At 67.2% G+C, this 114,125-nt stretch carries 102 protein-coding genes, 6 tRNA genes and 1 pseudogene (1 of these 109 running past the window's edge); 52 read left to right on the top strand and 57 right to left on the bottom strand.

Annotation, left to right across the window (positions count from 1 at the left end; all coding sequences use genetic code 11):
- Positions 1-1,266: the 3' portion of a multidrug efflux MFS transporter permease subunit EmrB gene (gene emrB, locus NQ204_RS06095; protein ID WP_256643345.1), read on the top strand. Its footprint begins 321 nt before the window's first position; the window shows 1,266 of its 1,587 coding nt (coding positions 322-1,587); the start codon falls outside the window, past its left edge; the stop codon is at positions 1,264-1,266.
- A gap of 82 nt (positions 1,267-1,348) precedes the next feature.
- Here emrB and NQ204_RS06090 read toward each other — a convergent pair whose 3' ends face one another.
- The 3 genes from NQ204_RS06090 to NQ204_RS06080 all read right to left on the bottom strand — a co-directional run bounded on the left by NQ204_RS06090 (position 1,349) and on the right by NQ204_RS06080 (position 3,068).
- Positions 1,349-1,633: a hypothetical protein gene (locus NQ204_RS06090; RefSeq protein ID WP_256643344.1), complete on the bottom strand. Its 285-nt coding sequence runs from the start codon at positions 1,631-1,633 to the stop codon at positions 1,349-1,351.
- Between the two features lie 398 nt (positions 1,634-2,031).
- Positions 2,032-2,118, bottom strand: a tRNA-Leu gene (locus NQ204_RS06085).
- Positions 2,119-2,168: 50 nt separating this feature from the next.
- A complete protein-coding gene (locus NQ204_RS06080; RefSeq protein WP_256643343.1) occupies positions 2,169-3,068 on the bottom strand; it encodes a LysR family transcriptional regulator in 900 nt (299 codons plus the stop codon).
- 96 nt (positions 3,069-3,164) lie between these two features.
- Between NQ204_RS06080 and NQ204_RS06075 the strand changes: the two genes are divergently transcribed.
- Entirely contained in the window at positions 3,165-3,911 is a 747-nt protein-coding gene (locus NQ204_RS06075) for a sulfite exporter TauE/SafE family protein (protein ID WP_256643342.1), read from the top strand.
- 83 nt (positions 3,912-3,994) lie between these two features.
- On the opposite strand, the gene NQ204_RS06070 is transcribed toward NQ204_RS06075, so the two are convergent.
- Together NQ204_RS06070 and NQ204_RS06065 are read right to left on the bottom strand one after the other, a co-directional pair.
- Positions 3,995-4,081 (bottom strand) — tRNA-Leu (locus tag NQ204_RS06070).
- 159 nt (positions 4,082-4,240) lie between these two features.
- Positions 4,241-4,325 (bottom strand) — tRNA-Leu (locus tag NQ204_RS06065).
- A 128-nt stretch (positions 4,326-4,453) separates the two neighbouring features.
- On the opposite strand from NQ204_RS06065, the gene rnr reads away from it, so the two are divergent.
- The 3 genes from rnr (at position 4,454) to rlmB (ending at position 8,433) form a co-directional block, all read left to right on the top strand.
- On the top strand, positions 4,454-6,919 hold the full coding sequence (gene rnr, locus NQ204_RS06060) for a ribonuclease R (protein WP_256643341.1): 2,466 nt from the start codon (positions 4,454-4,456) through the stop codon (positions 6,917-6,919).
- Positions 6,920-7,003: 84 nt separating this feature from the next.
- Positions 7,004-7,498 (top strand): GFA family protein, encoded by a 495-nt coding sequence (locus tag NQ204_RS06055; protein ID WP_256643340.1) that lies wholly within the window; start codon positions 7,004-7,006, stop codon positions 7,496-7,498.
- 191 nt (positions 7,499-7,689) lie between these two features.
- Positions 7,690-8,433 (top strand): 23S rRNA (guanosine(2251)-2'-O)-methyltransferase RlmB, encoded by a 744-nt coding sequence (gene rlmB / locus NQ204_RS06050; RefSeq protein ID WP_079221277.1) that lies wholly within the window; start codon positions 7,690-7,692, stop codon positions 8,431-8,433.
- Between the two features lie 167 nt (positions 8,434-8,600).
- Here rlmB and NQ204_RS06045 read toward each other — a convergent pair whose 3' ends face one another.
- The 3 genes from NQ204_RS06045 to NQ204_RS06035 are packed head-to-tail and all read right to left on the bottom strand — an operon-like array spanning position 8,601 to position 13,239.
- Positions 8,601-10,040: an efflux transporter outer membrane subunit gene (locus NQ204_RS06045; protein WP_343238447.1), complete on the bottom strand. Its 1,440-nt coding sequence runs from the start codon at positions 10,038-10,040 to the stop codon at positions 8,601-8,603.
- Positions 10,037-11,995, bottom strand: a complete 1,959-nt coding sequence (locus NQ204_RS06040; protein WP_256643338.1) for a MacB family efflux pump subunit — start codon at positions 11,993-11,995, stop codon at positions 10,037-10,039. The genes NQ204_RS06045 and NQ204_RS06040 overlap by 4 nt, the downstream gene beginning before the upstream one ends.
- Positions 11,992-13,239 carry an efflux RND transporter periplasmic adaptor subunit gene (locus NQ204_RS06035; protein ID WP_116863678.1) on the bottom strand — a complete coding sequence of 416 codons (1,248 nt, stop codon included), beginning with the start codon at positions 13,237-13,239 and terminating at the stop codon, positions 11,992-11,994. The genes NQ204_RS06040 and NQ204_RS06035 overlap by 4 nt, the downstream gene beginning before the upstream one ends.
- A 205-nt stretch (positions 13,240-13,444) precedes the next feature.
- Between NQ204_RS06035 and NQ204_RS06030 the strand changes: the two genes are divergently transcribed.
- The 3 genes from NQ204_RS06030 to NQ204_RS06020 all read left to right on the top strand — a co-directional run bounded on the left by NQ204_RS06030 (position 13,445) and on the right by NQ204_RS06020 (position 18,894).
- Positions 13,445-14,173, top strand: coding sequence for a response regulator (locus NQ204_RS06030; RefSeq protein ID WP_079221281.1), 729 nt, complete (start codon positions 13,445-13,447; stop codon positions 14,171-14,173).
- Between the two features lie 6 nt (positions 14,174-14,179).
- The gene (locus tag NQ204_RS06025; protein ID WP_116863679.1) at positions 14,180-15,577 is read left to right on the top strand and encodes an ATP-binding protein; all 1,398 of its coding nucleotides are present in this window, start codon (positions 14,180-14,182) and stop codon (positions 15,575-15,577) included.
- A 293-nt stretch (positions 15,578-15,870) separates the two neighbouring features.
- Positions 15,871-18,894, top strand: coding sequence for a ligand-binding sensor domain-containing diguanylate cyclase (locus tag NQ204_RS06020; protein ID WP_256643337.1), 3,024 nt, complete (start codon positions 15,871-15,873; stop codon positions 18,892-18,894).
- 52 nt (positions 18,895-18,946) lie between these two features.
- On the opposite strand, the gene rnt is transcribed toward NQ204_RS06020, so the two are convergent.
- From rnt to NQ204_RS05940, 16 genes are all read right to left on the bottom strand, one after another.
- A complete protein-coding gene (gene rnt / locus NQ204_RS06015; RefSeq protein WP_012510544.1) occupies positions 18,947-19,531 on the bottom strand; it encodes a ribonuclease T in 585 nt (194 codons plus the stop codon).
- A gap of 135 nt (positions 19,532-19,666) precedes the next feature.
- Entirely contained in the window at positions 19,667-19,984 is a 318-nt protein-coding gene (locus tag NQ204_RS06010) for an RcnB family protein (RefSeq protein ID WP_256643336.1), read from the bottom strand.
- 190 nt (positions 19,985-20,174) lie between these two features.
- Positions 20,175-20,675 (bottom strand): HvfX family Cu-binding RiPP maturation protein, encoded by a 501-nt coding sequence (locus tag NQ204_RS06005; RefSeq protein ID WP_256643335.1) that lies wholly within the window; start codon positions 20,673-20,675, stop codon positions 20,175-20,177.
- Positions 20,676-20,700: 25 nt separating this feature from the next.
- Positions 20,701-21,456, bottom strand: coding sequence for an HvfC family RiPP maturation protein (locus NQ204_RS06000; RefSeq protein ID WP_256643334.1), 756 nt, complete (start codon positions 21,454-21,456; stop codon positions 20,701-20,703).
- Positions 21,449-22,324, bottom strand: a complete 876-nt coding sequence (locus tag NQ204_RS05995) for an HvfB family MNIO-type RiPP peptide maturase (RefSeq protein WP_256643333.1) — start codon at positions 22,322-22,324, stop codon at positions 21,449-21,451. The genes NQ204_RS06000 and NQ204_RS05995 overlap by 8 nt, the downstream gene beginning before the upstream one ends.
- On the bottom strand, positions 22,311-22,661 hold the full coding sequence (locus NQ204_RS05990) for a hypothetical protein (RefSeq protein ID WP_116863685.1): 351 nt from the start codon (positions 22,659-22,661) through the stop codon (positions 22,311-22,313). The genes NQ204_RS05995 and NQ204_RS05990 overlap by 14 nt, the downstream gene beginning before the upstream one ends.
- A gap of 189 nt (positions 22,662-22,850) precedes the next feature.
- A complete protein-coding gene (gene phoU / locus NQ204_RS05985; protein WP_079221290.1) occupies positions 22,851-23,558 on the bottom strand; it encodes a phosphate signaling complex protein PhoU in 708 nt (235 codons plus the stop codon).
- Between the two features lie 76 nt (positions 23,559-23,634).
- Entirely contained in the window at positions 23,635-24,465 is an 831-nt protein-coding gene (gene pstB / locus NQ204_RS05980) for a phosphate ABC transporter ATP-binding protein PstB (RefSeq protein WP_108751511.1), read from the bottom strand.
- 19 nt (positions 24,466-24,484) lie between these two features.
- A complete protein-coding gene (pstA, locus tag NQ204_RS05975; protein ID WP_108764603.1) occupies positions 24,485-25,348 on the bottom strand; it encodes a phosphate ABC transporter permease PstA in 864 nt (287 codons plus the stop codon).
- Positions 25,348-26,316 (bottom strand): phosphate ABC transporter permease subunit PstC, encoded by a 969-nt coding sequence (pstC, locus tag NQ204_RS05970; protein WP_079221293.1) that lies wholly within the window; start codon positions 26,314-26,316, stop codon positions 25,348-25,350. The genes pstA and pstC overlap by 1 nt, the downstream gene beginning before the upstream one ends.
- Positions 26,317-26,395: 79 nt before the next feature.
- On the bottom strand, positions 26,396-27,484 hold the full coding sequence (gene pstS, locus NQ204_RS05965) for a phosphate ABC transporter substrate-binding protein PstS (RefSeq protein WP_079221294.1): 1,089 nt from the start codon (positions 27,482-27,484) through the stop codon (positions 26,396-26,398).
- 426 nt (positions 27,485-27,910) lie between these two features.
- A complete protein-coding gene (pstS, locus tag NQ204_RS05960; RefSeq protein ID WP_116863688.1) occupies positions 27,911-28,930 on the bottom strand; it encodes a phosphate ABC transporter substrate-binding protein PstS in 1,020 nt (339 codons plus the stop codon).
- 313 nt (positions 28,931-29,243) lie between these two features.
- On the bottom strand, positions 29,244-30,455 hold the full coding sequence (locus NQ204_RS05955) for an OprO/OprP family phosphate-selective porin (RefSeq protein ID WP_116863689.1): 1,212 nt from the start codon (positions 30,453-30,455) through the stop codon (positions 29,244-29,246).
- Between the two features lie 203 nt (positions 30,456-30,658).
- Positions 30,659-31,345 (bottom strand): endonuclease III, encoded by a 687-nt coding sequence (nth, locus tag NQ204_RS05950; RefSeq protein ID WP_256643332.1) that lies wholly within the window; start codon positions 31,343-31,345, stop codon positions 30,659-30,661.
- Positions 31,345-31,698, bottom strand: a complete 354-nt coding sequence (locus tag NQ204_RS05945) for a hypothetical protein (RefSeq protein ID WP_116863691.1) — start codon at positions 31,696-31,698, stop codon at positions 31,345-31,347. The genes nth and NQ204_RS05945 overlap by 1 nt, the downstream gene beginning before the upstream one ends.
- A 4-nt stretch (positions 31,699-31,702) precedes the next feature.
- Entirely contained in the window at positions 31,703-32,497 is a 795-nt protein-coding gene (locus NQ204_RS05940) for an enoyl-CoA hydratase-related protein (protein ID WP_256643331.1), read from the bottom strand.
- A 166-nt stretch (positions 32,498-32,663) separates the two neighbouring features.
- Between NQ204_RS05940 and NQ204_RS05935 the strand changes: the two genes are divergently transcribed.
- The 3 genes from NQ204_RS05935 to NQ204_RS05925 all read left to right on the top strand — a co-directional run bounded on the left by NQ204_RS05935 (position 32,664) and on the right by NQ204_RS05925 (position 35,211).
- On the top strand, positions 32,664-33,365 hold the full coding sequence (locus tag NQ204_RS05935; protein ID WP_108768346.1) for an FKBP-type peptidyl-prolyl cis-trans isomerase: 702 nt from the start codon (positions 32,664-32,666) through the stop codon (positions 33,363-33,365).
- Positions 33,366-33,499: 134 nt separating this feature from the next.
- A complete protein-coding gene (locus NQ204_RS05930; RefSeq protein WP_116863693.1) occupies positions 33,500-34,312 on the top strand; it encodes a CoA pyrophosphatase in 813 nt (270 codons plus the stop codon).
- Positions 34,309-35,211, top strand: a complete 903-nt coding sequence (locus NQ204_RS05925) for a sulfurtransferase (protein WP_256643330.1) — start codon at positions 34,309-34,311, stop codon at positions 35,209-35,211. Before NQ204_RS05930 ends, NQ204_RS05925 begins: the two co-directional genes overlap by 4 nt.
- Before the next feature lie 441 nt (positions 35,212-35,652).
- On the opposite strand, the gene NQ204_RS05920 is transcribed toward NQ204_RS05925, so the two are convergent.
- A complete protein-coding gene (locus NQ204_RS05920; protein ID WP_256643329.1) occupies positions 35,653-36,219 on the bottom strand; it encodes an N-acetylmuramoyl-L-alanine amidase in 567 nt (188 codons plus the stop codon).
- Positions 36,220-36,291: 72 nt separating this feature from the next.
- On the opposite strand from NQ204_RS05920, the gene NQ204_RS05915 reads away from it, so the two are divergent.
- Both NQ204_RS05915 and rlmKL read left to right on the top strand, forming a co-directional pair.
- Complete coding sequence (locus NQ204_RS05915; RefSeq protein WP_256643328.1) at positions 36,292-36,819, top strand: alpha/beta hydrolase; 528 nt, start codon at positions 36,292-36,294, stop codon at positions 36,817-36,819.
- A 145-nt stretch (positions 36,820-36,964) separates the two neighbouring features.
- On the top strand, positions 36,965-39,103 hold the full coding sequence (rlmKL, locus tag NQ204_RS05910; RefSeq protein WP_256643327.1) for a bifunctional 23S rRNA (guanine(2069)-N(7))-methyltransferase RlmK/23S rRNA (guanine(2445)-N(2))-methyltransferase RlmL: 2,139 nt from the start codon (positions 36,965-36,967) through the stop codon (positions 39,101-39,103).
- A 65-nt stretch (positions 39,104-39,168) separates the two neighbouring features.
- Here rlmKL and NQ204_RS05905 read toward each other — a convergent pair whose 3' ends face one another.
- The 8 genes from NQ204_RS05905 to aptA all read right to left on the bottom strand — a co-directional run bounded on the left by NQ204_RS05905 (position 39,169) and on the right by aptA (position 48,551).
- A complete protein-coding gene (locus NQ204_RS05905) occupies positions 39,169-39,498 on the bottom strand; it encodes a DUF3325 domain-containing protein (RefSeq protein ID WP_116863698.1) in 330 nt (109 codons plus the stop codon).
- Entirely contained in the window at positions 39,495-41,129 is a 1,635-nt protein-coding gene (locus NQ204_RS05900; protein ID WP_256643326.1) for a PepSY-associated TM helix domain-containing protein, read from the bottom strand. The genes NQ204_RS05905 and NQ204_RS05900 overlap by 4 nt, the downstream gene beginning before the upstream one ends.
- Positions 41,126-41,446 carry a DUF3649 domain-containing protein gene (locus tag NQ204_RS05895; protein WP_116863700.1) on the bottom strand — a complete coding sequence of 107 codons (321 nt, stop codon included), beginning with the start codon at positions 41,444-41,446 and terminating at the stop codon, positions 41,126-41,128. Before NQ204_RS05895 ends, NQ204_RS05900 begins: the two co-directional genes overlap by 4 nt.
- Before the next feature lie 108 nt (positions 41,447-41,554).
- Entirely contained in the window at positions 41,555-43,777 is a 2,223-nt protein-coding gene (locus NQ204_RS05890; RefSeq protein WP_256643325.1) for a TonB-dependent siderophore receptor, read from the bottom strand.
- Positions 43,778-44,039: 262 nt separating this feature from the next.
- Positions 44,040-44,426: a DUF4124 domain-containing protein gene (locus NQ204_RS05885; RefSeq protein ID WP_165835707.1), complete on the bottom strand. Its 387-nt coding sequence runs from the start codon at positions 44,424-44,426 to the stop codon at positions 44,040-44,042.
- A 390-nt stretch (positions 44,427-44,816) separates the two neighbouring features.
- A complete protein-coding gene (locus NQ204_RS05880) occupies positions 44,817-46,103 on the bottom strand; it encodes a DUF445 domain-containing protein (protein ID WP_256643324.1) in 1,287 nt (428 codons plus the stop codon).
- 153 nt (positions 46,104-46,256) lie between these two features.
- Positions 46,257-47,135 carry a ParB N-terminal domain-containing protein gene (locus NQ204_RS05875; RefSeq protein WP_116864674.1) on the bottom strand — a complete coding sequence of 293 codons (879 nt, stop codon included), beginning with the start codon at positions 47,133-47,135 and terminating at the stop codon, positions 46,257-46,259.
- 63 nt (positions 47,136-47,198) lie between these two features.
- Entirely contained in the window at positions 47,199-48,551 is a 1,353-nt protein-coding gene (aptA, locus tag NQ204_RS05870; RefSeq protein ID WP_256643323.1) for an omega-aminotransferase AptA, read from the bottom strand.
- 129 nt (positions 48,552-48,680) lie between these two features.
- Between aptA and NQ204_RS05865 the strand changes: the two genes are divergently transcribed.
- Positions 48,681-50,177 (top strand): aldehyde dehydrogenase, encoded by a 1,497-nt coding sequence (locus NQ204_RS05865; protein ID WP_116864672.1) that lies wholly within the window; start codon positions 48,681-48,683, stop codon positions 50,175-50,177.
- A gap of 67 nt (positions 50,178-50,244) precedes the next feature.
- On the opposite strand, the gene NQ204_RS05860 is transcribed toward NQ204_RS05865, so the two are convergent.
- On the bottom strand, positions 50,245-50,883 hold the full coding sequence (locus NQ204_RS05860) for a hypothetical protein (RefSeq protein ID WP_256643322.1): 639 nt from the start codon (positions 50,881-50,883) through the stop codon (positions 50,245-50,247).
- A 146-nt stretch (positions 50,884-51,029) separates the two neighbouring features.
- Between NQ204_RS05860 and NQ204_RS05855 the strand changes: the two genes are divergently transcribed.
- Entirely contained in the window at positions 51,030-52,328 is a 1,299-nt protein-coding gene (locus NQ204_RS05855) for an MFS transporter (RefSeq protein WP_116864670.1), read from the top strand.
- Here NQ204_RS05855 and NQ204_RS05850 read toward each other — a convergent pair.
- Both NQ204_RS05850 and NQ204_RS05845 read right to left on the bottom strand, forming a co-directional pair.
- A complete protein-coding gene (locus tag NQ204_RS05850) occupies positions 52,309-52,770 on the bottom strand; it encodes a bacteriohemerythrin (protein WP_108768362.1) in 462 nt (153 codons plus the stop codon). The two genes, NQ204_RS05855 and NQ204_RS05850, sit on opposite strands and share 20 nt — an antisense overlap.
- A 72-nt stretch (positions 52,771-52,842) precedes the next feature.
- Positions 52,843-54,195, bottom strand: a complete 1,353-nt coding sequence (locus NQ204_RS05845; RefSeq protein WP_116864676.1) for a diguanylate cyclase — start codon at positions 54,193-54,195, stop codon at positions 52,843-52,845.
- Between the two features lie 203 nt (positions 54,196-54,398).
- Between NQ204_RS05845 and NQ204_RS05840 the strand changes: the two genes are divergently transcribed.
- Positions 54,399-54,788, top strand: coding sequence for a hypothetical protein (locus NQ204_RS05840; RefSeq protein ID WP_243402748.1), 390 nt, complete (start codon positions 54,399-54,401; stop codon positions 54,786-54,788).
- A 53-nt stretch (positions 54,789-54,841) separates the two neighbouring features.
- Here the strand turns inward: NQ204_RS05840 and NQ204_RS05835 are convergent, their stop codons facing one another.
- Positions 54,842-56,482, bottom strand: coding sequence for an MASE1 domain-containing protein (locus NQ204_RS05835; protein ID WP_256643321.1), 1,641 nt, complete (start codon positions 56,480-56,482; stop codon positions 54,842-54,844).
- A 203-nt stretch (positions 56,483-56,685) separates the two neighbouring features.
- Positions 56,686-57,963, bottom strand: a complete 1,278-nt coding sequence (locus tag NQ204_RS05830; RefSeq protein WP_116864667.1) for an NAD(P)/FAD-dependent oxidoreductase — start codon at positions 57,961-57,963, stop codon at positions 56,686-56,688.
- Positions 57,964-58,140: 177 nt separating this feature from the next.
- Here NQ204_RS05830 and NQ204_RS05825 point away from each other — a divergent pair, with 177 nt between their 5' ends.
- The 10 genes from NQ204_RS05825 (at position 58,141) to NQ204_RS05780 (ending at position 70,731) form a co-directional block, all read left to right on the top strand.
- Positions 58,141-58,902 carry a gamma-glutamyl-gamma-aminobutyrate hydrolase family protein gene (locus tag NQ204_RS05825; RefSeq protein WP_256643320.1) on the top strand — a complete coding sequence of 254 codons (762 nt, stop codon included), beginning with the start codon at positions 58,141-58,143 and terminating at the stop codon, positions 58,900-58,902.
- A complete protein-coding gene (locus NQ204_RS05820) occupies positions 58,899-60,296 on the top strand; it encodes a glutamine synthetase family protein (protein ID WP_079221322.1) in 1,398 nt (465 codons plus the stop codon). The genes NQ204_RS05825 and NQ204_RS05820 overlap by 4 nt, the downstream gene beginning before the upstream one ends.
- Before the next feature lie 94 nt (positions 60,297-60,390).
- Entirely contained in the window at positions 60,391-61,500 is a 1,110-nt protein-coding gene (locus NQ204_RS05815) for a polyamine ABC transporter substrate-binding protein (protein ID WP_116864665.1), read from the top strand.
- Positions 61,501-61,919: 419 nt separating this feature from the next.
- A complete protein-coding gene (locus NQ204_RS05810) occupies positions 61,920-63,089 on the top strand; it encodes an HlyD family secretion protein (protein WP_488192343.1) in 1,170 nt (389 codons plus the stop codon).
- Positions 63,086-64,642 (top strand): DHA2 family efflux MFS transporter permease subunit, encoded by a 1,557-nt coding sequence (locus NQ204_RS05805; RefSeq protein WP_200753803.1) that lies wholly within the window; start codon positions 63,086-63,088, stop codon positions 64,640-64,642. The genes NQ204_RS05810 and NQ204_RS05805 overlap by 4 nt, the downstream gene beginning before the upstream one ends.
- 26 nt (positions 64,643-64,668) lie before the next feature.
- Positions 64,669-66,195: an efflux transporter outer membrane subunit gene (locus tag NQ204_RS05800; RefSeq protein ID WP_256643319.1), complete on the top strand. Its 1,527-nt coding sequence runs from the start codon at positions 64,669-64,671 to the stop codon at positions 66,193-66,195.
- 200 nt (positions 66,196-66,395) lie between these two features.
- The gene (locus NQ204_RS05795) at positions 66,396-67,532 is read left to right on the top strand and encodes an ABC transporter ATP-binding protein (protein ID WP_256643318.1); all 1,137 of its coding nucleotides are present in this window, start codon (positions 66,396-66,398) and stop codon (positions 67,530-67,532) included.
- A complete protein-coding gene (locus tag NQ204_RS05790; protein ID WP_116865388.1) occupies positions 67,529-68,461 on the top strand; it encodes an ABC transporter permease subunit in 933 nt (310 codons plus the stop codon). Before NQ204_RS05795 ends, NQ204_RS05790 begins: the two co-directional genes overlap by 4 nt.
- Entirely contained in the window at positions 68,458-69,300 is an 843-nt protein-coding gene (locus tag NQ204_RS05785) for an ABC transporter permease subunit (protein WP_108768374.1), read from the top strand. The genes NQ204_RS05790 and NQ204_RS05785 overlap by 4 nt, the downstream gene beginning before the upstream one ends.
- 66 nt (positions 69,301-69,366) lie before the next feature.
- On the top strand, positions 69,367-70,731 hold the full coding sequence (locus NQ204_RS05780) for an NAD-dependent succinate-semialdehyde dehydrogenase (protein WP_256643317.1): 1,365 nt from the start codon (positions 69,367-69,369) through the stop codon (positions 70,729-70,731).
- A gap of 190 nt (positions 70,732-70,921) precedes the next feature.
- On the opposite strand, the gene NQ204_RS05775 is transcribed toward NQ204_RS05780, so the two are convergent.
- From NQ204_RS05775 to NQ204_RS05735, 9 genes are all read right to left on the bottom strand, one after another.
- Positions 70,922-71,944: a magnesium and cobalt transport protein CorA gene (locus NQ204_RS05775; protein ID WP_116863583.1), complete on the bottom strand. Its 1,023-nt coding sequence runs from the start codon at positions 71,942-71,944 to the stop codon at positions 70,922-70,924.
- Between the two features lie 6 nt (positions 71,945-71,950).
- Positions 71,951-73,204: a lipoprotein N-acyltransferase Lnb domain-containing protein gene (locus NQ204_RS05770; protein WP_256643316.1), complete on the bottom strand. Its 1,254-nt coding sequence runs from the start codon at positions 73,202-73,204 to the stop codon at positions 71,951-71,953.
- Entirely contained in the window at positions 73,201-74,082 is an 882-nt protein-coding gene (locus NQ204_RS05765) for a CorC family transporter (RefSeq protein WP_108768378.1), read from the bottom strand. Before NQ204_RS05765 ends, NQ204_RS05770 begins: the two co-directional genes overlap by 4 nt.
- A gap of 64 nt (positions 74,083-74,146) precedes the next feature.
- Positions 74,147-74,695: a hypothetical protein gene (locus NQ204_RS05760; protein WP_488192342.1), complete on the bottom strand. Its 549-nt coding sequence runs from the start codon at positions 74,693-74,695 to the stop codon at positions 74,147-74,149.
- An 81-nt stretch (positions 74,696-74,776) separates the two neighbouring features.
- Positions 74,777-75,370 (bottom strand): hypothetical protein, encoded by a 594-nt coding sequence (locus NQ204_RS05755; RefSeq protein WP_256643315.1) that lies wholly within the window; start codon positions 75,368-75,370, stop codon positions 74,777-74,779.
- A gap of 64 nt (positions 75,371-75,434) precedes the next feature.
- A complete protein-coding gene (ybeY, locus tag NQ204_RS05750; RefSeq protein WP_256643314.1) occupies positions 75,435-75,920 on the bottom strand; it encodes an rRNA maturation RNase YbeY in 486 nt (161 codons plus the stop codon).
- Positions 75,917-76,903 (bottom strand): PhoH family protein, encoded by a 987-nt coding sequence (locus NQ204_RS05745; RefSeq protein ID WP_256643313.1) that lies wholly within the window; start codon positions 76,901-76,903, stop codon positions 75,917-75,919. Before NQ204_RS05745 ends, ybeY begins: the two co-directional genes overlap by 4 nt.
- A 241-nt stretch (positions 76,904-77,144) precedes the next feature.
- Positions 77,145-78,560, bottom strand: a complete 1,416-nt coding sequence (gene miaB, locus NQ204_RS05740; RefSeq protein ID WP_116863588.1) for a tRNA (N6-isopentenyl adenosine(37)-C2)-methylthiotransferase MiaB — start codon at positions 78,558-78,560, stop codon at positions 77,145-77,147.
- A 100-nt stretch (positions 78,561-78,660) separates the two neighbouring features.
- The gene (locus NQ204_RS05735; protein WP_256643312.1) at positions 78,661-79,281 is read right to left on the bottom strand and encodes a glutathione S-transferase family protein; all 621 of its coding nucleotides are present in this window, start codon (positions 79,279-79,281) and stop codon (positions 78,661-78,663) included.
- A gap of 81 nt (positions 79,282-79,362) precedes the next feature.
- Between NQ204_RS05735 and NQ204_RS05730 the strand changes: the two genes are divergently transcribed.
- The 7 genes from NQ204_RS05730 (at position 79,363) to NQ204_RS05700 (ending at position 85,463) form a co-directional block, all read left to right on the top strand.
- Positions 79,363-80,331: a helix-turn-helix transcriptional regulator gene (locus tag NQ204_RS05730; RefSeq protein WP_256643311.1), complete on the top strand. Its 969-nt coding sequence runs from the start codon at positions 79,363-79,365 to the stop codon at positions 80,329-80,331.
- Positions 80,332-80,377: 46 nt separating this feature from the next.
- Positions 80,378-81,310 carry a lytic transglycosylase domain-containing protein gene (locus tag NQ204_RS05725; protein ID WP_256643310.1) on the top strand — a complete coding sequence of 311 codons (933 nt, stop codon included), beginning with the start codon at positions 80,378-80,380 and terminating at the stop codon, positions 81,308-81,310.
- 208 nt (positions 81,311-81,518) lie between these two features.
- Positions 81,519-82,139, top strand: coding sequence for a ubiquinol-cytochrome c reductase iron-sulfur subunit (gene petA, locus NQ204_RS05720; RefSeq protein WP_256643309.1), 621 nt, complete (start codon positions 81,519-81,521; stop codon positions 82,137-82,139).
- Positions 82,139-83,398 carry a cytochrome b gene (locus NQ204_RS05715; protein WP_256643308.1) on the top strand — a complete coding sequence of 420 codons (1,260 nt, stop codon included), beginning with the start codon at positions 82,139-82,141 and terminating at the stop codon, positions 83,396-83,398. The genes petA and NQ204_RS05715 overlap by 1 nt, the downstream gene beginning before the upstream one ends.
- A complete protein-coding gene (locus tag NQ204_RS05710; protein ID WP_116863594.1) occupies positions 83,391-84,140 on the top strand; it encodes a cytochrome c1 in 750 nt (249 codons plus the stop codon). Before NQ204_RS05715 ends, NQ204_RS05710 begins: the two co-directional genes overlap by 8 nt.
- Before the next feature lie 134 nt (positions 84,141-84,274).
- Positions 84,275-84,910, top strand: coding sequence for a glutathione S-transferase N-terminal domain-containing protein (locus tag NQ204_RS05705; RefSeq protein ID WP_116863595.1), 636 nt, complete (start codon positions 84,275-84,277; stop codon positions 84,908-84,910).
- A gap of 85 nt (positions 84,911-84,995) precedes the next feature.
- Positions 84,996-85,463, top strand: coding sequence for a ClpXP protease specificity-enhancing factor (locus NQ204_RS05700; RefSeq protein ID WP_108768388.1), 468 nt, complete (start codon positions 84,996-84,998; stop codon positions 85,461-85,463).
- 72 nt (positions 85,464-85,535) lie between these two features.
- On the opposite strand, the gene NQ204_RS05695 is transcribed toward NQ204_RS05700, so the two are convergent.
- From NQ204_RS05695 to NQ204_RS05680, 4 genes are all read right to left on the bottom strand, one after another.
- Positions 85,536-85,886: a DUF3301 domain-containing protein gene (locus tag NQ204_RS05695; protein ID WP_108768389.1), complete on the bottom strand. Its 351-nt coding sequence runs from the start codon at positions 85,884-85,886 to the stop codon at positions 85,536-85,538.
- A 68-nt stretch (positions 85,887-85,954) separates the two neighbouring features.
- A complete protein-coding gene (locus NQ204_RS05690; RefSeq protein WP_343238445.1) occupies positions 85,955-86,893 on the bottom strand; it encodes a DUF2272 domain-containing protein in 939 nt (312 codons plus the stop codon).
- A gap of 124 nt (positions 86,894-87,017) precedes the next feature.
- The gene (nadC, locus tag NQ204_RS05685) at positions 87,018-87,872 is read right to left on the bottom strand and encodes a carboxylating nicotinate-nucleotide diphosphorylase (protein WP_256643307.1); all 855 of its coding nucleotides are present in this window, start codon (positions 87,870-87,872) and stop codon (positions 87,018-87,020) included.
- Positions 87,869-88,138: a Trm112 family protein gene (locus NQ204_RS05680; RefSeq protein ID WP_108746345.1), complete on the bottom strand. Its 270-nt coding sequence runs from the start codon at positions 88,136-88,138 to the stop codon at positions 87,869-87,871. Before NQ204_RS05680 ends, nadC begins: the two co-directional genes overlap by 4 nt.
- A gap of 58 nt (positions 88,139-88,196) precedes the next feature.
- Between NQ204_RS05680 and purE the strand changes: the two genes are divergently transcribed.
- Together purE and NQ204_RS05670 are read left to right on the top strand one after the other, a co-directional pair.
- Positions 88,197-88,700 (top strand): 5-(carboxyamino)imidazole ribonucleotide mutase, encoded by a 504-nt coding sequence (purE, locus tag NQ204_RS05675; RefSeq protein WP_256643306.1) that lies wholly within the window; start codon positions 88,197-88,199, stop codon positions 88,698-88,700.
- A complete protein-coding gene (locus tag NQ204_RS05670; protein WP_256643305.1) occupies positions 88,697-89,845 on the top strand; it encodes a 5-(carboxyamino)imidazole ribonucleotide synthase in 1,149 nt (382 codons plus the stop codon). Before purE ends, NQ204_RS05670 begins: the two co-directional genes overlap by 4 nt.
- A 107-nt stretch (positions 89,846-89,952) precedes the next feature.
- Here the strand turns inward: NQ204_RS05670 and NQ204_RS05665 are convergent, their stop codons facing one another.
- The gene (locus NQ204_RS05665; RefSeq protein WP_116863616.1) at positions 89,953-90,531 is read right to left on the bottom strand and encodes a superoxide dismutase; all 579 of its coding nucleotides are present in this window, start codon (positions 90,529-90,531) and stop codon (positions 89,953-89,955) included.
- Between the two features lie 120 nt (positions 90,532-90,651).
- On the opposite strand from NQ204_RS05665, the gene grxD reads away from it, so the two are divergent.
- The 11 genes from grxD to NQ204_RS05610 all read left to right on the top strand — a co-directional run bounded on the left by grxD (position 90,652) and on the right by NQ204_RS05610 (position 104,970).
- The gene (gene grxD / locus NQ204_RS05660) at positions 90,652-90,972 is read left to right on the top strand and encodes a Grx4 family monothiol glutaredoxin (RefSeq protein ID WP_079221360.1); all 321 of its coding nucleotides are present in this window, start codon (positions 90,652-90,654) and stop codon (positions 90,970-90,972) included.
- Positions 90,969-91,745, top strand: coding sequence for an SDR family NAD(P)-dependent oxidoreductase (locus NQ204_RS05655; RefSeq protein WP_116863599.1), 777 nt, complete (start codon positions 90,969-90,971; stop codon positions 91,743-91,745). Before grxD ends, NQ204_RS05655 begins: the two co-directional genes overlap by 4 nt.
- A 247-nt stretch (positions 91,746-91,992) precedes the next feature.
- Complete coding sequence (locus NQ204_RS05650) at positions 91,993-95,187, top strand: TonB-dependent receptor (protein ID WP_116863600.1); 3,195 nt, start codon at positions 91,993-91,995, stop codon at positions 95,185-95,187.
- Between the two features lie 251 nt (positions 95,188-95,438).
- The gene (ppnN, locus tag NQ204_RS05645) at positions 95,439-96,827 is read left to right on the top strand and encodes a nucleotide 5'-monophosphate nucleosidase PpnN (protein WP_079221363.1); all 1,389 of its coding nucleotides are present in this window, start codon (positions 95,439-95,441) and stop codon (positions 96,825-96,827) included.
- Between the two features lie 236 nt (positions 96,828-97,063).
- Complete coding sequence (locus NQ204_RS05640; RefSeq protein ID WP_116863601.1) at positions 97,064-97,582, top strand: GspH/FimT family pseudopilin; 519 nt, start codon at positions 97,064-97,066, stop codon at positions 97,580-97,582.
- Complete coding sequence (gene pilV / locus NQ204_RS05635) at positions 97,579-98,049, top strand: type IV pilus modification protein PilV (protein ID WP_116863602.1); 471 nt, start codon at positions 97,579-97,581, stop codon at positions 98,047-98,049. Before NQ204_RS05640 ends, pilV begins: the two co-directional genes overlap by 4 nt.
- A 26-nt stretch (positions 98,050-98,075) precedes the next feature.
- Positions 98,076-99,248, top strand: coding sequence for a PilW family protein (locus NQ204_RS05630; RefSeq protein WP_116863603.1), 1,173 nt, complete (start codon positions 98,076-98,078; stop codon positions 99,246-99,248).
- 7 nt (positions 99,249-99,255) lie between these two features.
- Complete coding sequence (locus tag NQ204_RS05625) at positions 99,256-99,738, top strand: pilus assembly PilX family protein (RefSeq protein WP_116863604.1); 483 nt, start codon at positions 99,256-99,258, stop codon at positions 99,736-99,738.
- A 65-nt stretch (positions 99,739-99,803) separates the two neighbouring features.
- Positions 99,804-104,408: a pilus assembly protein gene (locus tag NQ204_RS05620; RefSeq protein ID WP_256643304.1), complete on the top strand. Its 4,605-nt coding sequence runs from the start codon at positions 99,804-99,806 to the stop codon at positions 104,406-104,408.
- A gap of 22 nt (positions 104,409-104,430) precedes the next feature.
- Positions 104,431-104,844 carry a type IV pilin protein gene (locus NQ204_RS05615; protein ID WP_116863606.1) on the top strand — a complete coding sequence of 138 codons (414 nt, stop codon included), beginning with the start codon at positions 104,431-104,433 and terminating at the stop codon, positions 104,842-104,844.
- A gap of 49 nt (positions 104,845-104,893) precedes the next feature.
- Positions 104,894-104,970 (top strand) — tRNA-Asn (locus tag NQ204_RS05610).
- 56 nt (positions 104,971-105,026) lie between these two features.
- Here the strand turns inward: NQ204_RS05610 and NQ204_RS05605 are convergent.
- The gene (locus tag NQ204_RS05605; RefSeq protein ID WP_243402693.1) at positions 105,027-105,506 is read right to left on the bottom strand and encodes a GspH/FimT family protein; all 480 of its coding nucleotides are present in this window, start codon (positions 105,504-105,506) and stop codon (positions 105,027-105,029) included.
- Positions 105,507-105,693: 187 nt separating this feature from the next.
- Here NQ204_RS05605 and uvrB point away from each other — a divergent pair, with 187 nt between their 5' ends.
- The 3 genes from uvrB to NQ204_RS05590 all read left to right on the top strand — a co-directional run bounded on the left by uvrB (position 105,694) and on the right by NQ204_RS05590 (position 108,068).
- Positions 105,694-107,715: an excinuclease ABC subunit UvrB gene (uvrB, locus tag NQ204_RS05600; protein ID WP_164073986.1), complete on the top strand. Its 2,022-nt coding sequence runs from the start codon at positions 105,694-105,696 to the stop codon at positions 107,713-107,715.
- A gap of 104 nt (positions 107,716-107,819) precedes the next feature.
- Positions 107,820-107,894, top strand: a tRNA-Val gene (locus NQ204_RS05595).
- Positions 107,895-107,993: 99 nt separating this feature from the next.
- Positions 107,994-108,068, top strand: a tRNA-Val gene (locus NQ204_RS05590).
- Between the two features lie 85 nt (positions 108,069-108,153).
- Here NQ204_RS05590 and NQ204_RS05585 read toward each other — a convergent pair.
- From NQ204_RS05585 to NQ204_RS05570, 4 genes are all read right to left on the bottom strand, one after another.
- Entirely contained in the window at positions 108,154-108,633 is a 480-nt protein-coding gene (locus NQ204_RS05585; RefSeq protein WP_256643303.1) for a hypothetical protein, read from the bottom strand.
- A gap of 69 nt (positions 108,634-108,702) precedes the next feature.
- Positions 108,703-108,969 (bottom strand): hypothetical protein, encoded by a 267-nt coding sequence (locus NQ204_RS05580; RefSeq protein ID WP_256643302.1) that lies wholly within the window; start codon positions 108,967-108,969, stop codon positions 108,703-108,705.
- Positions 108,970-109,122: 153 nt separating this feature from the next.
- Positions 109,123-109,410, bottom strand: a complete 288-nt coding sequence (locus NQ204_RS05575; RefSeq protein ID WP_108768407.1) for a hypothetical protein — start codon at positions 109,408-109,410, stop codon at positions 109,123-109,125.
- A 32-nt stretch (positions 109,411-109,442) separates the two neighbouring features.
- A complete protein-coding gene (locus tag NQ204_RS05570) occupies positions 109,443-110,210 on the bottom strand; it encodes a MipA/OmpV family protein (protein WP_256643301.1) in 768 nt (255 codons plus the stop codon).
- 144 nt (positions 110,211-110,354) lie between these two features.
- Between NQ204_RS05570 and NQ204_RS05565 the strand changes: the two genes are divergently transcribed.
- The 3 genes and pseudogenes from NQ204_RS05565 to NQ204_RS05555 all read left to right on the top strand — a co-directional run.
- Positions 110,355-111,026 (top strand): response regulator transcription factor, encoded by a 672-nt coding sequence (locus NQ204_RS05565; RefSeq protein WP_108768409.1) that lies wholly within the window; start codon positions 110,355-110,357, stop codon positions 111,024-111,026.
- Between the two features lies 1 nt (position 111,027).
- A pseudogene (locus NQ204_RS05560) lies at positions 111,028-112,371 on the top strand (sensor histidine kinase).
- A gap of 68 nt (positions 112,372-112,439) precedes the next feature.
- Positions 112,440-114,125 (top strand): ComEC/Rec2 family competence protein (locus NQ204_RS05555; protein ID WP_256643299.1); only part of this gene is annotated, 1,686 nt, incomplete at its 3' end.

Raw genomic sequence — 114,125 nt, 5'->3', positions numbered from 1 at the left:
ATCACCTCGCTGCTGTGCGGCCTTGCGCAGAGCATGGGCATGCTGGTGGTGTCGCGTGCGCTGCAGGGCTTCGTGGCCGGTCCGATGTACCCGATCACGCAGTCGCTGCTGGTATCGATCTACCCACGCGAGAAACGCGGACAGGCGCTGGCGCTGCTGGCGATGATCACCGTGGTGGCGCCGATCTGCGGGCCCATCCTTGGTGGCTGGATCACCGACAACTACAGTTGGGAATGGATCTTCCTGATCAACGTGCCGCTGGGCATCTTCGCCGCGCTGGTGGTGGGCAACCAGTTGAAGGGGCGCCCGGAGCAGATCGAGAAGCCGAAGATGGATTACGTCGGCCTGATCACCCTGGTGATCGGCGTGGGCGCGCTGCAGCTGGTGCTCGACCTGGGCAACGACGAAGACTGGTTCTCCTCGACCAGGATCGTGGTGCTGGCCTGCGTGGCCGTGGTGGCGCTGGCGGTGTTCCTGATCTGGGAACTGACCGACAAGGATCCGATCGTCGACCTGAAGCTGTTCCGTCACCGCAATTTCCGCGCCGGTACGCTGGCGATGGTGGTGGCCTATGCAGCGTTCTTCAGCGTGTCGCTGCTGATCCCGCAGTGGCTGCAGCGTGACATGGGCTACACCGCCATCTGGGCAGGCCTGGCGACGGCGCCGATCGGCATCCTGCCGGTGATCATGACGCCGTTCGTTGGCAAGTACGCCTCGCGCTTCGACATGCGCATGATCGCTTCGTTCGCCTTCGTGTTCCTGTCGTTCACCAGTTTCATGCGCTCGGACTTCAACCTGCAGGTGGACTACGCGCACGTGGCCGGCGTGCAGCTGATCATGGGTATAGGCGTGGCGCTGTTCTTCATGCCGGTGCTGCAGATCCTGCTGTCGGACCTGGACGGTCGCGAGATCGCAGCGGGTTCGGGCCTGGCCACGTTCCTGCGTACGCTGGGCGGCAGCTTTGCTGCATCGCTGACCACGTGGCTGTGGGCACGTCGCACCCAGGTGCACCATGCCGACCTGACCGAACACATCTCGGCCTACCAGCCGGGCATGCAGGACCAGGTGACGGCGATGGGGCAGGGCAACCTGCAGAACGGTGCAGCGGTGCTCAACAACATGATCAACCACCAGGCCTCGCAGATGGCGTTCAACGACATCTTCTACCTGCTGGGCTGGACGTTCCTGGCGATCATCGCGTTCCTGTGGCTGGCCAAGCCGCCGTTCGGTGCCGGTGCCGGTGCAGCGTCTGCCGGCGGGCATTGATCGATAACCTGCTGGTGGTAGCCCCGGGCCATGCCCGGCGGCATTCCGGCCAGATGCCGGGCCCCCGCCGCGGGGCGGGGCCTTATTCGTGGCGTGTGTGGTACATGGGTTTGAACACCACCCGGTCGCAGAAAATGTGGTGCATCAGCCAAAGCCCAGCCACCAGCGTAACGCCGCCGACCACCCAGCCGGCGGTGAATTGCAGGCGGCTGCCGGCGAACAGGCCGCCTGCTACGGCAGCAATGAAAGCGGCGATGCGTGCCTCCTTCGGAACGCCGTAATGCACGTCCGCGTGGCATCCCACACAGACGTGAACGCCATGATTGGAGGAGGTGTGGCAGTGGGGACAGGTGATGATGTGTTGCATCGGGGCCTCGTGCGTTGGGGAATCGGCCGCAGGCAGCAAGGCGTGGACGTCATCGCCGAGCACCTCACATCAGTGAATCTGCCAGTCCGGTCGCAGGAATCGGATTGATTCCATGTAGGAAAAATACGAATCCATGAAGGATGTGGAGCAGAGCCCATAAAAGGCGCCGTCTTCGGTGGCGGTTCATGCCTCATGCTGAGGCCTTGAGTGCCCCGAGGAAAAAGCGGGGTGAATGCGACATTCGGGGCGTCGCTGGTGGCGTCATGCCCGAGCGCCGGACATAAAAAAACCGCTTTCGCGGGTCTGATGATCCAATAGATCCACGCCATGCGTGGACAGGTCCCAAACGCTGGACATGAAAAAACCCGCTTTCGCGGGTTTGATCATTTGCTGAGTCATGGTGCCCAGGAGAGGACTCGAACCTCCACGAAGTTGCCCCCGCTAGCACCTGAAGCTAGTGCGTCTACCAATTCCGCCACCTGGGCGACTCAGGAGACGAATTATGGGGAACGACCGAGGATGTGTCAACAACATTTCACGCTTTTTTCTGCGGCGGTACGCCGAGGTGCTGCAGCAGGCTGCGCATCGCCGGTGACAGTCGCGTCCAGTCGGCGAAGCACGCGCACAGGCGGCGCTGCGCCCAGGCATCGGCAAGCGGTACCGCGACGGTGTGCGTACTGCGCCGATGCTGCCGCGCGATCGTCTTCGGCACGATGCCCACGCCGATGCCATGGCCGACCATCGTGCACAGCCCTTCGAAGGTTTTCATGCGGATGCGCACATCGAGGCGGCGTCCTGCCTCGCCTGCGAGTTCCTCCACGTAGGTCTGCAGTGCATTGCCATCGGCCAGCGCGACGAAGGTCTCGCCCAGCACGTCAACGAAGTCGAGCGTGCGTCGCGACGCGAAGCGATGGCCGGCGGGCAGCAGCATCACCAGCGGGTCTTCGGACACCACGTGCCGCTGCAGGCCGTCGGCCGGTACGGCGTCGCTGATGATGCCCGCCTCGGCCTGGCCAGCGGCGAGCGCGCGCACCACGTCGGTGCTGGTGCGTTCGTGCAGCTCCACGTGCAGGCGCGGCCGCTGCGCCAGCCAGGGCGCCAGCCGCGAGGGCAGGTAGTTGGTCAGCGCCGCAGTGTTGGCATACAGATGCAGGGTGCCGCGCGCACCGTGGGCAAAGGCGTCCATCTCGCCGCGCAGCTGCGCCTGCTGCAGCAGGATCAGCCGTGCATGGTGGGCGAGGGCGGCGCCGGCTTCGGTCAGGCTGACCCCGCGCGGATGCCGGTTCAACAGTGCCGTGCCGGCATCGGCTTCGATCGCGCGCAGGCGTTCGCTGGCCGAGCCCAGTGCCAGGTTGGCCAGTGCGGCGCCGGCGGTGATGCTGCCGGCATCGGCCACAGCCAGGAACAGGCGCAGGTCGGCGATGTCCATTCGCATAGCTGGTACTCCGGTCGGGCCTGCCTTCGGCTGGTCCGAAGGCTGTGGCGGCAAGACCGCATTGTGCGCCCGTGCAGCGCCCGCTCCAATGGTGGCATGAACGAGACGATGTACTTCCATGGGTTGCTGGTGGTGGTGTTCGTGCTGGCCGGCGTGGTCAAGGGCGTGACCGGCATGGGTCTGCCAACGGTGGCGATGGGCCTGCTCGGCGGCGCGCTGTCGCCGGTGGCAGCGGCCTCGATGCTGTTCATTCCCACCTTCGTCACCAATGCCTGGCAGCTGCTGTCTGGTCCTTCGCTGGGCCCTACCGTGCGGCGGCTGTGGCCGATGATGCTGGCGGTGGTGATGGTGACGCTGGGCTCGGCCGCGCTGCTGGTGCGGGTCGACCGCACCTGGTCGCGCGTTGCCCTCGGTGTGGCCTTGGTGGTGTATGCGCTTTATGCGCTGGTGGCGCCGGTGTTCCGCGTGCCGCAGCGGCGTGAGCGCTGGCTGGGGCCGCTGGTCGGTGCGATATCCGGCATGGTCACCGGCGCCACCGGTGTGTTCGTGATGCCTGCGGTGCCGTACCTGCAGTCGCTGGGCATGCAGCGCGAGGAGCTGGTGCAGGCGCTGGGCCTGGCGTTCACCGTGTCGACCATTTCCTTGACCACCGGGCTGGTGATCAACGGTGCGTTTGGTGTGCAGCAGCTTGGGTTGAGTGCGTTGGCGGTTGTGCCGGCGCTGCTGGGCATGTGGCTGGGGCAGGTGATCCGCCAGCGCATCAGCGCACGAGTGTTCCGCGCGTGTTTCCTTGGGTTCCTGCTGCTGCTCGGACTGGAGCTGATACTGCGGCCGCTGTTCTGAAGGGCGTTCGCCGCCGGCGCCACAAACGCTCAAATCGCAGGCAAGAAAAAACCCGCTTGCGCGGGTTGTTTTCTTTCTCGACATGGTGCCCAGGAGAGGACTCGAACCTCCACGAAGTTGCCCCCGCTAGCACCTGAAGCTAGTGCGTCTACCAATTCCGCCACCTGGGCGTCGAGGAGCGAGATTATGGGGTGTTGTTACCGAGGTGTCAACACTTCTCGAAAACAATCTCGCGATGGGGTCAGAGCCTTTTCCGTTGGAAAGGGATCCGGCCCTGCTGCTGGATCGCAGGCAAAAAAAATCCCCGCCGAAGCGAGGAGTTTTTTCGTTGGTGCCCAGGAGAGGACTCGAACCTCCACGGTTTTACCCGCTAGTACCTGAAACTAGTGCGTCTACCAATTCCGCCACCTGGGCGTTCCAGAGACGCAATTGTGAAGATGAATCCGCAGGCTGTCAACGATTTCCAACAAATATTTCACGCGGCACTTCCAAGGCCGCCGCTGACCCGTTCTGCACGCCCGCAACGGCTACCATGTAGGGCGATGACTACCAAAAAACCAAGCAAGGGCGGGAGCAAGTCCCGCAGCCAGGCCCCGACCAAGGGCGCCAAGACGGGCGCAGCCCGCACCACCAAGCCGGGCAAGCCGTTGCCGGGCTGGTTCCCCCAATTGAATGAAGGCGGTGCACCGCCGCGCGGCCGCAAGGGCCGCGGCATAGATGCCGCCGCACAGGGCCCGGCCCCGGGCCGCAAACTGCCGCCGACCGGCAAGGTGATCGACGATCCCTTTGCCGCCCGCGAAGCAGAGAAGTACGAACAGCCCATCGCCAGCCGCGAGGCCATCCTGGCCCTGCTGGAACGTTGCGACGGGCCGCAGACCGCCGAAGAACTGGGCGCGCGCCTGGGCCTGACCGCAGCCGACCGTGCCGAAGCACTGTCGCGCCGGCTGGGCGCCATGGTCCGTGACGGCCAGCTGGTGCAGAACCGCCGCGGCGGCTTCGCGCCGATCCAGACCCTGAACCTGGTCACCGGCGTGGTGATCGCCAACCCGGAAGGGTTCGGTTTCCTGCGCCCGGTCGAGGGCGGCGACGACCTGTTCCTGCCGCCCTATGAAATGCGCAAGGTGATGCACGGCGACAAGGTGCTGGCCCGCGTGACCGGCATCGACCACCGCGGCCGCCGCGAAGGCAGCATCGCCCGCGTGCTTGAGCGCGGCATGACCCGCCTGATCGGTCGCTTCAGCATTGAAATGGGCATCAATTACGTGGTGCCCGATGACAAGCGCATCCAGCGCAACGTGCAGGTGCCGCCCGACCAGACCGGTGACGCGCGCGATGGCCAGCTGGTGGTCTGCGAACTGACCCAGGCACCGGACAGCCGTCGCCCGCCGATCGGCCGTATCATCGCCGTGCTCGGCGACAAGCTGACCGCCTCGCTGGTGGTGGAGACCGCCATCCACGGCCACGAACTGCCGTTCGAGTTCCCGCAGGAAGTGCTGGATGAAGCCGCTTCGGTACCGATGGTGGTCGAGCCGGCGATGATCGGCGACCGCGTCGACCTGCGCAGCACGCCGCTGGTGACCATCGACGGTGAAGATGCCAAGGACTTCGATGACGCGGTCTACTGCGAACCGAATGCCGATGGCTTCCGCCTGGTGGTGGCCATTGCCGATGTCTCCAACTACGTGCGCCCGGGCACGCCGCTGGACGAGGAAGCGCAGAAGCGCGCCACGTCGGTGTATTTCCCGGGCTTCGTGGTGCCGATGCTGCCGGAGACCCTGTCCAACGGCATCTGCTCGCTGATGCCCAAGGTCGACCGGATGTGCTTCGTCTGCGACATGCAGATCGACCGCGACGGCGTGGTCAGCCATTCGCGCTTCTACGAAGCGGTGATGAACTCGCACGCGCGCCTGACCTACACCCAGGTGTGGAAGGCGGTGGGCGAGGACGATGCCGATACCAAGGCCTGGATGGGCCCGCTGCTGCCGCAGGTGCAGCGCCTGCACCAGCTGTACAAGGTTCTGTCGAAGGCGCGTGCCAAGCGCGGCGCCATCGAGTTTGAAAGCAGCGAAGTGCGCTTCGTGCTGGATAACCGTGGCGAGGTGACCCAAGCCGGCATGCTGGTGCGCAATGATGCGCACAAGCTGATCGAGGAATGCATGATCGCGGCCAACGTGGAGGCGGCCAAGTACCTGCTGTCGCGCCACGTGCCGGCCCCGTACCGCGTCCACGAGAAGCCGCCGGAGACCAAGTTTGCCGACCTGCTGGAATTCCTCAAGGAGTTCAAGCTGAGCCTGCCGCCGTGGTCGAAGGTGCGCCCGGGTGACTACACCAAGCTGCTGAAGAAGATCCGCGATCGCCCTGATGCCACGCTGCTGGAATCGGTGCTGCTGCGCAGCCAGAGCCTGGCGGTCTACAGCCCGGACAACAATGGTCACTTCGGCCTGGCGCTGGAGGCGTATGCGCACTTCACCTCGCCGATCCGTCGCTATCCCGACCTGCTGGTACACCGTGCGATCAAGCACGCGCTGTCCGGCAAGCCGCTGGACAAGTTCACCTACAACGCCCGCGAGATGGCTGCGCTGGCGCTGCAGTGTTCGGAGCGCGAGCGTCGTGCCGACGAGGCCGAGCGTGAGGTCGACGAGCGCTACCGCGCCGCGTGGATGGAGAAACACGTGGGCGGCCAGTTCGACGGCGTGATCAGCGGCGTGACCAGCTTCGGTCTGTTCGTGGAGCTGGATGATTCCAAGGTGCAGGGCCTGGTCCATGTGACCCAGCTGCCGCAGGACTATTACAAGTTCGACGCCACCCGAAAGACGCTGACCGGCGAACGCCGCGGCGGCAGCTACCGGTTGGGCGACCGCGTGCGCATCCTGGTGCTGAAGGCCAGCATGGAAGAGCGCAAGATCGACTTCCGCTTGGTCGAGCATAAGGGCGATGACGAGGGTGATGGCCTGCCGCCGCTGCCCGAACGCTGCAAGCCGGCCAAGCGCACGAAAAAGCAGTATTGAAAGGCGTGCCGACCAACGGTCGGCACCCACCTTACCCGGTAGGTGCCAACCATTGGTTGGCACGACGTTCCGGAGGAACCCAGCATGCAAGGCCAATCCGAGTACCGCGGCGGCTGCCAATGCGGCGCCATCCGCTTCGAGGCGCGCGGCGCCCTCACCGACAGCTCGATCTGCCACTGCCGGATGTGCCAGAAGGCCTTCGGCGCCTACTACGCACCGCTGGTCTCGGTGCGCGGCGCGCAGTTCAGCTGGACCCGCGGCCAGCCGCGCTATTTCCAGTCCTCCAACGTGGTCCGCCGTGGCTTCTGCGGCGACTGCGGCACCCCGCTGACCTACGAGGCCCCGGACGGCATGGCCGTGGCCGCCGGCGCCTTCGACGAACCCGAGCGCCTGCCGCCGACCCTGCAGTACGGCATGGAGCGCAAGCTGCCCTTCGTGGATGGCCTGGGCCTGCTGCCCGGCAGCCGCACCGAGGAGGACGTGGCCGCCCTGGAATTCCTGGCCACGATCGTGTCCCACCAGCACCCTGACCACGACACCCCGCACTGGCCGCCGCGCACCCGTTCAGCGGAAGGATGAACGGCGGGTAGAGCCGGGCCGTGCCCGGCGAGCGCGCAGCGCGGCAGGCAGAAGCGTGCGGACCAACGGTCCGCACCTACCAACCAACGGGCGGCACCTGCCGGGTAGCGCCGGGCCATGCCCGGCGAACGCGCAGCGCGGCCGCCGCCGATGCTCTACCATAGCCACCCCCTTTCCGGTTCGGCCCCCGCATGAGCAAGAACAGCCAGTGGATCGTCGGCGTCAACGCCGTCGCCTCCTCCATCGAGAACGACGCCGACAACGTCCGCGAAGTGCTGGTCGAGGCCGGTGCGAAGAACCCGCGTCTGGTCGAAATCGAGGAAAACGCCCGCCGCAAGGGCATCGACGTGCGCAAGGTCAACAGCCAGGCGCTGGACGGTGTCGGCGGCTCGGTGCGCCACCAGGGCGTGGCCGCGCGCTATGCGGCCGCCCGCACCTACAGCGAGAACGAGCTGGAAGGCCTGGTCACCGCTGCCGAGGGCAAGGCCCTGCTGCTGGTGCTGGACGAGGTGCAGGACCCGCACAACCTGGGTGCCTGCCTGCGCTCGGCTGCGGCGGCCGGTGCCACCGCGGTGATCATTCCCAAGGACAAGTCGGCCACGGTCAATGCCACGGTGCGCAAGACCTCGGCCGGTGCCGCCGATCTCATCCCGGTGGTGGCGGTGACCAACCTGTCGCGCTGCCTGAAGGACCTGCAGAAGCAGGGCGTGTGGATCTACGGCTTGGCCGGTGAAGCCACCGCGTCGCTGTACCAGCTGGACCTGAAGGGCAACATCGCCCTGGTGCTGGGCGGCGAAGCCGACGGTTTGCGCCGCCTGACCCGCGAGAACTGCGATGGCCTGGTCAAGATCCCGATGCCGGGCGAGATCGAGAGCCTGAACGTCTCCGTCGCCGCAGGCGTCAGCCTGTTCGAGGCCGTGCGCCAGCGCGGTTGATCGGCTGACGGTTTTGTAGAGCCGAGCCCATGCTCGGCTGCTTCCTGATCGGGACGACGCGGCCGCGCGGCCTGCGACAGCCGAGCATGGGCTCGGCTCTACGGAAGTCGCGTGTCGACCAAGGTCGACACCTGCCAGAGCGGTGCACCCCGCCATCCCATGGAGCCTTACCCCGCGCTGCCGCCCAGCGCCTTGAACAGGGTCACGTCGTTGTTCAGCTGGCTCTGCCGCACGCGCGCCAGTGACAGCTCGGCATCGCGCCGGGTCTGCTGTGCTTCCAGCCATGTACGCAGGTCCGTAGCACCCACCCGGTAGCGCACTTCCTGCGCGCGCTCCACTTCCACGGCCTGGTCATACGATGCCTGCGAAGCGGCCACCTGGCGCGCCAGCTGCTCGCGCGCCGACAGCGCGTTGTCCACTTCCGAAAGTGCGGTGTACAGCGTCTTGCGGAAGTTGGTCGCGGCGATCTGGTAGCCGGTCCCGGCAATGTCGGTGTCCAGCTGCGCGCGCTGCAGGCTGAGGAAGGGCAGCGACAGGCCGGCGCCAAGTGTGGCCACCGGGTTGCGCAGCACATCCCCCAGCGAGGTCGCACTGGAGCCGAGGCTGCCGGTCAGGCTCAGCGCCGGGTAGTACTGGGTGGCGGTCACCTTGATGGTCTTCAGGCTGTTGCGCAGGCGCAGCTCGGCCGCGCGCAGGTCGGGGCGGCGGCCCAGCAGGTCGGCCGGCAGGCCTTCGTCGATGCCCGGGCTGCGGGCGGCCTGCAGGTCCTGCGGCTCATCCTGCTGCGGCCACGGCGTGCCATCCAGCAGCACCGTCAACGCGTTGCGGACTTCCACCCGCTGCTGTTCCAGCGCGCTCTGCGCCGAACGCTGCGATTCCAGGTTCTGCAGAGCCTGACGCACTTCCAGCCGCGATACCGCACCGGCGTCGAAGCGCACCTGCACCAGGTCGCGGGTGCGCTCCAGGCGTTGCAGGTTGGCCTCGCCGCTGGCGATGGACTGGTTGAGGTAGGCCAGCGTCCAGTACTGGCTGATCGTGTCGCCGATCACCAGCAGGGCGGTGTTCTGCCGGTCCTCCTCGCTGGCCTGGGCTTCCCAGCGGGCGATGTCGCGCGCGGTGCGCAGGCGGCCCCACAGGTCCACCTCCCACGACAGCGACACGCCGGTGGAATAGCCGCGGCTCCAGTCGGCGGCCTGGTCGGTGGGACGGCTGCCGCTGGCGCTGACGCCGGACGAGGACGGCTGCGGCCACAGCGCGTTGCTGGCCAGGCCGGCCTGCAGGCGGGCGCGCTGCACGGCCAGGCCGGCGGCACCGAGGTCGCTGTTGGCGGCCAGGGCCTGCGCCACCAGGCGGTCCAGGCGCTCGTCACCGAAGCCGGTCCACCAGGTGTCCTGGCGGACGTCGCGGCCCGGGGTGTCCAGGCTGCTGCGCGGGTCATCGGCCGGCGCGTTGAGGGTGGCATCGCCACGGCCATAGGTCGCGGCCACGGCCGGGTCTTCGGTGGGGTAGCGGCCCACCGAGGCGCAGCCGGACAGGGCGAGCAGCACCGCGCCGACCAGCAGCAGGCGCGAAGGGGCAGGGGAGGTCAGTCGGGTCATCATTTTCATTCGCGGGCCAGGGCCTCCACCGGGTCGAGCTGGGCGGCATTGCGTGCCGGCAGGAATCCAAACGCCACGCCGATCAGGGTCGAGCAGGCAAACGCGGCGATGATCGAGGCAGTGGAGAACACCACCTGGAAATTACTGGAGAAGTGGCCGATCAGCACGCCCAGCAGCAGCGCAAGGCCGATGCCGAGCAGGCCGCCGATCAGGCATACCAGCACCGCTTCGATCAGGAACTGCCGGCGGATGTCGCTCTGCCGCGCACCCACAGCCATGCGCACGCCGATCTCGCGGGTCCGCTCGGTCACCGACACCAGCATGATGTTCATGACGCCGATGCCGCCGACCAGCAGGGCGATGGCGGCGATCGCGCCGATCAGCAGGGTCATCGTGCGCGTGGTCTGCTCGATGGTCTCGCGGATCTCGGCGCTGTTGCTGAGGAAGAAATCCTCGGTGCCGTGGCGCAGGGTCAGCAGCCGGGTGATGGCCTCCTGCGCGGCATCCATCGGTGTTTCATCGTTGACGCGCACGGTGATGCTGGAGACGTAGCTCTGCCCCAGCATGCGCGACATCACCGTGGTGTACGGCACGAACACGCCCAGGCTGGTGCTGCCACCGAAGCCGAAGCTCTGCTTCTTGGCTACACCGACCACGCGTACCGGCACGTTGCCCAGCAGGATCACCTGGCCGATCGGGTCGCTGTCGGGGAAGAACTGGGTCTTCGTGTTCTCGTCGATCACGCCTACCTGCGCCAGGCCGCGGATCGCGTCGGTGTCGAAGAAGCTGCCGTCGAGCAGGGTCACACCCTTCACCCGGAAATACTGCTCGCCGACGCCGCTGATCTGCGCCGTCGCAGACTGGTTGCGGTAGCGCGCGGTCACCGAGGCGGACACACTGGGCGTAGCGCTGTCCACGTAGCTCTGTTGCGACAGCGCATCTGCATCGGTGGCCTTCAGCGTCTGCACGCGCGCCGAGCGCATGTCACCGAAGCCACGGCCGGGGTAGACGTCGATGGTGTTGGTGCCCAGCGCGCTGATGTTCTGCAGGATCTGCTGCTGCGAGCCGTTGCCCAGCGCCACCACCGACACTACCGAGGCGATGCCGATGATGATGCCGAGCATGGTCAGGAAGGTGCGCAGGCGGTGGGCGTTCATCGCCAGCAGCGCCATCCGGAACGCTTCGGTGAAGCGATCGCGAGCCGCGCGCCAGCTGCTGCCATGGGCGACGTCGGCGCTGGGCTGGCGCTGCGCACGGTAGTCCGGCGCCTTCGGATTGGCGCGGTCGGCGATGATCTCGCCGTCGCGGATCTCGATGATGCGCTGGGCGTGCTCGGCCACGCTCATGTCGTGGGTGACGATGATGATGGTGTGGCCTTCGGCATGCAGCTCGCCGAGGATGGCCATAACTTCCTCACCGGATTTCGTGTCCAGCGCGCCGGTCGGTTCGTCGGCGAGGATCACCTCGCCGCCGTTCATCAGGGCGCGGGCGATCGACACGCGCTGCTGCTGGCCGCCGGACAGCTGGCCCGGCTTGTGGTGCATGCGGTCGTGCAGGCCCAGCCGCTGCAGCAGCTGCTCGGCGCGCGCGTTGCGGATCGGCCCGGGGCTGCCGGCATACACCGCCGGCACTTCCACGTTGCCACGCGCATCGAGGTCGCCCAGCAGGTGGTAGCGCTGGAAGATGAAACCGAAATGCCCGCGTCGCAGCTCGGCCAGCTCGTCCGGCTCCATCTTTCCGGTTTCGCGGCCGGCCACCTGGTAGCTGCCGCGCGTCGGGCGGTCCAGGCAGCCGAGGATGTTCATCAGCGTCGATTTGCCCGAGCCGGACTGGCCGACGATGGCCACCATCTCACCGGCATGGATGTCCAGGTTGACGTCGCGCAGCACGGCGATGACGTCCTCGCCGGCCGGGAACTCGCGGCGCAGGTCACGCAGGCGCAGCAGGGGCGCCGTCATGCTCATCGGCGCGGACCCATGCCACCGGGCGGGCCCATGCGCATCGCGCCGCCGCTGCGGTTGCCGGTGCCGCTGCTGGCGGCGGCCGCACCGCCTTCGCCGACCACCACGCGCTCGCCCTCCTTCAGCCCGGACAGGATCTGCGCGGAGGCACCGTTGTTGATGCCGACCTTGACCTTGCGCGGCTGCGGCTGGCCCTGTTCGTTGACCACGCGCACCACGCGCTCGCTGTCACGCGTCTTCGGGCCCAGCGCCACGGCCGGCACCAGCAGCGCGCCCTTGGCCTGCTGCAGCAGCACCGAGACCTGCGCGGTCATGTCGATGCGCAGGGTGCCATCGGGGTTTTCCACGTCGAACAGCGCGTTGTAGTAAACCGCGCTGCTGGAACTGGAGCTGGACGAGCTGCTGGAGCTGGACGAGCTTTCGTTGGCGATGGACGACGGCGCCGGATTGATCTGGCGCAGCGTGGCGTGGTACTTGCGGTCCGGATCGCCGAGGGTGGTGAAGTACACCGGCATGCCGGCCTTGATCTTGACCACGTCGGCCTCGGAGACCTCGGCATTGACGGTGACCACGTCCAGGCGCGCCAGCATGACGATGGTCGGCGCGGTCTGGTTGGCGTTCACCGTCCGGCCTTCCTCGGCCACCACCGCGACCACGGTGCCGTCCATCGGCGCGGTGATGCGGGTGTAGGCGAGGTTGGCGCGGGCGGTGCCCAGTTCGGTCTCGCGGCCCTTGATCTGCGCCTCGTACGACTGCAGCTGGGCGCGGGCGGTCTTCAGTGTGGCTTCGGCGGCATCGTATTCCTGCCGCGAGGTGGCCTCGGCGGCCAGCATTTCCTTCTGCCGGGCGAAGTCCAGCTCGGCCTGGCGCAGGCTGGCCTGCTGCACGGCGCGCTGGGCGATCACCTGGTCCAGCGAGGCCTGGGCGTTAAGCACCTGGTTCTGCTGGGTGGTGGCGTCGATCTCGGCGATCAGGTCGCCTTCCTTCACCGTATCGCCCAGCTGCACCTTCAGCGATTTGATCTGGCCCGAGGCCTGCGCACCGACGCTGACCAGCTTGTAGGCATCGATAACACCGGTGGCTTCCACCGTCTGTTCGATGTCGCCGCGGCTGACCGGGCTGGTGGCCAGGGCCGGGGCGGCGGGCTTGCGCAGCAGCCACCAGGCGCACGCGGCAGCAATGACGACAAGCAGGACAATCACGATCAGACGACCCCGGCGGGTCGCGGGCAACAGGCGGGAGATCACGTGCGGGCTTCACTCGGGCAGGCCGCCGCAGCGGCAATGGTGGGCATTGTGAAGATCGGGCGCAGGCGGGCTCAATCCTCGGGGTGTGTCTGTGTGTAACACTGTCGGCCGAAACGCGTAACTGCAGGTATCCGGCCCCGGCGTGGATACAGTGGTACGCACTGGACAGGATGCGGTTCAGCTCCCGACACGGGAAAATCGCGATATGGAGACTGAAAACCCGATGCATCGCCTGTTGATCGTCGACGACGACAATGACATCCGTACCCTGCTGGCCGAACAGCTCGGCCGCGCCGGCTACCTGGTCAGCACCGCGGCCGATGGCACCAGCATGCGCCAGCTGCTGGAGCGCGAGCACGTGGACCTGATCGTGCTGGACCTCAACCTGCCGCGTGAGGATGGCCTGACCCTGTGCCGTGATCTGCGCGCGCGCTCGAACACGCCGGTGATCATGCTGACCGCTCGTGCCGAGCCGATCGACCGCGTGCTGGGCCTGGAAATGGGCGCCGACGATTACCTGGCCAAGCCGTTCGAGCCGCGCGAGCTGTTGGCGCGCATCCGCAACGTGCTGCGCCGGACCGAGGCCCTGCCGGCCAACCTGGAGCCGCTGGCGGTGCGCCGCGCGCGCTTCTCACGCTGGATCTTCGATCTGGAACACCGCCACCTGGTCGACCCCGATGGCCGCGTGGTGGTGCTGTCCGGCGCCGAGTTCCGCCTGCTGCGGGTGTTCATCGCGCACGCCAACAAGGTGCTCTCGCGCGAACAGCTGGTGGCGCTCAGCAGCGGCCGCAACTACGAGGCGCAGGACCGCGCGATCGACCTGCAGGTCAGCCGGCTGCGCAACAAGCTGGCCGACGATGGCGGCCCCGATGGCCTGATCAAGACCGTGCGCAACGAAGGCTATGTACTGGCCTCGGCCGTCAACCTGGAATAAGCCGTGATGAAGCGCCTGCGCCACTTCCTGTCCTCGATGGTGGGGCGGCTGTTCGTGATCCTGCTGCTGGGCATGTCGGTGGCCGCGATCGGCGCGACCATGCTGGCCACGTCCAAGCGCCAGCAGGACTTCGAACGGCAGAACCTCAACCGCATCGCCGACCGCCTGCAGGGCTACGTCAACCTGCTCGACGGCAACCCGGAACTGCGTGACCGCCTGCTGGAAATGGGCGGGCCGAGCGTGCGCGCGCTGCAGCCCGGCGCTCGCCTGGGCCGCGTCGATACGGCGCTGATGGAAGTGCTCGATGACCGCCCCGGACCGGTGGCGCGCGCGCATGTGCACTTCACCTCGTTCCGCTCGTGCATCCCCAAGCTGCAGGAACTGCTGCCGCCGCCACCGCCGGGCCAGCGGCGCCCGCCACGTGAACGCGACCCGTCCTTCATCCCGCCCAAGTGCCGGGCCGTGGACGTGGTCCTCAGCGATGGCACCTCGCTGAAGCTGGCGCTGGATTCGCCGGCGGTGGCGCACAACGGCGTGCTGGCCGTAGACCCGCTGTTCCTGACCCTGCTGGTGCTGGCGATCGCCGTGCTGGCCTACATCGTTTCGCGCATGGCCAGCGCGCCGCTGCAGGAACTGGCCTCGGCAGCCGAGGAACTGGGCGACGACCTGCAGCGCGACCCGTTGCCCCTGCGCGGCCCGCGCGAAGTGCAGCGCGCCGCCGAGGCATTCAATGCCATGCAGCAGCGGCTGCAGCGGCACTTGGCCGAACGCACGCAGATGCTGGCGGCGATCACCCACGACCTGCAGACGCCGCTGACCCGGCTGCGCCTGCGCCTGGAAAACGTGACCGACGAGATCCTCCGCGAGCGCCTGATCGGCGACCTCGCAGCCATGCAGGCCCTGGTGCGAGAAGGCTTGGAGCTTGCCCGCAGCGCCGAGAGCGCCGAACAGCGCGCGGCCCTCGACCTGGATTCGCTGCTGGAGAGCATCGTCGAGGACACCGCCGAGGCGGGCGCCGACGTGGCCTTCGAAGGCGCCAGTGGCGCGGTGCTGATGCTGCGGCCGCTGGCGATGCACCGCCTGTTCTCCAACCTGGTGGACAACGCGGTGATGTATGCCGAGCGCGTGCGGGTGCGGGTGGAACGCAGCGGCGGTGGCATCACCGTGGTGGTGGCCGACGATGGCCCGGGGCTGGCCGATGACCAGCTCGAAGCGGTGTTCGATCCCTTCGTGCGGGTGGAAACCTCACGCTCGCGGCAGACCGGCGGCGCTGGCCTGGGCCTGACCATCGCCCGCGCGCTGGCCGAGAAGGACGGCGCCCGGCTGTGGCTGCGCAACCGCCCCGAGGGCGGACTGGAAGCGGTGGTGCAGTGGCCGGCGGGCAGCCCGGCGGCCGGGCGCTGAGTCGGGGGTCCGGATAGTTACGGTCAGAGCCCTCTGCGTGCGCAGAGGGATCCGGCCCCGGGTCGGATCCCTTCCGCCGCAGGCGTAAGGGCTCTGCCCCCGCCTCAGACCCCGGCTTTCACGCCGCGGTGACGCCGAGGGGGGTGTTTGCCCTATCATTCGCCCCATCTCCCCACAGTTCCCGCGATGAGCCAGCCTGTTCACACCGGCGCGCGGCCCCGTACCGCCCGGTTGTTCCTGTTCCTGCCTGTTGCCATGCGCGGCAACCGCACCTGGCCGCTGCCGTTGCAGTAATGGGCGGTCAGGGGGCTGGCAGGCGCCTGGCGGGGCGCCACCCGGAACACCATGTTCGTCGCCTGTTGCGGCTCGGTGTGCTGTGGCTGTTGCTGCTGCTGGCGTCGCCGCTGACGGCCCAGACCGTCGCGCCGCCGCTGCGCGATTACGCCATCGACGTGTGGACCTCGCGCAACGGCCTGCCGCACAACTCGCTGCGCGACATCGCCCAGACCCCCGAAGGCCACCTGTGGTTCGCCACCTGGGAAGGCCTGGTGCGCTACAACGGCCTGGATTTCACCGTGTTCGACCGCAGCACGCGGCCGGGCCTGCGCGACAACGGCATCGGCGCGCTGCTGGTGGACCGCCAGGGCGGGCTGTGGATCAGCGATTCGCGCGGCAACGTGACCTACCGCAGCAGCGCCGGCCAGTGGCGGGTCTGGGAACACCAGGCCAACACCCCGGAAGTGCTGATCCAGTCCATGCAGATGGACAGCCAAGGGCGCCTGTGGCTGCTGTACGAAGGCAAGGGCATCGCCTACCTGACCCCGGAATCCGGCATAGTCTACCAGCCGCCGCCGCCGGACCTGCCACTGGCGATGAGCTTCACCAAGCTGGTGGTCGATGCCCAGGACCGGGTCTGGATCGGCACCCTCGATGGCCTGGTGCTGCGCGACAACGATGGCGAGCTCAAGCGTGCGCCGGCCGAATGGGGCGTCGGCAAAGGCCTGACCTGGCCTTATCGAGCACCGGATGGCGCCCTGTGGATCGTGGCCGGCGAACGCCTGTACCGGGTCGAGGATGACCGCCTGGTGCGGGTCCACAGCCTGCCCGGCCAGCTGCACATGACCGCGATGCTGCAGGACCGCCACGGCGACATCTGGCTGGGCACCGAGAACCAGGGCCTGCTGCGCATCTCCAGCCACGGCCTGGAGCGCCTGCCGGCCGGCCTGAACCTGCCCGGCGGGCGGGTGGTGAGCCTGCGCGAGGACGCCGAGGGCAGCATCTGGGTCGGCGCCAACGGTGGCCTGTACCGCCTGCGCGAAACGCTGTTCAGCAGCTACACCGAGCGCGATGGCCTGAGCGGTGACTACGTGCGCACCGTGTTCGAGGACCGCGATCGCCGGCTGTGGGTGGGCAGCGCCAGCGGCCTGGACCTGCAGACCGCCGATGGCCGCTTCCGCGCGATGCCGCTGCACAACCGGGGTGGCAAGGCGGCGTCGGTGCTGAGCCTGGCCCAGGATCCCGGCGGCGACGTCTGGGTGGGCACCTTCGGCGACGGCGTCTACCGCCTGCGCGCCGATGGAAGCCTGCGCCACAACTACGATGCCGCCGATGGCATGCCGGGTGGCAATATCCGCGCGATCAGCGTCGATCCGTCCGGCGTGGTCTGGGCCGGCACGCAGAAGGGCGTGGTGCGCATCGACGGCGCCCGCGTGCGGGTGGCAAACATGCCGGGCATGCCCACCGGCCTGATCACCGCGCTGGAACACGATCACCAGGGCAACCTGTGGATCGGCACCATCGAGGGCATCCGCGTGCTGCGCAGCGACCACGTACAGGCCATCGACCTGGCACCGTTGGGCGGTGGCCGCAGTGTGTTCGGCTTCCACCAGATCGGCGACGCGATGTGGATCAGCAGCGACCGTGGCCTGTACCGCTGGTACAAGGACCGCCTGTCGCGGGTCGGCCTGGAGCAGGGCATGCCGGTCGATACGGTGTTCCAGCTGGTTCCCGACCGGCTGGGCAATGTGTGGATCAGCAGCAACCGCGGCGTGCTGCGCACCGACATGGCGACCTTGAACGCGGTGGCTGACGGCCGCGCGCCGCGGGTGACCGTGGAGCGCTACAACGAGATCGACGGCATGGCCAACGCGCAGGCCAATGGCAGCTCGGCGCCGTCGGCGATCCTGCGCCAGGATGGCAGCTTCTGGGTGGTCACCGCCGGTGGCCTGAGCACGGTGGACCCGCAGCGCCTGCAGCGCTTCCGCGAACGCCCGGCGCCGCCGGCGGCGATCGAGAACGTGCAGGTCGATGGCGCGCAGGTGCATTGGGAAGGGCCCGAGCGCAACCTGATTCCCGGCGGGCGCCGGCTGGCGGTGAGCTTCGTCGGCCTCAGCTACCTGATGTCCGACCGCATCCGTTACCGCACCCGGCTGGAAGGCCTGGACGCCGGCTGGGTCGAGCGTGGCCCGCAGCGCAGCGTGGAGTACGTCGGCCTGCCACCAGGCGACTACACCTTGCACGTGGCGGCCTCGCACCCGGGCGGCGCCTGGGGCCAGCAGGAAGCGGTGTGGAGTTTCACCGTCGAGCCGTTCTGGTGGCAGCGGCACAGCGTGCAGGCCTTCATCGGCCTGTTGCTGCTGGGCGCGCTGGTGGCGCTGTACCGTTTCCTGCTGCAGCAGTACAAGGCCAGCAACCTGCGCCTGGCCCGGCGGGTGGATGAAGCAACCTTCGACCTGCAGGCGCAGACGGTGCACCTGCAGGCGTTGAACCAGGAAAAGACCGAGCTGGCCGAGCGCTTGGCGCGGCAGGCCGAGGCGTTCGAGCGGCAGGCCCGCGAGGATGCGCTGACCGGCCTGGCCAACCGCCGCGGCTTCGACGAGACGCTGGCGCGTGATTTCGCCCGTTCGCAGCGCAGCGGCCATCCGTTGAGCCTGGTGGTGCTGGACATCGATCACTTCAAGGACGTCAACGACACCTACAGCCACAGCATCGGCGATCTGGTGCTGAAGGAAGTGGCCGAAGTGATCGCCGCAGCCTGCCGCGATTCGGACCTGCCGGCGCGTACCGGTGGCGAAGAGTTCGCGCTGCTGCTCAATGACACGCGCCTGGAAGAAGCGGCGCAGGTCTGCGCGCGCCTGCGCGGCCTGTTCCATGACCATCCGGACTGGGCCGGAGTGAAGGGTCTGCGGGTGACCTTCAGTGCGGGTCTGGTGGAACTGGCCAATGACGACCGCACCCCGGCGTTGCTGTACCAGCGCGCCGACCGCGCGCTGTACCGCGCCAAGAGCGACGGCCGCGACCGCACCAGCATCGGGTAATTGCCATTTGGTTGGTGGGTGCGGACCGTTGGTCCGCACTGCAGGTGTGAATCTACCGCGGCCAGGCGTTGGCGATGGTGCAGAACAACCGTGCCGTCTGCTCGGTGTCGTACACCGCGCTGTGCGCCTCGTTCGCATCCCAGCCCAGGCCGGCGGCATTGGCTGCACGCGCCAGGACCGTCTGCCCATAGGCGATACCGGCCAGGGTGACCGTGTCGAACACGCTGAAGGGATGGAACGGGTTGCGCTTGTGGCCGGTGCGGGCCACGGCGGCATTGACGAAGCCCAGGTCGAAATGGGCGTTGTGCCCGACCAGGATCGCGCGCTGGCAGCCGTACTTCTTCATCGCTGCGCGGACCGGGGTGAAGATGTGGTCCAGCGCGGCCTTCTCTTCCTTCGCCAGCCGGAACGGATGGTCGAGGATGATGCCGGTCACTTCCAGCGACTTCGGGTCGATCTCCAGGCCTTCGGCGGGGACCACGTGGGCACTGGCGGTCTGGCCCGGGTAGAGCAGGCCGTTCTCGTCCATCTCGATCGGCACGGCGGCGATTTCCAGCAGCGCGTTGCGCTGGCTGTCGAAGCCGCCGGTTTCCACGTCCACCACCACCGGCAGGAAGCCGCGGAACCGTTGCGACATCGCGCGCTGCGCCATCGGAACCAAGGAAACAGGGGCGGTGTCAGCTGCGGGGGTGGGGTCAGTCATGCGCGGATTCTAGCAGAGCGACCCTGAGCGCCCGGCCACGCATCGCATGGCCGGGAGGCTGTGCACGGGTCAGCGGCGTGCCAGCACCACGTCGGCGATGACGCCGGTGGCCACGGCAATCAGCACGTAACGGCCGTCGACCTTGCGCCATTCCTGGCCGCGGGTGGGGGCGTGCAGGCCATGGTGGCGGTAATCGCGGACGTACTCGCCGCGGTGGTCACGGGCGAGCGTGTGGCCGCGACGGGGCGGATCGCGACGGTCGTCGTGGTGATCCTTGTGGCCGTGGTGGTCGTCGCGCCCACCGGCGCCATAGGGCGCGGCCATCGCGGGCGAGACGGCGGTGGCCAGCAGGGTCAGCGAAAGGGCGGCGGCAATCAGGCGCTTCATGGGGCAACTCCGGGGGAAGGACGTGGTCATCGAGGCCACGGATCCAGCATCGGATTTTTTTGATGAATAGGTAATTAAATCGGCCTTTTGCGCGGTTTCGGCGCGTATCGGCGTGTAACGGGCTGGCCGCCAGACCGGTAGATGCCAACCTTGGCTGGCATGCGGAACAACCGCCAACCAAGGTTGGCAACTACCGGGGCGCGATGGTCCGGCCGGCCACCCACGCGTCCACGCTCAGGCGCCCTGCGCCGTTGAACAGCAGCGGCAGCAGCATCGCCATGAACAGCAGCGGCAGCTTGAAGTTGCCGAACCCCTGGTCGCTGATCGCATAGCCCATCGCCAGTTCTCCCAGTGAATGCCAGTGCATCGGCCAGTGCACGGCATAGGTGGCCACCACGGTCAGCACCAGCAGGCTCGCCGCGGCGAGGCGGGTGCCGAGCCCGAACAGCAGGCAGGCCGCGCCGGCCAGCTCGAACCAGGTCGCCAGCTGCCAGTTCACGCCGGCGGGCAGCTGGTCGAACGGGAACGGGAACGCCCCCTGCAGTTCGGCAAACCAGTTCTCGCCCAGCAGCTTCTCGCGGCCGGACTCGAAATATTCCCAGGCCAGCAGCAGGCGCAGGCCCAGCGGCGCCAACCACGGGCCGCAGCGATCCAGCTGGCCGCGCACGGCGGCCAGGGGCAGGGTGTTCATCACGGGGAACTCCTCGTTGGAGGTATCAGGCCACGGTGGGCAGCGGGCCGATCAGACCGGCCTGCAGGAACTGCTGCAGCAGCGGGGTGCCGGGTTCGATCAACGCATCGGCGTCGAGCTGGTGCAGGTTGGCGAGCTGCTGCAGCTGCTGGCCGCCGGTGGCTCCCGGCGCCTCGTCGATGAGGATCAACAGGTGCGCGGCCAACGGGCTGAGCTGGGCGAAGCGCACCACGCCATCGGCATCGCGGCGGACCAGCAGGCCGGTCGGTTCGGCGGGTGGAGCGACCGGTGCGTCATCGGCGCCGAGGCGGTGGACCGGCCACGCGTACAGCAGCGGCCAGGCCAGCGGTGAACAGCGCAGCGGTTCCTGCAGCGGGTCGATGCCCGGGGCCGGCGGCAATGGCTCGGCCGCACGCTGGTACAGATCGGTTTCCACCCACTCGTAGTGGGCCAGCTCGGCCAGCGCCGGGTGCGGCAGCTCGGGCTGTGCCTGCAGCCAGTGCACGAACTCTGCTGCCACCGCGGTGAACAGCGGCGTGCGAGCGCGGTGGTGGGCGAAGTAGTGTCGGACCAGCTCGGCCCAGGCCGCCTCGCCGAGCAGGCGCACGCAGACCGGGAAACTGTTGCCGAGCAGGCCCAGCAGGTTGTTGGACAGCAGCCGCTGGTAGACCGCCACCCGCCGCGGGTCGAGGTCGGCCGGGGCAGGCACCTGCTGCGGGTCGCGCAGGTGCGCGGTGAATGCATGCTGCTGCGCACACAGGCGCTCGGGCGCGTCAGCCATGGGCGACCTCGCGCTGCGTGCCCTGCAGCCGACGGATGGTGCGCAGTTCGCCCTGCAGTTCGGCGTAGGGCGGGAAGTTGAAGTCGCGTTCCAGCACGGTCGGGCGCGGCCCGAAGCGGTCGTAGCTGCGCTCCAGCAGCGCCCACACCGGGTCGATCACCGGGCTGCCGTGGGTATCGATCTTCAGGTCGGGCGCCTCGTCCAGGTGGCCGGCCACGTGCAGGCAGACGATGCGCTGCGCGGGCAGCCCGGCGATGAAGGCGTCGGCATCGTAGCCATGGTTGCAGGCGTTGACGTAGACGTTGTTGACGTCCAGCAGGAGGTCGCAATCGGCCTCGGCCAGCACCGCGTTGGTGAAGGCCAGTTCGTCCATCGCCGGCTGCGGGGCCAGGTAGTAGGACACGTTCTCCACCGCGATGCGGCGGCCCAGCAGGTCCTGCACGCGGGCGATGCGCGCGGCGGTATGGCGCACGGCTTCGTCGGTGAACGGAATCGGCAGCAGGTCGTACAGCTGGCCGTCGTCGCTGCAGTAACTCAGGTGTTCGCTGTACAGCGGCACGCGGTGGCGCTCGAGGAAACGGCCGACCTGCTGCAGCAGCTCGGTATCCAGTGCAGCGCTGCCGCCCAGCGACAGCGACAGGCCGTGGCAGCTCAAGGGGTGGCGCCGGGCCAGTTCGTCCAGCGCATCGCCGGCCGGCCCGCCGACGTTGATCCAGTTTTCCGGCGCGCATTCCAGGAAATCGACGTCGCCGGCCGGGGCGTCGTGCAGGTCCTGCAGCAGCGCACGCCGCAGGCCCAGCCCGACGGCCGCCGCAGGCAGCGGCAGCCGTGGGTGGACGACGCTGGCGGCAGCGTCAGTGCTTCGCACCGCACTTGCCTTCGCCGCACTTGCCCTCGGCGGCCTTCTTGTCGCCAGCGGTCTTCGCTTTGGTGCCAGCAGCCGCACCGGCCTTGCCCTTGTCGGCGCCACACTTGCCTTCGGCGCTCTTGCCGTCGGCACCGCACTTGCCCTCGGCATGCTTGGCGGTATCACCAGCCTTGCTGTCGGCGGCCTTTGCATCACCCGCCTTGGCAGCCTGGCCGGCCACCAGGTAGCCCTGGGCAAGGTCGGTCATGCTCAGGGCCGAAGCACTGGCAGTCACGCCCAGGCCTGCGGCCAGTGCAGTGGCGGTCAGCAGGGACAGGGTCTTGTTGGAACTGCTCATCAGTCGTACTCCTTGTGTGGTGGGCGGGCGCCCGGGGTGAAACGATGATGCCGCGATCGTACTCAAGGAATCCTCGCCGAGACCTCAAATTTTCGTGAGAAGTGTTACAGGCGGCGCGCGCGCAAACAAAAAGGCCCCTGTCATGCCGACAGGGGCCCTCGGACGCGTCTCCGCTGTTGCAGCGCAGTATCAGACGTGGTCAGTGCTCGACGTCTCGTCGCGCTTCTCGCGCGGCGGCAGCGGCTGCTCACCGTGCACCAGGAACCACACGTTCTCGGCGATGTTGGTGGCATGGTCGCCCACGCGCTCCAGGTTCTTGGCCATGAACAGCAGGTGGGTGCACGGGGTGATGTTGCGCGGGTCTTCCATCATGTAGGTCAGCAGCTCGCGGAACAGCGCGGTGTACTGCGCGTCCAGGCGGGCGTCGTCCTGGCGCAGGGCGATGGCTGCTTCGGCGTCGTTGTCGCGGTAGGCGGCGATGGCGCGGCGCACCTGCTGCGCGGCCAGACGGCCGAGGGCGCGCAGGCCCTGGATCTGCGGCAGCGGCGGCACCTTGCCCAGCGCGATCGAGCGCTTGGCCACGTTCGCGGCGTAGTCACCGATGCGTTCGATGTCTGCCGGGATGCGCAGGCCGGCCAGGATCTCGCGCAGGTCGCGGGCCATCGGGCCACGCAGGGCCAGGCGCATCACGTCGTGGCTGATCTGCTGTTCCAGCTGGTCGATGGCTTCATCGTTGGCGATGATGCGGTGGGCGGCGTTCTCGTCGCGCTTTTCGATGACGTCCATCGACGCCTCCAGCTGGGCGACGGCCATCTCGCCCATGCGCACGATTTCGGCCACCAGGCGCTGCTGCTCTTCGTCGTAGCTCTTGACGATGTGGTCGTTGGGAAGATTCATGGTTGTTCCACTCTGTAGAGTCGAGCCATGCTCGACTGCCGTTATCGATAGCGTCGAGCCATGCTCGACTGCCGTTTCAGCCGAAGCGACCGGTGATGTAGTCCTCGGTCTGCCGCTGCGAGGGCTGCGAGAAGATCACTTCGGTACGGTCGTGCTCGATCAGGTCGCCCAGGTACATGAAGGCGGTGTAGTCGGACACGCGCGCTGCCTGCTGCATGTTGTGGGTGACGATGACGATGGTGTACTCGTGCTTGAGCTCTTCCACCAGCTGCTCGATGCGGCTGGTCGAAATCGGGTCCAGCGCCGAGGTCGGCTCGTCCAGCAGCAGCACCGACGGGCGCAGGGCCACGGCACGGGCGATGCACAGACGCTGCTGCTGGCCCCCGGACAGGCCCAGGGCGCTCTGCCCCAGTTTGTCCTTCACTTCGTCCCACAGTGCGCCCTGGCGCAGCGCCTGCTCGACGCGGTCGGCCATGTCGGCCTTGCTCAGCTTCTCGTGGTGGCGGATGCCGTAGGCCACGTTCTCGAAGATGGTCATCGGGAACGGCACCGGCTTCTGGAACACCATGCCGACCTTGCTGCGCAGGCGGTTCATCGGGTACTTCGGCGACAGGATGTTCTCGCCGTCCAGCAGCACCTCGCCACGCGCTTCCAGCTTCGGGTACAGCGCGTAAATGCGGTTGAAGATGCGCAGCAGGGTCGACTTGCCGCAACCGGAGGGACCGATCAGCGCGGTCACGCGCTTTTCCGGGATCTCCAGGTTGATGCCCTTCAGGGCGTGGAACTTGTCGTAGTAGAAGTCCAGACCACGCGCGGCCAGCTTGACCGGCGACGGCGTGTGCAGGTTCTCGTGCGAGGCCGGCACCGCGATGCGCTGCATGGGCACGGCGTTGGAGAGGTCGTTCATGGCGTTATCCACGGAAAGGTCAGTCATGGGAGATACGGTTGCGCAGCAGGATGCCACGGGCGGCAAGGCTGACCAGCAACACGAAGACAGTCAGCACCAGGGCACCGGCCCAGGCCAGCACCTGCCAGGATTCATACGGGCTGCCGGCGAACTGGTTCATCACCACCGGCACCGAAGCCATCGGCTGGAAGATGTTGTTGTTCCAGTACTGGTTGCCGAAGGCGGTGAACAGCAGCGGTGCGGTCTCGCCGGAGATGCGGGCCAGGGCCAGCAGGATGCCGGTGATGATGCCGGCCGATGCACTGCGGTACAGCACCTGGACGATCACCTTCCACTGCGGGATGCCCAGCGACAGGGCGGCTTCGCGCATCTGCGAAGGCACCAGGCGCAGCATCTCGTCGGTGGTGCGCACCACCACCGGCAGCACGATGAAGGCCAGCGACAGCGCACCCGCGAAGGCGGAGAAGTTGCCGCCGGTCTGCATCACGTACAGGGTGTAGACGAACAGGCCCAGCACGATGGACGGTGCCGACAACAGGATGTCGTTGACGAAGCGGACCACGGTGCCGGCCTTGCGGGCGTTGCCGTACTCGGCCAGCCAGGTACCGGCCAGCACGCCCAGCGGGGTGCCGATGCCGATCGCCAGCGCACACATCACCGCGCTGCCGAAGAAGGCATTGGCCAGGCCGCCTTCCTGCATCGGCGGCGGCGTCATCTTGGTGAACAGATCAAGATTGATGCCGGCCAGGCCCTTGGAGGCCAGGGTGAACAGGATCCAGCCCAGGAAGAACAGGCCGAACAGGGCGGTGGCGCAGGACAGCGCGATGGCGATGACGTTGCCGATGCGGCGGCGCAGGTACAGGGAGTCAGCGGTGGTGGACATCAGTTGCCCTCCTTGCGGGACAGGCGCATCAGCATCAGGCGGGCGATGGCCAGCACGACGAAGGTGACGATGAACAGGACGAAGCCGAGCAGCAGCAGCGCCGAGCGGTAGGTTTCAGTGGCTTCGCCGAAATCGTTGGCGATCAGCGCGGCGATGGTGGTGCCCGGTTCCAGCAGCGAGGGCGACAGGCGCACGCTGTTGCCGATCACGAAGGCCACGGCCATCGTTTCACCCAGGGCACGGCCGAGGCCGAGGAAGACGCCGCCGATGACGGCCGAGCGGGTGTAGGGCAGGACGATGTCCCAGCTCACTTCCCACTTGGTGGAACCCAGCGCGTAGGCCGATTCCTTCAGGCGGGTCGGCACGGTCAGGAACACTTCGCGCATCACCGAGGAGATGAACGGGATGACCATGATGGCCAGCACGAAGCCGGCGGTGAGCATGCCGATGCCCAGCGGCGGGCCCTGGAACATCGGGCCGATGATCGGCCATTCGCCCAGGGTTTCGTTGAGGAACGGGGTGACGTACTCGGTCATCACCGGCACCAGCACGAACAGGCCCCACATGCCGTAGATGATCGAGGGGATGCCGGCCAGCAGTTCGATGGCGGTACCGACCGGACCACGCAACCAGCGCGGCGCGACTTCGGTGAGGAAGAAGGCGATGCCGAAGCTGACCGGCACGGCGATGACCATCGCGATGAACGCGGTGACCAGGGTGCCGTAGATCGGGGCGAGTGCGCCGAACTTGTTTTCGACCGGATTCCAGTCGGAGGAGAAGAAGAAGCTCAGGCCCTGCATCTGCAGGGCATGGCGGCCGCCCCACAGCATGGACAGCGCGGCACAGGCCAGGGCGATCAGGACGAAGATGACGGTGCCGACCAGCACCCATCGGAACAGTTTGTCGTTGCGGGCATCACGCGCATCGCGCGTGGACGGGGCTGCTACAGGCTGGGCGATGGCATTCATGGGGACGGCAGGGCCAGGAAAGGGGGCGGCACGACGTGGAAGTGACGGTGCCCGCGCGGGGCGGGCACCGTCGGGTCCATCACTTCAGCTCGGTGCCCCAGTAGGCCTCGATCTGCTTGGTCAGTTCGGCCGGCAGCGGCACGTAGTGCAGCTCGTTGGCCTGGGTCTGGCCGTTCTCGAAGGCCCACTTGAAGAAGGCCAGGGTGTCCTGGTTGCGCTTGGCGTCCTTCGGCTTCTTCTGCATCAGCATGAAGTTGGTGGCGGTGATCGGCCACGCCTGCTCGCCCGGGGCGTTGGTGATGACCAGGTTGAAGTCCTTGGCGCTGGCCCAGTCGGCGCTGGCGGCAGCGGCGGCGAAGGTTTCAGCGTTCGGCTGCACCCAGGTGCCTGCGGCGTTCTGCAGGGCGGTGTACGGCATGGCGTTCTGCAGGGCGTAGGCCAGCTCGACGTAGCCGATGGAGCCCTTGATCTGCTTCACGTAGGAGGCAACGCCTTCGTTGCCCTTGCCACCGACGCCGTCCGGCCACTGCACCGAGGTGCCTTCGCCGACCTTGGTCTTCCACTCCGGGCTGACCTTGGACAGGTAATTGGAGAAGTTGAAGGTGGTGCCCGAACCGTCCGAACGGTGGACGATGGTGATCTTGCCGTCCGGCAGGGTCACGCCCGGGTTGGCCGCGGCGATGGCCGGGTCGTTCCAGGTCTTGACCTTGCCCAGGAAGATGTCGGCCAGCAGGGCGCCGGTCAGGCGCAGCTTTCCGGCTTCCAGGCCTTCGATGTTGACGACCGGCACCACGCCGCCGATGGCCGACGGGAACTGGGCCAGGCCGGCCTGGGCCAGTTCGTCGCTGCTCAGCGGCTTGTCGGAGGAACCGAAATCAACGGTGCCGGCCTTGATCTGGGCGATACCGCCGCCCGAACCGATCGACTGGTAGTTGATCTTGGCGCCGGTGGCGGTGTTGTAGTCGGCCGACCACTTGGACACCAGCGGGAAGATGAAGGAAGCGCCAGCGCCGGAGACCTCGGCGGTCACCTTGTCGCCGGCAGCGGCCGGGGCGGCGGCTGCGTCGGCAGCCGGCTGCTGTGCAGCCTGCTTGTCGCCGCCGCAGGCCGACAGGCCCAGGGCGATGGCCAGGGAAAGGGCGGCGAGGCCGGCCGAGTGCAGTTTCATGTTCACTCCATAGCGGGGAAGAGCCGACGGCGTCGGCGGATGCGGCTATGAAATGATGTTTTTGTTACAGCCGTATGACGTCCATGACAGAGGTGTCGGACATCACGTTCTGACAAGGGTTTCACGGGGTCAGCGGCCCTATGGTGGGGCTGCCCGGCGCCGCCCGGGGCGCTGGAATGCGCGCGGCGGGCGGGCGCCTTTCGCTTTTGTCGAGTCGAGCCCATGCTCGGCTGCTTCTGGCCTTTGTAGAGTCGAGCCATGCTCGACTACGGGCCGTCAGCCGAGCATGGGCTCGGCTCTACAAGGGCAGGGCGGGGCCAGGCCCCCAAAAAAGAAAGGCGCCAGGCCCGAAGGTCCAGCGCCCGGTTGGGGTCGGCGAGGGAGAGAGGACCCGCCGACCCCCGTTCCTGCGGGGGAACGCCTTGCTCAGTACTTCAGGTTCTGCGACCAGTAGGTCTCGATCTGCTTGACCAGGGTGTCCGGCAGCGGCACGTAGTCCAGCTGCTTGGCCTGGGCGTCGCCGTTCTTGTAGATCCAGCGGAAGAATTCCTGGGTCGACTTGGCGCCGGCCACGTTCTTCGGCTGCTTGCGCACCAGGATGAAGTTGGTGGCGGTGATCGGCCAGGCCTGCTCGCCCGGGGCGTTGGTCATGACCAGATAGAAGTCCTTGGCATTGGCCCAGTCAGCGCTGGCGGCCGCGGCCGAGAAGGAGGCGTCCGACGGCTGCACGATCTTGCCGGCAGCATTCTTCATCGCCGCGTAGGACATCTTGTTCTGCAGGGCGTAGGACAGCTCGACGTAGCCGATGCCACCCTTGATCTGCTTCACGTAGGCAGCGACGCCTTCGTTGCCCTTGCCGCCGATGCCGGCCGGCCACTGGACCGAGGTGCCTTCACCGACCTTGCTCTTCCACTCCGGGCTGACCTTGGACAGGTAGTTGACGAAGTTGAAGGTGGTGCCCGAACCGTCCGAACGATGGACGATGGTGATCTTGGCGTTCGGCAGGGCAAGGCCGCTGTTCAGGGCAGCGATGGCCGGGTCGTTCCAGGTCTTGATCTTGCCCAGGAAGATGTTGGCCAGGGTCGGGCCGTCCAGCTTCAGCGCGCCCGGGGCGACGCCGGCCACGTTGATGACCGGCACCACGCCGCCGATGACCGACGGGAACTGGGCCAGGCCGGCGGCAGCCAGCTCTTCCGGCTTCAGCGGGGCATCGGAGGAACCGAAGTCCACGGTCGCCGCCTTGATCTGGGCGATACCACCACCGGAACCGATCGACTGGTAGTTGACCTTCTTGCCGGTCGCGGTGCTGTAGTCCGCCGACCACTTGGACATGACCGGGTAGATGAACGAAGCGCCCGCGCCGGTGACATCGGCGGCGTTGGCGGCAAACACGGACGATGCAGCCAGGATGGCGACAGCGGCGCGCGACTTGAAGGCGTGGATCACGGGAGAGACTCCTGGGGTGGTCGAAGGGCGGCTGCCCGACGTTTCGGTGCACATTCCATAACGGTTACGTGACATGCCTGCGTCTGTCATATGACGCAATCGTGACACCCGTCATGAATGTCCCGGAACCCGCGCCAGAGGGCCTGCAGGGCCTTCGTAGCACGGTGGGGAATAAGGGCGTCGTGGCCCCCGCGGCGCTGCTCCAGCGCCGGTGCTGCACAGGTGCGGCCACCGGATGGCGGGGGCGACAGGGCGTTGAAACGACGAAGGCACGGCCGGAGCCGTGCCTTCGTTGCAACGCGTGCGTCAGGTCTTACCAGAAGAACTGCGCGCGGGCTTCCAGGATGTTCGGATCGTCATTGACGAAGCCGCGGGCGGTGGAGCTGTACTTCTTGCTGTCCACCATCACGTAGTTGACCATGAACTTGAAGTTTGAACGCCAGTACCAGTTGGCGCCGACGGTCCAGATGTCCATCTTGCCGCCCAGCACGCCATCGACGATCGGCGGACGGCCGGCCACCGGATTGGTCGACAGGTTGCCGTCGTTCAGATCCATGTGGTCGTAACGCACCCCCAGCTGCCACTGGCCGCCAGCCGGGTTGTTCGGCAGGCCGGTGCCCGGGGTGCCGGCCTTGTAGCTCCAGGTTTCGCCGGTCACGTTCCACACGCCGCTGACGTAGTAGCCGTCGCTGGTGTAGTTGTCGTGGTCGTAGCGCTTGGCCTTGCTGCTGTAGTACTCGGCCTGGGCCTTGAACGGACCCTGGAAATACATGGCTTCAGCGCCGAGGGTGCTGACGCGGTCGGTGTCGGTCATGTTGCCGCTGTCGACCAGGCGCGCGGTGGCCAGGTCGGCGTTCGGACGGGCACGCACGCGCAGGGTGTCGGCGTCGGCGTCGTAGTCGACGTAGCTCAGGCCGAAGTGCAGGACCTGGCCCTTCTCGTTGATCGGGGCGAAGGTGCCGCGTGCGCCGTAGCCGCTGCCGTGGGCCAGGTTGCGGGTCAGTTCGCGGCCGAAGGCGCTGGCGGTGACCGACCAGTTGTCCTGGCCGTAGCTGTAGGCGCCACCGAGGCGGCGGGCGACCGCGTAGGTATTGGTGACCGCAGCCTTGGAGATGAAGTCGTTGTTCTTGGTGCTGGACAGTTCTTCCAGGCTGTTCGGCTGCTTGAACTGGCCGGCCTGGATGAAGTGGTTGGCGTTGCCCAGCAGCTTGTACTTGACGTTGGTGTCGAGGAACTTGTCAGCCTTGGCGTCGTAGCCGACGACCCACTCCACGTTGCCCGGGCCCTTGCCCTTCAGCACCAGCTCGGCGCGACGCAGTTCGAATTCGCTGTCCTTGCCATTGCCGGCGTCACCGCCGTTGAGGTCCACGACGTCATTGTCGAACCAGTTGCCGTCAGCCTGGACCAGGCCTTCGAAGGTGATTTCCGAACCGCCGATCACATCGATGGCGACTTCAGCGTGTGCAGCCGGCACGTACAGCGCAGCAGCCACGGCCACCGTCAGGAGTTGGTGATGCAGTTTCATGGAGAGGAGCCTTGCAGGCAGGTGGGAAGATGCGCGCAGGCTAAAAGGTAAAGATTGCGTAAATGTGACAGTTGGAGCGCGGCCGGGATCCGCCGCAGGCCCCGTCGCGTCAGGGGCTGACGATGTAAACGCTTGCGTGTGACGCTGGGGTTGCGCACGGATTGCAGTAGATCCACGCCTCGCGTGGATGCGTTTCCTGCGGTCTACGCGACGTTTTTTTCCTTGAAGCGACACAGGTCGGCAATCACGCAGCCCGGGCAATCCGGCTTGCGTGCCTTGCACACGTAACGACCGTGCAGGATCAGCCAGTGGTGCGCATCGAGCAGGAACTCGGCCGGGATCGCCTTCACCAGACGGTCCTCCACTTCGCGCACATTCTTACCCGCTGCCAGCCCGGTGCGGTTGGAGACGCGGAAGATGTGCGTGTCTACCGCCATCACCGGTTCGCCGAAGGCCGTATTGAGCACCACGTTGGCGGTCTTGCGGCCGACACCGGGCAGGGCTTCGAGCGCCTCGCGATCGCGTGGCACCTCGCCATCGTACTTCTCCAGCAGGATCGCGCAGGTGGCGATCACATTCTTCGCCTTCGCGTTGAACAGGCCGATGGTGGCGATGTACTTCTTCAGGCCGTCCTCACCGAGCGCGAGGATCTTCGCCGGTGTGTTGGCCACCGGGAACAAGCGTCGCGTCGCCTTGTTGACGCCCACGTCCGTGGCCTGCGCCGACAGTGCCACCGCCACCAGCAGTTCGAACGGTGAGCTGTAGTCCAGTTCGGTCTTCGGGTGCGGGTTGAGTTCGCGCAGGCGGGTGAACATCTCCACCACGTCGGCGCGCGGCATCACGCTGCCACGACGCGCAGGTGCGCGCGTGGTCTTCTTTGCAGTGGCCATTACTGTTCCTTGCCTGCCGCGCGGGCCTTGGCCCGGGCGAGGATCGCGGCCGCCGCAGCGGGCAGCGCGGGTTTCACATCGGGCGCCGGTGCCGGTGTGCGACGTGCATCACGTTCGGCTTCGCGGCGTGCCAGGCGCACGGCGCGTGCGCGATAGCGTTCGCGTGCGGCCCAGGCCGTGCGCAGGTCACGTTGTGCCTGCAGCAGCCGCTGCGGAAGTTCCGGGTGGTCGGGCAGCAGCCGTGCGTCGGCATCCGCGGCGATGTAGTCCATCAGGCCGTTCTGCAGGGCGCCATCGAGATCGTCTGCCTGGACCCGGGCAAAAAGCTGCACGGGGTTGGGTCGGGATGCCATGGGGTCAGCGGTTCTGGAAGGCCGGCGGGCGGCGCTGCAGGAACGCGCTGGTGCCTTCGCGCATGTCTTCGGTGGCGAACAGCAGGCCGAACTGCGCGCTTTCATACTCCAGGCCGGCTTCCAGGCTGCATTCGCCACCCACGTGCACGGCATCGAGCAGGCCGCGCAGGGCCAGCGGCGCCGAGCGTGCCAGCTGCCTGGCGACGTCCTGCACGCGGTTGTCGAGTTCGGCTGCCGGCACCACCTGGTTGACGATGCCCAGCGCCAAGGCGCGTTCGGCATCGATCGGGGCGCCCAGCAGGCACAGTTCCAGGGTGGCGGCGCGGCCGCACAGGCGCAGCAGGCGCTGGCTGCCACCGAAGCCCGGGATCAGCCCCAGGTTGATCTCCGGCTGGCCGATCTTGGCGGAATCGGCGGCGATGCGCAGGTGGCAGGCCATGGCCAGCTCCAGCCCACCGCCGAGCGCGAAGCCGTTGACGCGGGCGATGACCGGCTTGGGCATGCGCTCGATCCGGCGCATCAGGGCCTGGCCGAGCAGCGAAAAATCACGTCCCTGAACCGCGCTGAGTGTATTCATCTCGGCGATGTCGGCGCCGGCCACGAAGGCCTTGGGGCCGGCGCCGGTCAGCACCACCACGCGAACGTCCGGGTCGGCCGACGCCGCGCTGAACGCCTCGGCCAGGGCCTGCAGGGTGGCCGCATTGAGGGCATTGAGCTTTTCCGGGCGCTGCACGGTGAGGGTGCGGATGGCGCCGTCATCGGTCACGGCGACGGGCTGGTCGGCGGGGGCTGAGGCCACGGAAAGCTCCTGGAACGTTAAAAAAAAGTGAGATTGAACTCTTGAAACGCAGGTGGGTCAAAGCCTGCGTGGTCAGTAGCGGTTACACGTTGTGGCCGGTATCCTAACCCGTCGCCTCAGGGCGGCGCAGAACGTCCCTGAGTTACCACCCCTGGAGAACTGTTTGATGAAGTTGCGTTCTATCGCGGTCGCCGTCGCGGCCCTGGCCCTGACGGGCAATGCCCTCGCCCAGGACGTCGCGTCCGAAAAGGGCAAGCTGAGCTATTACTTCGGTTACGACTACGGCAACAACCTGGCGGAGCTGACCGGTCGTGGTGAGCAGCTGGACATCAACTCGGTGGTGAAGGGTCTGCAGGACGCCTACGCCAAGAAGCAGCCGGCGATCACCGCCGAGCAGCTGAAGCCGGCCGTTGAAGCGTTCCAGAAGCGTGAGCAGGGCCGTGCCCAGGCTGCCAAGGCCGAGTACGAAAAGGCTGCTGCCGAAAACAAGACCAAGAGCGACCAGTTCGTTGCGGCCAACAAGGCCAAGGCGGGCGTGCAGACCCTGCCGAGCGGCGTCCAGTACCGCGTGATCGAAGCCGGCAAGGGCGCCAAGCCGACCCAGGCCAACACCGTGCAGCTGGAAGTGGCCGGTCCGTACCCGTTCGGCCAGCGTCCGACCGAAGCCCGTCCGGCCCAGCAGATTCCGTCAATCAAGGTCAGCGAAGTCGAAATGAAGGCCATGCGCGAGACCCTGCTGCAGATGCCGGCGGGTTCGAAGTGGGAAATCACCCTGCCGCCGGATCAGGCCTACGGTGCCGACCCGCGTACCGGCTTCCCGCCGAACGTGGCGGTGCAGTTCGAAGTCAAGCTGGTCAGCGTCAAGTAAGTCGACCCAACATCAATGCAATGCAGACAACGCGCCGGTGGCTTCCACCGGCGCGTTTCTGTTTGTGCATCCCGCGACGATCACGCACCTTCGTGATCGTCCCCAACCGCAGCCATTCGCGCTACTGTTGCAGGGTGCAAACTACGGAAGAACCGGCGCGTGTTGTCGCAAGCCCCTGCATTGGAGTGTGCAAGCTGGATCACAACCGGCTATGCGTCGGGTGCGGGCGGCATATCGATGAAATCGCAGGGTGGTCGTCGATGAGCGACCGCGAACGCAGCCGCGTCCTGCATCGTGTGCAGCCCCTGCGCGAACAACTGCAGCAGTCGCTGCGCGGATCACTGGCCGACCACGAACGCCTGCTGCGCGCGCTGCATCCGCTGGCCGAACCGCCGCAGGGCGATGGCTGGAACCGCAGCGAACTGAGTGACCTGCTGCCCCCCGGCCCGCCGGTGGAAGCCGCGGTGCTGGCCGGCATCGTGCCGCGTGCCGGAGGTGCCCAGGTCATCCTGACCCGCCGCACCGAGACCCTGCGCACCCACGGCGGCCAGGTCGGTTTCCCGGGCGGACGCACCGAACCGGACGACCGCGATGCCCTGGCCGCCGCCCTGCGCGAGAGTCAGGAAGAAATCGCGCTGGCACCGGGCCAGGTACAGGCGCTGGGCTACCTCGATCCGTTCGTGACCATCACCGGTTACCGGGTGACCCCGGTGGTGGCGGTAGTCGATCCGGATTTCGTGCCGGTACCGCAGCCCAGCGAAGTGGCCGAGGTGTTTGAGGTGCCGCTGGATTACCTGATGGCTGCCGACAACCTGCGCCAGGTCGAGATCAACCATCGCGGCCGTGTGCGCCATGTCCTCGAATACGGCTGGCCTGGCCAGCGTATCTGGGGCGCGACCGCTGCCATCCTCTACAACCTGCGTCGCCGCCTGGAGCAAGTGCAATGAAGCCGATCAATCCGCCGTGGACCACCCTGGTCGATGTCGCCACGCTGGCTGCCGCCCTCGATGGCGACGTGCGCGTGGTCGATGCCCGTGCCACCGCCAGCACCGTCGTGCGCGTGGTGGATGCGCGCGCAGCGCTGGCCGACCCGCAGGCCGGGGCAGGGCAGTATGCGGCCGGGCATATCCCGGGTGCGGTCCATGCCGATCTCAACCAGGATCTTTCCGACCTGCGCCGCAGCGGCCATGGCCGCCATCCGCTGCCCGACAGCGACGCCTTCGCCGCGCGCGTGGGCCAGTGGGGCATCGGGCCGGACACCCAGGTCGTGGTCTATGACGGCAGCGACGGCAGCATGGCCGCCGCACGCCTGTGGTGGCTGCTGCGCCTGATCGGGCATACCCGTGTGGCCGTGCTCGACGGCGGCATCGCCGCCTGGCAGGCCGCGGGCCATGCGCTGGCCACCGGCCACAGCGAGGTGACCGCGCAGCCGCCCTATCCAGGCCGCTTCGACACCACCCAGGTGGCCTCGGCCGACGAAATCGCCGCGCGCCTCAAACACGCCCCCGGCTGGCTGGTGGACGCCCGCGCCGGCGAGCGTTTCCGCGGCGAAGTCGAGCCGCTGGACCCGGTGGCCGGCCACGTGCCCGGCGCGGTCAACCGCCCGTTCGCCCTGAACGTCCTCGACGGCCGCCTGCGCGACCCGCAGGAACTGCGCGCCGAACTGCAGGGCGTGATCGGCAGCCAGGACCCCGCGCGCGTCGTGCTGATGTGCGGTTCCGGCGTGACCGCCTGCCACCTGCTGCTGGCGATGGAAAGCGCCGGCCTGAGCGGCGCCCGCATCTACGCCGACTCTTGGAGCGGCTGGGTCAGCGACAGCACCCGCCCGGTCGCCACCGGCGCCTGACCCCATCGGCCCGGTAGCCGTGCAAGGCGCAGTCGAGCGCGGCTCGACTCTACAAAAAGCGCATTCCGATTGATTTGACCCCGTGCCGACCAACGGTCGACACCCACCATCAGCAGCAGGTTCCGGCAGGTAGAGGCCAGTAGATCCACGTCACGCGTGGATGAAATCTGTCAGATATCGAATTCCAGATTGGGGTCAGAGCCCGTTGCGCAGCAACGGGATCCGACCCCGTGCCGTACCGACAGATCGCAGGCAACTGTCGAAGGCGGGGTGGGTCCGGTTGAGGGGGTGTGAGCCGCATGGATGCGGCGACCGAGCTTACAGGGATGTACTTGCAGCGTCCCCCTCAACCGGACCCACCCCGCCATCCCACGGATAGCCAGCTTTTGACGTTGACGTTGACGTTGATCCGGCAGGTGCAGGGCGCAGCCCTGCAAACGATCACCCCAACCCCTGCAACGGCACCCTCGCCAGCACCCGCGCCCACGGAAACAACGGCCCCGGATCCCGCTTGCGCGCCACCGTCAGCCCCGCATCATCACTGGCCGGCACCTGCTCCAGATCCAGCTGGTCGTGCCCGGCAATCCGCTGCAGCGACGGATATCGTGCCACCAGCGCCAGCAGCAGCGCCTCCAGCGCAACCAGCTGCGCCTCCGTATACGGCTCGTCCATCGCCTGGTGGTGGCTGTCGAACCAGTGCGGGTAGCGGCCGGTGTTGACCAGCTCGATGCCCACCGTATCGGCGTTCATGCCGCGCACGTGGTGGGCGATGCGCTCCGGCGCCACGTACTGCACCACGCTGCCGTCGCGGTCGATGTAGAAATGCCCGCTGTTGCCCGCGCCGCTGTCGTACAGCACACGCTCGCCATACTCGCGGGCCATCGCCAGGTCGGGCAGCTCGGTGCAGTGGATCACCACCATCCGCAGGCTGTCGGCATCACGCAGGGGCAGGCGGTCATGGTAGGGCAGGGGCTGCAGCTGCAGGCCGGGCAGGAGCGGGGTGGGCATGCGGCGATGCTAGCATTGCAGGATGAACCTGCCTTCCCGATCGACGTTGAACCGCTCCCTGGGAGCGCATGCATGAGCCGCGGCCACTGCATCCTCTCCCACGGCTTCGAGAGCGGCCCGGAGGCCACCAAGGTCACCGCGCTGGCCGAGGTTGCCGAGCGCCTAGGCTGGACCCACGAGCGCCCCGACTACACCGACCTGGACGCGATGAGCGGGATCAGCCGCGTCGGCGACGTGCGCACCCGCCTGCAGCGCCTGGTCGAGCGTGCCGCCGCGGCCGCCGCGCAGGGGCCGGTGGTGCTGGCCGGCTCCAGCCTGGGCGCCTACATTTCCGGCATCGCCTCGCTGCAGGTGCCGGTGGCCGGCCTGTTCCTGATGGTGCCGCCCACCACCATGGGCCCGATGCCGGCGCTGGACGCCGCCGACGTGCCGACCACCGTGGTCCAGGCCTGGCATGACGAGGTGGTGCCTGCCGCCGGGGTCATCGCCTGGGCGCAGGCGCGCTCGGCGCAGCTGCTGCTGGTGGACGACGGCCACCGCCTGGAATGCCACGTGGAGGCCTCCGCGCACGCCTTCGAGCGCCTGCTGCGCCAGCTGTGAAGCCCGGGCGCACGGCGCGCCCGCCCGCTTTGACTACAATGGCAGCTCCGCCGCCCCCGGCGCGGGCCTGCCGGCCGTGCCTACGGCCCTCCTTTCCGACTGGCCCGGCCCCTGTGCCGCGCCCGACCACCTGCGAACCGATCCCGTGAAATTCTTCGTCTCCTGCGCCAAGGGCCTGGAATACCTGCTTGCCGATGAACTGTCGGCCCTGGGCCTTGGCAAGGCCACCGCCACCATTGCCGGCGTCAACGCCGATGGCGAACTGGAGCAGGCGCTGCGGATCGTCATGTGGTCGCGCCTGGCCAGCCGCGTGCTGTGGCCGATCGACGAGTTCGAGTGCCCGGACGAGCAGGCACTGTACGACGGCGTGCGTGCGCTGCCGTGGCATGAGCACATCAAGCCGGAAATGACCCTGGCGGTGGACGCGCATGTGTCCGGCGACAAGATCACCCACGCGCGCTTCGCCGCGCAGCGGATCAAGGACGCCATCGTCGACCGCATGCGCGATGAAGGCCTGGAACGCCCCTCGGTCAACACCGACCTGCCCGACGTGCGCGTGAACCTGTCGCTGCGCAAGGGCCGTGCCTCGCTGTCGATCGATCTTGGCGGCGGCCCGCTGCACCGCCGTGGCTGGCGTGGTGCCGCCCACGAGGCGCCGCTGAAGGAAAACCTGGCCGCCGCGCTGCTGATGCGCGCGCAGTGGCCGCGCCTGCATGCCGCCGGTGGTGGCCTGCTGGACCCGATGTGCGGCAGCGGCACGCTGCTGATCGAAGGCGCGCTGATGGCCGCCGACGTCGCGCCCGGCCTGATGCGCCATGGCAGCCTGCCGCCGAGCCGCTGGCTGGGCTTCGACAAGGCCGCCTGGAAGGCGATCCAGAGTGAAGCGCGTGACCGCGAAGCTGCTGGCCTGGCCGCGCTGAAGCCGGTCATCCACGGCAGCGACATCGACCCGGTGGCCATCCAGGCCGCGCGTGAGAATGCCGAAGTGGCCGGCGTGGCCCATGCCATCCGCTTCACCCGTGCGGACGTGGCCGACCTGGCCGCACCGGAGCAGGAAATCGGCGCGGTGGTCTGCAACCCGCCCTACGACGAGCGCCTGGCCGCCGATCCGGCGCTGTACCGCGCGCTGGGCAACGCACTGCAGAAGGCGGTGCCGCAGTGGCGTGCCAGCCTGCTGTGCGGCAACGACGAACTCGCTTTCGCTACCGGCCTGCGCGCCGGCAAGAAGTACCAGATGTTCAACGGTGCGCTGGAATGCGCGCTGATCATCTGCGATCCGATCGCCGTGCCGGGCCGCGACCCGGCACAGCCGCGCGAACTGAGCGAAGGCGCGCAGATGGTGGCCAACCGCCTGCGCAAGAACCTTAAGAAGTTCAAGAGCTGGCGCGGGCGCGAGGACATCACCTGCTTCCGCGCCTACGATGCCGACCTGCCGGAATATGCGGCGGCCATCGACGTCTACGAAGAAGACCGTGGCCAGCGCCGTACCTTCCTGCACGTGCAGGAATACGCCGCACCGGCCGCGATTCCGGAAAACGACGTGCGCCGCCGCCGCAACGAACTGCTGGCTGCCGCGCGCGAAGTGTTCGGCGTTCCGCCGGAGCAGGTGTCGATGAAGTCGCGCGAGCGCGGTAAGGGCGGCAGCAAGTACGGTCGCTTCGAGCAGCGTGACGAGTTCATCGTGGTGCGTGAGAACAACGCGCTGCTGCAGGTGAACCTGTTCGATTACCTCGATACTGGCCTGTTCCTCGACCACCGCCCGCTGCGCCGGATGATGGCCGAGCAGGTGCGTGGCAAGCGTTTCCTCAACCTGTTCTGCTACACCGGCGTGGCCAGTGTGCAGGCGGCGGTGGCAGGCGCGGCCAGCACCACCAGCGTCGACCTGTCGGCCACCTACCTGCAGTGGTGCTACGACAACCTGGCGCTGAACGGCCAGGGCGGCAACCAGCACCTGCTGGTGCAGGCCGATGCGATGGCGTGGCTGGAAGGCGACCGCGGCCAGTACGACGTGATCTTCTGCGATCCGCCGACGTTCTCGAACTCGGCCCGTGCCGACGACTTCGACGTGCAGCGCGAGCAGCTGAAGCTGCTGCGTGCGGCGGTGGCGCGCCTGGCACCGGGCGGCGTGCTGTATTTCTCCAACAACTTCCGCCGCTTCAAGCTGGAAGAAAATGCCATTGCCGAGTTCGCCCAGTGCCGCGAGATCACCGCGCGCACGATTGGCCCGGACTTCGAGCGCAACGCGCGCATCCACCGCGCGTGGGAACTGAAGCGCCTGGGCTGACCCCGGTCGTGAATGGGGTCAGAGCCCTTGCGCATTGCGCAAGGGATCCGACCCCGGCTGCCGGGTTAGAGCACCGCCACCACCAGGCCGAGAACCGGCAGCGCGATGGCCAACGGCGCGATCCACGCCTGCCGGTACGGGTACAGGCCAAAGGCCAGCGGCACGCCGGCCAGGGTCAATGCACCCAGCCACAGCACCGGGCCCATCGCCCAGCCGTGGTCGACCACGCACAGCGCGAACGCGACCGTCAGCAACACCCAGCCCAGCACGCGCCACTGCGTGCGCCGTGCCGGCGTCGCGGCGGCCTTGCCGTGGAGGTCCTGCTGGTGCTTTTCCATCGCCAGCGACAGCGCGGTGAACGCGGAGAACGACAGGGTCAGGGCCAGCAGCATCATGCGCTGGCCTCCGCTTCGGTAGCCGCAGGCGCAGCCGGTGCCTTGGCGGCTGCAGCCGCCGCTGCGCGCTTCTTCTTTTCGGCGGCGCTCAGCGACGGCGTCCAGCGCTGCATGCGCCAGCCGCACATCGCCAGCATCGCGCCAAACGCAAGCATCGACAGGTCAAAACCAGCCAGCACCCAATCGCCATTGAGCAAGGTCACGCCCAGGTGCGCGTGGGTGGTCAGGGCATTGACCACCGGCACCAGCGCGAAGGCGGCCGCGCCGATGTACAGCTGCCACGCCCACATCATCCTCTTGGGCCAGATGAAGGCGGCCAGCAGGGCGGCGCCCCAGGCGTAGAAGAACACGTTGGCCTCGGCGTTCGAACGCTCGGCCATCTCCAGCGGCAGCAGGCGGTTGCCCCAGAAGTAGGCGGCAAAGGCGATCGGCAGCCCGGCCACGGTGCCGATGTTCAGCGCATCGACCAGGCGCAGGCCGAAGCCGATGCGTCCACTCTTGGCATGCTTGGGACGTTCCTTCACCGCCCACAGCACCACGCCGCTGGCGACCATCAGGCAGCCGACCAGGCCGGACAGGAAGAACAGTGCACGCAGGCCCCAGTCGGCAAAGCGTGCCAGATGCAGGCCGTACAGCACGCCGCGGGTGGCGGTGGCGCCACCGGAGGGCGGTGTTTCTTCCAGCAATGCACCGCTGACCATGTCGTAGCGCACGGCCGGGGTGTCGGTGGACAGGCGCTTGCCATCACGCTGGCGGATGTCGATCACCGCATTGGCCGCGCCCGGGTTGGACACGGTGAAGCCGGCCACTTCCACGCCGTGCCAATGCGCACGCGCGCTGTCCAGCAGTTGCGCGATCGGCAGCGGTGTTGCGCGGCCTTCGGCCGGCGCGGTCACCTCCGGCATGCCGCCGAAGGCTTCGCTGAAGAACTTGTCCTCGTCCTGCGGGTAGGCGACTTTCACGCCCCACGGCAGGTACATGATCATCAGCGTGACGATGCCGGTGTAGGTGATCATCGCGTGGTAGGGCAGGGCCATCACCGCGCTGACGTTGTGGAAATCGAGCCAGGAGCGCAGGCCCTTGTCCTTGCGGAAGGTGAAGAAGTCCTTGAAGATTTTCTTGTGGGTGATGACGCCGGTGATGATCGCCACCAGCATGAACATCGCGCAGAAGCCGACCAGATAGCGTGCCCACAGCACCGGGATGTAGTGCAGGTCGAAGTGCAGGCGGTAGAAGAAATCACCGCCACGGGTGTCGCGCGCCTTCAGTTCGCCGCCGGTGTTCGGGTCCAGCGTTGCATCGCCGAAGGCACCGCGACGGCCCTTGGACGGATCGGCCTGGTCGGCCGGCACGCGCCAGAAGGTGCTCATCGCCGGGTTGCGCGGCTGCGGCAGCGTCACGTACCACATCTCGGCGTTGCCGGCCTTGTCCTGCAGGAAATCGATGGCGCGTTGCGCGGCCACGTCGGTGCTGACCCCGGCACTGGGCAGCTCAGGGCGCATCCAGCGGCTGATCTCCTCGCGGTAGTAGCTGGCGGTGCCGGCCATGAAGATCAGCAGCAGCAACCAGCCGACCAGCAAGCCGGTCCAGGTGTGCAGCCAGGCCATCGACTGGCGGAATCCGTTCTTCATGCCCAGGCCCCCAGCATGCGCGCGATGGCAGCCATCAGCAGGGCGGGAGCGAGAATGCCGACCCACGCACGCAGCGCGCTGCGGGTGGCGAACGCCCACAACGCCGCGCAGGCGGCGACCAGAATGGCCAGCAGCATGCCGGTCAGCACGGTCTGCCCGCGTGCGCCGGGCAGCGCCACCGCGCAGAACACGCTGGTGGCCGAAGCCAGCGCATAGCCGCCGAAGATCGCGGCCAGGGAACGGGACAGCACTCCCCAGCGTTCGCTGGCGAAGAAGGTGCTGAGGCGGGAGCTGGCAAGTTCGGGCGAGCGGTCCACGGCGGTCCTGCAGGTTCGTTGGAAGAAAGGCCGGCGCACCGAAGCGCGCCGGGGGTGGCCATCCGTGGCCGGGCGCCGGTCGCAGAACCGGCGCCATCCATCAGGGAATCAGAGCTTCCAGCGCAGCGTCACGCTGACGTTGCGCGGCTCACCCCAGTACACGCCGTTGTAGAAACCGACGTTGCTGTAATACTTCTTGTCCAGCAGGTTGCTGATGTTGAGCTGGGCGCTGAAGTTCTCGTTGAAGCGGTAGCCGCCGGCCAGGTTCAGCAGGTAGAACGCGTCCTGCTGGATGACGCCCTGTTCGGTGCGGCCGCTGGTCAGGTAGTCGGCCGCCGGCTTGGTACTGGCGCGCCAGATACGGCTCTGCCAGGTGGCACCGCCGCCGAGCCAGAAGCGGCCATCGAAGCCGCCCGGGCGCCAGCTGGCGTTGAGGCGGAAAGTGTCCTGCGGGGTGGTGCTGTTCTGTACGACGCCGGCCTGGCTGCGGCTGACAGCGTGGGCAAAGCCCGCAGACAGGTTCCAGCTTTCGCCGAGACTGCCCTGTGCTTCCACTTCCCAGCCGTGCACCTTGTTGCCCTTGCCGGTGGAGCGGTAGGCCTGGGTGCCATCCGGAAGCGAATTCAGCGGCACCGAATCATCGACCTCGGCCACGTTGTCCTTTTCGCCCTCGAAGATCGCTGCCGAGGCATTCAGCAGGCCGCCGAAGAACTCGGCCTTCAGGCCGCCTTCGTACATCTTGCCGACCACCGGCTCCAGGTAGCTGCCGTTCTTGTCGCGGTAGTTCTGCGGCGCGAAGATGTCGGTGTAGCTGGCATAGGCGCTGAGCACGCGGTTGAAGTCGTACACCACGCCGGCATACGGCGTGGTCTGGTCCTTGGGCTTGTAGCCGGTGCGCGTGGTGCCCGTGCCATTGCCGCTGCTGTCGTAGCTGTAGCGCCAGGTCTTGGTTTCCCAGTTGCCGTAGCGCACGCCGGCCACCACCAGCAGCGGGTCGGTCAGGCGCAGGCGGGTAGCCACGTAGGCTGCCTGCTGGCGCAGCTCATCCTGCGAACCGAGGTAGCCCGGACGGGTGACCGACAGCGGCGCGACATCGCCGGTCCAGTTCCGCCAGTCGGGCACCTGGGCGTAACTGGCGGGGTAGGGGTCGATGGAGGCCGCGGGGTACTCGCCCTTGCGCACCGACTGGCCTGCGCCGAACACCACTTCCTGGGTGTGGCCGAACAGTTCGAAGCTGCCGGTGGCGTTGACGTCCACCACATCCATCGTGCTGTCTTCCACGAAGTTGCCGATGTAGGCCAGCACGCCGGTGCCATCGGCACGCGGGTAACCCTGCGCGCCATACCAGACCGCGCCATCGGTGTTGCGCTTGGCGCGGCTGATCGCGGCCTTCACCGACCAGTGGCTGCCCAGTTGCTGTTCCAGCCGCGCGAAGGTGGTCTTCTCGATGATCGGCCAGCTGCTCCACGATGCGGAGAGGTTGGTCGAGCGCGGCAGGTTGGCCGGCGTGCCATCCGGGCCCCAGTACGGCACCACGCCCCAGGTCACACCGCGGGTATGCGGCGACTGGTACTCGTAACCCACTTCGAACAGCGTGCTGTCGGTCAGGTCGGCCTGGACGATGCCGTAGAACACGTCCTTGTCGAGCTGGTAGACATCACGGAACGAATCGCTCTGCTGCTTGCCGGCGACCACGCGCGCGCGGATGCGGCCGTCCCAGGCAACCGGGCCGCCGAGATCGGCTTCCAGGCGCTGGTTGCCCCAGCGGCCCAGGGTCAGGTTGGCACCCATCTGGAAGGTATCGGTCGGGCGCTTGCGCACCATGCTGATGGTGCCGGACGGATCACCGGCGCCGGTGGTCAGGCCGGTGGCACCGCGGATCACTTCGATGCGCTCGTAGATCACGTTGTCGGTATTGGTCTTGATCGACCCACCGAACGTGTTAAGCATGCCGTCGATCTGGAAATTGGTGATGTTGTAGCCGCGCGAGACATAGTTGATGCGCTCGCTGTCGGTGACCGCCACATGCACGCCGGTGACCTGGCCCATCACATCGGACAGCGAGAACAGGCCCATGTCGTCGAGGCGCTGGCGGGTGATGACGGTGACCGACTGCGGCGTCTCGCGCAGCGACAGGTCCAGCTTGGTCGCGCTGCGCGCGTTCTTCACTGTATAGCCGTTCTGGATCTCGCCGTCGGCGGTCACCTTCACCGTATCCAGCGTGCGCGCATCGGCAGCGGACGGTGCATCGGCGTGGGCCAGCGGGGCACACAACAGCGTGGCCAGGGCCAGCGCCAAGGGTGAAACGACGGGAATGTTCGGTCGGGCCATACAGTGCGATTCCATGCAGGAGAAAACCATCAGCGATGGAATCCATGCGTGCGGGCGCCCGCGCGGAATCGCGCGACCCGAGGCATCTCCCATCGCCACGCGCTGACGGCCAGAACCGTCGGCGCACGAGGAGCCGGGGATGTACACGGGCGGAAGCGCGGTGGGGGCGCCAAGTGGCTGAGCGTACAACCGATCAGTAAATGATAGGCATTCGCATTTCGTTAATCAAGCGTGGGTTGGCCGGGGCCTGGGGCCCCCGCCTTCAGCGCGACGCGCAGGCGCGGGTGACGTCGTCGTTGAGCTGCCGCTGTGGCGTGCGCGTGCCGAACCACTCGGCCATCTCGCGGCGCGCACGCGCCTTGTCGCAGGCTTCGGCATTGCTGGCGGCCTCGATGACCGTGCCGGAGCCCTGCGGCGCACTGCGGCCGGCATTGGCCTGAAGCTGACGGCGGGCATCGCGGAGCTCGCGGTCGACCCGCTCCGATTCCTGCCAGCTCAGCTTGGGATCACGCACGATCGGCCGCGTCACGCCCGTATCCTGCCCGCTGGGGCAGGGCAGCGTCTGGTAGACGCTACGACCACCATCGTTGCACTTGTACACACGCTGCGCGCACGCATCACCGGCCGCGGCCAGCAGCGGCAGCAACATCCACATCCTTCGCATGGATCCCCCCCGCGGGCCACCCTGGCCCGCATGGCGCGGGAGCATAAGGAGTGTGACCCCGGTCGCGCAATATGCCTTCGCCTTCCGCCAGACATGGGGTCACAGCCCGTTGCGTCGCAACGGGATCCGACCCCGTGCCGACCAACGGTCGGCACCCACCCTCAGCAGCAGGTCCCAAAAGCTCGCAGGAAACTGTCGAAGGCGGGGTGGGTCCGGTTGCGGGGGCGTGAGCCGCATGGATGCGGCGACCGAGCTTACATGGACGTACTTGCAGCGTCCCCCGCAACCGGACCCACCCCGCCAGCCCACGGATACCCCGCTTTTGATGTTGACGTTGCTTCGGCGGGTGCAGGGCTCAGCCCTGCCAAGCAATCATCAGAATTTGAACAGCACCGTCGCCGCGTGCAGCAGCACCCCGATCAACCCACCCACCAGCGTGCCGTTGAACCGGATGAACTGCAGGTCGCGGCCTACGCTCAGTTCCAGCTGCTCGACCAGGTGCCGCTCGTCCCAGCCCTTCACCGTCTGCGCGATGTGCGTGGTCACCCCCTCGCGCAGGCGCTCGGTCAACCGCTGCGCACCCTCCAGCAGATGCTGGTTGAGCGCATCGCGCAGCGCCGGATCGGCCTGCAGCGTCGAACCCAGCGATGCCAGGCTGCGCTGCAGGTGGCCGACCAGTGCCGAATCTTCGCGCTGCAGATCCGTGCGCAGGCTGGCGTGGATGCGTGCCCACAGCCCCTGCACATACTCCTGCAGGGCCGGGTGGTCGATCATTTCCTGCTTCAGCTGCTCGATGCGCTCGGCCAGCGCCGGGTCTTCGCGCAGGCGCTGCACGTAGTTGCCCAGCCAGGTCTCGTAGTCCTGCCGCAACGGATGCTGCGGCTCGGCCAGGACTTGCTGCAGTTCTTCCAGCACCGCACGCGCCAGCCGCTCGGCCAGGCTGTCACCGATCTCGTCGATCGGCTTGATCCAGTTCACCGTGTTCGACAGCGTTGGCCACTCGCGCTGGATGTAGCGCACGATCAGCTGCGAGGCGCGCTCCTTCACTTCCGGTTGTTCCAGCCAGCGGCCGAGCCGCTGCAGGCCCTCGTCCAGCACGCGCTGGTGGCGGCCATCGGCAGTCAGCAGGGCCAGCAGTTCGCCGGCGGTTGACGCCGCATTCCACTGTCGCAGCTGTTGCACGACGAAGCTGTGCAGCTGCCGGCGCACGGCGCCTTCGTCGAAGAAATCCAGCGCCTGCAGCGCCCAGCCACGGGCCATGTCGGCCAGCATGCGCGAACGTGCCGGATCGGCCAGCCAGCTACCGAGACGGCTGGCGGGGTCGAATACCTGCAGCTTGGCCAGCAGCACGCCCGGTTCCAGAAACTGGTCGCGCACGAACAGGGCCAGGCTGTCGCCGATGCGTTCCTTGCTGCGCGGGATGATCGCCGTGTGCGGAATGGGCAGGCCCATCGGCCGCCGGAACAGCGCGACCACCGCAAACCAGTCGGCCAATGCGCCGACGGCGGCAGCCTCGCAGAAGGCCGACACCCAGGCCCAGCCACCGCGTTCGTCCTGCCAGTGGCTGACCGCGAACCCGGCCAGCATCAACAGCAGCAGGCCCAGGGCGATGGCTTTCAGGCGCCGCAGCTGTGCGCGACGCGGATCGATGGGAGACGTCATGGGGGGAGTCTACCTGCAGCACGGTGACGCTGATCTGTAGAACCGAGCCCACGCTCGGCTGCTTTGCCACGGTGCACGGCAGCCGAGCGTGGGCTCGGCTCTACAGCGGCGCGTCTTCCCGTCGGCAGCGCCGGGCCATGCCCGGCGGCGTGGTTACAGCGCCTCGAGCTGCTTCCGCAGCGCGGCCAGCTGCGCGCGCAGGGTGTCGTTCTCGCGGGTCAGGGCGACCACGCGACGACGCAGCGCCGGGGCGTCCTCGCCCAGCTGCTCCAGTGCGGACAGCACTTCGGCATCGCGGCTGGCGACCTCATCCTCGCTCGGCTCCTCGAAATCCATCTCGGCCGCTTCAGGCTTGGGTGCGCGCGGCTTGCGCTTGGATTCGCGCACGCGCTTGGCCGCCTGCTTCAGTTCCTCCTTGCCACCGGCGGCGGCCGCGCGCTGCTCCTCTTCCGGCAGGTCGGCCACGGCCGCAGCCGCGCTGATCGAGATCACGCCGGCCTTCACCGCTTCCACCACCTCGGCGGCGGCCTGCGCGTGGATGCGCTCGATCATGCCGACCTGGCTGGTGCTCAGCTTCGCTTCGCGGGCCAGTTCGGCGCGGCTGACCTTCGGTGCCGGTTCCCACGGTGGGCTGTCTTCGCCTGCGTCGTCGGCCGGTTCGGCGGTGCCGTCGCTCTCGCGCTGCAGCTGCGCCTGTTCCACCTGCTTGCGGGCGGACAGGATGTCGCGCTTGCGCAGGGCCAGCACGCCGCGCTGGAAGTCAGACACGCTGCGGCGCCCCAGGTGCTGCTCGATCATCCACAGGTGCACGTCTTCCATGCTCTGGAAGCGGGTGTTCTGCACGGTGTTGAACGGCAGGCCGTGCTTCTGGCAGATGCCGAAGCGGTTGTGGCCGTCCACCAGCACATCACCCCACAGCACCAGCGCGTCGCGGCAGCCCTCGGCCAGGATGCTGCGCTCCAGCGCGTCATGTTCGTCCGCGGTCAGCGGGTCGATGTAGGCCTTCAGTTCTTCTTTGACGACGATGTCCATGGGCACGGCAACAGTCATGAGCGGAACCGACCATTGTACCCGCTCGCCGCCGCCGCCCCGGGCTCAGGCGGTGGCCCGGATCATCTCGCCCAGGGTGTCGGTGATCTGGTCGATCTGCGCCTTGTCCACGATCAGCGGCGGCGACAGGGCGATGATGTCGCCGGTGCAGCGCACCAGCAGGCGGCCATCGTGGAAGCAGCGCCGGTAGACCTCGTAGCCGCGGGCGCCGGCGGCATCGCGGCGTGGCGCCAGCTCGACCGCGCCGACCAGGCCGAAGTTGCGGATGTCCACCACGTTCGGTAGGCCCTGCAGGGCATGCAGGCGCTCCTGCCAGTACTCGCCCAGCTCGATGGCGCGCTCGAACAGGCGCTCCTCGGCGTGGATGTCCAGGGTGGCCAAGGCGGCCGCGCAGGCCAGCGGGTGGCCCGAATAGGTATAGCCGTGGAACAGCTCGATGGCCTGCGCCGGGCCCTGCATGAAGCTGGCATGCACGGTATCGCCTACCAGCACGCCGCCCAGCGGCACCGCGCCGTTGCTGACGCCCTTGGCGAAGGTCAGCAGGTCCGGGGTGACCCCGAAGCGCTGCGCGGCGAAGGGCATGCCGACCCGGCCGAATCCGGTGATGACCTCGTCGAACACGAGCAGGATGCCGTGCTGGTCGCAGATCTCGCGCAGCCGTTGCAGGTAGCCGGGGGAGGGCAGGATCACCCCCGCCGAGCCAGCCACGGGCTCGACGAACACGGCGGCGATCGTGGACGCATCGTGCAGCGCGATCAGGCGTTCCAGATCGTCGGCCCGTTCGGCGCCGTGGCGCGGCAGGCCCTTGCTGAACGCGTTGCGCTCCAGGTCCAGGGTGTGGCGCAGAAAGTCCACGCCGCCCAGCTGCAGGCCGAACTGCCTGCGGTTGTTGGGCAGGCCGCCGAGGGCCATGCCGCCGAAGCCGACGCCGTGGTAGGCCTTTTCGCGGCTGATGAAGCGGGTGCGCTGGCCCTCGCCATGCAGGCGATGGTGGGCCAGCACGATCTTCATCGCGGTATCCACCGCCTCCGAGCCAGAGCTGGTGAAGAACACATGGTTGAGCCCGGCCGGCGCCAGCGCGGCCAGCCGCTGGGCCAGGGCAAACGCGGGCGGCGAGCCCATCTGGAAGGCAGGCGAGTAATCGAGCGTGGCCGCCTGTTCGGCGATGGCCTGGACGATGCGCGGGCGCGCGTGGCCGGCGTTGCAGCACCACAGACCGGCGGCGCCGTCGAGGATGCTGCGCCCGTCGATGTCCTCGTAGTGCATGCCCTCGGCACGCACCAGCATGCGCGGCGCACCCTTGAACTGGCGGTTGGCGGTGAACGGCATCCAGTATGCGTCCAGCGATTCGGGGCGCTGGGTGGCCAGTACGTGCGGGTCGATCGCGGGGTTCTTCATGCCGCCTCCGTCGTGTCCGATGCACCGACTGTAGCGCAGCCCGGTCATCGCGGCGGTAGCAGCGGCGGCAGAACGGCCGCGTCACAGCCACGCCGGTATAAACGAGGCATTCGCTGCCTGGAGCCGGACATGGCTGATTTCCCCGACCGCACCCACTGGCAGGCACTGGCCGGCCAGCTGGCGATCACCGCACAGGCCTTCATCGATGGCCGCTACGTGGACGCGGCCAGCGGCGCCCGTTTCGACTGCATCAGCCCGATCGATGGCCGCGTGCTGGCCCAGGTGGCCGACTGCGATGCGCAGGACGTGGAGCGTGCGGTGGCAGGGGCGCGGCGCGCCTTCGAGGCCGGCCACTGGTCGCAGGCCAGCCCGGCGCACCGCAAGCGCGTACTGTTGGCGTTGGCCGCGCTGGTGGAAAAACATGCGGACGAACTGGCCCTGCTGGAAACCCTGGACATGGGCAAGCCGGTGCGCGATGCGCGTCGCGTCGACCTGCCTGGCGTGGTGCGCTGTCTGAGCTGGACGGCCGAAGCGGTGGACAAGCTGTACGGCGATATCGCGCCGACCGGCCCGCACGAACTGGGCCTGGTCAGCCGCGAGTCGGCCGGCGTGGTGGCCGCGATCGTGCCGTGGAATTTTCCGCTGCTGATGGCCTGCTGGAAGATCGCGCCGGCGCTGGCGATGGGCAACTCGGTGGTGCTCAAGCCCTCGGAGCGCTCGCCGCTGAGTGCACTGCGGTTGGCCGCGCTGGCCGCCGAAGCCGGGTTGCCCGATGGCGTGCTGAACGTGCTGCCCGGGCAGGGTATGTACGTGGGCGAACCACTGGCGCTGCACATGGATGTGGACGTGCTGGCGTTCACCGGCTCGACCGCCACCGGCGCGAAGCTGCTGCAGTACGCGGGCCGTTCCAACATGAAGCGGGTGTGGCTTGAATGCGGTGGCAAGAGCCCGCACCTGGTGTTCGCCGATGCGCCGGACCTGGATGCGGCGGCCAAGGGCGTGGCGCGGGGCATCTTCTTCAACCAGGGCGAGGTCTGCACGGCGGGCTCGCGGCTGCTGGTGGAGCGCTCGATCCGTGACGATTTCGTGCATCAGGTGGTGGCGTATGGGCGGCGCATGCAGCCGCGCCATCCGCTGGAGGCCGATGCACCGATGGGTGCGCTGGTCGATGCCGCGCACGTGGACAAGGTGCTGGCGGACATCGCGCGCGCCGAAGGCGACGGAGCGCGCCTGCTGCTGGGCGGGCAGCGCGCCGAGGTGGAAGCGGGCGGCTGCTACGTGCAGCCCACCGTGTTCGACCAGGTACGGCCAGAGCAGGCACTGGCCCGCGAGGAGGTGTTCGGGCCGGTGCTGGCGGTGCTCGCGTTCGATGGCGAAGCCGAGGCCGTGCGCCTCGCCAACGACAGCCGCTATGGGCTGGCGGCCGGATTGTGGACGCGCGACCTGGGGCGAGCGCATCGCGTGTCGCGGCAGCTGCGCGCGGGCAGTGTGTGGGTGAACGGCTGGGATGGCGGTGACATGAGCGCACCGTTTGGGGGTTACAAGCAGTCGGGCAACGGCCGCGACAAATCGCTGCATGCGTTCGACAAGTACAGCGAGATCAAGGCGACCTGGATCCAGTTGTAGCGTCGCGCCGGCGGGCATGACCCGGCGCTGCCGCCTTTCTGTAGAGTCGAGCCATGCTCGGCTGTCTCTACCGGCACCGCGCGCTCACCACCAGCACCGCGTCGCGCAGCGCCTGCCGGTCCATTTCCTCCACCGCCCCCTGGAAATAATCCAAGTCCTGCTTCCCCAGCTGGCAACGATCGACGATGTACCCCGGCGGCCACAGGCCGAGCAGCTGCGCAACGCCGTGCACGATCTGCTCGGGCGTCATCGTCCTGCGGATGCGGAAGTGGTTCCGCCGCGGCGCGAACGCCGCATGTACCTCGCGGCGGCCGATCAATCGTGGTGCCACCCCCGACGCCGTGATGCCATCACCGCCGTTGATGCTGCCGGCCGGCAGGCCCAGCACGAGGGGTGCGGGTATCGGCGGACTGTCGCTTTGCACATCTGCCGGCGGCAGCGGTACAGGTGAAACCCGCCGCGAGGGGCGGGCAGGCATCGGTGCCGCCGTTACCACAGTGGGGGCGTCGCGCGGCGAGGGCGGCTGCAGCGGCGGTGGCCGCCAGCGCAGGCTGATGCGTTCTTCGGCCTCCAGCGCGGCACCCAGCCGGCCGCTCTGCCACAGCCACGCGCCCAGCAGGGCATGCAGCAGCACCACGACCAGCCAGGCCACCGTGCGCGCCAGCTGCGGTGAATCGGACCAGCGCAACGCAACCACAAGAGCCATCGGCGAAGCATCCATGCAGGGACCGGTGGCGCAGCCTAACCAGTGTCCAGAAAAATTCCGTTGGCATCGGTGTCGGCTGAAACCATCGCCCCGTCAGCCCGCCCGCGCGTGGCAGAATCGGTCGATCAACCTTCCACGCCTTGCCGATGTCCTCGATCAGCGCTGCCGCTCCGCCCGTGAATTCCCCCAGCCGTGTCCTGCTGGCCAGCCTCATCGGCACCACCATCGAGTTCTTCGATTTCTACATCTACGCCACGGCGGCGGTGCTGGTGTTCCCGCACCTGTTCTTCCCGGAAAGCAGCGACCAGGCGGCTCTGCTGCAGTCGCTGGCGACCTTTGCAGTGGCCTTCATCGCGCGCCCGGTGGGCTCGGCGGTGTTTGGCCACTTCGGCGACCGCATCGGCCGCAAGGCCACGCTGGTGGCGGCGCTGCTGACCATGGGCCTGTCCACGGTGGCCATCGGCCTGCTGCCCACCCATGCGCAGATCGGCCTGTGGGCGCCGGCCCTGCTGGCGCTGTGCCGCTTCGGCCAGGGCCTGGGCTTGGGCGGTGAATGGGGCGGTGCGGTGCTGCTGGCCACTGAGAACGCACCGCCGGGCAAGCGCGCCTGGTACGGCATGTTCCCGCAGCTGGGCGCGCCGCTGGGCTTCCTGCTGTCGGCCGGCATCTTCCTGCTGCTGGGTCGCTGCCTGGGCCAGCAGGACTTCCTGCAGTGGGGCTGGCGCATTCCGTTCGTGGCCAGCGCGCTGCTGGTCGGCCTGGGCCTGTGGGTGCGCCTGAACATCCATGAGACGCCCGATTTCCAGCAGGCGCTGCAGCGCAAGGCGCCGGTGCGGCTGCCGATGTGGACGGTGCTGCGCGACTACTGGCTGCCGATGCTGCTGGGCACGCTGGGCGCGTTCGCCACCTTCGTGCTGTTCTACCTGATGACGGTGTTCAGCCTCGGCCACGGCACGTCCGTGCTGGGCTACAGCCGCGAGCAGTTCCTGCTGATGCAGATGGGCGCGATGCTGTTCTTCGCGGCGGGCATTCCGCTGTCTGCGCGTTATGGCGACCGCTGGGGCACGCGCCGCACGATGGTCTTTGCCAGCCTGCTGATCCTCGGCTTCGGCGTGCTGTTCGCACCGCTGTTCCAGGCGAACAGCCCGTGGCTGGTGTTGAGCTTCCTGTGCCTGGGCCTGTTCCTGATGGGCCTGACCTACGGCCCGTGCGGCACCTTCCTGGCCGAGATCTATCCGGTGGAAGTGCGCTACACCGGCGCATCGCTGTCGTTCAACCTGGCCGGGATCCTCGGTGCAGCACCGGCACCGTACCTGGCCACCTGGCTGGCCGAGCGCTTCGGCCTAGTCGCGGTGGGTTACTACCTGTGCCTGACCGCCGTGGCGACGTTGTGCGCGCTGCTGGCCCTGCAGCGGCGCGCGCAGCTCAGCCAAAGAAACGCTTGAGCGTGCGGCCCAGCCAGCCGCCGCTCTGGTGCTCGCGGGCGAACTGGTTGAGGTGCGCCTTGACCTGTTCGGCGTAGGCCTGGTCATCGCCGCGGATGTGGTTGAACAGCCAGCGTGAGAGCATCGTGCGCAGTTCGTCGGTCACGTCTTCGCCGGCCTGGAAACGCAGGCGATATTCGGCCACGCGCTTGATGAAGATCTCATGCACGCGCTTGTGCGCGGCACAGAACGGATAGCCCGCTTCCTCCATCAGCTCTTCCTCGAACGCGAAGTGCGACATGGTGTAGTCCACCACTTCGTCGATCACTTCGGCCACCACCGCGGTCTGCAGCCCGGCCTGGGCCACGTGCAGGTGGTTGAGCATGTCGACGATGCGTCGGTGTTGCTGATCGATCACATCGATGCCGATGTTCAGATCGTCCTGCCAGACCAGTAGTGCCATCCCCCGGCTCCCCTTCATGTTCATGTCGGGGCTGACTTTAGGATCGCTTCGCTCAGGCGGCGTTGATCTGGATCAAAGCGCGGTGGCCATCGCGGCTTCGCGCGGGCGCAGCGGATTGGCCACGGTCGCGCAGCTGACCCGGTTGCGGCCGGCCGCCTTGGCCAGGTACAGCTGGCGATCAGCCTCGGAAATCAGCTTGTGCAGTGAGTCGCGCTGCGGGTGCAGGCAGCACAGGCCGATGCTGACGGTCATGCGCAGGGTGGCGGTGCCGATGTCCACTTCCAGTGCGGCGATCCGCTGGCGCAGTTCCTCGAAGTAGACGATGGCTTCGTCCTGCTCCATCTCCGGCACCAGCAGGCAGAATTCCTCGCCGCCGAAGCGTGCGATCAGGTCCTGGCTGCGTGCGTGGTCGCCTACCGCGCGGGCCACCGCGCGCAGCGCATCGTCGCCGGCTTCGTGGCCATGGGTGTCGTTGATGTGCTTGAAGTGGTCGATGTCGATCATCGCCACCGCCACGCTTTGGCCGTGCAGCTGCAGCTGCGGCAGCTGGCGCTGGCTCTGTTCCAGGAAGCAGCGGCGGTTGGGCAGGCCGGTGAGGAAATCGCGGGTGGCCAGGTCCTGCAGGGTGCCGATCAGCTCCAGCTGGTCGACGTTCTGCGACACACGGCAGAAGAACTCCTCACGCGAAAATGGCTTTCGCAGGAAGTCATTGGCGCCGTTCTTCAGGAAGCGCGGTATCAGCGAGGCGTCGGTGTTGCCGGAAATGCCGATTACCGCCAGCTTGTCGCGCGAGCGCAGGGTGCGCAGGCGACGGGTGAACTCCACGCCCTGCATGCCGGGCATTTCCTGATCGACCACGGCCAGGCGGATGGCCGGGTGCGCTTCGATCGCGGCCAGGCCTTCGGCACCGTCGGCGGCCTCGAACACTTCATGGCCGTACATGCGCAGCAGCGCCGCGGCGTAGCCACGGGCGGATGGCGAATCGTCCACCACCAGCGCCGCGATGCGGCGGTTGCGTTCCAGCCGCTGCACCAGCCACACCAGGTAGTCGATGCTGCCGGGCGTGTTCTTCAGCACGTAGTCGATGATCTGCTGCTGCAGCACGCGCTTGCGCAAATCTTCGTCGTATACGCTGCTGACCACCACGGTGGGCAGGTCGCGCTTGAGGAAGAACTCGACGACCGCATCACGGTCACCATCGGCCAGCACCAGCCCGGTCAGCACCAGGAACCAGCCGCCGTCGTCACTCAGCAGGCGATCGGCTTCGGCCAGCGTGGAGGCAATCACCACCGGCAGTTCCAGGCGGTGTTCAATCGCTTCGCGCAGCATTCCGGTGAATGCGCGGGAGTTTTCCACCAGCAGGATCCGCTGCGGAAGGGGGTCTGCCAGGTCGCCATCGACAACGACCTGCGGGAGGACGGGCATGGTGCGGAGGCTCACGTGAGGGAGGGGCGCTCGGGAAGGATAGCGGCGGTTGCGGAAGAAACTTTAGGGAAATGGGGTGCAAGTTTCCGTCAGGTGCCATACGCGTGCCGCGAAGCGGTTAGTATCGCGCTGAGGTTCCCGACTTCAACTTCGACCTGGAGGTCATTGTGCGATTCCTACGTTCTGGTGCAGCTTGTGGAATCATGTTGCTTGCCGTAGCGCCCGCTTATGCTGGAGGCCCGTCGGATTTTCACGGAAAGCCGCTGGCGACTGCCGGGCTGGGACAGTCCGCGCCGCTGGCTGTCAACCTGAGTCAGGACCCGGCGTGGTTGCTGTATGGATTCCAGCGCGACGGTGTCATGTACCTGCAGGTCAATGACCTGACTGGGAACGTGCAGTTGATCATCGGCAACGCCGGTGGCACCTACTTCGTGCTACCCGCCGGGAGCAATCCGGCGAAGGTGTCGCTGCCCGAGCAGCGTATCGGCGTGCCCGCCGGAGCCGTTCGCTCGCGGATCTACCAGGCAAACGACTTCTCGCTGGTCCGTTACCGGAGTGGCGATGAGGTGGTCTGGTCGGTGGAAGCTCCATGAGCTTCAGATGAGTCAGGCCGGGCGGCGCCGGGCTTCACGGCGTCGCCCTGTTTTCAGGCCCGGGTCTGAGTGTGTTCCCCATCGAAGGAGGCACTACGATCCGCCGGATGAAACGAAGGAAGAGGCGCCGGTACCCCTGTCTCGATCAACGCAATTCTGATCCGGTTGCGTTGCGACTGCACTGAGCCGCCATACGCCATCGCGCGGCCGGCCAAACGTTCGATGGCCGCCTCGCGGGTTTCCGCTGACAACGTGCGGTAGGCGTCAAGCAGTGCGACGGTCATCAGTATGCCGCGATGTGAGCCGACACCGCCGCACCGCGCGCGAACCTGGATCTGGCCAGTTTCATGGTTTAGCAGTAACGAAACCGCGTCGTTGAGAGCGCGGTAGGCAGCCAGCTGCAATCCAGTGCTGAGCTGGCAAGGGTCACCGAGAAGGCGCGGACGCAAGACTCGATTGCTCAGGTCCCAGGCTTCGCGAACGCCGCCTGCCTGAAGGGCAACGTATAGACCCAGATGTTCCAGCGCTGCGGGATACACCATGCTTGTCTGTTCGCGGAACTGTCGTGAATGGACCGAAGCCATGTGTAACAGGCTGTTTGCAACAGTTGGATGTCCCTGCGCGCTCAGCCAGTTCGCGACTTCACCAAGCGAGGTATCAATCCCATCGCCCAACTTCCTGAGGTGTCGTGCACGTTCGCGAAGGTCCAGCTCGCTTGCGACAAGAGAATTGCGCGCGTGCTTGAGCGCATTTCGTTCGCCGACTTCACCCAGCCGGGAACGGTGATAGTAATGGGAGATGCGCGATCCCAGCACCAGCAATGCAACACCGGTGGTGGCCATGACCTGCTGGGTTGCGAAGGCGGCTGAATCAAAGGCGCCGGTGTAGGGGCCGGGAGTGGAAAGCCCAATGATCAGGTTGAGGGATGGAACGCCGATGGCAGCACCACGCCAGCCATACAGGCAGGTCATCACAACCACGGGTATCACCATCATCAACTGCATGGACGTTTTGGCATTCACCTCGTCCAGTGGCAGCTGTGCCGCGTAGAGTCCCAGCACGGTCATGACGGTAAGCGCTGCCCCTGCCTGAAGGACGAAGCCCCGTGTCCAGGCAGGACGTGTGCTTCGGCGCATCCACAGCAGTGCCAAAGGCGCGAGAGTCAGGATGCCGATGAAATCGCCGACCACAAGACGTGCGATGCTCGCCAGTACGGGCATCGCCGGAGGCACCGGCCATAGCACGTGTGCCAGCACCAGGTTGAGTGACGTGACCGCTACGGCACATGAGGCGGCGACCGAGATAAGCCACGCGTTCCTGCTGGCGGTCATGAACGTTCTGTGCAGATGCACGATCAGCATGACGGCGGGCATCAGCAAGGTCGAACCCAGCACTACCCAGGCCGGTCCATACTTTTCGATCATGGGCACGCGCATCTGCGCGAAATAGGCGTACTCACCCAGCAGCAGATAAGGCCATAGCCGCGGGGGGCAAAGAAGAACCGCCGCGACGCGGACCCCGGCAGGAAGGTAGAACTGATCAAGGGAGAGCTGCCGTGCGCCCCAGCATGCAATCGCATACAGCGCCGCCAGAGCAAGACCTGCCGGATGGATGCGCAACTTCAACTGCAGGCCTTCATTCCACCAGTTCAATCGTACTTCCCCTTCCTGTCTATGTACCCTGTCAGCTTCCATTCGCCGCGGGCCCCGGTTGGACCGACGGTATCGGCAGGCATCCGAATATGCAATCGCCGCGCGCCTGAAATCCACAAGTGAGAAAGTCATCACACCAATGGTGTGATTTACCCAAATCACCCTTCAGCGGGAACGCGGCAGCCCTTCGATAACGAGGTCATTCTGATTGGTGCGTGTGCCGGGATAATCCAACCTTGGCCGTGCTACCACAGTGCGTCGCGCAGCTTGTACCAGGACATCGCCGCCACCAGCAGCGGGGTGCGCAGCAGCCGCCCGCCTGGGAATGGCGCATGCTGCAGTCGCTGGAACACATCCAGGCGCGCGCTCTGGCCATCGATGGCCGCGGCGATCACATCGCCGGCCAGCCCGGCGGCGGCCACGCCGTGCCCGGAAAAACCCTGGGCGAAATACAGGTTGCCGTCCAGCCGGCCCCAGTGCGGGGCACGGTTGCGGGTGATGTCCACGTAGCCGCCCCAGACCTGTTCCACGGCCACGTCGGCCAGCTGCGGGAAGACCTGGTGCATGCGCCGCTGCATCAGCCCACGCAGCCCCGGCGGCGGCAGCGCCGAGTAGCTGGCACGGCCGCCGAACAGCAGGCGGTGGTCATGGCTGAGACGGAAGTAGTCCAGCGCCCAGGCGGTGTCGGCCACCGCCATGTTGTTGCGGATCAGCTGCCGCGCACGCTCGGCGCCCAGTGGCGCGCTCGCGCCGATGTAGGTGCCGACCGGCATGATGCGGCGCTCCAACTCCGGCAGCAGCCCCTGCAGCCAGGCGTTGCCGGCCACCACCAGATGCGTGGCACGCACGCTGCCCTGCACGGTCTGCAACGTGGCCTGCGCGCCACGCTGCACGCGGGTGACCGGCGAATGCTCGTGGATGACCACGCCGGCTGCACGGGCGGCATCGGCCAGGCCGCGCGCATAGGCCAGCGGATGCAGGTGCGCACTGAGCGGATCGAACATCGCGGCGCGGTAGCGCGGGCTGTCCAGCTGCGCGTGCAGGACATCGCGCTCCCACCACTGCATCGGATGGTCGTAATGGCGCTGCAGGTGCTCGCAGCCGGCGCGCAGGTCACGTTCGTGGCGTGCACGGATCGCGACGCTGGCATGGCCTTCCACCCAGTGGCAGTCGATGCCGTGGCGCGCGATGCGCTGGCGCATCGACTGCACCGCCTCGCGCGACCAGTCGAACAGATGGCGGGCGTCGTCGCGGCCGAGCTGGCGTTCCAGCTCATCCACCTCGCAGCCGTAGCCCACCAGCGCCTGGCCGCCGTTGCGTCCGGACGCCCCCCAGCCGATGCGCTGCGCTTCCAGCAGCACCACGCGGTAGCCACGCAGGGCCAGTTCCAGCGCGGCGGTCAGGCCGGTGTAACCGGCACCGAGCACCGCCACGTCGGCCTGCACATCACCGCGCAGCGGCGGCAGCGCAGCCGGTTCGGGCAGGCTGTCGGCGTACCAGCTGGGCGGGAAATCCGCGCTCACCGCAGGCCTCGCGGGCACGGGATGAAGGGGCAGGGCGGGGGCGGGCGATCACTGTTCACCGGCATAGTCTGGCCGATGCACGTAGCCGGGTGTGTGACGGCGACGACTTGCCGCCCGCGCGCACCGGCGTTTACTTTGATGTCCAGGCCAAGGATGCCCACGCCAAGGAGTTTTCCCATGCGCCGCCTGCCCTGGGTGGGCCTGCCCACCGACAGTACTGTGCTCGGCCATCACCGTTTCGCGGTGGCCGGCGAGAAGTACGTGCGCGCGCTGGTCGACGCGGCCGAGGTCACCCCGCTGGTGCTGCCCAGCCTGCAGCCGGCACTGCCGGCCGACGACTGGTTGCAGGGCCTGGATGGCCTGCTGTTGACCGGTGCGGTCAGCAACATCGAGCCCCAGCACTATGAAGGGGGCCGCAGCTGGCCGGGCAACCTGCATGACCCGGCGCGTGACGCCAACGCCTTCGCCCTGCTGCAGGCCGCGCTGGCGCTGGACCTGCCGGTGCTGGCGATCTGCCGTGGTTTCCAGGAGGTGAACGTGGCCCTGGGCGGCAGCCTGCATCCACAGGTGCATGCGGTGCCGGGGCTGGCCGACCATCGCGGGGATCCGCAGGCAGCGGTCGAGGTGCAGTACGGGCGGGCGCATGTGGTCACGCTGGCTGGCCATGGCTGGCTCGCGAAGTGGCACGGCAGCGACCAGGCACAGGTCAATTCCGTGCACGGGCAGGGCATCGCCCGGCTGGCCGATGCCCTGCAGGCAGAGGCATCGGCCGGCGATGGCCTGGTCGAAGCCGCACGCAGCAGCCACCATCGTTTCGTGCTCGGCGTACAGTGGCACCCGGAGTGGCGTGTCATGCAGGCGCCGTTCTATCACGCTATTTTCCGTGCTTTCGGCCAAGCTTGCCGGCAGTACCAACAGAACCAACTGGATTCCCCATGAGTTCCCGACCTCGCCCGCGCAAGACGGCCACGCCCCCCGCACCGCAGGAAAGCAGCCTGCTGCGCTGGCTGAAGGAGCGGCGCATCACCGAGGTCGAGTGTCTGGTGCCGGACATCACCGGCAACGCACGCGGCAAGATCATCCCGGCCGACAAGTTCTCGCACGACTACGGCACGCGCCTGCCCGAAGGTATCTTCGCCACCACGGTCACCGGTGAATTCCCCGACGATTACTACGACCTGACCTCGCCGTCGGACTCGGACATGATGCTGCGGCCCGACCCGGACACCGTGCGCATGGTGCCGTGGGCAGCCGACGCCACCGCGCAGGTCATCCATGACTGCTACACCAAGACCGGCGAGCCGCACGAGCTGGCCCCGCGCAACGTGCTCCGCCGCGTGCTGGCCGCCTATGCCGAACTGGGCCTGCGCCCGGTGGTCGCACCGGAGCTGGAATTCTTCCTGGTGCAGAAGAACACCGACCCGGATTTCCCGCTGCTGCCGCCGGCCGGCCGCTCCGGGCGCCCGGAAACGGCGCGGCAGTCGTACTCGATCGATGCGGTCAACGAATTCGATCCCATCCTCGATCTGATGTACGACTACGCCGATGCGATGAAGCTGGACGTAGACACGCTGATCCACGAATCCGGCGCGGCGCAGCTGGAAGTCAACTTCACTCACGCCGATGCGATGGACCTCGCCGACCAGGTGTTCCTGTTCAAGCGCACCATGCGCGAGGCGGCGATGCGCCACGGCGTGTACGCCACCTTCCTGGCCAAGCCGATGGAGAACGAGCCGGGCAGCGCCATGCACATCCACCAGAGCCTGGTGCGGGTGAGCGACGGCAGCAACGTCTTCACCGGCGAGACCCACGGCGAGGGCGAGTTCAGCCCGGTGTTCGGCCATTATCTGGGCGGCCTGCAGAAGTACGTGCCGCAGGCGATGGCCTTCTTCGCGCCGAACGTCAATTCCTACCGCCGCCTGGTGTTCGGCGAGGTCTCGCCGAGCAACGTGCACTGGGGCTATGACAACCGCACCTGCGGCCTGCGCGTGCCGCTGGACACTCCCGAGAACATGCGGGTGGAAAGCCGTTTCGCCGGGTCCGATGCCAACCCCTACCTGGCGATGGCCGCGACCCTGGCCTGCGGCCTGCTCGGCATCCGCGAGCGGCTGGCCCCGGACGCGCCGGTGACCGGCAGCGCCAAGGAGCTGGGCTACAACCTGCCACGCTCGCTGGGCGAGGCACTGGACGGGCTGGAACAGTGCGCCGAACTGCAGGCCCTGCTGGGCGAACGCTTCTGCCGGGCCTACATCTCGGTCAAGCGCAAGGAATACGAGACCTTCTTCCGCGTCATCAGCTCGTGGGAGCGCGAGTTCCTGCTGTTGAACGTGTGAAGGCCCGCAATTGATGAATGAGCCGCCGGGGGGTAGGCTGGCACCCGTCGCCGGCCCCGCCGGCCTCCCCCCATTCCGCATTCTGGAGCACCCGATGAAGCTGCGTATCCTCACGCTCGGCCTGGCTTCCGCCATGCTTGCCGCCTGTGGCAGTGGCAACGGCGGCGCGCAGGACAGCCAGGTCCTGAACGTCTACAACTACAGCGATTACATCGCCGAGGACACCATCCCGACCTTTGAGAAGGAGAGCGGGATCAAGGTGACCTACGATGTGTTCGACAGCGACGAGATGGTCGAGACCAAGCTGCTGGCCGGCAACAGCGGCTACGACGTGGTGGTGCCGACGCTGAACTTCTTCGGCCGCCAGATCCAGGCCGGCGTGTTCCTGCCGCTGGACAAGAGCAAGATCCCGAACCTGGCCAACCTGGACCCGTCGGTGATGAAGCGCATCGCCACCCAGGACCCGGACAACAAGTACGGCGTGCCGTACATGATCGGCACCACCGGCATCGGCTACAACGTGGACATGCTGAAGGAACGGTTCGGCGGCAGCGCCGACATCGCCAACAGCTGGGACCTGGTGTTCAAGCCGGAAAACATCGCGAAGATGAAGGACTGCGGCGTGACCATCCTGGACACGCCGGCCGACATGATTCCGATCGCCCTGCATTACCTGGGCCTGGACCCGCACAGCGGCGACCCGGCCGAGCTGAAGAAGGCCGCCGACCTGCTGAAGTCGATCCGCCCGTACGTGCAGAACTTCCACTCCTCGCAGTACGTGGGTTCGCTGGCCAACGGCGGCACCTGCCTGGTGGTCGGCTGGTCGGGTGACATCATCCAGGCCCGCGACCGCGCCGAGGAAGCCAGCAACGGCGTCCACGTGGCCTATTCGATCCCGAAGGAAGGCGCACCGCAGTGGTTCGACATGCTGGCGATCCCGAAGGACGCCAAGCACCCGGAAGCGGCCTACAAGTTCATCAACTACCTGCTGGAACCGAAGGTCGCCGCGGCCAACACCAACTTCATCCACTACGCCAACCCGGTGCCGACCGCGACCCCGCTGGTGGACGAAGCGATCCGCACCGACCCGACCATCTACCCGCCCGCCGACGTCGCCGAGAAGATGTTCACCTACTCGATCAACACCCCGGAAACCGACAAGCTCTACACCCGCCTGTGGACCGAAGTGAAGACCGGCAAGTAAGTGAGGGCCGACCAACGGTCGGCCTCCACCAAGCGGAAAAGCGGAGGCCAACGGCCTCCGTTTTTTTTGCTTCTGTTCCTGCTCTGCCGTTGACGTCCTGTCCGCCGCCGGGATGCGTGAGGGCAGGGTGCAGCGCCGGGGGCTTGGCCAGGACCGTAGGCGCCAGGGATGGCGCCTACGAGCCCCATGGGTGACGGCGCTTTGCTTGCGAAGCAACGCTTCGCAAGCGCCCGAACGCACAGCCGCCAGCGGCTGGGCCGGACCGCGGAGGGGGGGCGCCGCGTGTCCTGGCCAAGCTCCCGGCTCTGCACCCTGCCAACCGGGAACTCGTCACCGGCACGCGACAAACGCTTTCACCTCACCTCCTCACCCCTTCCCCTACCGTCCCGTATGGCACCGACCACCGCCACGACGAGACAATGACCGACCACCCCCCGCGCCCCGACGCCCCCACCGACGAAGCCCCCTCCACCCACGAGGACAAGCCTTCGCCGCTGAAGAACCCCAAGGTCCGCTGGACCCTGGCCATCATCGGCGCCGTCGTGGTCATCGCCCTCGTCGCTTGGCTTATCTACCACCTGTTGGTCGGCCGCTATTTGCAGGACACCAACAACGCCTACCTGCAGGCCGACGCCGTCGCCGTCGCCCCGCGCATCAACGGCTACGTCACCGAAGTGCTGGTGGACGACAACCAGTGGGTCAAGGCCGGCGAACCACTGCTGCGCATCGACCCACGCACCTACCGCGCCACCCTGGACCAGGCCGAGGCGGTGATCGCTGTGCGCGAAGCCGACATCGCCGCCGCCGCCGCTGGCGTGCAGGGCCAGCAGTCCAGCCTGCTGCAGGCGCGCACCCAGCTCACCGCCGCCACCGCCTCGCTGCGCTTCGGCAAGACCGAGCTGGCCCGCTTCACACCGTTGGCCGCCAGCGGCGCCGACACCCACGAACACGTGGAAAGCCTACGCCACGACGTCGAACGCGCGCAGGCCCAGTACGATGCGGCCAAGGCGCAGATCCAGGGCGCGCAGAGCCAGATCGACGCCAGCCAGGCGCAGCTGGAACAGGCCAAGGCCGGCCTGAAGCAGGCCCAGGCCGATGCCGCGCAGGCCCGCGTCGCCTTCGAGGACACCGAGCTGCGCGCGCGCATCGATGGCCGCGTCGGCAACAAGACCGTGCAGGTCGGCCAGTTCGTCGCCGCCGGCACCCGCACCATGACCATCGTGCCGGTCGAGTCGCTGTACCTGAGCGCCAACTTCAAGGAAACCCAGGTCGGCCTGATGCGCGCCGGGCAACCGGCCGAGATCAAGGTCGACGCGCTGCCGGGCACCACCCTGCATGGCACGGTGGAAAGCATCTCGCCCGGCACCGGCTCGCAGTTCGCGCTGCTGCCGCCGCAGAACGCCACCGGCAACTTCACCAAGGTCGTGCAGCGCGTGCCGGTGCGCATCCGCGTGGACGCCGGCGCCGAGGCGCGGAAGGTGCTGGTGCCGGGCATGTCGGTGGAAGTGACCGTCGATACGCGCAATGCCAGGGACGCGCGCGAGCGCACCCGGGACGAGGCCGAGGCCACGCCCGCGCCGGCGCGATGAACGCCACCACCGCCCCTGCAGCGCCCGCCGCCGAGGGCAAAGCCGATGCCGGCGCATGGCTGGCCGTCGCGGCCGGCACCATCGGCTCGTTCATGGCCACGCTGGACATCTCCATCGTCAACGCGGCGTTGCCCACCATCCAGGGCGAGGTCGGCGCCAGCGGCACCGAGGGCACCTGGATCTCCACCGCCTTCCTGGTCTCGGAAATCGTGATGATTCCGCTGACCGGCTGGTTCGTGCGCACGCTGGGCCTGCGCACCTTCCTTTTGATCTGCGCCACGCTGTTCACCGCGTTCTCGGTGATGTGCGGCCTGGCCGATTCGCTGCCGATGATGATCGCCGGCCGGGTAGGGCAGGGCTTTGCCGGCGGCGCGCTGATTCCCACCGCGCTGACCATCGTCGGCACGCGGCTGCCACCGAAGCAGCAGCCGCTGGGCACCGCGCTGTTCGGAATGACCGTCATCCTCGGGCCGGTGATCGGCCCCCTGCTGGGTGGCTGGCTGACCGAGAACGTCAGCTGGCACTACGCCTTCTTCATCAACGTGCCGATCTGTGCCGGCCTGGTGGCTTTGCTGCTGCTCGGCCTGCCGCATGAAAAATCGAACTGGGGCGGGCTGCTGCGTGCGGACTGGCTGGGCATCATCGGCATGACCGCCGGCCTGTCCGCGCTCACCGTGGTGCTGGAAGACGGCCAGCGCGAGCGCTGGTTCGAATCGACGATGATCGTGGTGCTCAGCCTCGTGTCGCTGCTGGGGTTTGCCCTGCTCGCGCTTTCGCAGTTCACCAGCAAGGCGCCGGTCATCCGCCTCAACATCCTGTTCCAGCGCAGTTTCGGCGCGGTGTTCGTGATGGTGATGGCGGTGGGCATGATCCTGTTCGGGGTCATGTACATGATCCCGCAGTTTCTGGCGATCATCGCCGGTTACAACACCGAGCAGGCCGGCTACGTGCTGCTGCTGGCCGGCCTGCCGACCATCCTGCTGATGCCGTTGATGCCGAAGATGCTGGAAACGGTGGACGTGCGCATCATGGTGTTCGGCGGCATGCTGTGCTTCGCCGCCGCGTGCTTCGTCAACCTCGGGCTGACCCCGGACAGCATCGGCCCGCACTTCGTCATCGGCCAGCTGCTGCAGGGCTGCGGCCTGGCGCTGGCGATGATGGCGCTGAACCAGGCGGCCATCACCTCGGTGCCGCGCGAATACACCAGCGATGCCTCGGGCCTGTTCAACGCCGCGCGCAACCTCGGCGGCTCGATCGGCCTGGCCATCATTTCCACGTTCCAGGAACGCCGCGCCACCCTGCACATCGATGCAATCGGCAGCAGCGTCACCGCCAATTCGACCATCGCCCAGGACGCGCTGCATGCCTATGGCCAGCAGCTGGGCGACGCGACGCAGGCGATGGCGGTGCTGGCGCAGACGGTACAGATGCAGGCGATGGTGATGGCCTACAACGACCTGTTCTGGATCTTCGGCCTGATCGTGGTGGCAACCCTGCCACTGGTGTTCCTGCTCAAGCCCCTGCCCAAGGGCGTTCCATTGGCGATGCACTGATGACTTCGACAAGCTCGACCCTTTCCTTGGACCGGTCCCTCCGCCTGCGCCGCCTGTGGCCGGCCACGCTGCCGCTGCTGCTGGCCGGCTGCATGCTGGGGCCGGATTACGTGAAGCCGGAGGTGGCTGGCAACGCCACCGCGCAGTCTCGACTGCCACGCGCCGCGCAGGCCGACGTGCAGCCGGCCACGCCGCCCAGCCAGTGGTGGCGCGCGCTGAATGATCCGCTGCTGGACCAGCTGGTGGACGAGGCGCTGCGCAACAGCCCCAACCTGCGTGCCGCCCAGGCCAAGTTGCTGGCCTCGCGCGCTCTGCAGCGCCAGCGCCGCGCCGAGCAGCTGCCCAGCGTGGGCGCCGTCGCCGGCTATGCCAACGTCAAGGCGCCCGATGCGCTTGAGAACAGCCTGCGCGCCCTCGGCGAGAACATCGCCGGCGTGGCCGAGGCCAACGGTCGCCCGCAGGAAGCGGCGCAGCTGCGCCAGCAGTTTGCCGATATCGACCTGGACACCGAGCTGTACGTGGCCGGCTTTGATGCCAGCTGGGAGCTGGACCTGTTCGGCCGCCGCCGCCGTGCGGCGGAGCAGGCGGCCGCCGAAGCCGAGGCCAATGCCGCGGCGCTGGCCGATGCGCAGGTGCAGCTGGCGGCCGAGCTGGCCCAGGTCTACCTGGGCTACCGCAGCAGCCGCGAGCGTATCGCCCTGGCCGAAGTCAATCTGCGCGCCGCCGATGACAGCCTGCAGCTGACCCGACAACGCCGCCAGCGCGGTGCCGATTCGGATCTGCAGGTCGAACGTGCGCAGGCCCAGCGCGAGCAGCAGCAGGCCGCGCTGCCGCCACTGCAGGCACAGGCCGACGAGGCACGCGATGTGCTGGCGCTGATGGTCGGCCGCGAACCCGGCGCGCTGGACGCGCGGCTGGCCGCCGACCAGCCGTTGCCTGTGCTGCCGGCCAGCGTGCCGGTGGATGACGCGGGCGCGTTGATCCAGCGCCGGCCGGATGTGCGCAAGGCCGAGCGCGAACTGGCGGCCTCCTCGGCGCAGATCGGCCAGGCGATCTCGGCCTACTTCCCGCAGGTGACCCTGCTGGGCAGCATCGGCGCCGGTGCCACCTCGATTTCCGACCTCGGGCCGGATTCGGCGGCGACCATCGTCGCCCCGTTCCTGCGCTGGTCGCTGTTCGACTTTGGGGTAAACAAGGCGCGCGTGGCCCAGGCCCGGGCCGGCAACCAAGCCCGGCTGGCTGCCTATGAGGGCACCGTGCTGGCGGCACTGCAGGATGCCAACACGGCGCTGGCCCGGTTCGGTGCCGCCCGCCAGCAGCTGCAGGCCAGCCTGCGCGCCGAAGCCTCGGCGGACCGCTCGCTGGCCCTGATGGGCCAGCGCCGGCAGGCAGGGGCGACCTCGCAGATCGACCTGCTCGACGTGCAGCGCCAGCATCTGCAGGCGCAGGATGCGGCCGCGCAGGCGCGCCTGCAGGTGCTGGTGCGCTACGTAGCGTTGCAGAAGAGCCTGGGCCTCGGCTGGCAGGAGGTGCCGCCCGTGGCCGCGCGGTGACCCTGTCCGCCGGGCACGGCCCGGCGCTACCAGTAGCACGCACCCGGGTCGCGTTGACGTCGCCGCGCACTGCGGTAGCGCCGGGCCATGCCCGGCGAGCGCAGCGGCCAGAGGCCCGCTCGCCACAGCCTGTCATACCGTCATCGCCCCCCGGCCGGTAGAATGGCCACCGCTGTCCACCGCCTGCTCCCGGAGCCCCCATGCCCGTTGAAGCCCAGCCGGAAGCCGCCGTCGTCGATGCGAACGGTGTGCCCGGCTATCTCTCCATTCGTGACCTGCGCAAGGAATTTGATGGCTTCGTCGCCGTCGACGACGTCAACCTTGACGTGCGCAAGGGTGAGATCTTCGCCCTGCTCGGTGGCTCGGGCAGCGGCAAATCGACCCTGCTGCGCTGCCTGGGCGGCTTCGAGACGCCCACAAAGGGCAGCATCATCCTCGATGGCCAGCGCCTGGACGCGCTGCCGCCGTACCAGCGGCCGGTCAACATGATGTTCCAGTCCTACGCCCTGTTCCCGCACATGACGGTCGAGCAGAACATCGCCTTCGGCCTTAAGCAGGACGGTCTGGCCAAGGACGCGATCAGCCGGCGCGTGGGCGAGATGCTCGACCTGGTGCAGATGGCCCACCTGGGCAAGCGCAAGCCGCACCAGCTCTCCGGTGGCCAGCAGCAGCGCGTGGCGCTGGCGCGGTCGCTGGCCAAGGGGCCGAAGCTGCTGCTGCTGGACGAACCGATGGGCGCGCTGGACAAGAAGCTGCGCTCGCAGATGCAGCTGGAACTGGTCAGCATCATCGAATCGTCGGGCGTGACCTGCGTGATGGTCACCCACGACCAGGAAGAGGCCATGACCATGGCCACCCGCATCGCGGTGATGGATGCCGGCTGGATCCAGCAGGTCGGCAAGCCCGATGAGGTCTACGAGCAGCCGGCCAACCGCTTCGTCGCCGGCTTCATCGGCTCGGTCAACCTGTTTGAGGGTGTCATAGACGAGGACCTGCCAGAGTACGTGACCGTGCGCTCGCCGCTGTTCCCCGCACCGGTCTACATCGCCCACGGCATCACCTGCTACGAAGGGCAGCCGGTCGCGTTCGCGCTGCGCCCGGAAAAGGTGATGATCGGCAAGGACGAACCGGAAGCGCCGACCAACAAGGCGCAGGGCGTGATCGAGGACATCGCCTATTTCGGCAGCCACTCGGTCTACCACGTACGCCTGCCCAGCGGCGCCAAGGTGCTGGCCAACTTCGCCAACTCGCAGCGCTGGGCCAGCGATGGCCTGACCTGGGGCGATGAAGTGTGGGTGCACTGGCGCGACAACGACGGCGTGGTGCTGACCTCATGAGCGGGGCAGGCCTGAAGCGCTGGCTGCCGGGCACGCGTGCCACGGTCATCGGCATTCCCTACCTGTGGCTGCTGCTGTTCTTCGCGGTGCCGTTCCTGATCGTGCTGATGATCAGTTTCTCGCACAGCCGGGTCGGCTCGCCGCCGTACACCTGGCTGCTGCAGTACGTCGATGGCGCGTTCTCGCTCAAGCTCAACCTCGAGAATTACCTGGCGCTGTTCCGCGATTCGATCTACGCCCAGGCGTTCCTGAGCTCGATCAAGATCGCGGCAATCTCCACCTTCCTCACCCTGGTGATCGCCTACCCGATGGCCTATGCCATCGCGCGCCTGTCGCCGGCCGCGCGCAACGTGGCGATGATGCTGGTGGTTCTGCCGTCGTGGACCTCGTTCCTGATCCGCGTGTATGCATGGAAGGCGATCCTGGACCGCAACGGCCTGCTCGACCAGTTCCTGCAGTTCACCGGCCTGCAATCGCTGATGACCCGCATGGGCCTGCCCAAGCTGCAGCTGATCGACACACCGACTGCGGCCTATATCGGCATTGTTTACTGCTACCTGCCGTTCATGGTGCTGCCGCTGTACGCCAACCTGGTCAAGCATGACCATCGCCTGCTGGAAGCGGCCTACGACCTCGGCGCCAAGCCGTGGCAGGCATTCCTGCGCATCACCCTGCCGTTGTCAAAGGCGGGCATCATCGCCGGCTGCATGCTGGTGATGATCCCGGCGGTGGGTGAATTCGTGATTCCGGAAATGCTCGGCGGCTCGGAAACGCTGATGGTCGGCCGCCAGCTGTGGAACGAGTTCTTCAACAACCGCAACTGGCCGGGTGCTTCGGCGATGGCGGTGGCGATGATCCTGCTGCTGCTGGTGCCCATCCTGTGGTTCAACCGTTCCCAGCAGCGCCTGCTGGAAGGGAAGCAGGCATGAGCCCGCGTAGCGCAAAGGGCCTGGGCCTGGGCGTGCTGCTGCTCGGTTTCGCCTTCCTGTATCTGCCGATCCTGCTGCTGATGTTCTATTCGTTCAACAGCTCGCGGCTGGCGATGGTCTGGGCCGGGTTCTCCACCCGCGCCTACAGCGACCTGTTCGCCGACCGCGCGCTGATGGACGCCATGTGGACCAGCCTGGTGGTGGCGTTCTGGACCGCCTGCACCGCGACCGTGCTGGGCACGCTGGCGGCGATGGTGATGACCCGCTTCCGCCGCTTCCGCGGCAAGCAGGTGTTCGGTGCGCTGGTCACCGCGCCGCTGGTGATGCCCGATGTGATCCTCGGCTTCTCGCTGATGGCCCTGCTGGCCTCGATGGGCGCCATTCCCGGCTTCCCGGCACGCGGCCTGGCCACGATCTGGATCGCCCACGTCACCTTCACCCTGTGCTTCGTCACCGTGGTGGTGTCCTCGCGCCTGCAGGAAATGGATCTCTCGCTGGAAGAAGCGGCGATGGATCTCGGCGCCAGCCGCCTGACCGTGTTCGGCCGCATCACGTTGCCGATCATCGCCCCGGCTCTGGTGGCGGGCTGGCTGCTGGCCTTCACGCTGTCGCTGGATGACGTGGTGGTGGCCAGCTTCGTTGCCACGCCGGGCTCGACCACCCTGCCGATGAAGGTGTTCGCCTCGGTGCGCATGGGCATCAGTCCGAAGATCAACGCGCTGGCGACCCTGCTGGTGTCGGCGGTTTCGGTGGCCGCGGTGATCGGCTGGTACATCAACGCGCGTGCCGAGAAGCGGCGCCAGCGCGACCTGCAGCTGGCCCGCCAGGACAACGGCTGAGGCCGCAGCCACATCCGGCTCACGGCCGGCGGCGCACAATGGGGGTCTTCCAGAAGGAGATCCCCCATGACTGTCGAGATCGTCAACCCGGCCACCGGCCAGGTGACCTACCGCCATGAACTGATGGGCGCTGCCGACATCGAGCAGCGCCTGCAGGCCGCCGCCGATGCGTTTCCAGGCTGGGCAGATCGTTCTCTGCAGGACCGCGGTGCCATCCTGCGCCAGATCGCCGCGCAGCTGCGCGCACGCCGCGACGACCTGCAGCGGGCGATGACCGGCGAGATGGGCAAACTGAAGGTCGAGGCCTTGGCCGAGGTCGAAAAATGCGCGGCCGCCTGCGAGTTCTACGCCGACCACGCTGCGGATTACCTGAAGCCGCAGATCATCGACACCGAGGGGCAGCGCAGCTACGTGCGCTATGAGCCGATCGGCTGCGTGTTCGCGGTGATGCCGTGGAATTTCCCGGTCTGGCAGGTGTTCCGTTTCCTCGCCCCGGCCTTCATGGCCGGCAACGTGGCCCTGCTCAAGCACGCCAGCAACGTACCGCAGTGTGCCGACCTGATCCTGGCGGTGTGCCGTGACGGTGGCCTGCCGGCGGGTGTGTTCGACGTGCTGCACATCGACAACGACCAGGCCGCCGAGGTGCTGCGCGATGCGCGGGTGAAGGCGGTGACCCTGACCGGCAGCGAGCGGGCAGGGCGCTCGATCGCCTCGAATGCCGGCAGCCAGCTGAAGAAATCGGTGATGGAGCTGGGCGGCAGCGATGCCTTCGTGGTGCTCGAGGATGCCGACCTGGACAAGACCGTGGCCGCGGCCGTGAAGTCGCGCTTCGACAACAGCGGGCAGACCTGCATCGCGGCCAAGCGCTTCATCGTGGTCGAGGCGGCGGCCGATGCATTCACCCAGCGCTTCGTCGACGCCGCTGGCCAGCGCCAGTACGGTGATCCCAACGACGGCACCACCACGCTGGCACCGATGGCCCGTGCAGACCTGCGCGACGAGCTGCACAAGCAGGTGCAGGCCAGCGTGGCCAAGGGCGCGCGCGTCCTGATGGGCGGTGAGCCGATTGCCGGAACCCACGCGGGCTATCCGGCCACCGTCCTCGACCAGGTGGGACCGGGCATGCCGGCCTACGACGAGGAACTGTTCGGGCCGGTGGCGGCGGTGATCCGGGTCAAGGATGAAGCCGAGGCGCTGCGCGTGGCCAACGACACCCGTTTCGGCCTGGGCGGCAGCGTGTGGACCGGCGACGTGGTGCGCGGCGAGCGTTTCGCACAGCGTATGGAATGCGGCGCGGCGTTCGTCAATGCCATCGTCAAGAGTGATGCGCGGCTGCCGTTCGGCGGCAGCAAGGAATCGGGCTTCGGCCGCGAGCTGGCCGACCACGGCATCCATGAGTTCATGAACATCAAGACCGTCTACGTGGCCTGACGCCCGCCTCTGTAGAGTCGAGCCATGCTCGACTACGCTGTGCCGTTGTAGAGCCGAGCCCATGCTCGGCTCCTCTGCGCCATTGTAGAGTCGAGCCATGCTCGACTTCTCTGCGCCGTTGTAGAGTCGAGCCATGCTCGACTGCTGTTGCAGGCAGTAGTCGAGCATGGCTCGACTCTACAAAAACGCCCTACAACCACTTCGCGCGTTTGAACAACCGGTACAGCCCCACGCACACCGCGGCCACACCGACGATCATCAACGGGTAGGACCACGGCTGGTTCAGCTCGGGCATGTGGCTGAAGTTCATGCCGTACCAGCTGGTGATCAGGGTCGGCGCAGCCAGCAGCGCCGCCCACGCACCCAGGCGCTTCACCGTCTCGCCCTGCGCCAGCGTCACCAGCGACAGGTTCACGCTTAACGCCGTGCCCAGCATCTCGCGCAGGGTGTCGATCACATCGCTGATGCGCGCGGCATGGTCGTGCACGTCGCGCACGTACAGCTTCACTTCGTCGGGAATCAGGTCGCCCTGGTAGCGGCGCAGCTGCGCCAGCACATCCTGCAGCGGCGCCACCGCCATGCGCATCTTGTTCAGTTCGCGCTTGAGCTCGTACAGGCGCACTACGGTGCTGCGCTTGTAATTCTCGGCGAAGATATCCTTCTCCAGCAGGTCCAGCGTATCGCGGAAGCGGGTAGTGATCGGCAGATAGTTGTCCACCACGAAGTCGGCCACCGCGTACAGGCAGTACGACGCGCCCATCTTCAGCAGATGCGGCTCGCGTTCCACCCGCGCGCGTACCGGCGCGTAGGACAGCGATGCGCCATGGCGCACGGTCACCAGGAAACGCGGGCCGAGGAAGGCATGGGTTTCACCGTATTGGATGCGCTCGTCGACCATCTGCGCGGTGGTCATCACCACGAACAGGGAGTTGCCGTAGGCCTCGGCCTTCGGGCGCTGGTGCGCGTTGCGCGCATCCTCGATGGCCAGGTCGTGCAGGCAGAATTCTTCCTGCAGTTTCAGCAGCACTTGATCGTTGGGGTCGAACAGGCCGACCCAGACGAAGCCGTTGCCACTGGCGATCACATCGCTGATGGCATCCAGGCTGATGTCGTGGCGCTTGCCCTGGTCATCGTAGTGGACGCAGTTGATGACGCAGGCGGGGTTGTTCGAAGCGGGTGCGGAAGCGGAGGCGGGCAATGACATGCCCGCCATCCTGCGTCAGCGGGGTGTTTCCGACAAGTGAGGGCGACGCGCCAGCACCCAGGCCAGCGCGACGTGCACCGGCAGCAGCAGCACGATCCACTGCACGTTGTACTGCGCCTGCAGGCTCAGCCAGTGCAGCACCAGCGCCGCCACGGACTGTGCGGCCAGCAGCCACAGCACGATGCTGAACATGCGTCCCGGCACGCGCCGGCGCAACAGGGCGATGGCGCCCGGCAGCAGCAGTACCGCCAGCGGCGATAGCAGCAGCAGGTTGCGGTTGGCCCACGCGGCGTAGTGGATGCTGAAGCCCCACAGGAACACCAGCACGCCACCGAACAGGGCGCACAGCAGCCAGAACGGCAGGGCGATGCCGGCCAGCAGGCGCGGGCGGCTGCGCAGGGCCAGCACGCCGGCGGCGATCACCAGGCCGCACAGCAGCCACGGCCACCAGCGCCGCGCGAACTCCTTCGGCTCGGGGGCGATGCGGTGCGGCAGCAGTTCCTGCTCGCTCTGCACCAGCGGCCGGCCATCGCTGTTGCGCACCTGGCGCAGCGCATCGGCCAGGCGCATCGGCACGAAGGCTTCCTGCCAGCGCGACAGCGGCTGGTCGGCGAACGGACCGAGGCCGACGTCGAAGCCGAGCCACATCCACGGTGCCGGCGATGCCAGGCGCACCGATTCGCTGCGGTAGGTGTTGCCACGCGAACGCCCGGACAGCTGCGCATGCAGACCGCCATCCAGTGCCTTGTCGAGGGTGTCGCGCACCATCGTGGCGCAGTTGGCTGTGTAGTAGTCGTAGTGGTAGCGCGCGTTCTCGGGTTTGGCCCGTTCGGCCAGGCCGGCGGCCAGCGCACGCGCCTGGTCCGGGCGCAGGTCCAGCCACTGCACGCTGGCACCGCGGCCGGTCTCGTCGTAGTACGACAGGTCCTGCTGCAGCGGCAGCGCCACCAGGTAATACATCATGTCGCCGCGTGCGAAGCGGCTGATGAAATCATCCTCGGACGGATCGAAGTAGCCGAAGTTGTACGAGATCGCCTCGCCGCTGACCGGGTCGAGCACCACGATGGCGTCGTGGCCGAAGCGTTCGAAGAACACCGTGCCCGGCTGCATGGTCACCACGCCGATGCGCGGCGCCGGTGCCTCCAGCGGGGCGGCGGCATCGGCAGCCGGCGCGGCGGCCATCGCCTGCGCGAAGGCCACCTGCGGCAGGGCCATGGCCAGCACGCACAGTGCCAGCCACACACTCAGGATCAGGCCCCGGCGCTTCAAGCGTCGTCCTGCTCGTCCGGCGGCAGCACCGTCACATGGAAGGCCTGCACCCGGCGCGCATCTGCGCGTGCCACGCGGAACATGAAGCGGTCCAGCGCCAGCTCGTCACCGACCTCGGGAAGGTGGCCGATCGCTTCGGTCACCAGGCCGCCGATGGTGTCGTAGTCCTCGTCGGAGAACGTGGCACCGAAGCGCTCGTTGAAATCGCCGATCGCGGTCAGCGCATCGACCACGTAGCGGCCGTCGGCCTGGATCGCGATCTGCGCAGACTGGTCTTCGGCCTCGTCGTGCTCGTCGTCGATCTCGCCGACGATCTGTTCCAGCACGTCCTCGATGGTGACCAGGCCGGCGACACCGCCGTACTCGTCCACGACCATGGCCATGTGGTTGCGCGACAGGCGGAACTCCTTCAGCAGCACGTTGAGCTTCTTCGCCTCGGGGATCAGCACCGCCGGGCGCAGCAGCTCGCGCACGTTGGCCGGCCCGTTGTCGGCGACCACGCCGCGCAGCAGGTCCTTGGCCAGCAGGATGCCAAGGATGTCGTCCTTGTTCTCGCCGTGCACCGGGAAGCGTGAGTGGCCCGATTCGACGACCTGTTTCATCAGGTCCAGGAAGGGCGCCTCGACCGGCAGCGAGACCATCTGCGAGCGCGAGATCATCACGTCGCCCACGGTCAGCTCGGCCACCGAAATGGCGCCTTCCATCATCTTCAGGGTATCGGCGGCGATCAGACCCTCTTCCTGCGCGGTGTGCAGGACAGCGACCAGCTCGTCGCGGGTATGGGGTTCGCCGGAGAAGGCGGAGGTCAGGCGTTCAAGCCAGCCGCGCTTCTTTTCATTGGGCTCCAGGGAGGAGCTACTACTGTCGTCTTCTGACATCTCTGGAAAAAGGGCACCCGGCAAGCCGGGCGTTGTCCCAAGTCTAGCAGGATGTCGGGGCCTTTCAGTGACCGCCGGCGGCCGAGGCCGGAACCTCGTCGTCGCCCGGCAGATCCAGGCTGTAGGTACAGCCGGCCAGGGTCTTGCCGGGGTGGCTGGCCACCGTGGACACGCTGAGGATGATCGACTCGATCTGGGCTTCGCCGGTCCTGGGGTCGGACACGTCGCGGCTGACCACCTCGCGGCCGGCCATGAACTTGCCGTCCTGGTCGTAGCCGGTTTCCAGTTCCAGGCGCTTGGCCAGCGGGTGCGGGTCGGCCTGGTCCAGCACGGCCATCACGCTGGCGCCGGCCACGGCCACCCGCTCGGTCCGCTGGCCGAACACGGTGATCGGGTTGGCCAGGCGGAACTCGGTCATGAACTGGTTGCCCTGCGGCAGCGGTTGCAGGCCCAGGGCCACGGCTTTCAGCGGGTCGGCCAGCAGCGGTGCCAGGGCGGCATGCTCGGCCACGCCCTGGCGGCATTCGATCAGCGCCGGCAGGTCCAGCGGGGCGGCCGAAGCGGGAGCAGCGAGGGAGGCGAGCAGCAGGGGCAGGGCAGTACGCAGCAGCACAGGCAGGAGATCCGCGATGAAGGATGCCCGGACATGGTAGCGGCGCAGGACAGAGGCTGCGACCCGTCGGCGGCTACGCCCTCAGCCCAGCGGTACCGCGCGCCGTCGCGTCCATGCAGCCCGCACCCCGCCGCTGGCCAGCGCCCACAGCGCCATCACCGGCAGCGTCAGGAACACCACGGTCAGGACCACATGGATCAGACCCATCACGATGCCGGTTGCAAGAAGCGTCAGGTAGTTCGCCTGCAGCGGCATCGGCAGTCCGTCCGGGCCTGCATGGCTGCGTACCAGCATGTAGGCGGCGGCAAGCGCGAACAGGGCGAGCAGCTGCACCCGGGGGGCCCGGAAGAAAGGCAGGCTGCCGCTGCCGCGGTGCAGGCGGCGCAGCACGAAAACGCGCCAGCTGAGCGGGGCGGTGCACCCGCCGACCAGCGGCAGCAGGAGTGCGACCACCGAGAGGGCGTTGAACATCTGCGGAGGGATCAGGCCGTGCGGCAGGCGCGACTGGACAACGCTGATGAGGAATGCTGCCAGCAGGCTGACGGGCGACACCAGCGCCAGCGTGAGCAGCAGCCAGTGCCGGCCATCGGGGTGGCGCGCGATGTTTACACGCGCCACGTACAACCCCAAGACCGTTACAAGAATGCAGATCGCAGGTAGCGCCAGCGCGGCCATGAGTTGACCCTTCATCGTCCATGTCTCCTGGGGATGTCTGCCCGAGAGTACCGCGGTCCGGGTCTCAGCGCTCGCCGGCGTAAGGATCCTCGATGCCCAGCTCGGCCAGGATCTCGCGCTCGAGCTGCTCCATCGCCTCGGCTTCCTTGTCGTCCTCGTGGTCCCAGCCCAGCAGGTGCAGCACGCCGTGCACGGTCAGGTGCGCGTAATGGGCGTTCAACGCCTTGCCCTGCTCGTCGGCTTCGCGGGCCACCACCGGCGCGCAGATCACCAGGTCGCCCAGCAGCGGAAACTTCACGCCTTTGGGCAGGCCTTCGGGCACATCGGCCGGGAAGCTGAGCACGTTGGTGGCGTAATCCTTGCCACGGTAGTGCCGGTTCAGCGACTGGCCTTCCTTGGCATCGACCAGGCGGATGGCCAGGTCGGCTTCGCGGATGCGTCCCTTCAGGGCCGCGCCCACCCATCTGCGGAAGCTCACCGCCGCCGGCAGGCCGGTGCGGGGCAGGGCGTAGCTGACGGCGACATCAAGTCGCACGGGGCCTTTGGTCATGAGGCAGCTCCAGGTTGAATCTGATGAAGGTCGCGGCGGTCGTAGGCATTGACGATGCGTGCCACCAGCGGGTGCCGGACCACGTCGCGCGCTTCGAAGAAGGTGAACGTCACGCCCTCCACATCGCGCAGCACGTCGATGGCGTCGCGCAGCCCCGACTTCACGTGCTTGGGCAGGTCGGTCTGGGTCAGGTCGCCGGTGACCACCGCGGTGGAGCCGTAGCCCAGGCGGGTCAGGAACATCTTCATCTGCTCGATGGTGGTGTTCTGCGCTTCGTCCAGGATCACGAACGCATCGTTGAGCGTGCGCCCGCGCATGTAGGCCAGCGGCGCGATCTCGATGACGTTCTTTTCCAGCAGCTTGACCACTTTCTCCACGCCCATCATTTCGTACAGGGCGTCGTACAGCGGGCGCAGGTAGGGGTCGACCTTCTGGCTCAGGTCGCCGGGCAGGAAGCCCAGCTTCTCGCCGGCTTCCACCGCCGGGCGCACCAGGATCAGCCGCTGCACGCGCGATTCGTTCAGTGCTTCCACCGCGCTGGCCACGGCCAGGAAGGTCTTGCCGGTACCGGCCGGGCCGATGCCGAAGTTGATGTCATGCGTGGCGATCTGGTGCAGGTAGCGGCCCTGGTTGGCGCCGCGGCCGCGCACCGTGCCGCGCTTGACCTTGATCGCCACGTCCTGCGCTTCGTAGGAGCGCTCGGCGATCTGCTCGACATTGGCCTCCGCCAGGCGCAGGTGGATGGCGTGGCTGTCGAAGGTGGTCTCGGCGGCTTCGACGTACAGCGCCTCGATCAGCTTCTGCGCCTCGACGATGGCCTCCTCCGGCCCGCTGATGCGGAACACGAAGCCGCGGTTGGCGATCTCCACGCCGAGCTTCAGCTCGATCTGGCGCAGGTGCCCGTCGAAGGGGCCGCACAGGTTGGCCAGCCGCTCGTTGTCTTCCGGCGACAGGGTGAAATCTCGATGCTCGATGCTTTTCATTGCGTGGGGTGGGGCGGGTTCGCCGTCCACCGCGATGGACCCAGGGAAGACAAGATTAGCGCGCGGACGGGCGGGGCGACAGTTCTCCACACCGGGTGTGGATCGGCGCCGAAGAAAGCTGTGGACAAGTGCTTGCGGAGCCTGCGCGGCAAGGGAGGTGAAATGCTGGTGAAAAATGTGCCAGGAGGGCCGGCCCCTGGTAGGTGCCGACCGGTGGGTGCCGACCGTTGGTCGGCACACCTTATTCCGCCACCACCCGCGCACGCAGCGAATTGGTCAGCGCCTCGGTGATCACCACGTCCACGAACTGGCCGATCAGGCGCGCCGGCGCCGGGAAGTTCACCGAACGCATGTTCTCGGTCTTGCCGGTCAACTCGTTCGGGTTCTTGCGCGAGGGGCCTTCCACCAGCACGGTCTGCACGGTGCCGACCATCCTTTCGGAAATGCCGGCGGCGTGCGCATTGATGCGTTCCTGCAGGCGCGACAACCGCGCGTGCTTTTCCGCATCGCTGATCGTGTCCTCCAGGTCGGCCGCCGGGGTGCCCGGGCGACGCGAGTAGATGAAGGAGAAACTGTGGTCGAAGCCGATGTCCTCGATCAGCTTCATGGTCTTCTCGAAATCGGCATCGGTCTCGCCGGGGAAGCCGACGATGAAATCCGAGCTGATCGAGATGTCCGGGCGCACCGCGCGCAGTTTGCGGATCTTCGACTTGAATTCCAGCGCGGTGTAGCCGCGCTTCATCGCCGACAGCACGCGGTCGCTGCCAGCCTGGACCGGCAAGTGCAGGAAGTTGGCCAGCTGCGGCACGTCGCGGAACGCGTCGATCAGCGAGTCGCTGAATTCCAGCGGATGCGAGGTGGTGAAGCGGATGCGGCCGACGCCGTCGATCTCGGCGATGGTACGGATCAGCAGGCCCAAGTCGGCGAATTCACCGTCACCGTAGGGGCCACGGTAGGCGTTGACGTTCTGCCCGAGCAGGTTGATCTCGCGCACGCCCTGTGCGGCCAGCTGCGCCACTTCCACCACCACGTCCTCGAACGGGCGGCTGACTTCGGTGCCGCGGGTGTAGGGCACCACACAGAACGAGCAGTACTTGGAGCAGCCTTCCATGATCGAGACGAACGCCGAGGCGCCATCGGCGCGCGGTTCCGGCAGGCGGTCGAACTTCTCGATCTCCGGGAAGCTGATGTCCACCTGCGGGCGCCTCTGCTCGCGGCGGGCGCGGATCAGTTCCGGCAGCCGGTGCAGGGTCTGCGGGCCGAACACCAGGTCCACGAACGGCGCGCGCTTGATGATCGCTTCGCCTTCCTGCGAGGCCACGCAGCCGCCCACGCCGATGATGACTTCGCGGCCCTTGTTCTTCAGGCTCTTCCACACGCCCAGCTGGCTGAACACCTTTTCCTGCGCCTTTTCGCGGATGGAGCAGGTGTTGACCAGGATGACGTCGGCGTCGTCCGGGGTGTCGGTCAGTTCCAGGCCATCGCTGGCGGCAAGCACGTCGGCCATTTTGGCCGAGTCGTACTCGTTCATCTGGCAACCGTGGGTCTTTATGTAAAGCTTGCCTTTGACCTGGTCGGGCTTGCGCGGACCAGTGGGCAGGGCAACGAGCGGGGTACCGCCCGAGGCGGGCGGAAAGACGTCTGGCGTCCCGGTCATGGCGCTTAATCCATTCGGGTGGCGGGAAAGCGGGCAATTCTACCCGCATCCCACGCCGCCCGCCGCGCTGTTGTAGAGCCGAGCCCACGCTCGGCTGCTCTTACGCCGCCACCAGCTCTGCGTCGATCTGCCGCGAGCGGTCGAACGCGGCCAGCGTGCCCATCCGATCAATATAGGCCGCAGTGGCCGGAGCCGGCTGTACCAGCCCGAATTCACGCATCCAGCCCAGCGCATTGCCCCACAGGATGTCGGCCGCGCTCAGGGCCTCGCCCAGCAGGTACGGGCCCTGCCCCAACTGCGCCTCGATCACCTGCAGCACGGTTTCGGCATCGTTGTAGGGCGACATCATCCGCGGCGGCGGCTCGCGGTGCAGCGCCTTGTCGGTCATCGCCGGCTCGAAGCAGGCGCCGTAGAAGGCCATCCAGCGCAGGTAGGGGCCGCGATTCACATCGCCGATCGGCGGCGCCAGCCCGGCTTCCGGGTACAGGTCGGCCAGGTACAGGTAGATGGCCACCTGTTCGGTCACCAGCGCGCCGTTGTGGATGATGGCCGGCACCTTGCCCATCGGGTTGATGGCCAGGTAGGCCGGGGCCAGGTTGGCGCCGGCCTTCAGGTCCAGCACCTGCAGCCGGTAGTCGGCGCCGAGTGCCTCGAGCAGGGCGACGGCGCCGCTCGAGCGGGAACGGGCGGCGTGGTAGAGGGTGATCTGGCGTGCAGACATGGCAGGGCTCCTTGCGGTGGGTGGTGAAGCGGAAGGCCATGCTGGGGCACAATCGCGGACGATTTCTGTCCTCGATTCTTCATGCGCCATACCGCTCATCGACTGCTGCGCCTGATCTCGCTCCTGCAGGCCCGCCGGCACTGGTCCGGCGCCGAGCTGGCCGAGCGCATGGGTGTGGACCGGCGCAGCATCCGCCGCGATGTCGAACGCCTGCGCGAGCTCGGCTACCCGGTACAGGCTTCGGCCGGGGTAGGCGGCGGCTACCGGCTCGGCACCGGCGCGCCCGTGCTGCCGATGCTGCTGGACGAGGAAGAGGCGACCACCCTGGCCATTGCCCTGCGGGCCGCCTCGGCCACCCTGTCCGGCATCGACGAGACCGCCCGCGGCCTGCTGTCCAAGCTCGACCCGCTGGTGCCGGCGCGGCGCCGCCAGCAGGCCGGCGAGGTACACGCGGCCACCGCCACCCTGTCCGACCTGCCGGCCACCGATGCGCGCCTGCTCGGCCGCCTGGCCCAGCACTGCCGGCAGGCCGCCCGGCTGTCCTTTGAATACCGCAGCGCGCAGGACGTGCTGACCCAGCGCCAGGTCGAGGCCCAGCACCTGGTCAACTACGGCCGTCGCTGGTACCTGCTGGCCTGGGATCTGGTCCGCGAGGACTGGCGCACCCTGCGCGTGGACCGGATGGGCGCGGTGCAGCTGCAGCCCGGGGCTGGCCTGCACCGACGCACCCCCGCGCCGCCCGACGTGATGGTGCGGCAGGCCGTGAGCCAGGCGCCTTTCACCCTGCAGGCCACCCTGCGCCTGGTCGGCAGCCTGGCCGAGCTGGAGGGTCGCATTCCGCCCTGGTGCGGGGTGCTGGAGCCCGAGGGGCCTGACCATTGCTTGCTGCGCATGGGCGCCGAGAGCCGCGGCATGATGCTGGCCCAGATCCTCAGCCTGGACCGGCTGCCACTGGCCCTGTGGACCTCGCCGCGGGAACTGCGCGACGAACTGGCCCAGCGCCTGGCCGGGCTGGACCAGCTGCTCGCTGTGCCGGCGGTCACGGACTGAGCGGGGCGGCTTGGCAAGGCAGGGCGAAGCTGGGACACTCGCCGCCATGAAGGGGATACTGGGGACAACGGCGATCATCATCGCTGCGCTGACCGCTGCGCCGGCCGGCGCCGGCACCCTGTTCAGGTGCCAGGGTGCCGACGGCGTCACCAGCTATGTCAGCAAGCGCGTGCCCGGCGCGCGCTGCAGCAGCATCAGCTACAGCCGCGATACCCGCCGTCCCGCGACCCCGCGCGCCGTACCGGCCGCTGCGCCGGTGCAGACCGCCAGCACAACTCCGGCCGCCACCCAGGTGGCCAGCGCCGAGCGCAACCCGGTGGCCGTGGCCGCCAGTGCCGCCAGCTCGGCCGTCGCCGCCACCCCTGCAGCCAGGCCGGCGACCACCCCGCGCGGCGGCCGCATGGTCAGTGGGCAGGTCTATTCGTACATGCAGGACGGCGTGCGCCACTACACCAGTGCGCGCCCGACCCAGGTCGCCAACCTCGGTCCGGTACGCACCATCCGCTACAGTTTCATGGAGCGCTGCTACGCCTGCGGGGTCAACCCGCGCGTCGATTTCGGCAGCGTGCGCCTCAACACCACCTCGTTCCAGACCGAGATCGCCTCGGCCGCGCGTGAGTTCGGCGTGGAAGAAGCGATCGTGCGCGCGATCATCCATGCCGAGTCGGCCTACAACCCGACCGCGCTCAGCCGCGCCGGCGCGCAGGGCCTGATGCAGCTGATGCCGCCGACCGCCGCACGCTTCGGGGTCAGCGATTCCTACGACGCCAGCCAGAACATCCGTGGCGGCGTGCAGTATCTTGCGTGGTTGTTGAAGCGCTTCAATGGCGATCTGACCCTGGCCGCAGCGGGCTACAACGCCGGCGAAGGCGCAGTCGACCGCCACGGTGGCGTTCCGCCGTACAGTGAAACCCAGTACTACGTGCGCCGCGTCGGCCAGCTGGCCGACCGCTACCGCACCGCTTTGACCAAGCAGTAGGTGCCGACCGTTGGTCGGCACTGGCTGTCGGTGGGTGCCGACTGTTGGTAGGTGCCGACTGTCAGTCGGCACGCTCTACAAAGATTGTTGCAATGCGTTGTGTGGCGCGCGACGGTTCCGCTACACTCGCCCATGATTCAATGCGGCTCTGGCCCCCACCGGATCCGCTGGCAGCCTTAAAGCTACCTAATCAATATCGGAGTGCCGGATGGCCAACGATGGGGTACACGATCCAGTCAACACCGGACGTCGGCGTTTTCTTTCTGCCACCACCGCCGTGGTGGGCGCCGTCGGCGTCGGATTCACCGCAGTTCCTTTCATCAAATCCTGGAACCCCAGTGCCCGCGCCAAGCTTGCCGGCGCACCGGTGGTGGCCGACATCAGCGCCCTGCAGGAAGGCCAACGCCTGATCGTGGAATGGCGTGGCCAGCCGATCTGGATCGTCAAACGGTCCAAGGCGATCCTCGACGCGCTGCATGGGCTGGATGGCCGTCTCAAGGACCCCGGGTCCGGCGAGAAGGATCAGCAGCCGGAGTACGTTCTCAAGCAGAACCCCGAGCTGCGTTCGATCAAGCCGGACGTCTCCGTGCTGGTCGGGCTGTGCACGCACCTGGGCTGTTCGCCTGAAATGGTGGCCGAGATCCGACCCGAGCCGTACGACCCGCAGTGGAAGGGCGGCTACTTCTGCCCCTGCCACAAGTCGCGCTTCGACATGTCCGGCCGCGTCTTCAAGGACGTGCCGGCGCCGATCAACCTGAAGGTGCCCGCGCACCACTACCAGGACGACAACACCATCATCATCGGTGTCGATCCGCAGGGGGCAGCCTGATGGCCAATATCCTCGCCCGTACCGCCAGCGGCGTCGCCGACTGGGTCAACGCGCGCGCGCCCGGCCTGATGCCGGTCTACCGCAAGCACGTCAGCGAGTACTACGCGCCGAAGAACTTCAACCTCTGGTACTACTTCGGCTCGCTGGCGCTGCTGGTGCTGGTCAACCAGATCGTCACCGGCATCTTCCTGACGATGCACTACAAGACCAACGCCGCCGAGGCGTTCGGTTCCATCGAATACATCATGCGGGACGTGGAGTGGGGCTGGCTGATCCGCTACATGCACTCCACAGGGGCCTCGCTGTTCTTCATCGTGGTCTACCTGCACATGTTCCGCGGCCTGATGTACGGCAGTTACCAGAAGCCGCGCGAGCTGGTGTGGATCCTCGGCATGCTGATCTACCTGGTGCTGATGGCCGAAGCCTTCATGGGCTATGTGCTGCCGTGGGGCCAGATGTCGTTCTGGGGCGCGAAGGTCATCATTTCGCTGTTCGGCGCGATACCGGTCATCGGCAACGGCCTGACCGAATGGATCATGGGCGACTACCTGCCCAGTGACGCCACGCTCAACCGCTTCTTCGCCCTGCACGTCATCGCCCTGCCGCTGGTGCTGCTGCTGCTGGTGGTGCTGCACCTGGGCGCGCTGCATGAAGTGGGCTCCAACAACCCCGACGGTGTTGAGATCAAGAAGGGGCCCAAGGGCAACCGCTGGTCGCCGAACGCGCCGGCCGATGGCATTCCGTTCCATCCGTACTACACGCTCAAGGATGGCGTCGGCGCCGGCTTCCTGCTGATCATCGCCGCCTTCATCATCTTCTTCGCACCGGCCTTCGGTGGCCTGTTCCTGGAGCACGACAACTTCACCGAGGCCAACCGCCTGGTGACGCCCGAGCACATCAAGCCGGTCTGGTACTACACGCCGTACTACGCGATGTTGCGCGTGGTGCCCAACAAGCTGGGCGGCGTGCTGGTGATGTTCTCGGCCATCGCGATCCTGTTCCTGGTGCCGTGGCTGGACCGTGCGAAGGTCAAGTCCTACCGCTACCGCGGCGTGCTCTCGAAGGTGCTGCTGGGCGTGTTCGCCGTGTGCTTCGTCTGGCTGGGCGTGATCGGCTCCGGCCCCGGTACGGACGCGCATGAAACCTACGTCGGGCGGGTGCTGACCTTCCTGTACTTCGCGTTCTTCATCACCATGCCGATATGGACAAGGTTGGACAGGACCAAACCGGTACCGGAGAGGGTGACCACCCATGACTGATCGCTGGATGGTCCGGCTGGCCCTGACGGCCACCCTGATGCTGGGCAGTTTCCTGGCCTCCGCCGCCGAAGGTGGCACCAAGCTGCTGCAGGCCGGCAACGACCTCGGTGACCGCGCATCGCTGCAGCGCGGCGCGCAGCTGTACATGAACTACTGTTCCGGCTGCCACGCGCTGAAGTACCTGCGCTATTCGCGCATGGCGCAGGATCTGGGCCTGAGCGAGGAAGAGGTGATGGCCAACCTCAACTTCACCGGCTCGGCGATCGGCGACCCGATCCCGGTGGCGATGCCCAGGGAGCAGGCGGAGAAGTGGTTCGGCAAGATGCCGCCGGACCTCAGCCTGATCTCGCGGGTGCGCGGCAGCGACTGGGTCTACACCTACCTCAAGTCGTTCTACCTGGACAGCAGCCGGCCGCTGGGCTGGAACAATGCCCTGTTCGCCAACGCATCCATGCCCAATCCGCTGTGGGAGATGCAGGGCCTGCAGCACGCGGTGCATGGCAAGGCCGAGGCACCGGGCATGGATCCGCCGGTCACCGGTCTGCGGCTGGAAACGCCGGGCAACGTCGATGCCGGGCAGTACGACCAGGCCGTGCGGGACATCACCAACTTCCTTGAATACGCCGGTGAACCGGCCGCCTTGAAGCGCCAGCAGCTGGGCGTGTGGGTGATCCTGTTCCTGGCCCTGCTGACCTTCCTGCTGTACCTGCTGAAGAAGGAATACTGGAAGGACGTGCACTGATTCTGCTGCCGGCACGACGCAAAGCCTATTGGCTTTTGTGATGCTCGGTTGCACACTCGGGGAGGAGTCGACCGCCAGCACGGTGCTGGCGGCGCCGATGCGGCAGGCGGTCTCCTGTCGTAGGAGAGCCTTTGATGGCGGCGAGCGTACGCATGCGCAATACACTGACGCTGTTTTCCTCGAACGATGATGTCCTGTGCCACCGGGTCCGCCTGGTTCTGGCGGCCAAAGGGGTCAGCTATGACTCTGTTCCTGTCGATCCGCAGAACCCGCCTGAAGATCTGATCGACCTCAATCCCTACCACTCGGTGCCGACCCTGGTCGAGCGCGAGCTGGTGCTGTACGCCGCCTCGGTGGTCAGCGAGTACCTCGACGAGCGCTACCCGCATCCGCCGCTGATGCCGGTCGATCCGCTCTCGCGTGCGCGCATCCGCCTGGCCATGCTGCGCATCGAGCACGACTGGGTGCCGCAGGTGCAGGCCATCCAGCTGGGCAACAAGACCCAGGCCGAAGCCGGTCGCAAAAGGCTGAAGGAACTGCTGACCGCCTCGCTGCCGCTGTTCAAGGCCAGCAAGTTCTTCCTCAACCCGGAAATGAGCCTGGCTGACTGCGCGATGGCGCCGATCATCTGGCGGCTGCAGTCGCTGGACGTGCCGCTGCCCAAGGATGGCAAGGCCATCGAGGATTACGGTAATCGCATCTTCCGCCACCCCGGTTTCGTCCGCAGCCTGACCGAGCAGGAAAAGAAGCTGCGCGACCTGCCGGTCTGAGTCTGGCGGGCGCATTCCGTCTGCATGCTCACCGGCGTGCAGGTGATCCGCCCCGGCAGGGGCGTCGGGCGCGTACACTTCACGCATGACCGACGACTTCTTCCACATGACCAGCCACCGCCCGTACCTGCTGCGGGCGCTGGTGGAATGGATCAACGACAACCAGCTGACCCCGCACATCCTGGTCGATGCCGGCGTTCCCGGCGTCCAGGTGCCGCCTTCGGCGGTGAAGGATGGCCGCGTGGTGCTCAACATCGCCGAGCGCGCGGTGGTGCAGTTGATGATCAACAACGAGATGGTGAGCTTCTCGGCCCGCTTCTCCGGTACCAGCTATCCGGTGCAGGTGCCGATCAGTGCGGTGCTGGCCGTGTACGCGCGCGAGACCGGGCAGGGCATGGCGCTGCCGGACGATATTCCGGGCACCGAACCGGCACCGACCAGCGACGAGCTGCTGCACGAAGGCGAGACCCCGTCGGATGACACGCCGCCGGACGACCGCCCACCGACCACGCCGCCGCCGAAGGGCCGCCCGACACTGCGCGTTGTGAAGTAGCGGTAGGTGCCGACCGTTGGTCGGCACACTGCTGCCGCTGCGCTCGCCGGGCATGGCCCGGCGCTACCGGGTTCATACGTCCTCTGCGTCTTCCACATCCGCGCGGATCTGGCTGATCCGCGCCGCACCCGGGCCGGTGAACGACACCAGCTGGTCGCCGCGCAGCACCATGCGGCCGACGTGGCGATCGATGCCGTCGTAGGAATACTCGAACTTGAAGGTGCGCTCGAAGCCGAGCCGCCCATCCTCGCCGCGCGACAGGCGCATGCCGGTGGCATGCACCGCCTGGTCCAGCCACTGCACGTCGGCGGCGCGGCAGGCGTTGCGGCCGAGTTCGATGGCACGTTCGGCGGCGGAACGCGCGGCATTCCAGAAGAAGTAGACGATGCCGCCGGCAATCAGCAGCAACAACAGGGTAGGCATGGCGTCACGCGTGCAGGGTCGATCCCGCCAAGATGGCGGCGAACGCGCAGCGGATCAAGCCACACTGCTCATTGTCCGTTCGTAGCTGGTGCAACCGGCGGCGGTGCCACGCGCGAAGCGGGGGCCGTCAGCTGCAGCAGTGCCGCCCAGTCCTGGCGGTTGAAACTGCATTCGTCCTCGCGGCCGGGCGTGCAGCTGGGGTCGATGCCGGTGCTGCTGCGATCGCGTGCGGGCGGCAGCTGGATCAGGCCCGTGCGGTCCAGCTGCAGCAGGCGCATGGCCACGTTGTTCATCACGTTGCCGCCCACCAGGTACAGGGTCTGGTCGCCGCCGAGGTTGGCCGCCACCACGACTTCGCAATGCGATTTCCAGTGGCCGACCGAGCCGTTGCCCAGCGCCTTCACCAGCCCGCTGTAGCTCAGCGTGCTGCTGCGGTCGCGCAGGAAGCACAGCAGGTCGCCCGGTGCAGGCTTGGCCGTGGCCGGATCCGTCAGCCGGTACGGCACGCCGGAAGGCCCTGCCTGGTAGGCGGCGCGGATGTAGTCGATATGCCGCGGCGAAGTGGTGAAGCCCGGCACGCCGGCGCGGGTCATCACCCAGGAAATGAACGCAGCCGACCACGGGTTGTCAACCAGGAAGGCGCGGCAGTCGCTGTCGGTGTAGCGCGTGCCCAGTGGCGCCAGGCAGCTGCTGGCGCCGGGAATGCTGCCCATCGCGTTGAGCGTGCCGCTGTCGCGCCAGTAGCTGGCTACGCGCTGCCAGGCGATCAGGCCGTTGTCGGCCAGGTTCTCGTTCTCCGCTTCGGTGACGCTGAGGCTGGCCGCGCGCCCCTCGCGGTCGATGAAGGGGCGGTACCAGAGCCGGTGTTCGTTGCAGGCGGCATTGCGGATGGAGATCGCCAGCGGACTGAGGCCGAAGCGGGGTGGCACGTCGCAGGCTTCGGCGGCGGCGGCTGACAGCGGCGCGGCGGCCAGCAGCAGGCAGGCAGGCAAGAGCATCCGGCGCATGCGCGGCTCCTGTGGGGGATGGCCGCAGCGTCGCAGAGGCAGGCGTAGCCGAATCGTGAAAGCCTCCGGACCGGTAGCGCCGGGCCATGCCCGGCGAGCGAAGCGGTGGCGCCCGGATCCGCCCTCAGCCCGGCGGCGGCCCCAGCTTCAGCGACAGGTCGATGGCCTGCACGTGCTTGGTCAGGCCGCCGATGGAAATGCAGTCCACGCCGTCCTCGGCAATCGCCCGCAATCCCTCCAGACCGACACTGCCGGAGACTTCCAGCGGAATGCGGCCGGCGGTGATGCGCACGGCCTCGCGGCGCAGCGCGGCATCGAAGTCGTCCAGCAGGATGCGCTCGCAGCCGGCATCCAGTGCCTGCTGCAGCTGCTCCAGGTCTTCCACCTCCACCACCAGCGGCAACGACGGCCACTGCTGGCGCGCGGCAGCCACCGCAGCCGGCAGCGAGCCGGCGGCGCGGATGTGGTTTTCCTTCAGCATCACAGTGTCGTACAGGCCGAAGCGGTGGTTGTCACCGCCGCCGCAGCGCACCGCGTACTTCTGCGCCAGGCGCAGGCCGGGCAGGGTCTTGCGGGTATCGAGGATGCGCGTGCCGGTGCCGGCCACGGCGGCCACGTAGCGGGCGGTGGCGGTAGCGGTGCCGGACAGGGTCTGCAGGAAATTCAGCGAGGTGCGCTCGGCGCTGACCAGGCTGCGGCTGCGCCCGTGCAGCAGGGCCAGCACGGTGCCGGCGGCGACGCGGTCGCCCTCGGCCACGCGCCATTCGATGCGGACGTCCGGGTCGAGCGCCCGATGGGTGGCGTCGAACCAGGGGCGGCCGGCGATCACCGCATCATCCTGCTTGCACAGCAGGTAGGCGCTGTCGGCCTGGTCGGGCAGCAGGGCGGCGGTGACGTCACCGCTGCCCAGGTCCTCGGCCAACGCGCGGGCGACATCGGCCGCGACGAGGGCCGCATCCGGCGTCGGCAGGGCGGTCATGCGGCGGGGAAGTCGGCGATCTGCGCGGTCGGGATGGCCTCTTCGGCCAGCAGCACCGGAATGCCGTCGTCGACCCGGAACACCTGCTTGCGGTCGCGGGTGACCAGCGCCTCGCGCAGCGGCTGGGCCAGCGGGTTGCCGTCGGCCTTGTTGACCGAACCGGCGGAAATGGCCTTGTTGAGGGCTTCCAGGCCCTTGCCATCCAGCAGGGACAGGGGCTGGCGGGTGTCCGGCGACACCAGCAGGTCAAGCAGCTTGCGATCCATGGTTCTTCGTCTTGCGTGGAAGACGGCTAGAATACGTCTTTAAGGCAGGTGACGGCCAATGACCCCCAACCCGATCGCGCCGCTTGTCGGCATCGTCATGGGTTCCCGCTCGGACTGGGAAACCATGCAGCACGCCGCCCAGAAGCTTGAAGCCCTGGGTGTTCCGTTCGAAGTGAAGGTGGTCTCCGCCCACCGCACCCCGGACGTATTGTTCAGCTATGCAGAAGAGGCGGGCCCGCGCGGCCTGCGCGCGATCATCGCCGGTGCCGGCGGGGCCGCGCACCTGCCGGGCATGATCGCCGCCAAGACCGCCGTGCCGGTACTGGGCGTGCCGGTGCAGTCCAAGGCCCTCAACGGCATGGATTCGCTGCTGTCGATCGTGCAGATGCCGGCCGGCATCCCGGTCGCCACCTTCGCCATCGGCAATGCTGGTGCGTCCAACGCGGCGCTGTTTGCCGCGGCGATGCTGGCCAGCGACCTGCCGGCCATCGGCCAGGCGCTGGAGGCCTTCCGCACCCGCCAGACCGAAGATGTCATGGCTCACGACGATCCGCGCCAATGAGCCTGACCGTTGGCATCCTGGGCGGCGGACAGCTCGCCCGCATGATGGTCCTGGCCGGCGCGCCGCTGGGGCTGCGCTTCGAGCTGTACGACCCGGCGGCCGACGCCTGCAGCGGCCCGCTGGCGCCGCTCACCGTGGCCGCGTTCGATGATCGCAAGGCCCTGGCCGAGTTTGCCGCCAAGGTCGATGTGGTCACCTTCGATTTCGAGAATGTTCCGGCCGACAGTGCGCAGTGGCTGGCCGACCAGGTGCCGGTCTACCCGCCGCCGTCGGCGCTTGCCGTCGCGCAGGACCGGCTGAGCGAGAAGACCCTGTTCCAGCAGCTGGGCATTCCGCTGCCGGCCTTCGCCGATATCCGCAGCCGTGACGAGCTGGCCGCGAAGGTCGCCGAATTCGGCCTGCCGTGCATCCTCAAGACCCGCCGCCTCGGCTATGACGGCAAGGGGCAGTTCCGCCTGCGCAGCGAGGCCGACATCGACGCCGCCTGGGACGCCCTCGGCGCCCAGGTCGAGCGCACCGGCCTGATCCTGGAGGGCTTTGTCGCCTTCCAGCGCGAAGTGAGCGTGGTCGCCGTGCGCGGCCGTGATGGCAGCTTCCAGGCCTGGCCGGTCACCGGCAACTGGCATGTGGATGGCGTGCTGTCGGCCAGCGTGGCCCCGGCCGTGCTGTCGGATACCGAGCATGAGGCGGCGATTGGTTACGCGCGCCGCGTGGCCGAACACCTGGGCTACGTGGGCGTGTTCGCGCTGGAGCTGTTCTGCCGCGATGGCGAGCTGCTGGCCAACGAGATGGCGCCGCGCGTGCACAACTCCGGTCACTGGACCATCGAAGGCAGCGAGACCTCGCAGTTCGAGAACCACCTGCGGGCCGTGCTGGGCCTGCCGCTGGGCAGCACCCGCATGCTCGGCCATGCCTGCATGCTGAACTGGCTGGGCGCGATGCCCGATGCGGCGCCGGTGCTGGGCCAGGCCAGTGGCCATTGGCATGACTATGGCAAGCAGCCGCGCGACGGCCGCAAGGTCGGCCATGCCACCCTGCGTGACGATGATGCCGATGCGTTGGCCGATGCGCTGGTACAGGTCGGCCTGGAGCTGGACCGCCAGGACCAGGTGGCGCCAGCGGTGCACGCGCTGCGCAACCGCTGAATCGGCTGGTGCCGGCCGCCGGCCGGCATTGCCCACCAAGGTGGGCATCTACCAGAGCCGCGCAAAGCCGGTAGCGCCGGGCCATGCCCGGCGGGTGTCTGTCCACCTCAGCGCAGCTGGCTCTCGGCGAATTCCCAGTTGACCAGCTGCCAGAACCCTTCCAGATAGCGCGTGCGCTCATTCTGGTAGTCGGTGTAATACGCGTGTTCCCACACATCGCAGCACAGCAGCGGGGTGCTCTCGCCAGTCAGCGGCGTGCCTGCGTTGCGGGTCGCCTGGATGCCGAGCTGGCCGCCAGGGTGCTGCACCAGCCAGACCCAGCCCGAGCCGAACAGCCCCAGCGCGGCGCGGTTGAACTCCTCGCGCAGGCGCTGGCCATCGCCGAACTGGCGCTTGATGAGCTCACCCAGCCGGCCCTGCGGCTCGCCGCCACCACGCGGGCGCAGGCACTGCCAGTAGAAACCGTGGTTCCAGGCCTGGGCGGCCGCATCGAACAGCGTGCCCTGGGCCTGGCGGACGATCTCTTCCAGCGGCGCTTCTTCCCATTCGGTACCGACGATGGCGGCATTGACCGCATCCACGTAGGCGCGATGATGGCGGCCGTAGTGCAGTTCCACGGTCTGCGCGGACAGGTGCGGCTGCAGGGAGCCGGAAAGGTAGGGCAGGGCAGGCAATTCGACGGGCATGGACAGGTTCGTGGCCAGGGGGACGGCGGCAGCCGGTTCCATCGGCTTACAATGGTGGCTACCGTGGGCAGTCTAGCCGACCACTGCGGTCGGTTTGTCCGGCGAAGCAAGGAGTGAGGTGTGGCGGTAATGCAGCAAATCCAGGCCGAGGTGGATCGTTACCCGCTCGTGCTGTTCATGAAGGGCACCCCGCAATACCCGATGTGCGGCTTTTCCAGCCGTGCCGTGCAGGCGTTGATGGCCGCCGGCGCCGTCGCCCTGCGCACGGTCAACGTGCTGGAGGAACCGGAGATCCGCGCCAACCTGCCGCGCTTCTCCAACCTGCCGACGTTCCCGCAGCTGTTCATCAACGGGGAGTTGATCGGCGGCTGTGACATCGTCATGGAGCTGTTCGAAGCCGGCGAGCTCAAGCGCATCGTCGAAGAGGCCACCCAGGGATGAGTGCTTGGCCATCGACGTCAGCGACCGATACGGCGCTCGATGGCCGTCCCCTGCAGGATCGCGTGGTCGTCATCGCCGGTGCCGGTGGCGGGCTGGGCAGTGCCGCGGCCGTGGCCGCTGCCGAAGCCGGGGCCACCGTGGTGCTGATGGGCCGCAAGCCGCGCCGGCTGGACCGGGTCTACGCCCAGGTGCAGGCCGTGGGTCCCGAGCCCCTGCTGTATCCGCTGGACCTGGAAGGTGCCGGCCCCGATGACTATGCCGAACTGGCCCAGGCCCTGCAGCGTGAGCTGGGGCGGCTGGACGGCCTGCTGGTCTGTGCCGCGCATTTTCCCGGCCTGACCCCCTTCGAGCTGGCCGACCCGGCCAGTTTCGCCCGCGCCGTGCACGTCACCCTGACCGCCCCGGCGTGGCTGGCCCAGGCCTGCCTGCCGCTGCTGAAACAGCGCGAAGATGCGGCGATGGTGTTCGCTGTCGATGCCCCGGAAAGGGTGGGGCAGGCCTACTGGGGCGGCTATGGCGTGGCCCAGCACGGACTGCGGGGGCTGATTGCCAGCCTGCACGATGAATTGGGCCGTACCCCCGTCCGGGTAAGTGGCCTGTATCCGGGCCCATTGCGCACCGCCCTGCGGGCTCGCGCCTATTCAGTTGACCAGGATCCTGCTGCCCAAGGCCCGGAAAAGCCCGCCGCTGCGGCCGTAGCGCTGCTTTCGACGGCGGGCGCCCCGTGGCGCGGGCAGGTACTTGACGCAAGTAGCGCTACCGCCGCCGGTTAACTGGACGAAAAGACGGAATGAAGGTTCCGTCACGATCGAGTTGCGATCCCGTGCCGTTTGTCGCACAACCGTCACATTGCAGGCGTAGCGTGTTAATCTAGTGTTAACCGTTGCGGCAGCTGCCGTTCACGGTAGGGAACCCCAGATAAATGTCCAGTCAGCCGCCCGCAAGGCTGGTTGGATGCGCTTTTTTTCCGCCATCGCCAACTCGCATCGAGGCTACCGAAAAATGACCCACCCACTCCGGATGTCCAAGCTTACCCTTGGTCTCGTGGCTGCACTCGCCGCCGCCCCCGCCTTCGCCCAGAGCACCTCTGCCGGTGTCGGCGGCCAGGTGATCTCCCGCGCGGGCCAGCCCGTCGCCGGCGCCGAAGTCACCATCACCCACACCGAGTCGGGCACCGTTTCGCGTGCCACCACCGATGCGGCCGGTCGTTACAACGCCCGCGGCCTGCGCGTGGGTGGTCCGTACTCGATCACCATCACCAAGCCGGGTGAAGGCACCAAGACCGAAGATGGCGTCTACCTGGGCGTGAACCAGACCGGCACCATCAACGCCACCCTGTCCGGCGACCTGGCTGCTGCCACCAACCTGGACACCGTGCAGGTCACCGCCGTCGGCGGCGGCTCGGAAGTGTTCAGCGCCACCAAGATGGGCTCGGGCACCAACCTCAGCCAGCAGCAGATCGAAGTTGCGCCGTCCATCGGCGGCAACATCCAGGATCTGATGCGCCTTGACCCGCGCGTGACCTTCATCGACCGCGCCTCGGGCTCGATCTCGGCCGGTGGCCAGAACCCGCGCTTCAACTCGATCAACATCGACGGCGTCTCGGCCAGCGACACCTTCGGCCTGGAAGGCAACAACATGCCGACCCGCCGCCAGCCGGTCGCGATGGAAGCCATCGAAGCGCTGGACATCAACCTGTCCAACTACGACGTCAGCATCGCTGCCGCCGCCGGTGCCACCGTCAATGCGGTGACCAAGTCCGGTACCAATGATTTCCACGGTTCGGTCTACGGCACTTACCGTGACGGCGACTGGTTCGGTGACAACCCGGAAGGCCAGCCGTTCAAGGGCTTCACCAAGGAAGAAACCTACGGCATGACCGTGGGTGGCCCGATCGTCAAGGACAAGCTGTTCTTCTTCGCCAACTACGAGAAGTTCAAGCAGGCCGCACCGGGCGCAGACCTGAGCGGCACCGCGCTGGGCAAGGCCAACCCGCAGTTCACCCTGGCCGACGTGACCCGCGCGCAGCAGATCGCCCAGGGCTACGGCATCAACGCCGGTGGCCTGGAAAGCAACGGCGACACCGAGATGGAAGAGTACGCGCTGAAGCTCGACTGGAACATCAGCGACAACCACCGCGCCAACTTCCGTTACAGCAAGATCGACCAGAGCAAGCTGCGCATCAACGGCATGAGCACCAGCACGGCCTCGCTGAGCTCGTACTGGTACCAGCATGACAAGACCAACGAGAGCTACGTCGCCCAGCTGTTCAGTGACTGGTCCGACAACTTCTCGACCGAGTTGAAGGCTTCGTACCGCGAGTACTCGGCGATCCGCAACGTGCCCACCGACGCGCCGAGCATCCGCATCTATTTCCAGGGCAGCGAGACTGCGCCGACGGGTGACTCGCTGTACCTCGGTACCGAAGTCAATTCGCAGAACAACATCCTGCAGACCAAGGCATGGAACTACTACGCCGCCGCCACCTGGACCCTGGGTGACCACGACGTCAAGTTCGGTGCGTCGTACGACACCAACGACATCTACAACTATTTCGGTGCCAACTCGTGGGGTGCCTACACCTTCTACGGCCTGGATAATTTCGCCGCTGGCCGCTGGAGCAGCTACAACTACAACCCGGAACGCACCCCGGGCTCGATTCCGGCTGACTACAAGTTCAGCAACCTGGCCCTGTTCGTGCAGGACACCTGGTATGTCAACAGCAACCTGACGCTGACCATGGGCGTGCGTGCCGACCGTGCCGACACCAGCCCGGCCCCGGCCTACAACGCCGCGGCGTCGGCCTTCTTCGGCAACGACAACAGCAAGGTCCTGAGCAACAAGTTCCTGGTCCAGCCGCGCTTCGGCTTCAACTACACCTTCGACACCGAGCGTCCGACCCAGCTGCGCGGCGGCGTGGGCCTGTTCCAGGGTGATGCCCCGCAGGTGTGGTTGAGCAACAGCTACTCGGCGACCGGCTTCAACAACTCGGTCTATTCCTACACCCGCAACGACCCGACGCTGCAGTTCAGCCCGAACAAGGACGGCCAGCCGGTCCCGACCACCCCGGGTTCGAACCGCCAGAACGTCAACTTCGTCGGCAGTGACTTCAACATGCCGTCGGTCTACAAGGCCAACCTGGCCTTCGATCACGAGCTGCCGTGGAATGGCATCGTGGCATCGGCCGAACTGCTGGTCACCAAGGTCAAGGACGCGCTGTACTACAAGAACCTGAACCTGGGGCCGGTGCAGCAGGTGGGTCCGGATGGCCGTGATCTGTACTACGCGACCGCGCGCAACAACTTCCTGTGGATCAACGACGACGCACGCGCCGGCCGTAACCGCGCCTACGACTCGGTGTACGAAATTGCCAACACCGACAAGGGCCGCACTTCGCAGTTCACCGCGTCGCTGAGCAAGCCGTGGTCGGAAGGCAGCGACTGGTCCTGGAACCTGGGCTACACCTACACCGACGCGACCGAAGTCGGTTCGCTGACCAGCTCCACCGCCAGCTCGGGCTGGGGCTACCAGTACGCCTTCAACGCCAATAGCGAAACCGAGAACACCTCGCGCTACCAGATCCGTGACCGCGTGTCGGGCTCGCTGAACTGGAAGCACAAGTTCTTCGGCGATTACGAAACCAAGATCGGTCTGGTGTACGAAGGCCGTAGTGGCCGTCCGTACAGCTACGTCTTCGTGAACGATGCCAACGGCGACAGCCGCTCGGCGAACGACCTGTTCTACGTGCCGAAGGCGGGTGAAGTGCTGTTCGGTGACGTCGACCGGGTCACCGGCAAGTTCACCCCGAATGCGGCGATGGAGAAGTCGTTCTACGAATGGCTGGCTGCCAACCCGCAGCTGGCGAAGTACGCAGGCAGCTATGCTCCGGCCAACGGTTTCCGTACCGGCTGGATCAACACCTTCGATATCCGTGTCAGCCAGCAGCTGCCGGGCTTCATGAAGGGCCACAAGTCGGAAGTGTGGATCGACATCCAGAACGTCGGCAACATGCTGAACAAGAAGTGGGGCAACATCTACGACTACGGCTTCTTTGCTGATGCCCGCGTCGCAACCCTGCAGGGCATCCAGGACGGCAAGTACGTGTACAACTTCCGCAATGCGGATGCCCCGGTCGTGGCCAACAACGACGCAGACGGCTTCGACGTCGGCGTGTCGCAGTGGTCGGTGCAGCTGGGCTTCCGCTATCAGTTCTGATGAACTGACGGAGTTGCTGCACACGGAAACGGCCGGGGAAACCCGGCCGTTTTCCGTTCAGGCGAAAGTCCTTGCGGGCGTGCTGGCGGGGGCGTAGCATCCCCTCTCGTGCGCGGCGCACTACGCCGCCTGGCGGTCCCGGAACGGCGAACGCGGGCAGCACCTATCCAACGGTCGGGTTTCCCGGCCGTTTTGCTTTTTAAGGGGGCGGCAGTACAGTCGGAAACCTTGAAGGAAGCGAAAAGTTGGATATGACGACGAACGAAAAGGCAGCCCGCGCGCTGCCGGTGCAGGATGCGCGGATCTACCCGCGCGGTGGGTTGGATGTGCTGTCGCGGGCCGAGGTCGCGCGCCTGCGCGATGCCTCCGGTGGCGGCATGCACGAGCTGCTGCGCCGCTGCGCGCTGGCGGTGCTGACCAGTGGCAGTGCCTCGGACGATCCGCGCGCGGCGCGTGATCTCTACCCTGATTTCGACATCCAGGTGGCGCAGCAGGATCGCGGCGTGCGCATCGACCTGGTCAACGCCCCGGCGATGGCCTTCGTCGACGGCGAGATCATCCGCGGCGTGGCCGAGCTGCTGTTCGCAGTGGTCCGCGACCTGGCCTACATGGCCATCGAGATGGGCCCGGCCTACGCGGCCGAGCTGGAGTCTTCGGAAGGCATCACCAACGCGGTGTTCGGCCTGCTGCGCAACGCGCGCATCCTCAACCCGGGCGACCCTAACCTGGTGGTCTGCTGGGGCGGCCACTCGATCGGCCGCGACGAGTACCTGTACACCAAACAGGTCGGTTACGAGCTGGGCCTGCGTGGCCTGGACATCTGCACCGGCTGCGGCCCGGGCGCGATGAAGGGCCCGATGAAGGGCGCCACGATCGCCCATGCCAAGCAGCGCAAGACGGTCACCCGCTACATCGGCCTGACCGAGCCGGGCATCATTGCCGCCGAGTCGCCGAACCCGATCGTCAACCACCTGGTCATCATGCCGGACATCGAGAAGCGCCTTGAGGCCTTCGTCCGCATCGGCCACGGCATCATCGTGTTCGCCGGCGGCGTCGGCACGGCCGAAGAGATCCTGTACCTGCTCGGGATCCTGCTGCGCGAGGAGAACAAGGACCTGCCGTTCCCGCTGATCCTGACCGGCCCGACCGTGGCCGCGCCGTACTTCGAGCAGATCGACCGGTTCATCCGCCTGACCCTGGGCGATGCCGCGGCCGAGCGTTACGAGATCATCATCGGTGACCCGGTGGCGGTGGCCCGCAAGATGGCCAGCGGCATCAAGCAGGTGCGCGAGCATCGCCTGGCGCAGAAGGATTCGTTCTTCTTCAACTGGTCCATCGAGATCCCGTGGGAGTACCAGCAGCCGTTCGTGCCGACCCACGAGGCGATGGCCGCGCTGGACCTGCACCACGGCCGCGCCCCGCATGCGCTGGCGGCCGACCTGCGCCGGGCGTTCTCCGGCATCGTGGCCGGCAACGTGAAGGAAGATGGCATGCGCCGCATCGAGGAGTTCGGGCCGTTCCAGATCCACGGCGACGCCGACATGATGCAGGCCCTGGACGCGCTGCTGCGCGCCTTCGTCGAACAGCGCCGGATGAAGATCTCCGGCGAATACCAGCCCTGCTACCAGGTGCTGGCCTGACCGACTGCCCGGGGTCGGATCCCCGAAGAGGCTCCGACCCCATCCAGGGGCCGCCAGCCGGGCCGCGCGGGGTCGGACCCCCGAAGGGGCTCCGACCCCATCCAAAGCCCGCGGGAAGGGCAGGGCACGTCAATGCTTTGACGCCCGTCGCCCCGTTCTGACCGTTCATCCTGCCGCCGCTTGCCGGCGGCACCCGGGTGCGCCATCGTGGCCACCAACACGCTGGGGAGCGTTCCATGTCACTGCGCCGGTCCACGGGCTTCACGCTGGTCGAGTTGATGGTCACGGTTGCCGTGCTGGCAATGCTGAGCACCATCGCGTATCCCAGTTTCCGCAGTACCATCCGCTCCAACCGGATGGCGACCACCAGCAATGAGCTGATGGGCGCCCTTGCCCTGGCGCGTTCGGAGGCCATCCGCGGAACCCGCGGTGGCGGGGTCTGTGCATCCAAGGCGGGGACTGCCTGTGATGGCAGCAGCTGGGCCGATGGCTGGATGGTCTGGAATGACACCAATGGAAATGGCAGCTTCGACAACGGCGAGGCGGTGCTGCGCTTTGCGGAGGCACGCAGCCAGATGCAGGGCGCCAGCGGCGAGGCCCTCAGCATCGCCTTCGATCCACGTGGCCGCAGCCGGGCTGCCGCAGTCCAGAACATCACCCTGCGGCCAACCGACTGCAGCGACACACCGCTGCAACGGCGCATGACCATTTCGCTCACCGGCCAGGTGCGGCTGCAGAAGGAAGCCTGCAAGTGAACCGTCGATCCTTCCCCCGCCACGTTACGCTCGGTCGCAGGCAGTCCGGCTTCACCCTGATCGAGGTGCTGATCGCGATCCTGGTGCTGGGTTTTGGCCTGCTCGGCTTTGCGCTGCTGCAGACCATGAATGTGCGTTACGTGCAGAGTGCCAACTTCCGCACGCAGGCGACCAACCTGAGCTATGAAATGCTCGATCAGATCCGCGCCAACAGAGTGGCGGCTCCAAAGTACGTCGGCAGCTATACCGCCACGACGACCAACTGCGCGCCGGTAACTGACACGCAGCTGGAACCTGCCACCTACATGACTGACTGGCGCTGCCGGCTGGGCAAGGCGTTGGGCGCCAACGCCACGGCGCAGATCGTGCGCAACGGCGCCCAGTACGAAGTTCGGGTCACCTGGGGCGATGAACGCTGGAAGGCCGACGCCACGGACCTCACTTTCACTGCGAGTACCCGCCTGTGAGCCGCACCCAATTCTCCGCACGGCGCATGCGCGGCATGTCGTTGATCGAACTGATGATTTCCCTGGTCATCGGTCTGATCATCATGCTGGCCGTGGTGCAGGTGTTCTCTGCGTCGCGTACCGCGTACCAGCTTTCCGAAGGCCTGGCACGTGTGCAGGAAAACAGCCGTTTCGCAATGGACACGCTGCAGCGCGAGATCCGCATGGCGGGGCATTTTGGTTGCGTGAACGACCAGGCGCATACGCTGCAGTCGCCAGGATCGCTCGTCTCGACGCTTGATGGCGCCAACAACCCCGTGCTGGACTTCACCCGCTCCATCCAGGGGTACGAGGCAACGGACACCCAGCCAGGCAAGCCGCTGACGATTTCCGCCACGCCTGGCACCGGCGGCACCGCCTACACGCCTGCGCTCCCCGATGCGATTGCCAACGCGCTGACGAACCGGGTCAATGGCAGCGACATCATCGCGCTGCGTTACCTCATGCCTGATGGTGTCCCGGTCACGTTGGTCGGGGGCACGGCGGACAAACCGGTCCTGAGTTTCAATGCGGCTCTGCTGCCTGTCGTGCGCAGCGGCATGAGTAATCCTGGTCTGTTCGGCGTTGCCGATTGCCTGTCGGCAACTGTGTTCCAGGCAAAAGCAGTGAACGCCACTGAGGCCAGCGTGAGTTTCGATGCGGGCAAGCTCAATGGGGGCCGCACGTTCACGCGAGGCTACACGGTCGGGCAGGCGATGCTGTACCGCGCGGAAAGTGCGGTGTATTACGTCGGGTACGACTCGACCACCAAGCAGAGCTCGTTGTACCGGGTGCGGTTCAGTGCTGTTCCAGATGGTGCTCTCATCGCATCCGCTCCAGAGCCGTTGGTGGAGGGTGTGGAAAACATGCAGCTGCTGTATGGGCAGGATCGCAACCTGTACACGACCACCGCGCCGTCGGGCTATATCGATCGCCAGGGCACGGCGGCTGCTGTACAGGGAACGCTGTCTGCCGATAACGCCACCAAGTCCTGGCGTCGTGTGGGTGTCGTGCAGATCGGCCTGTTGATGGCCAGCCCCGATCCCTCCGCCGTGCAGCAGGCCGATACCAATGCGTCGCTGGTATCAATGGGGGTCACCTACACCACGCCAACGGATGGGCGCATGCGTGCGGTCTATCAGACCAGCGTCGCACTTCGCAACCGCCTGTTCGGCAACTGAGGCCACCATGCGTACTCAACCCTTCCGGCACGCACCTCCCAGCGCCCAGCGCGGCGCGGTCCTGTACGTCGCGCTCATCATGCTCATCCTGCTGGCATTGATCGGTATCGCCGGCATGCAGGTGACCAGCATGCAGGAGCGCATGGCGTCCAACTATCTCCGCACCAACATGGCGTTCCAGAACGCCGAAGGCAACGCACGCCAGGTGGAGGCCCAGATCGAGACGGCGCTGGACAGTGAGAACGTCTTTCGGGCGAACCAGGAAGAGTGCAGCCCGACCTATGATCCGCTGACGTGGGCCAATGGCATCACCGCCACGTCGTCCAGCTATACCCGGCGCATCGACAAGTGCTTCGCAGCCTCCAGCCGCCGCATTGGCGAGCGGGCAAACGAAGAAACCGGAAACATCTACCAGGTCACTGCATTGTCCAGTGACCAGGCCACTGACGCCTCCGCCAGTGCTGTCATCGATACGGTCTTCATCCCATGAACAGTGATCGTCGCTTCCTTCGTCTGACCCCCACCACCTGGCTGCGTGCCGGTGTGGTCGTCACCGTGCTGGCGGGCGTGGCTGCGCTCACGATTCCGCTGCGGGCGGCCATCGGTGACTACGATATCGCGCAGGAGCCGCTGTACACCAAGCAGAGCCAGCCACCGCTGATGATGATGGTGATGTCACGCGACGAGCAGCTGTTCAACAAGGCGTACAGCGATTACAGCGATCTGGGCGGTGGGCCGAATGGTGAAGAGGACGGCATCCTCGATACGACCTACCTCGACACATTCGAGTATGGCGGCTATTTCGATTCCAAGCTTTGCTACGCCTACAACGGTGGTGTATTTAAGTACACAGCCAAGGCGGGTGGCACCAACGGCCATAGCTGCAGTGGCGCGTGGTCCGGCAACTTCATGAACTGGGTGACGATGAGTCGCCTGGACGTGATCCGCAGCGTGTTGTATGGCGGTCAGCGTTCCACCGACACCACCGACAAGACGGTGCTTGAGCGCGCCCCGATTCCCAGCGACCTGCATGCGTGGGTCAAGGTGTATCGTGGTAGCGACATCGGCAACTTCACGCCGCTGTCGACGGTGCCGACGTCGTTCTGCAACACGACGGTGCGTGGTGGTAGCGACCCGCTGATGCGCTATGCGGCCGGTAACTACACCGAATGGGCGGCGACCGAGAGTATCCAGTGCGATACCAATCGCGACAGCAATACGCCCGGCAGCGCGACGGATCGCATCGTGCGCATTGAGGTCTGTTCGGCGGACAACCCGAACAGGGAAGCTTACTGCCGCAAGTACAACAACGGCACCACCGATCGTTACAAGCCGGCGGGCCTGTTGCAGACCTATGGTGAGAGTGGCCGGCTGCGCTTTGGCCTGATCACCGGCACCTATGCCAATCCGCGCGATGGTGGTGTGCTCCGGCGCAACATCGGAAAGATCGCAGGCAACGGCACCTCGTTCTGCGCCGCTGGCGACGAGATCAATCTTTCCACCGGCCAGTTCTGTCCGTTCACAACTAACAGCAAGGTCAATGAAGGCATCATTAACACGCTCTCCAACTTCCGGATCGACCAGAATTGGAACGGCAACTGGAGCGACTGCAGCACCTACGGCATCTTCAACCGACATGATCAGGGGGGCAACGGCTATCTGGCTGACCCTGGCAACGATGTCGGCGGTTACAAGTGCAGTGCGTGGGGCAATCCGCTGGCTGAAATGTACGCCGAGGCGTTGCGTTACATTACGAAGGGGACCAAGCGCTATGGTGACACTGGAGATCTCAGCACCCTGCCTACCGGAGTGAGCTGGCTCGATCCCTATCGGGCGCCTGCAGACGGTGGCAATTCCTACTGCGCGTCCTGCAACATCCTGGTCCTGTCTTCCGGCCTGCCCTCGTTCGACAGCGACAATATCGGTACCGTAACCGGGCTGGCCACTGCAACGGCTGCCACCGATGCGATCGGCGTGGCCGAGGGCATCGTCAACAACACCTGGATGGCGGGGCGCGTAGGCGATACGGCGCGTTATGCGTCGCTGAACACTCACGAGGATCTGTGCCAGGGTCGCAGCGTGACGGCCTTGAGCAAGGTTCGCGGTATCTGTCCCGACATTCCCTCGATGGAGGGCAGCTACATGATCGCCGGCCTGGCCAAGGCGGCGGCTGAAACCGATCTGCGGCCGACCGGCATCACCGGCAAGCCGTCCAGTTACAAGCTGACGGCGAAGACCTATACGGTGGCCATGGCAGAGAATCTGCCGAAGTTCGAAGTCTCCATCGGCGGCAAGAAGATCGGCCTGGCGCCGCTGTGCCAGGCCAACAACACCGGTAACGCGCAGATTACCGATTCCGGGTGGCGCAGCTGCTTCCTGGGCTCGGTCGGGCTGGGCACCAAGACCGCAAACGCCAACGGCGGCAACATTACCTACGGCTGGCCGTACCGCCCCGATGGTACGTCGGGCAGCTTCTCCCTGGTGTGGGAGGATTCTCTGTGGGGCAATGACCACGACAGCGACGTGGTGTCGATGATGACCTACTGCGTGGGTGCGGCCTGCAACACGACGCCGACCGGCAGCCAGGACATCTGCTGGCGTGCCGATCCGGACAAGAGCCTTGCGGCTGCTGATGTTGGCAAGACGGCGACCAGCGCCAACAGGCTCTGCAGGTCTTCAGGCGGCGAGGGCACCACGCTGGTCAATCGTGTTGCCGACGATGAAATGCTGATCCGCGTGGAGACGCTGTCTGCCTACGCGGGCAACGGCATGCTGACCGGCTACACGATTACCGGTTCCAACGCGTTGACGCCGGTACAGCGCCTGGTGCGTCGCCCGAACCAGAATGGTTCGGTGCTGACGGCCACGAGCAACTACCCAAACCAGTGGCAGCGGCCGATCGTCATCAAGTACAAGGCGTCGACCAATGTCGCTGGCCAGCTGGAGAGCCCGCTATGGTACGCCGCGAAGTACGGCGTGCCGGCCGGTGGCAAGGCCTGGGACAGCAAGGTCGAAGGTGTGCCGGACAACTACTTCCTGGCCCGCAACCCGACCAAGCTGAAGCAGGCGCTGGAAGAGATCTTCGACAGCGCAGCGGAGGGTGATGCGCCGGTCGGCGGCTCCGGTACGGGTGCACGCATCACCGCCGGTTCGTTCACGGTGGCCTCGCACTTCCGGGTGCCGGTCGGTACCAACGACTGGACGGGTGACGTGATCGCGACGCGCGTGGGTACCAGCGGTACCGACGGTGCGGAGCTGTGGAAGGCATCCAACCGGATCGCTTCGTCGACCCGTCGCATTTTCATGGCGACCGATACCACCACGACCAATGCGACGACAGGCGCTGTCACAGCTGTGAAGGTCGCGGATTTCCAGGCGGCCAACGTGCCGGGTGCGGATCTCGCAGCGAAGGCCACGACCATGGGGCTGAGCACGAAGCCGAACTGGTACGCCGGCAAGTCGCCGACCGATCTGGTGAGTTACCTGCGCGGTTCACCCATCAGTGGCTTCCGTGCACGAACCTCGATCCTCGGCGACATCGTCAATTCCACCACCGAGGTCGTATCGAACCGTGATGACTACGGTTACACCAGCTGGGCTTCGGGCGCCACGACCTGGAAGCAGACGCTGGGTGCTTCCTACGGCACCTACCTGGCCGCCAAGCGTGCCAACAGCGGCCCGCCGACCATGGTCTATGTCGGCGCCAATGACGGCATGTTGCATGGTTTCAATGCGTCGGATACGGCTGCGGCCGGTAACGAGGAGCTTGCGTTCATTCCGTCGACGGCACTGCAGCACATTGCCGAACTGGCCAACCCCGACTATGGGCATCGCTATTATGTCGATGGCCCCTTGACCTCGTCGGATGTTTACGACGGCACCGGCTGGCGTACCGTGCTGGTCGGTACCACCGGCGGCGGTGGATCTACCCGTGCCCCCAGCGCTGCATCGGTGGGCAACGGGTCTGTGTTTGGTCTGGACATCGCCAACCCCACCTCCTTTGGTGCCAGCAATGTGCTCTGGGAGATCTCCGGCAAGACCGAGTCCGATCTTGGCTTCGTGCTGGGCAAGCCCGTGATCGTGCCGGTCACCGGTACCAGTGCTGGTGGTCAGCCTCGCTTCGTAGCCCTGTTTGGCAATGGTGTGAACTCCACCAGCGGGCGGCCGGTCCTCTATGTGGTCGATGTCATCACCGGCAAACTGTTGCGCAAGATCAGTCCTTCCGACAATGCCTATACCTACCGCAATGGTCTGATCAACATCGCGCCCATCGCCCTGCAGAACAACGATGGCATCACCGATACGGTGTACGGCGGCGACATGCAGGGCAACCTGTGGAAGTTCGATCTGTCCGACACCAACATTGCCAACTGGAAGGTGGCGCTGGATGGCGTGCCATTGTTCACGGCGGTGCGCGACAGCAAGCCCCAGCCGATCATGAGCGGCCTGGAGGTCACCAGTGGCCCGGCCGGTGGCGTAAGCATCTACTTCGGTACCGGTCAGTACTTCGCCGCCGATGACAACGCGGTAAGCAGCAGTTCCCCGGTGCAGAGCCTGTATGGCATCTGGGACAACCTGAAGACGGTGGTGGGTGGCCGCACCAACCTGCAGCAGCAGACGCTCAGCACCACCTCTGCATCGTCGGGATATTCCGGGCGCGCAGTGAGCAATACCAGCTTCTCCTACGGCACGCTGCGTGGCTGGTACGTTGACCTGGTGTTGGGGAATTCGGTGGAAGGCGAGCGCTTCGTCGGCAATCCGAACATCCAGAACGGCACCGTGTTCTTCACCAGTTACGTGCCGGGTACCGCGATCTGCGGCAGTGGCGGCGGCGTCAACTGGCTGTACGGCTTGAACCTGCTTTCCGGTGGCGGTGCGATGAGCGGGTTGAGCCCGACCATTGGTGGTTCGCCGGTGTGTACGGGCAACTGCGGTGCGGTGGCGCTGAACAAGGGCGGTGCGCCGACGCAGGGGCCGCCGGTGAAGGACACCAGTATCTTTGTTCCCAAGCTGGCATCCTGTGATCCGACGGTTTCCAGTTGTACGGTGGACAAGCTGCTGGAGGCGGAAGCCTGCACTTTCGTGCTGCGTGCACCCGGCGCCGATGCCATGTACATGCCGCGCCCCTGTGGTCGCCAGTCCTGGCGCCAGATCCGTTGACGAGGCTCCCTGAGTGAATCGCATGAAGAACACATCCCTGTCGCGAGCGTTTGGTGGATTCACGCTGATCGAGCTGATGATCACGGTAGCGGTGGTGGCGATCCTTGCCGCTATCGCGATCCCGTCCTACAGCGAATACGTGTTGCGTTCGCGTCGGGCGCAGGCCAAGGCCGATCTGGTGGAAGTCGCCCAGCAGCTGGAGCGTTTCCATACCGTGCAGAACACGTACGCCGGGATGACGCTGCCGTTCACCCAGTCGCCGCGCGATGGTACGTCGCGCTATACGATCTCATTGAGTGGGAATGCCACCGCTTCCACGTTCACCCTGCAGGCGGTGCCCGGCACCGGCCAGGACAAGGACAAGTGCGGCACCCTGACCTTGGACCAGGCGGGGCGGAAGACGCCGAACGCGGCAACGGTCGCTGGCTGCTGGTAGCAACAAGGTGTTGCATCCCCTGCAATGACCGTCTAAAATGCGCCTCCCCGCCCGAATAGCTCAGCCGGTTAGAGCACTTGACTGTTAATCAGGGGGTCGTTGGTTCGAGTCCAACTTCGGGCGCCAGATTCGAAAAAGCCGCGAGAAATCGCGGCTTTTTTCGTTGTCGTCCTGCTGTCGTCTCAGCAGTCGACGGGTGATCGGGCGCGCTCACTGCGTACCCGGCCGGTCACGTTGATGACCACGCGGCTGTGCTCGCGCCCTTCCACGCACAGCACAAGGGACTGGTTGGTGCCTGCATTGCGCCCGTCCGGCAGGAACTGCACATGAGGGCGGTGCTGGCTGGATTGGACCCTGATGCCGCCCGGTTGTCGGTCGCGCACATGCACGACCTTGCCCGGTGCTGCTGCTCCCCACGGTGAGTCTTCCGTACGCACCAGCCAGCCGAGGCTCCATTCCTGGCTGCAGGACATGCCGTCGAGCGAGCCACAGACGGTGACCCGCCTGCGCTGGGTCACCGCCGTGGAGCGCGCCAGCACCAGGCTGCCGGTGAGCTCGGCGCGCAGGGTGTCGGCGCGCAGGCGTGCAACCAGGCGCTGCCAGGGGCCCCATGCGAGCGTGAGCAGGACGGCCAGCAGCATGACCACCAGGAGTAGTTCCATCAGCTGGAACCCCGGCGCGGGGCGGGGCAGGTGAGTCAGGGAGGGGCGGTGTTTCATTGCTTCAGACTGAACGTCGCCCTGCCATGCCGACCATCGGCCGAGCACGCATCGCGGTGCAGGGCGTTTCCTCAGCCGGCCGTCACCGAACCGGCCGCTATAATCACCATTCCCGGGACCTGGCAATACCATGAGCGACAGTTTTCAACTCGTCTCGCCGTATTCACCGGCGGGCGACCAGCCCAACGCGATCGCGAAGCTGACTGACAATTTCGAAGCGGGCATCGCCAAGCAGACGCTGCTGGGCGTGACCGGTTCGGGCAAGACCTACACCATCGCCAACGTCATCCAGAACGTGCAGAAGCCGACGCTGATCATGGCGCCGAACAAGACGCTGGCCGCGCAGCTGTATGGTGAATTCAAGGCGTTCTTCCCGCACAACGCGGTCGAGTACTTCGTCAGCTACTACGATTACTACCAGCCCGAAGCCTACGTGCCTTCGTCGGACACCTTCATCGAGAAGGACAGTTCGATCAACGAACACATCGAGCAGATGCGGCTGGCGGCGACCAAGACGCTGCTGTCGCGCCCGGATGCGATCGTGGTGGCCACCGTGTCGGCCATCTACGGCCTGGGCGCGCCGGAAGATTACCTGTCGCTGCGCCTGATCCTGTCCAAGGGCGAGCGCATCGAGCAGCGCGACCTGATCAACCACCTGACCCAGCTGCAGTACACGCGCAACGAGTACGAGCTGCAGCGCGGTACGTTCCGCGTGCGTGGCGAAGTGATCGATGTGTTCCCGGCTGAATCGGACAGCGAGGCCCTGCGCATCGAACTGTTCGATGGCGAGGTCGAGAAGATCACCCTGTTCGATCCGCTCACCGGCGAGACGATCCGCAACATGCAGCGCTTCACCGTCTACCCGAAGACCCACTACGCGACCACGCGCGAACGCGTGCTGGCCGCCGTGGAGACCATCAAGGTGGAGCTGAAGGAGCGCCTGGAGCAGCTGTACGCGGAAAACAAGCTGGTCGAGGCGCAGCGCCTGGCCCAGCGCACCCAGTTCGACATCGAGATGATGGCCGAGGTCGGATTCTGCAACGGCATCGAGAACTACTCGCGGCACCTGACCGGCAAGAATGCGGGCGAGCCGCCACCGACCCTGTTCGACTACCTGCCGCCGGACGCGCTGCTGGTCATCGACGAATCGCACGTGACCATTCCGCAGATCGGCGCGATGTTCAAGGGCGACCGCTCGCGCAAGGAAACCCTGGTCGAGTTCGGCTTCCGCCTGCCGTCGGCGCTGGACAACCGGCCGCTGCGCTTCGAGGAATGGGAGGCGCGCTGCCCGCGTGCGATCTACGTGTCCGCCACGCCGGGTCCGTATGAGTACCGCGAGACCGGTGATGACATCACCGAACTGGTGGTGCGCCCGACGGGCCTGATCGATCCGGTGGTGGAAATCCGCCCGGTCGGCACCCAGGTGGACGACCTGATGAGCGAAGCCAACGAACGCATCAAGGCCGGTGACCGCGTGCTGGTCACCACGCTGACCAAGCGCATGGCCGAGAACCTCACCGAGTACCTGACCGAACATGGCATCCGCGTGCGCTACCTGCACTCGGACGTGGACACGGTGGAGCGCGTGGAGATCATCCGCGACCTGCGCCTGGGTAAGTTCGACGTGCTGGTGGGCATCAACCTGCTGCGCGAGGGCCTGGACATGCCGGAGGTCTCGCTGGTGGCGATCCTGGATGCGGACAAGGAAGGTTTCCTGCGTTCGACCGGTTCGCTGATCCAGACCATCGGCCGCGCCGCCCGCAACGTGCGCGGCAAGGCCATCCTGTATGCGGACAAGATCACCCGCTCGATGCAGGCGGCGATCGACGAGACCGACCGCCGCCGCGCCAAGCAGGTCGAGTACAACGAGGAGCACGGTATCGTGCCGCGTTCGGTGGCCCGGCCGATCGTGGACGTGCTGGAAGGCGCGCGCTCCGATGCGGCCGAGAAGGAGTCCCGCAAGGGCAAAGGCAAGGGCAGGGCGGTGGCCGAGGACGCGGCCGATTACCGGTCGATGTCGCCGGCCCAGCTGGCCACCCGGCTCAAGGCGCTGGAGCAGCAGATGTACCAGCATGCCAAGGATCTGGAGTTCGAAGATGCCGCCCGCGTGCGCGACCAGATCCGGCAGCTGAAGGAGGCCAGCCTCGGCTGAACACGGTAGCGCGGCAATCTTCACAAAAGTGTTGCGCTTACCTGTCGGCATCCGTAATATACGCGGCCTGCACCGACGCAATCGCGGAGATGCAGAAGCAAAACGGGCGGTTAGCTCAGCGGTAGAGCACTACCTTGACATGGTAGGGGTCACAGGTTCGAACCCTGTACCGCCCACCACGAAGTCCCTTTCAGAGGGGCTGTCGTGACCTGAAAAGCCCGGCCCTGGCGCCGGGTTTTTACGTAGCAAGGCCAGCTTTCGGGCGGCACGAACAAAATGGGCGGTTAGCTCAGCGGTAGAGCACTACCTTGACATGGTAGGGGTCACAGGTTCGAACCCTGTACCGCCCACCACTTGCTCCCGGCATTGCCGGTGCAGCGGTGGAAACAGGAAAGCCGGCCCGATGGGTCGGCTTTTTTGTTGTCTGGCCTCCGCCCCTCAGAACTGGATCATGCTGCACATCCGCACCGGTCGCTCGCTGCGCACCAGGCCCTTGTCGGTGCGGCACTGGCGCACGCGTTCCTCGGCCTTGCTGCGGCACTCCGGGCACAGCGCGGCCAGCGCGCTGTCCTTGCCCTGCGCCGCAGTGCAGACGCGCTGCGCGTGGTCGGCGCGGGCCTCGATGGCTCGCGCCGGCGAAACGGCCTCGCCCATGGCATTGACGAAGCGATAGTCCGCGAACGGCTGCGGCAGCGCGCATTCCTGCCGGGCATTTTCCACATACGCCGCCTCCAGCTGGCGGCGCAGCTGCGCGCCCTGGCGATCGCAGTCGGCGACCAGTGAGCGCGATGCGGCAGGCGTCAGCTGTGGGTTCGCGTAGACCGGGCGGGTGCGGATCTCGCTGCCGAACGGGCAGCAGGCGGCAAGCAGCACGACGGCGACCAGCAGCATCAGGTGGGCAACGATCCGGGTCTTCATGGCGCATCCTTTCGACAGGGCACCATGCTGTCACCGGGCGTGCCGGCGAGGATGAATCGCGGCTGGCGATCAGTGCGCGGCAGATGCGCCCACACTGAAGCGATGACGCAGCTGCCAGTGGCCCTGGACCTGGTGCAGCACGTCCAGGGCATGCGTCTTCCCGCCTGCGCCGCGCTCCCAGCGCAGCATGCTGTCCTGGCGCAGGCGCAGCTGCAGGCAGAGATCGTCGGAGCTGGCCGGGGTCAGTGCTGCAGGGAGCGCCTGGCCCGCATCCGGGCCGCCGCTGCCGACGCTGGACAGGACCGCGTGCAACAGCAGCAGGGCAAGCATCGGCATGGCGCGGTCCTCCGGAGAAGGGAGTCCAGCGTGTCACCGGCGCTGGCGGATCGATACCGGCATGCGACGAAGCGGGGAAATGTGCGTGCCAAGGGCTCGCTGCGGGGATGAATCCGTGCGCTGGCGGGCTGATCCGCGAGCCAGCAGCGCCGCTCAGGCCGCGGCGTAGACTTGGCGGAGGTTGCGAAGCGTCGACTGGCGGTGCGCCGTGGCGCAGGGCTCGTCCATCTCCAGTTCCTGCAGCCGCAGGCCGACCAGGGTCATCGACAGGGCATAGCCGCGGGCCGCATCGGCAACGCGCGACAGGCCCAGTGCGCGGCGCACCAGCGCGTCGATGTGGGCCTGGTCCGGCATCAGGCCGAGGTAGGCCTGCTCGGCACTGTCCAGGTCGGGCGCGCGCAGGATGGCCTGCGCATCGGTGGGGAAGGAGACGGAGGCCATGGGGGTGTCCTTGTCCGTTGCAGGGCGCGTGATCAGAAGGCGCGCATCAGGGAAATGAAGGCGGAGTTCTGCGCGCCGCGGCGGGCCATCGGACTGTCCTTGACCGCATCGCCGAACCATTGGCTGGCGACCACGCCGGTGGCGCGCCACTTCGTGCCCAGCGGTGTGCTGACCGCGATCTGCAGGCCCGGCGAAGTGGCGCTGCCCGGCGAATAGGCGGCCAGGCCGGAGCGCAGGGCCTCCTCGTCGCTGATGCCGTAGTAGTAGTCGAGCAGGCGTGCACTGCTGTGCACCACGCCCACGCGCGGCACCCAGGTGAAGCGCCCGGCCTGGATGGGATAGCTGTAATACAGGCTGGATTCGAGGCCGCCACCGTGGCCGCTGACCTCGCGCTTGACGCTGGCCGACAGGGCACCCCAGTCGGCGCTGTACTCGGCGCTGACGCCGGCCATGGCCGACATCTGCCGGCTGTGCAGGCGGCGCAGCTGCGCATCGTTCACGTCATCGGTCTTGAAGCGCAGCGTGTACGGCGTGACCACCGCGGAAACGCGCAGGCCCTGTTCCTTGTAGAGATACATGCCCAGCGAGCCGGGGCTGGCATAGAAGCGCTTGCCCTGCCATGCCAGCGCCGGCACCACCAGCGGCTTGTCATCGTAGTGCGCGTACGCACCAGTGGTCGCGCCGAAGGTGATGCCGGCCTGCACGCCCGGTGCCTGTTCCTGGGCGCTCGCCAGCAGCGGCGTGGAGAGAACGACGGTGCACAGCAGGGGGCGCAGCAGGGCAGGGGGCAACGGGAGCATCGAGGGGCACTTTGCAGGGAACCGCGTTGCATCCTGACCGTGCAACATTGTCGGAACATTGCGCCACGGCAATGTCCGCGCAAAGGCCTCATTGGTGCCCGGCAGGCACTATCATCGGCAGCGTTGCCGGTAGCCGAGCCCACGATGCGCATCCTCCTGGTGGAAGACGATCCCGATCTCTCGCGGGCCCTGCAGTCGGGCCTCGAACGGCAGGGCGTGGTCGCCGACGTGGTCGGCAGCCTGGCCGAGGCGGCGCTGGCCCTGCGCGAACCCGTGCACCAGCTGCTGCTGCTCGACCGCCAGCTGCCCGATGGCGATGGCGCCGGTTTCGTTGCCACCGCGCGTGCGCTGCGGCCGAACATCGCGGTGATCATGCTGACTGCCAAGGGCACGTTGTCGGACAAGGTGGAGGGGCTCGATGTCGGCGCCGACGACTACCTGGTCAAGCCGGTGGCGATCGAAGAACTGATGGCGCGCATCCGCGCGGTCTCGCGACGGCCGTCGGCGATGGTCACGCCGAGCCTGCGGCTGGGCAACTTCGAGTTCGATTTCGAATCGCTGCAGGCGCAGGTGGATGGCCAGCTGCTGACCCTGCCGCGTCGTCAGGTGCTGGTGCTGCAGGCGCTGGCGATGCGCCAGGGGCGCACGGTCACCCGCAGCGCATTGGAGGCGGCGGTGTACGGCTTCGACGACGAGATCCAGTCCAACGCACTGGATGCGCACATCTCCAAGCTGCGCAAGGCGCTGCAGCAGGCGGGCGCGGGCGTGGAGATCCACGTCATCCGCGGCGTCGGCTATCTGTTGGCGGAGGCCTGAGATGGCCCGGCAGATCCGTTCGATCACCCTCGGCCTGGCCTGGCGCCTGTTCCTGGCGCAGGCGTTCACCGTGCTGTTCGCGGTGGTGGCGCTGATCCTGACCTAGGGTGACAAGGAGTCCTGGAACATGGACATGTTCACCGCCGAAGACGTCGCCAAGGCCGTGCACAGCCACGGCGCGCACCTGGTGCTGGACGAGCCGCGCTGGCAGGCGTTGAACGCGCGCGCCGGTGGCAACCTGTGGTTCGTCGCCGTCGATGACCGCGGCATCTGGCTGGAGCGCGGCAAGGTACCCGCGCTGCACGCACCGCTGCTGGCGCGGCTGCCGGCATTGGGCGCAACGGAAGTCGGATCGCTGGTGCCGCCCTACCTGGACGTGGCGCGGGTGATGGTGCGCATCGAGGAGGGACGTCGCATCACCGTGATGGCCGGTGGCGCGCCCAAGGGCGGGCTGGTCGATGGCGCGCTGATGGTGCTGCGGCTGATCGGCTTCTGGTTCTTCCTGCCGCTGATCGTGGTGACCCTGCTGGTGATGCCCACCGTCATCCATCGTGCGATGCGCGGGGTGCGCCGGCTGGCGCAGCAGGCCAAGGAGCTGGACATCGGCCAGCCCGGTGCGCGGTTGGACGAACAGCTGGTCTCCACCGAAGTCGCGCCCCTGGTGAGTGCCTTCAACGATGCCATCGACAAGGTGCAGCAGGGCTACGCCGCGCGCGACAAATTCCTGGCCGATGCTGCGCACGAACTGCGCGTGCCTATCGCGGTGGTGCAGGCACGGCTGTCGCAGCTTCCGCAGGGTGAACTGAAGTCGCAGCTGCTGACCGACGTGGCGCGGCTGGGCAACGTCGCCGAGCACCTGCTCGACCTGCAGCGCCTGGACCGCAACGTCAGCACGCTGCAGCGGGTCGATCTTGCCCACGTGGTGCGTGAATCGGCGGCCGAGCTGGCACCGCTGGTGGTCGGCGCAGGGTATGGCTTCGAAGTGGATGCACCGGAAGCACCGGTCTGGATCCAGGGTGATGGCCTGGCGCTGGGCCGGGTGATGGCCAACCTCGTGCACAACGCCATCGTCCACGGTGGCGGCCGCGGCACCATCTGCGTGCGCCTGGATGCGCAGGGGCTGCTGGAGATCAGCGACCAGGGTGCGGGCGTGCCGGTGGGTGACCGCGAAGCGATCTTCGAACCCTTCCATCGCCTGCGTGCCGCCGGCAGTGGCAGCGGCCTGGGGCTGCATCTGGTCAAGGAGATCGTGCAGCACCACGGTGGCACGGTCAGCGTGGCCGAAGCGGTCGGTGGTGGTGCCAGCTTCCGGGTCAACTTCCAGCGCGCCACCCTGCACCGCTGAGCCTGCCCACAGCGGCGCGCGGGCTTGCCTGATAGGCAGCCCTGCCATCGCGCGGCGACGCTGCGCCCATGCGCATCGTTGCCGTGGTTGCCCCCCTGCTGGGCCCTGCCTGCGCCGCCGGCCTCGTGCTGGGGGCGCTGGCCTGCGTGCTGCTGCCGGCATTGCCGCCGCGCTGGCTGTGCATCGGCCTGGCGCTGCTGGCCCTGCCGGGGTGGGCGTGGCGGTGGCGCGGACGTGCATTGGCCGCCACCGTGTTCGGCCTGGCCTGGGCCGGCTGCCACGGGCACCTGGCCCTGCAGCAGCAGGTTCCGGCGGCGGCGACGGCGCAGGATGTGCGGGTACGGGGGCGCATCGCCGACCTGCCGTTGCGGCGCGATGACCACAGCCGTTTCCTGTTCGACGTGGCCGAGGCCGAAGGATGGCCGGCGCTGCAGGGGCAGCGCCTGCAGGTCAGCTGGCATGCGCCGCGTCGTTCCACGGTTCCCGATACCCCGCGCGGCACGCTGCACGCCGGTGCCCATTGGGAGCTGTCGCTGCGCGTGCGGCCGCCGCGTTCACGGATCAATCCGGGGGGCTTCGATGCGGAACGCCATGCGGTGCTGCAGGGCCTGGCCGGCGGCGCCAGTGTGCGCGACCCCGGAAGCGCCCGACAGCTGCGCGCCGCCCACGGCCTGGCCGCGTGGCGCGAGCGTTGCAGTACCGCCATCGCCGCGCAGGTCGGCAGGCCCTCCGCGCGATTCGTCCAGGCGCTGGCCGTGGGCGATACCCGCGGCCTGACCGATACCGACTGGGAGCAGCTGCGCGCGCTGGGCCTGACCCACCTGATCGCCATTTCCGGCTTCCACGTTGGTCTGGTCGCTGGCTTTGCGGCGCTGCTGTGCACGGGCCTGTGGTGGCTGTGGCCGGCACTGGCCCGCGCCTGGCCGCGTCCGCAGGCCGCCGCGTGCGCCGCGGCGTTGGCGGCCGCGTTCTACACGCTGCTGGCGGGCAGCGAACTGCCGACCGTGCGCACCGCGCTGATGATCGCTGCGGTGGCACTGGCGCGGGCCAGCCGGCGGCCGCTGGGCACGGCGCCGGCCCTGTCCCTGGCGGCCGCGCTGATGCTGCTGCCGGCCCCGCTGTCGGTGCTGTCGGCAGGCTTCTGGCTCAGTTTCGGTGGCGTGCTGTGGCTGCTGTGGTGCCTGCCGCAGCGGCCGCCGTCCGGCGTCGGCGGCGTGCTGCGCGCGGCGCTGGCCGGGCAGGGCGTGGCCAGCGTGGCACTGCTGCCGCTGGCGGTGGTGCTGTTCGGTGGCACGTCGTGGCTGGGGCCGTTGATCAACCTGCCGGTCATTCCCTGGTGGAGCCTGCTGGTGGTGCCGCTGGCCCTGCTCGGTACCGGCCTGCAGGCGCTGCACGACGGGGCCGGGATGTGGCCGTGGCGCGCGGCGGCGTGGGTGTTCGATCTCAGCTGGGGGCTGCTGCAGCCCCTGGCGCAGCACCCGCAGGCGATGTGGTGGCTGCCGCAGGCGCCGGGCTGGACGCTGCCGGCAGCCCTTGCCGGGGTGTTCTGGTGGCTGCTGCCGCGAGGGGCTGGCGGTGGCCTGGCGGGCGCGCTGCTGTGCCTGCCGCTGCTGTGGCCCGCCGCACCGGGGCCGCGCCACGGCGAGCTGGAAGTGCTGGTGCACGATGTGGGGCAGGGTGCGGCGGTGCTGCTGCGCACTGCCACGCATGCGCTCTGGTACGACGCCGGGCCGCCGGCCGGGGAGGGCCGCGAG

Origin of the sequence: Stenotrophomonas testudinis (assembly GCF_024499815.1) — a bacterium.
Taxonomy (GTDB): domain Bacteria; phylum Pseudomonadota; class Gammaproteobacteria; order Xanthomonadales; family Xanthomonadaceae; genus Stenotrophomonas.
The sequence above is the reverse complement of the archived record's forward strand: the minus strand, read 5'-3'. Positions and strand labels throughout refer to the sequence as shown.

Coding starts and splice junctions, on each gene's coding strand:
- NQ204_RS05655 (WP_116863599.1), top strand. CDS start 90,969: ATGAGTGCTTGGCCATCGACGTCAGCGACCGATACGGCGCTCGATGGC.
- ybeY (WP_256643314.1), bottom strand. CDS start 75,920: ATGACCAAAGGCCCCGTGCGACTTGATGTCGCCGTCAGCTACGCCCTG.
- NQ204_RS05650 (WP_116863600.1), top strand. CDS start 91,993: ATGTCCAAGCTTACCCTTGGTCTCGTGGCTGCACTCGCCGCCGCCCCC.
- NQ204_RS05915 (WP_256643328.1), top strand. CDS start 36,292: ATGAGCCGCGGCCACTGCATCCTCTCCCACGGCTTCGAGAGCGGCCCG.
- NQ204_RS06025 (WP_116863679.1), top strand. CDS start 14,180: ATGAAGCGCCTGCGCCACTTCCTGTCCTCGATGGTGGGGCGGCTGTTC.
- NQ204_RS05935 (WP_108768346.1), top strand. CDS start 32,664: ATGAAGTTGCGTTCTATCGCGGTCGCCGTCGCGGCCCTGGCCCTGACG.
- pstB (WP_108751511.1), bottom strand. CDS start 24,465: ATGAACGACCTCTCCAACGCCGTGCCCATGCAGCGCATCGCGGTGCCG.
- ppnN (WP_079221363.1), top strand. CDS start 95,439: ATGACGACGAACGAAAAGGCAGCCCGCGCGCTGCCGGTGCAGGATGCG.
- NQ204_RS05990 (WP_116863685.1), bottom strand. CDS start 22,661: ATGAGCAGTTCCAACAAGACCCTGTCCCTGCTGACCGCCACTGCACTG.
- NQ204_RS05810 (WP_488192343.1), top strand. CDS start 61,920: ATGACCGACCACCCCCCGCGCCCCGACGCCCCCACCGACGAAGCCCCC.
- NQ204_RS05865 (WP_116864672.1), top strand. CDS start 48,681: ATGGCTGATTTCCCCGACCGCACCCACTGGCAGGCACTGGCCGGCCAG.
- NQ204_RS05780 (WP_256643317.1), top strand. CDS start 69,367: ATGACTGTCGAGATCGTCAACCCGGCCACCGGCCAGGTGACCTACCGC.
- NQ204_RS06020 (WP_256643337.1), top strand. CDS start 15,871: ATGGGCGGTCAGGGGGCTGGCAGGCGCCTGGCGGGGCGCCACCCGGAA.
- NQ204_RS05825 (WP_256643320.1), top strand. CDS start 58,141: ATGCGCCGCCTGCCCTGGGTGGGCCTGCCCACCGACAGTACTGTGCTC.
- NQ204_RS05765 (WP_108768378.1), bottom strand. CDS start 74,082: ATGTCAGAAGACGACAGTAGTAGCTCCTCCCTGGAGCCCAATGAAAAG.
- NQ204_RS05730 (WP_256643311.1), top strand. CDS start 79,363: ATGCGCCATACCGCTCATCGACTGCTGCGCCTGATCTCGCTCCTGCAG.
- NQ204_RS05755 (WP_256643315.1), bottom strand. CDS start 75,370: ATGGCCGCGCTGGCGCTACCTGCGATCTGCATTCTTGTAACGGTCTTG.
- NQ204_RS05690 (WP_343238445.1), bottom strand. CDS start 86,893: ATGCGCCGGATGCTCTTGCCTGCCTGCCTGCTGCTGGCCGCCGCGCCG.
- NQ204_RS06080 (WP_256643343.1), bottom strand. CDS start 3,068: ATGCGAATGGACATCGCCGACCTGCGCCTGTTCCTGGCTGTGGCCGAT.
- NQ204_RS05840 (WP_243402748.1), top strand. CDS start 54,399: ATGTTGCTTGCCGTAGCGCCCGCTTATGCTGGAGGCCCGTCGGATTTT.
- NQ204_RS06030 (WP_079221281.1), top strand. CDS start 13,445: ATGGAGACTGAAAACCCGATGCATCGCCTGTTGATCGTCGACGACGAC.
- NQ204_RS05630 (WP_116863603.1), top strand. CDS start 98,076: ATGCGCGGCATGTCGTTGATCGAACTGATGATTTCCCTGGTCATCGGT.
- miaB (WP_116863588.1), bottom strand. CDS start 78,560: ATGACCGGGACGCCAGACGTCTTTCCGCCCGCCTCGGGCGGTACCCCG.
- NQ204_RS05845 (WP_116864676.1), bottom strand. CDS start 54,195: ATGCCCGTCCTCCCGCAGGTCGTTGTCGATGGCGACCTGGCAGACCCC.
- NQ204_RS05580 (WP_256643302.1), bottom strand. CDS start 108,969: ATGCCGATGCTTGCCCTGCTGCTGTTGCACGCGGTCCTGTCCAGCGTC.
- pstC (WP_079221293.1), bottom strand. CDS start 26,316: ATGAATGCCATCGCCCAGCCTGTAGCAGCCCCGTCCACGCGCGATGCG.
- rlmB (WP_079221277.1), top strand. CDS start 7,690: ATGAGCAAGAACAGCCAGTGGATCGTCGGCGTCAACGCCGTCGCCTCC.
- NQ204_RS05705 (WP_116863595.1), top strand. CDS start 84,275: ATGGCGGCGAGCGTACGCATGCGCAATACACTGACGCTGTTTTCCTCG.
- NQ204_RS05835 (WP_256643321.1), bottom strand. CDS start 56,482: ATGGAAGCTGACAGGGTACATAGACAGGAAGGGGAAGTACGATTGAAC.
- purE (WP_256643306.1), top strand. CDS start 88,197: ATGACCCCCAACCCGATCGCGCCGCTTGTCGGCATCGTCATGGGTTCC.
- NQ204_RS05955 (WP_116863689.1), bottom strand. CDS start 30,455: ATGAAACTGCATCACCAACTCCTGACGGTGGCCGTGGCTGCTGCGCTG.
- nadC (WP_256643307.1), bottom strand. CDS start 87,872: ATGACCGCCCTGCCGACGCCGGATGCGGCCCTCGTCGCGGCCGATGTC.
- NQ204_RS05925 (WP_256643330.1), top strand. CDS start 34,309: ATGAAGCCGATCAATCCGCCGTGGACCACCCTGGTCGATGTCGCCACG.
- uvrB (WP_164073986.1), top strand. CDS start 105,694: ATGAGCGACAGTTTTCAACTCGTCTCGCCGTATTCACCGGCGGGCGAC.
- pstS (WP_079221294.1), bottom strand. CDS start 27,484: ATGAAACTGCACTCGGCCGGCCTCGCCGCCCTTTCCCTGGCCATCGCC.
- NQ204_RS05725 (WP_256643310.1), top strand. CDS start 80,378: ATGAAGGGGATACTGGGGACAACGGCGATCATCATCGCTGCGCTGACC.
- NQ204_RS06010 (WP_256643336.1), bottom strand. CDS start 19,984: ATGAAGCGCCTGATTGCCGCCGCCCTTTCGCTGACCCTGCTGGCCACC.
- NQ204_RS06000 (WP_256643334.1), bottom strand. CDS start 21,456: ATGGCTGACGCGCCCGAGCGCCTGTGTGCGCAGCAGCATGCATTCACC.
- NQ204_RS05625 (WP_116863604.1), top strand. CDS start 99,256: ATGCGTACTCAACCCTTCCGGCACGCACCTCCCAGCGCCCAGCGCGGC.
- NQ204_RS05575 (WP_108768407.1), bottom strand. CDS start 109,410: ATGGCCTCCGTCTCCTTCCCCACCGATGCGCAGGCCATCCTGCGCGCG.
- NQ204_RS05880 (WP_256643324.1), bottom strand. CDS start 46,103: ATGACGTCTCCCATCGATCCGCGTCGCGCACAGCTGCGGCGCCTGAAA.
- nth (WP_256643332.1), bottom strand. CDS start 31,345: ATGGCCACTGCAAAGAAGACCACGCGCGCACCTGCGCGTCGTGGCAGC.
- NQ204_RS06040 (WP_256643338.1), bottom strand. CDS start 11,995: ATGAGCATGACGGCGCCCCTGCTGCGCCTGCGTGACCTGCGCCGCGAG.
- NQ204_RS05790 (WP_116865388.1), top strand. CDS start 67,529: ATGAGCGGGGCAGGCCTGAAGCGCTGGCTGCCGGGCACGCGTGCCACG.
- NQ204_RS06005 (WP_256643335.1), bottom strand. CDS start 20,675: ATGAACACCCTGCCCCTGGCCGCCGTGCGCGGCCAGCTGGATCGCTGC.
- NQ204_RS05905 (WP_116863698.1), bottom strand. CDS start 39,498: ATGATGCTGCTGGCCCTGACCCTGTCGTTCTCCGCGTTCACCGCGCTG.
- NQ204_RS05570 (WP_256643301.1), bottom strand. CDS start 110,210: ATGCTCCCGTTGCCCCCTGCCCTGCTGCGCCCCCTGCTGTGCACCGTC.
- NQ204_RS05900 (WP_256643326.1), bottom strand. CDS start 41,129: ATGAAGAACGGATTCCGCCAGTCGATGGCCTGGCTGCACACCTGGACC.
- NQ204_RS05795 (WP_256643318.1), top strand. CDS start 66,396: ATGCCCGTTGAAGCCCAGCCGGAAGCCGCCGTCGTCGATGCGAACGGT.
- NQ204_RS05885 (WP_165835707.1), bottom strand. CDS start 44,426: ATGTTGCTGCCGCTGCTGGCCGCGGCCGGTGATGCGTGCGCGCAGCGT.
- NQ204_RS05670 (WP_256643305.1), top strand. CDS start 88,697: ATGAGCCTGACCGTTGGCATCCTGGGCGGCGGACAGCTCGCCCGCATG.
- petA (WP_256643309.1), top strand. CDS start 81,519: ATGGCCAACGATGGGGTACACGATCCAGTCAACACCGGACGTCGGCGT.
- NQ204_RS05665 (WP_116863616.1), bottom strand. CDS start 90,531: ATGCCCGTCGAATTGCCTGCCCTGCCCTACCTTTCCGGCTCCCTGCAG.
- NQ204_RS05615 (WP_116863606.1), top strand. CDS start 104,431: ATGAAGAACACATCCCTGTCGCGAGCGTTTGGTGGATTCACGCTGATC.
- NQ204_RS05775 (WP_116863583.1), bottom strand. CDS start 71,944: ATGGCGGGCATGTCATTGCCCGCCTCCGCTTCCGCACCCGCTTCGAAC.
- NQ204_RS05805 (WP_200753803.1), top strand. CDS start 63,086: ATGAACGCCACCACCGCCCCTGCAGCGCCCGCCGCCGAGGGCAAAGCC.
- phoU (WP_079221290.1), bottom strand. CDS start 23,558: ATGAATCTTCCCAACGACCACATCGTCAAGAGCTACGACGAAGAGCAG.
- NQ204_RS05680 (WP_108746345.1), bottom strand. CDS start 88,138: ATGGATCGCAAGCTGCTTGACCTGCTGGTGTCGCCGGACACCCGCCAG.
- aptA (WP_256643323.1), bottom strand. CDS start 48,551: ATGAAGAACCCCGCGATCGACCCGCACGTACTGGCCACCCAGCGCCCC.
- NQ204_RS05605 (WP_243402693.1), bottom strand. CDS start 105,506: ATGGAACTACTCCTGGTGGTCATGCTGCTGGCCGTCCTGCTCACGCTC.
- NQ204_RS05850 (WP_108768362.1), bottom strand. CDS start 52,770: ATGGCACTACTGGTCTGGCAGGACGATCTGAACATCGGCATCGATGTG.
- NQ204_RS05745 (WP_256643313.1), bottom strand. CDS start 76,903: ATGAAAAGCATCGAGCATCGAGATTTCACCCTGTCGCCGGAAGACAAC.
- NQ204_RS05945 (WP_116863691.1), bottom strand. CDS start 31,698: ATGGCATCCCGACCCAACCCCGTGCAGCTTTTTGCCCGGGTCCAGGCA.
- NQ204_RS05815 (WP_116864665.1), top strand. CDS start 60,391: ATGAAGCTGCGTATCCTCACGCTCGGCCTGGCTTCCGCCATGCTTGCC.
- NQ204_RS05710 (WP_116863594.1), top strand. CDS start 83,391: ATGACTGATCGCTGGATGGTCCGGCTGGCCCTGACGGCCACCCTGATG.
- NQ204_RS05735 (WP_256643312.1), bottom strand. CDS start 79,281: ATGTCTGCACGCCAGATCACCCTCTACCACGCCGCCCGTTCCCGCTCG.
- NQ204_RS05875 (WP_116864674.1), bottom strand. CDS start 47,135: ATGGACATCGTCGTCAAAGAAGAACTGAAGGCCTACATCGACCCGCTG.
- NQ204_RS05585 (WP_256643303.1), bottom strand. CDS start 108,633: ATGAAGACCCGGATCGTTGCCCACCTGATGCTGCTGGTCGCCGTCGTG.
- NQ204_RS05700 (WP_108768388.1), top strand. CDS start 84,996: ATGACCGACGACTTCTTCCACATGACCAGCCACCGCCCGTACCTGCTG.
- NQ204_RS06090 (WP_256643344.1), bottom strand. CDS start 1,633: ATGCAACACATCATCACCTGTCCCCACTGCCACACCTCCTCCAATCAT.
- NQ204_RS05695 (WP_108768389.1), bottom strand. CDS start 85,886: ATGCCTACCCTGTTGTTGCTGCTGATTGCCGGCGGCATCGTCTACTTC.
- NQ204_RS06055 (WP_256643340.1), top strand. CDS start 7,004: ATGCAAGGCCAATCCGAGTACCGCGGCGGCTGCCAATGCGGCGCCATC.
- pstA (WP_108764603.1), bottom strand. CDS start 25,348: ATGTCCACCACCGCTGACTCCCTGTACCTGCGCCGCCGCATCGGCAAC.
- NQ204_RS05715 (WP_256643308.1), top strand. CDS start 82,139: ATGGCCAATATCCTCGCCCGTACCGCCAGCGGCGTCGCCGACTGGGTC.
- NQ204_RS05785 (WP_108768374.1), top strand. CDS start 68,458: ATGAGCCCGCGTAGCGCAAAGGGCCTGGGCCTGGGCGTGCTGCTGCTC.
- NQ204_RS05640 (WP_116863601.1), top strand. CDS start 97,064: ATGTCACTGCGCCGGTCCACGGGCTTCACGCTGGTCGAGTTGATGGTC.
- NQ204_RS05890 (WP_256643325.1), bottom strand. CDS start 43,777: ATGGCCCGACCGAACATTCCCGTCGTTTCACCCTTGGCGCTGGCCCTG.
- NQ204_RS05855 (WP_116864670.1), top strand. CDS start 51,030: ATGTCCTCGATCAGCGCTGCCGCTCCGCCCGTGAATTCCCCCAGCCGT.
- NQ204_RS05860 (WP_256643322.1), bottom strand. CDS start 50,883: ATGGCTCTTGTGGTTGCGTTGCGCTGGTCCGATTCACCGCAGCTGGCG.
- NQ204_RS05565 (WP_108768409.1), top strand. CDS start 110,355: ATGCGCATCCTCCTGGTGGAAGACGATCCCGATCTCTCGCGGGCCCTG.
- rnt (WP_012510544.1), bottom strand. CDS start 19,531: ATGTCGCAACGGTTCCGCGGCTTCCTGCCGGTGGTGGTGGACGTGGAA.
- NQ204_RS05820 (WP_079221322.1), top strand. CDS start 58,899: ATGAGTTCCCGACCTCGCCCGCGCAAGACGGCCACGCCCCCCGCACCG.
- NQ204_RS05920 (WP_256643329.1), bottom strand. CDS start 36,219: ATGCCCACCCCGCTCCTGCCCGGCCTGCAGCTGCAGCCCCTGCCCTAC.
- NQ204_RS06075 (WP_256643342.1), top strand. CDS start 3,165: ATGAACGAGACGATGTACTTCCATGGGTTGCTGGTGGTGGTGTTCGTG.
- NQ204_RS06045 (WP_343238447.1), bottom strand. CDS start 10,040: ATGAAAATGATGACCCGACTGACCTCCCCTGCCCCTTCGCGCCTGCTG.
- rnr (WP_256643341.1), top strand. CDS start 4,454: ATGACTACCAAAAAACCAAGCAAGGGCGGGAGCAAGTCCCGCAGCCAG.